This window comes from Nocardiopsis sp. ATB16-24, from assembly GCF_030271535.1.
Lineage (GTDB): Bacteria > Actinomycetota > Actinomycetes > Streptosporangiales > Streptosporangiaceae > Nocardiopsis.
On the sequence record NZ_JASCXJ010000006.1, the window covers coordinates 1 to 115,343 of the forward strand.

Genomic DNA, 115,343 nt, shown 5'->3' on the forward strand with positions numbered 1-115,343 from the left:
CCGGGGCCCCGGCGCGGGACGCCTCCGCCCCGGCGGCCCCCGCCGGACCCGGCCGCGCGCGGCGTGTGGCCCGCTACGTGGCCGGGCGCCTGACGACCGCGGTGGCCTCCCTGGCCGCCGTGGTGGTCGCCGGTTTCTTCCTCTTCCGGATCCTGCCCGGCGACCCCGTCCGAGCCATGACCGAGGGCCGTGAGGTCAGCGCCGAGCAACGCGAGGAACTACGCCGCCAGTTCGGGTTGGACCAGCCCCTGTGGCAGCAGTTCCTGGACTACGCGACGGGCCTGCTGCGCTTCGACCTCGGCACGTCCTTCCAGTATCGCGAACCGGTCGCCGACCTCATCCTGGACCGGCTCGGCCCGACCCTCCTGCTCGCCGGGACGGGCACGCTCATCGCCGCGCTCCTGGGCCTTTTCCTGGGGGCACGCGCCGGTTGGAGACCCGGGAGCCGAGGAGACCGCGTCAACACCGCCGTGGCCCTGTTCCTGTGGTCGGTGCCCACGTTCTGGCTCGGACTGCTGCTCATCGTGCTGTTGGCCTCGGGACGAGGGTTCGTGCCCGGTCTGTTCCCCACCGGAGGCATGACGGACCCGGGCACCGGCGGGGCCTGGGACACCGCTCTCAACACCGCCTGGCACATGGTGCTGCCCGTCACCACCATGGTCGCGGTCATCTACGCCCAGTACCTGATGATCATGCGCTCCTCGCTCATGGACGAGAAGGGCGCCGACTACCTCACCACCGCGCGCGCCAAAGGGCTGCGGGACACCCTGGTGCGGCGCAGGCACGCCGTGCCCAACGCGTTGCTGCCGACGGTGACACTGGTCTTCCTCAACCTCGGACAGGTCGTCTCAGGGGTGATCCTCGTGGAGACCGTCTTCTCCTGGCCCGGTCTCGGACAGCTCTTCTACTCCGGTCTGCGCGTACCCGACCTCGGCCTCGTCCAGGGCCTGTTCGTGGTCTTCGCGGCCTCGGTGATCCTCATGAACCTTCTCGCCGACTTGGTGTACCCGATGCTCGACCCCCGGGTGCGCCCGTGAGCGCCCCCGCCGGGATCCCCGGCGCCCGGGGGACGGAAGGGGGAGAGCACCCGGACCGGCGGGCCGGCGGTCCGGCCGCACCGCCCACACCCCGCGCGCTGGCCCGCCGACGACGCAACGAGGCCCTGCGTCGCTTCGCGCGCGAGTACGCCCGTAACCGCGCCGGACTGTTCGGCCTGGCCGCGCTCCTGGTCATCGGCGCCTTGGCGCTGGCCGCCCCGTTGCTGGTCGACAGGGCCGAACTCACCGTCACGGGTGCGCCCGGCGCCGCCTACCAGCCGCCCAGCGCCGAGTACCCGCTCGGCACCGACAACTTCGGCCGTTCGATCCTGGACCTGGTGATCTGGGGCTCGCGGGTCTCGCTCACGGTCGGCTTCCTGGCCACGGGCGTCTCCGTGGTGTTGGGCACCCTGGTCGGCATGACCGCCGGGCACTTCAGCGCCTCCGGCGGTACCGCCGGGCGGATCATGTCCTCGGTGCTCATGCGCGTCACCGACTGGTTCCTGGTCCTGCCCACCCTGGTGCTGGCCGTGGCCCTGGCGGCCGTGCTGCCGAGGGGCACGGGCACCATCGTCCTGGCCATCGGTCTCACGGTCTGGCCCGCCACCGCCCGGCTGGTACGCGCGCAGACCCTGGCGGTGGAGGCCCGTCCCTACGTGGAACGGGCCCGTGCCCTGGGGGGCGGTCACGCCCACGTCATGGCCTGGCACGTGCTGCCCAACGTCATGCCGGTCGTGCTCGCCCAGACCACCCTGCTCGTGGCCACCTCGATCATCGCCGAGTCCACCCTGGCCTTCCTCGGCGTGGGCGACCCCACCCAGATCTCCTGGGGAGGGATCCTGGAGGCGGCCCGCAACGCCGGGGCGATCAGCTCGGGGATCTGGTGGTACATGGTCCCGCCCGGCCTGGCCATCGCCGTGGTCGCGCTGTCCTTCACCCTGTGCGGCCGGGCCCTGGAATCCGTCATCAACCCGCGACTTCGGGAGCAGCGTTGACTTCCCTGCTCGACGTCCGCGAACTCCGTGTCACCTACCGCACCGGCGGTGGTGACGTTCCCGCCGTGCGCGGTGTGGACCTGGCACTGGACCCCGGCGACACCCTCGGCCTGGCGGGGGAGTCCGGCAGCGGCAAGTCCACGGTCGCCCTGGCCCTGCTGCGCCTGCTGCCCGCCACCGCGGACATCACCGGTGCGGTGCTCCTGGAGGGCGAGGACGTCCTCGGCATGCGCTGGGGGCGTCTGCGCGCCGTGCGTTGGGCGGGCGCCTCCATCGTCTTCCAGGGCGCCATGCACTCGCTCAACCCCGTCCGACGGATCGGCGACCAGATCGCCGAACCCATGACCGTCCACGGCACGGTGCCGGCCAAGGACGTACCGGTCCGGGTCGAGGCGCTCCTGGAACAGGTCGGACTGCCGCCCTCCCGCGCACGCGACTACCCGCACCAGCTGTCGGGCGGGCAGCGCCAGCGGGTCATGATCGCCATGGCTCTGGCGTGCGGTCCGCGTCTGATCGTCGCGGACGAGGCCACCACCGCCCTGGACGTGATGATCCAGGCGCAGATCCTGGCCCTGCTGCGGCGGCTGGTCGCCGAGCACGACATCGGCATGCTGATGATCAGCCACGATCTTTCGGTGCTGGCCGCCACCTGTGACCGCGTCGCGATCATGTACGCGGGGCGGATCGTCGAGCAGGGGCCCGCGCGGGAGGTCGTGCACGAGCCCGCCCACCCCTACGCCGGTGCGCTCAGCGCCGCCTTCCCGCGCATCGGGGACCCGGCCTCGCGTCTGGCGCCGAGGGGCCTGCCGGGCGATCCGCCGGATCCCGCCGACCCGCCGACGGGCTGTGTGTTCCGGCCGCGCTGCGCGGTGGCCGAGGACGTGTGCTCGACCGTGGACCCGCCGCTGTGGCCGGTGGATCCCGACGAGCGAGGGAACTCCGTCCGACAGGCGGCGTGTGTGCACGTGGGTCACGCACGCCCATCCGCGGGACCGGGGGACGGGCCGGCCTCCGTGCCGCCGCCGGCCACCGCCCCCACAGAGGAGAGACGCCCGTGAGCACCACCGAGACCGATTCCCACGAGACCCCGCCCGTCTCCGGCAGGGGTACCGCCCCCCTGCTGAGCGCCCGGAGGGTGGAGGTCGCCTTCACCGCGGGGTTCGCTCCCGGCGGCGGGCGAGGTACCGCGCGGGCCGTGGACGGGGTCGACCTGGACGTGGCGGCGGGCGAGATCGTGGCGTTGGTGGGGGAGTCCGGCTGTGGCAAGACCACGCTGGCCCGGGTGCTGTTGGGCCTGGAACGTCCCACCGGAGGCGAGGTGGCGTTCGAGGGGAGCCCACTGCGCTACGGCTCACGCGACATGCGCCGCTACCGCCGACGGGTGCAACTGGTGCAGCAGGACCCCACGGGATCGCTCAACCCACGCCGTACCGTCTACGAGTCGGTGGTCGAGGGACTGCGCGTCCACAAGGGGACCCTCGCCGACGAGGCGGAGCGGGTGGCCGACGCACTGGCCAAGGCCGGCCTGCGCCCGCCCGAGCGCTTCCTCCCCCGTTACCCGCACGAGCTGTCCGGCGGCCAACGCCAACGCGTGGTGATCGCGGGAGCGCTGGTGCTGGAGCCCGAGGTGCTGGTGGCGGACGAGCCGGTGGCCTCGTTGGACGCGTCCGTGCGCGGGGAGATCCTGCGCCTGTTGCTCGACCTTCGGGCCGACCTCGGGCTGTCGGCCCTGGTCGCCACGCACGACCTCGGTCTGGCCTGGAACATCGCCGACCGGGTCGCGGTGATGTACCTGGGTCGGGTGGTGGAGTCGGGCACGGTGGAGGAGGTGTTGTCCGCACCGGCCCACCCCTACACGCGGGCGTTGCTGTCGGTGCTGCCGGAGGCGAAGGAGGAGCCCGTGGTGCTCTCCGGTGAGCCGCCGGACCCCAAACGCGTGCCCACGGGATGCCGGTTCCATCCGCGCTGCCCGGTGCTGGCCTCCGGGGAGGCGGAGCGCGCGGGCGTGGCCGATCGCTGTCGGACCGTGGACCCCGCGATCCTGGGAGGCGGAGCCGAGCGCCAGGTGGCCTGCCACTGGGCGGCGGCCGACGAGGAAGGGCGGGTAGGCCGGGGGTGACCCGGAGTCGCGATCCCGGCGCGGACGTCGTGGCGACCGTGTGGCCCCCACCTGATCGACGTGCTCGGAGACGGCCGGAAGGCACGGAGGACATGGCGCGATAGCGGCCTTGCCGCTTCGCGTCGGTGTGTTCCACACGAGGCCCGATCGTTGGATCCGCCGCCCCCTCCAGAACGCCTCACGACCGAACGCGACCTCTGGCGCGGTGGGGAACTCGACCTGGACGCCCACCCGGCCCGCGTGGGACTGAGCGACGACCCGCCGTCCACTCCGCAGACCCCGCGCTCCGTGCACCGCGCGCGCCCGCCTGGCGACCGTCCCCTTCGACGACCTTCGGATCGCCCTGGGCCGTCCCGTTCTGCCGGAGGTGCCCGCGCTGGTGGACGAGAGGGTCCGTCGGCGCAGGGGCGGTCGCTGCCATGAGCAGAACCCCCTGTCGGCGGGCCGTGCTCGACGGGCTCGGCTTCGCCGTCACCGGCCTCGGAGCCCGTGTGCACGCCGGTGGCACCGAAGGCCCCCGTCCCTCCACGCACGCCCTGCTCCGGGTGGACCTGCACGAGGCGGACCGTGCCGTCATCGCCACCCGAGTCCGGGGGGTCCTCTGTGTGTGACAGAGGTCACACATGCGTCGGGGGTCCTTCGTGTGAGGCGAAGCCCCATATCACGTGGCGCGCCGGTGTGGTCGCATTCCGCTCGGATGGGGAGTGTCCGGATGTTCACCGAGATTTGGGACATCGGGCACGTTCGGTCTGAGGAAGCCGTGGGCAGGATTTCGGAGGTGTCGCCCGGCAAGGGACGGCCGCCGTCGAAGGAGCAGCTCCATGGCCCAGATGACCACGGAAGACGTCCACGAGTACATCAACGGGATCTGTTTCAAGACCGGCCCGCCGGGCAAGGTCGGGGTCGAGACCGAATGGCTGGTCACCGACCACGCCGACCCGACGGCACCCGTCGCCGTCGACCGCCTCGCGGCGGCGGTGGAGTCCGGCGGACCGCCTCCCGGAGGAAGCGGCATCACCTTCGAACCCGGCGGGCAGCTCGAACTCAGCTCACCCGCCCTCCCCGGCCCGGCACGGGCGCACGAAGCGCTCGCCACCGACCTGGACCACATCGGCAAGGCCCTCGCCGAATCCGGTCTCCACCTGGTGGAGAGCGCGCTGGACTCCACGCGCCCGCCCCGGTGCCAACTCCACAGGCCCCGCTACGCGGCCATGCAACGGTTCTTCGCCAACCACCGCCACAGCAGCGGATACACCATGATGTGCAGTACCGCCTCCATCCAGGTGTGCCTGGACAACGGAGCGGACGCCGCCGACCTTCGTGCCCGCTGGGAACTCGCCCACCGCCTCGGCCCCGTCCTCGTCGCCGCCTTCGCCAACTCCGCCTACTGGCGGGGACGCCCCACCGGATGGAAGTCCACGCGCTGGGCCATCTGGGCGGCCACCGACTCCACCCGCACCCGACCGGTCCTGGACCACGACAGCGACCCCGACCCCGCCATCGCCTGGGCCGAGTACGCACTGGCGGCCAAGGTCATGGCGATCCCCGCCGACCCCGGCACGGACGACCCCTGGACCGCGGACCCCGGGCTCACCTTCGACCAGTGGGTCAAAGGACAGGGGCCGCGTCCGGTGACCCGCGCCGACCTGGAGTTCCACCTCAGCACACTCTTTCCTCCCGTGCGTCCGCGCGGCTGGTGGGAGTTGCGCATGATCGACGCGGTGCCGCTGCGCTGGTGGCCGGTGCCCGTGGCGCTCGTCGCGGCCCTGGCCGACGACCCGCGCGCCCGCGCGGTGGCGGAGGAGTCCACCGAGAGGATGTGCGAAGGACGTTCTCCCAGCCGCGGCCTGTGGATGCGCTCCGCCCAGCGCGGACTGGCCGATCCCGCGGTCCTGCGCTGTGCCCGCGACTGCTTCGACGCCGCGGTGGAGGCCCTGCCGCGCATGGGCGCGGCCTCCTTGGCGGTCCTGGTCGACGACTACGCGGACCGCCACACACGTCGGGGGACGAGTCCCGCCGACATCCGACCGCTCGTGCCCGAACCGCGTCCGGCGACCGGACGCCACGGCGCGGAGCGGTCGGAGGTCCCCGATCCCGGACACATGGGAGGAGCACCGTGAGCCACGAGCAGGAGCGCCTCAAGGAGCGCATCGCCGCGGAACTCGACATCGGCAGGCGGCACAGCAACGGCCTCACACTCGACGTGCTGGACGAGGAGGAGCTGCTGGCCCAGCACTCGCCGCTCATGTCGCCTCTGGTGTGGGACCTGGCCCACGTCGGCAACTACGAGGAGCAGTGGCTGCTGCGCGTCGCGGGCGGACGCCAAGCGCTGCGCCCGGACATCGACGGTCTCTACGACGCCTTCGAGAATCCGCGTGCCACACGTGTCAGCCTCCCCCTGCTGCCTCCCGAGGAGGCCCGCGAGTACAACGAACGCGTACGCCGGGAAGTACTCGACGCCCTGGAATCGGTCGACCTGGGCGTACCCGGGCCGCGCACGGCCTCCGAGGACGAACGTTTCCTGTTGGAGGCCGGACTCCTCTACCACCTGGTCATCCAACACGAGCACCAGCACAACGAGACCATGCTCGCCACCCACCAACTGCGCAGGGGCGAGCCCGTCCTGCTGGAGGAGACCGCCGGCGTCGCCACGCTGAACCCGCCCGTCCGAGGCGAGGTACTGGTGCCGGCGGGCGAGTTCACCATGGGCACCAGCGAGGACCCCTGGGCCTACGACAACGAGGGCCCGGCCCACACCGTCGACCTGGGGCCCTACTGGATCGACACCGCGCCCGTCACCAACGCCGCCTACCAGGAGTTCATGGACGACGGTGGCTACCAGGACCGCCGCTGGTGGTCCCCCGCCGGATGGGAGTGGAAGGAGGGCAGGGGGGTCCTCGCCCCGGCCTTCTGGACCAAGGAGGGCGACGGGTGGTCCCGGCGTCGGTTCGGCCGCCGGGAGATGGTCCCCGCCGACGAGCCCGTCCAGCACGTCAGTTTCCACGAGGCCCAGGCCTACGCCGCGTGGGCGGGCAAACGACTGCCGAGCGAACCCGAATGGGAGAAGGCCGCCCGCTTCGACCCGCGCACAGGCCGCTCACACCGCTATCCATGGGGCGACACCGAACCCGGACCCCACCACGCCAACCTGGGCCGGAGAAGACTCGGCCCGGCTCCGGCCGGAAGTCACCCCGAAGGAGCCTCCCCGCTGGGCGTGCAGCAGATGATCGGTGACGTGTGGGAGTGGACCTCCACCACCTTCACCGGCTATCCCGACTTTCGCGCCTTCCCCTACAGGGGATACTCGGAGGTCTTCTTCGACGACGGGTACAAGGTGCTGCGCGGCGGATCCTGGGCGACCCATCCCACCGCCGCCCGCTCCACGTTCCGTAACTGGGACCATCCGATCCGGCGGCAGATCTTCAGCGGGTTCCGCTGCGCGCGTGACGTGGAACCCGTCTGATGTGCCGACACCTCGCCTACCTGGGGCCGCCGCGCACGGTGCACGACCTGCTGTACGCGGCGCCCCACTCGTTGCACGTCCAGTCCTGGGCGCCCCGGAGGCAGCGGTACGGCACCGTCAACGCCGACGGGTTCGGGGTCGGCTGGTACCCGCCGGGGCGGGAGGGGGCCGAACCGCTGCGCTACCGACGGGCCATGCCCATATGGGCCGACGCCTCCTTCGCCGACGCCGCCCGCGCCATCACCTCCGGGTGCGTGGTGGCCGCGGTCCGCGACGTCACCCCGGGGTTCGGCTCGGAGGAGGCGGGAGCCCAGCCCCTGCGCGCCGACCGGCTGCTGTTCAGTCACAACGGCGCGGTCAAGGACGACGAGGCGCTCGTGGCGGCCTTCGCCTCGCCACCGCCCGGAGGGGTGCTGGAAGCCCGTGCCGCACTGGACTCCGCGCCCTTGTTCGCGCACACCGTACGGTTGTGGCGAGCCTCGAACGACCTGACCGGAACCCTGGCCGACGTGGTCCGCCAGGCCCGCGAGCACTCCGAGGGACGCTACAACCTGCTGGCCGGCGACGGAGAGACCATCGTCGGGACCGCGGCCGGGGACACCCTGTTCACCCTGCGCGAGCCCGACGGCGGAGCCTTCCTGGCCTCGGAGCCCTTCGACGACGCGACCGGCTGGCGCGAGGTCCCCGAGGGCTCGGTGGTCCTGGTGACGAGGGAGCGCACCGAGATCCACCCGATCGGCTGAGAGGCGGCCCAGGGGCGAGGCGCCCTCGCCCACCACACCCGTCCCGGACGCACCCGGGGACACGGAAGGACTCCATGTTCCGGATCGACCGACACCTGACCACCGACGACCTGGACAAGGCACTGCGCTCGGACGTCGCCGAAGGGCTGACCGCGGTGCCCAAGCGACTCCCGCCCAAGTGGTTCTACGACGAGCGCGGCAGTGCCCTCTTCGAGGACATCACCGCCCTGCCCGAGTACTACCCGACCCGGGCCGAACGCGCCATCCTGGAGTCGAGGGCCGACGCCATCGCCGAGGCCGCCGACGCCGAGGCGCTCATCGAACTGGGCTCCGGCTCCGGGGTCAAGACCCGACTCCTGCTGGAGGCCATGGGCCGACACGGCGCTCTCACCCGCTTCGTCCCCGTCGACGTCAGCGGCGAGTTCCTCGCCTCCTCGGCGCGCCGCGTCGCCGACGACCACCCCGACCTGGACGTGCACGCCGTCGTCGGCGACTTCGAGGAACACCTCGGACTGCTCCCCCTCCCCGGGGAGGGAAGGCAGCTCCTGGCCGTCCTCGGCTCCACCATCGGAAACCAGGAACCCGGACCACGCGCGGCCTTCCTCCGCCGGATCCGCGCGGTGCTGCGCCCCGGCGACTCGCTGCTGCTCGGCGCCGACCTGGTCAAGGACCCCGCCCGCCTGATCGCCGCCTACGACGACGCCCAAGGGGTGACCGCCGACTTCAACCGCAACGTCCTTCGGGTGATCAACCAGCGGCTGGGCGCCGACTTCGACCCGGCGGCCTTCGAGCACGTGGCCCGTTGGGACGCCGAGGCCGAATGGATCGAGATGCGGTTGCGCTCACGGACCGACCAACGCGTCCGGATCACGGACCTGGACCTGGAGGTCGACTTCGGCGCGGGCGAGGAGATGCGCACGGAGATCTCCGCCAAGTTCCGCAGGCAGCCCCTGACCGAGGAACTGGACGCCGCCGGTTTCGACCTCACCCACTGGTGGACCGACCCCGAGGAGGACTTCGCCCTCACCCTGGCCTCCGCGCGATGACCGATCCCGGCGCCCTCGAAGGGACGCGGGGCGGCCGGGCCCCTCCGACGGGAGCGAACCGGTACGCTCGTGCCGTGTTCAAGGTAGGAGTTTTCGGCGCCGATGGGCGCATGGGGTCAGAGGTCGTCAAAGCCGTCCAGAACGCGGACGACATGGAGCTCGTCGCGGGGGTGGACGCCAACGACGCTCGGGAGGCGGTACTGGGAGCCGGCTACGTCGTCGACTTCACCCATCCCGACGTGGTGATGGACAACCTGGAGTGGCTCATCGGGCACGGGATCCACGCCGTCGTGGGCACCAGCGGATTCGACGAGGCCAAGCTGGAGCGCGTGCGCGCCATGCAGGCCGCCACACCCGGGGCCAAGGTGCTCATCGCACCCAACTTCGGCATCGCCGCCGTGCTGATGATGCACTTCGCGCGCAAGGCGGCACCGTACTTCGAGTCCACGGAGATCATCGAGCTGCACCACCCGAACAAGGTCGACGCCCCCAGCGGCACCGCCTACAGGACCGCGGAACTGGTCGCCGAGGCCCGACGCGAGGCCGGCACCGCTCCCATGCCCGACGCCACCACCTCCGAGATCCCCGGCGCGCGCGGCGCCGACGTGGACGGTGTGCGGGTCCACGCGCTGCGTGTCTCCGGGCTCATCGCCCATCAGGAGGTCGTGTTCGGTACGGACGGGGAGACGCTCAAGATCCGGCACGACTCGATGAACCGCGCCTCCTTCATGCCGGGGGTGCTGCTGGGCGTGCGCGGCGTGGCCGACCTGCCCCGACCCCTCACCGTGGGTCTGGAAGGCCTGCTCGGACTCCACTGAGGCCGTCCCCGCCCACGGGCGGGACCGTGACAGCCCCACCCGGAAGGGCCTCGGCGGGACCGGCCGGACGCCTACCGTCCGTCCACCACCGCCTCCGAGGCGGGCTCGGGGCGGCGGGGCAGGGGAGAGGATCGACCGCTCCTGCGGACCGCCGGCCCTGTGGTCGTGGTCGGCGTCGCCCGGTCGGGGACCGTCCGCCGGGTCGCCCTCACCCGAACAGGCGGTCACGATCGGTGTCGGCACCGCGGTCAAGGCCACGGCGGTCACGCGGGGGCGCCATGCCCTCGCGGGACGGGCGCGGCCGGTGCCCGGTCGGCCACGGACACGTCCAGGAGTGTTCACGGGCGTCCCGTGGCCGGACACGGCCATCGCGACCTCTGAGGGAGACGGCTCACCCCAGCAGCAGCGCCACCGAGAACAGCACACCGAAGACCATCTGGAGCCTGCCGGTCTCACCCAACCCCAGGACCAGCGCACGACCGGTCTGGCCGCCCAGCACACGCCTGAGGGCGGGCACCGCCAGCGGAGCCGACAACAGCACCAGCGGCGTCCACCAGAACACCGGGGTCAGCGCCAGTGCCGCCACATAGGCGAGCACGATCGCTCCCGCGTACAGCCGGCGGGTGCCCGCCTCGCCCAGACGCACCGCCAGGGTGATCTTGCCGGTCTCCCGGTCGGTCGGGATGTCGCGCAGGTTGTTGATCACCAGGACCGAACAGGACAGCAGCCCCACCGGCACCGACGCCACCCACGCCTGCCACGGGGCCGATTCCACCTGCACGAACACCGTGCCCACCACGGCCACCACGCCGAAGAAGACGAACACCGAGATCTCACCCAGGCCCCGGTAGCCGTACGGTGTACGACCGCCGGTGTAGTACCAGGCCGCGGCGATCGCCAGGGCGCCCACGATCAGCAGCCACCACGAGGTGGTCGCCACCAGGACCAGCCCGACCACCCCCGCGAGGGCGAAACCGCCCAGCGCCGCCGCCAGCACCTGTCGGGGCGCGGCCAGACCGGTCGCGGTCAACCGGGCCGGCCCGGTCCGCTCCTCGGTGTCGGTGCCCTTCATCCCGTCGCTGTAGTCGTTGGCGAAGTTCACACCGATCTGCAACGCCATGGACACCACCAGGGCCAGGAGCGCCTTCCACCAGACGAACCCGTCCAGGGCGAAGGCGAGCGCGGTGCCGACCGCCACCGGGACGATGGAGTTCGGAAGCGTACGGGGGCGCAGCCCCGAGACCCATTCACTGACCGTGGCCACGCTCCGGTCCCTCTCCACTCGACGACGGCACGCCCGGTACGCGCCGCAACGACCACCCCACGGTAGTCCCTGGCCAGAGGTCCTCGGCCCGCGCGGGCCCCTACTCGGAGATCGACGCGTGCAGACGCACCATCGGCAGCAGCCGGCCCATGTCGATCTCACGTCGGGCGCCGTCCGCGCGCCATCCGGAGGACTCGAAGAAGGAACGCAGCGCGTTGTCGGCCTCGGGGACCCACACGTGCGCCGTGCCGAAGCCGTCCTCCACGAGGTGCTCCACGGAGGCGTTCATCAGGCGGCTGCCGTGCCCCTGGCGCAGCCGTGTGGGGTCCACGTGCAGCGCGAACACCTCCGCGTCCACCGCGGGCCACAGGTCGGGGTCGCCCGCCGGTCCGAACGCGGCGAACCCGGTCACCGTCCGTACCCCGTCCACCTCGTCGGTGGAGACCACCAGCCTGTGCTTGGACGTGGGCGGCGACTCCAGGGCCGTGGTCCACTGTTCACGGAACCGCCCACGGGCCTCCTCGCCGCCCAGGGCCTCGGAGACCTCCTCGGGCAGGAGGGACCCGTACACCGCCTTCCACGAGGCCACCTGGATATCGACGACGGCGTCCACGTCGGCGGCGCGGGCGGGACGGACGAACTGTGCACTGGACACGGCAGGGCCTCCTTAGGGGGTGGGCGACACGCCTGGCGACAAGATCACCTACGCCGGAGTTTCCGGACCTTGCCATGGCATGGGAACATCTATGGTGTGAGCCTCATTATCAGAGTTATCGTGAACGCGCTCGCCCTTTGGGCGGCTGTATTCCTGATCGACGGGATCGACGTCACGGCGCAGGACACGGTCGGCCGGGTCCTGGTCTTCCTCGCCGTCGGTGCGATCTTCGGTGTGGTCAACGCGGTCATCAAACCGATCGTCAAGGCGGTCGGCTGCCTGTTCTACGCTCTGACACTGGGCCTGATCGGTCTGGTGGTGAACGCGCTCCTGCTCCTGCTCACGAACTGGATCGCCGGGCTTTTCGAGATCCCCTTCCACATCGATGGGTTCTGGCCCGCCTTCTGGGGTGCGATCGTCGTCACCGTCGTCAGCTGGTTGCTGAGCATGTTCCTGCCCGAAGGCAAGGATGACTGAGTAATCCCCTCACCCTCTCCTCCCCTGAGCAGCAGGTGGAGCCCGGGTCCGGCCGGATGGCACGGGCCCGGGGCGGGTAGGTTCACATTGTCTCCGGGACCACCACCCTCGACCCACGAGGACGGTGGCCGGGCGGGGCACGAACCCCGATACACAGTCTTTCCCGCGACCGTCGCGTATCCGCCGGTCGCGGTGGCGCACACGCAGCGCCGCCCACCCGTGCCCACACGTACGGGACATCTGTTGACGCACACCGAGAGGAGGACGGGCAACCGCGGACCCCACCGCCATGGGCGGCGGCCCGCGAGCCCATCACACACGATGGTGGAGACCAAGAACCGCCCGTTCGGCAAGATGTTGACCGCGATGGTCACCCCGATGCTCGAGGACGGCGAGCTCGACTATGAGGGCGCGGCCAGATTGGCCACCTACCTCATCGACGAACAGCACAACGACGGCCTGATCATCAGCGGCACCACGGGCGAGTCGCCCACGACCAGTGACAAGGAGAAGGACCGCCTGCTCAGAGCCGTCCTGGAGGCGGTCGGCGACCGCGCCACCATCGTGGCCGGTGTCGGCACCAACGACACCCGCCACAGCATCCAGCTGGCCAAGGCGGCGGAGAAGGCGGGGGCGCACGGCCTGCTGGCGGTCACCCCGTACTACAACAAGCCTCCCCAGGAAGGCCTCATCAGGCACTTCACGTCGATCGCCGACACCACCGACCTGCCGGTCATGCTCTACGACATCCCGCACCGCACCGGGACGCCGATCGCCTCCGAGACCCTGGTCCGTCTGGCCGAGCACCCGCGCATCGTCGCCAACAAGGACGCCAAGGACAACCTCGGCGCCAGCTCCTGGGTCATGGAGCGCACCGACCTGGCTTTCTACTGCGGCACCGACATCCTCAACCTGCCGCTGCTGTCGGTGGGCGCGGCCGGGTTCGTCAGTGTCGTCGGCCACATCGTCGGCTCCGACCTGCGGGAGATGATCGACGCCTTCGAAAAGGGCGAGGTCGGTCAGGCCCTGGCCATACACCGACGCCTCACCCCGGTCTACACCGGCATGTTCCGCACCCAGGGCGTCATCACCACCAAGGCCATCCTCAACCTGTTCGGACTGCCCTCCGGCCCCGTCCGCACGCCGCTCGCCGACGCCTCCTCGGAGCTCCAGGCCCTCCTGCGCGAGGACCTGGCCGCGGCCGGGGTCAAGGGCCCGATCGGACTGGCCCCGCACCAGGCCGTCCCGGCCAGCGCCGTACGCGTCGAGCGCCTCACGGAGGGATCTGTATGAGTCACCCGCACCCCGAACTGGGCCCGCCGCCGCCCCTCGGTGAGGGAGCCCTGCGCGTCGTCGCCCTGGGCGGCCTCGGTGAGATCGGCCGCAACATGACGGTCTTCGAGTACGGCGGACGCCTGCTGATCGTGGACTGCGGCGTGCTCTTCCCCGAGGAGGAACAGCCCGGAGTCGACCTGATCCTGCCGGACTTCGACTACATCCGCGGTCGGCTCGACGACATCGACGCGATCGTCCTCACCCACGGGCACGAGGACCACATCGGCGGCGTTCCGTTCCTGTTGCGCGAGCGCGCCGACATCCCGCTCGTCGGTTCCAAGCTCACCCTGGCGTTGATCACCGCCAAACTGGGGGAGCACCGCATCAAGCCGGAGACCCTCCTGGTGGAGGAGGGGGAACGGCACGACTTCGGCCCCTTCGGCCTGGAGTTCTTCGCGGTCAACCACTCCATCCCCGACGCGCTGGCCGTCGGTATCCGCACCCCGGGCGGGTCGGTACTGCACACCGGCGACTTCAAGATGGACCAGCTGCCGTTGGACGGACGCCTCACCGACCTGGCGGGGTTCGCCCGCTTCGGGGACGAGGGCGTGGACCTGTTGCTTTCGGACTCCACCAACGCCGAGCAGCCCGGCTTCATCGTCAACGAGCGGAACCTGTCCGAGGCCATCGAGAAGGTGTTCCGCCAGGCCGAGAAGCGTATCGTGGTGGCCTGCTTCGCCTCGCACGTCCACCGTGTCCAGCAGGTCATCGACGCCGCCGCCAAGTACCGGCGCAAGATCGCCTTCGTGGGCCGCTCCATGGTCCGCAACATGAACATCGCGCGTGACCTCGGTTATCTGAACATCCCCGGCGACACGATCATCGACGTCAAGCAGTTGGACGACATGCCGGCGGACGAGGCCGTGTTGATCTGCACCGGTTCCCAGGGCGAACCGATGTCGGCGCTCAGTCGCATGGCCAACCGCGACCACCAGATCCGTATCGAGGAGGGCGACACCATCCTGCTGGCGTCGTCGCTGATCCCCGGTAACGAGAACTCGGTGAACCGGGTGATCAACGGGCTGACCCGCTGGGGCGCCAAGGTCGTGCACAAGGGCAACGCCCTGGTCCACGTGTCCGGTCACGCCTCCGCCGGCGAGCTGCTGTACGTGCTCAACATGGTGCGTCCGCGCAACTTCATGCCCGTCCACGGCGAGTGGCGACACATGCGTGCCCACGCGGACCTGGCCAGGCTCACCGGTGTGCCCGGTGATCGGATCGTCATCGCCGAGGACGGCGTCGTCGTGGACCTGTACAAGCACCGCGCCAAGATCGTCGGCGCCGTGCAGGCCGGATACGTGTACGTGGACGGCTCCTCCGTCGGCGACGTCACAGACGCCGCGCTCAAGGACCGCCGCATCCTCGGTGAGGAGGGCTTCATCTCCGTCGTCGTCGCCGTGGACTCGGGCAGCGGCAAGATCCTGGGCGAGCCGGAGATCCACACCAGGGGCGCGGGCATCGGTGCCGACGCCTACGACGACGTCGTCGACCGACTCCAGGACGCCCTGGACAAGGCGGCCCGGGACGGGGTCAACGACCCCCACCAGCTGAGGCAGCTGATCCGGCGCAGCACCGGACGATGGGTCAACGAGACCTACCGGCGCCGCCCCATGATCATCCCCGTCCTGGTCGAGGTCTGACCCGGAGGGTGTGAGCGACGAACGGCCCGAGGCGCCCGGTGCGCCCGGGCCGTTCGCCCGTCCCGGACCGGAAAGGCCCGGTCGGCGGGGGCGACGCGCCGGTCTCTCCCCCCGGGGTGCGACGGGTGGCACACCCCACTTGGGCGACACGCCGTCCCGGTACGGGCGAAGCCTATGGACGTCCCAGTAGGCTGCCCGCCGTGGCGGGCCGTCCTGCCCGACCTTCTGACGCGAACCCGTCCTCCTGGAGGTGACCCCCGATGGCCACGCGCGCCTCCTCCGGCGGTTCCGGACGCAAGAAGCCCGCCGCGCGCAGGCCCCCGGCCAAGAAACGCATGCCCGACGGGCCGATCGCCTTCGCCGTCACCATGTTCGGCCAGTTCCTGCTGGTGCTGTGGAAGCTGGTCGCGCACACCGTCGGTGGCGCCGCCCGCGCGGTCGGCCGCAGCGCCCGCGGGCTGGATCCGGACCTGCGCCGGGACGGGGCCGGACTGGTCCTGCTCGCCGCCGGGGTCCTCATCGCCGCCGCCGTGTGGTGGAACAGCGACGGGCTGTTGCTGGAGTACACCCGCATGGTCGTGGCCGGCGGTTTCGGTACGTTCTCCCCGATCCTGCCGCTGCTGTTCCTGCCCATCGCGGTCAAGCTGATGCGCACACCCGGCAGTGGCAGGGAGGGTGACGCCGGACGACTCCTCATCGGGTTCACCGCGATCATGCTCGGTCTGCTCGGCCTGATCCACATCGCCCACGGCATCCCCCAGCCCTCCGAGGGCCTGGAGGCGCTCCAGGAGTCGGGCGGGCTCATCGGCTTCGTCGCCTCCGGGCCCCTCAGCGCGGTCGTCACGCCCTGGCTGACCGGTGTGCTGCTGTTCCTGGTGCTGCTCTTCGGTGTCCTGGTGGTCACCGCCACCCCCATCCGGCGCGTCCCCGAACGCCTACAGGACCTCTTCACCCTGCTGATGGAACGCGACGGGGACCCCGATCCGGCACGCGGTACCACGGGCGGCAGGTCGGAGAGGGGAGCCTCCAGGACACGCAGGAGCAGACCCAAGAAGGAGAAGGGGGAGGAGACGGCCGCGACGGTGGCCGGCGACCACGAACGTCCCTACGACAGTCCGGTGCTGCCCAGTGGACCCGACCCGCTGGCCCCCGCCCTGACCGACGAGGAGGAGGCGGCCGACTCCGGCAGGGAGGTCGCCAAGCGCCGGTCGGCCCGTAGGAAGACGGAGGTGCCCGACCCCACGCCGGCCCCCGCGACCGCCGAACAGCTGACCATCCCCTCCCGTGTGGTGGAGGGCGACTACGAGCTGCCCAAGCCGGGCATGCTCAAGCCCGGCAGCCCGGTCAAGCCACGCACCAAGGCCAACGACGAGGTCGTCGCGGCGCTGACGGGGGTGCTCGACCAGTTCAACATCGACGCCGAGGTCACCGGCTTCACCCGCGGCCCCACGGTCACCCGTTACGAGATCGAACTCGGCCCGGCGGTCAAGGTCGAGAAGGTCACCGCGCTGGCCAAGAACATCTCCTTGGCGGTCAAGAGCGCCGACGTGCGCATCCAGTCGCCCATCCCCGGAAAGTCCGCGATCGGTGTGGAGATCCCCAACACCGACAAGGACATCGTGAGCCTGGGCGACGTGCTGCGCTCCCCCGCGGCCACCTCCGACGACCACCCCATGTTGGTGGGACTGGGCAAGGACGTCGAGGGCGCCAACGTGGTGGCGAACCTGGCCAAGATGCCGCACGTGCTCGTCGCCGGCGCCACGGGCGCGGGTAAGTCCACCTGCATCAACGGGCTGATCACCTCACTGATGATGCGCGCCACGCCCGACGAGGTGCGGATGATCCTGATCGACCCCAAGCGGGTCGAACTGACCATGTACGAGGGCATCCCACACCTGATCACCCCCATCATCACCAACCCCAAGCGGGCAGCCGAGGCCCTCCAGTGGGTGGTGGGGGAGATGGACCGTCGCTACGACGACCTGGCGGCCTCCGGCTACCGGCACGTGGACGACTTCAACGCCGCGGTGCGCGCCGGAGAACTGACCGCCCCGCCCGGCAGCGAGCGCGAGTACGAGCCCTACCCCTACCTGCTGGTGATCGTGGACGAGCTGGCGGACCTGATGATGGTCGCCCCCCGCGACGTCGAGGACGCCGTCGTGCGCATCACCCAGCTGGCCCGCGCCGCGGGCATCCACCTGGTGCTGGCCACCCAGCGTCCCAGCGTCGACGTCGTCACCGGCCTCATCAAGGCCAACGTGCCCTCCCGCCTGGCCTTCGCCACCTCCAGCCTGTCCGACAGTCGGGTCATCCTCGACCAGCCCGGGGCCGAGAAGCTGGTCGGCAAGGGTGACGCCCTCTTCCTGCCGATGGGCGCGGGCAAGCCCATCCGCCTCCAGAACGCCTGGGTGGCGGAGAAGGAGATCCGGGGGATCGTCGAGCACTGCAAGAAGCAGGCCGCGCCCAGCTACCGCGAGGACGTGGCGGCTCCCGAGGGGAAGAAGAAGGAGATCGACGAGGACATCGGTGATGACCTCGACCTCCTCCTCCAGGCGGTGGAACTGGTGGTCACCACCCAGTTCGGTTCCACGTCCATGCTCCAGCGCAAGCTGCGCGTGGGCTTCGCCAAGGCGGGTCGTCTGATGGACCTCATGGAGAGTCGCGACGTGGTGGGCCCCAGTGAGGGTTCCAAGGCCCGGGACGTACTCGTCACCCCGGAGGATCTGCCCGCCGTGCTGAAGGACATCCGCGGTTCCTGACCGGATCGGCGGGGTACGGAGGCGACGAACGGTGACCGAAACCTGGGACGCCGAATGCCCCTATCCCTCGTGTCATGGACTTTCCTGAACCTCCACTCGCATCCCTTAAAACTGGGGCTGCCCGATTTGGTGTGATCTTGAGGGCTTCATGGGGCGTGGTGACCTGTGACAACGCTCATCGAAGGGCAGAGTGGGACCCGGCAGACACACACAGTCGCGGGGGGAGTGCGCATGGCGACGATCGGCCAGACCCTGTCCGCCGCCCGAGTCGCGGCGGGCCACACGATCGCGGACCTCAGCGCCCGTACACGCATCCGGGAACCTGTCCTCATGAGCATCGAGCAGGAGGACTTCGTCCCCTGTGGTGGAGACTTCTACGCACGTGGCCACATCCGCGGCATCTGCCGCGCACTCGGCCTGGACCCGGCGCCGCTCCTGGAGGAGTACGACCGCGAGCACGCCACCGGTGCCATACCCGCCTTCATCCCCCCGCAGCGTCATCCGGCGGCCACGCCCGGGGGCGTCCGGGCGTCCGCCGCGGCGCGTACGGAGTCCGGTGCGGGAGAGGACGGCGCGGACCGGGAGGTCACACACCGTTTCGGAGACGACGACTCCGGTGTGGGCTCCCAGCGCTGGGGACACTTCGAACGCCGACAGGTCCTGGAAGGGGCCGCCGAGGAGGAACCCCCGCCGGACCTCCGGCGCGCGCGGGTGCCCGCTCCCCGCGGCAGCGGAGAGGGACGCCGTGGCGCGCACCGGGCCCCCGAGGGGGGAACCGCGCACGGCGGATCGCGGGGGCCCGTGTACGGGAGAGCGCCGGTGGCGGAGGAGACCGACCAGGGACGGCGTCCCGTGTACGGTCGGGTCCCCGAGGGACGGCCGGTGAACGGGGAGCACGTCCACGGGCGGTCGGCGAACGGAGAACGCGTCCCCGAGGGCCGCTCCCAGGGGGAGACGCCGGTCGGAGGGAGCCGTACGGAGGAACGGTTCCGCGGACTTCCCGTCGACGGGGAGCCCACGGAGCCTCTGCCCGTGGCCCCGGACGGGACGGGACAGCGGGCCCGAGACGGGCGCGGGGGACCCGTCCAGGGGGGACACGTGTACCGCGGACCCGCCCATCCCCGGCACGGGGTGCCCCAGGGGACCAGACACCCGGGAGGTGTCAGGGGACGCGGCGGCAGGCCCGCACCGCGCCCCAAGGTCGCCGGAGCCCGACACCACCGGGCCGGGGCGCTCCGGCGTCACTGGCCGTGGGCGGTGATCTGCGGGATCCTCGTCCTGGCCGTCCTCATCGGAGTCCGGACCTGGCAGGACTGGGACACCGGCGACCCACTGCGCGCCGCCCTCGACTCCTCGGAGGAGGAGGGCACCGTCGACTCGGCGGTGCGGTCCGGCGGCTCGGAGGGGGCGGCGGAGGCCGTCCAGGCCGAGACCGGCGAGTTCACCGTGGAACTGGCCGCCTCGGGTCGTAGCTGGGTCGAGATCACGGAGGCCGGCGGTGAGGACCTCTACGTGGGTTTCCTCCTGGACGGGGAGACCCAGGACTACGTGACCGAGGAGAACCTCAACATGTGGATCGGCGACGCCGGAGCGGTCACCGTCACCGTCAACGGTGAGGATCTGGGCCCCCTCGGACTCCCTGGGGAGGTCAAGGAGGTCATCGTGGGCCCCGACGGTCTGGTCCACTGACGACGCCGGCCCGGGTGCCGCCCGGCACCCGGGCCGGCGTACGTCCGGTGGGCTGATCAGGGTAGTGTGGGAAGCCGCGGACGATGCCGCGCGACGCCGTGCCCCGGGTACCGCCCGGTGGCCGCGGCCCGGCTCTCCGCCCCACTCGAAGCTCTCCCACACGCTTGGAAGCCATGTCATCGCGCCGTACTGTCTCACTCGTCACCCTGGGGTGTGCGCGTAACGAGGTCGACTCCGAAGAGCTGGCCGGGCGCCTGGCCGCGGGCGGCTGGGACCTCGTCGACGGCGACACCGAGGCCGACGTCACCATCGTCAACACCTGCGGGTTCATCGACGCGGCCAAACAGGACTCCATCGAGACGCTCCTGGAGGCCGCCGAGAACGGCGGCAAGGTCGTCGCCGCGGGATGCATGGCCGAACGGTACGGTTCCGAACTCGCCGAGGCCCTGCCCGAGGCGCAGGTCATCGGTTTCGATGACTACGCGGCCATCACCGACCGCCTCGACGACGTGCTGGCCGGCCGCGCCCTGGTCCCACACGATCCCCGAGACCGGCGCACGCTGCTGCCGATCACCCCGGCCGAGCGCGACGCCTCCCAGGTGCACGTTCCCGGCCACGCGACCTTCGCCGGCGCGGAGGGCACCGAACTGCCCTACCGCGCCTCCGTCCCGCGCCGCCGTCTGACCGGCGGACCGGTGGCCAACCTCAAGATCGCCTCCGGTTGCGACCGGCGCTGCACCTTCTGCGCCATCCCCGCCTTCCGTGGCGCCTACATCTCCCGCCACCCCGACGAGATCGTCCGCGAGGCCGAGTGGTTGGCAGGGGAGGGCGTACGCGAGGTGTTCCTCGTCAGTGAGAACTCCACCTCCTACGGCAAGGACCTGGGCGACGTGCGCGCCCTGGAGAAGCTCCTGCCCCGCCTGGCCGCGGTCCAGGGACTCGAACGGATCCGCGTCAGTTACCTCCAGCCGGCGGAGGTCCGCCCCGGGTTGGTGGAGGTGCTCACGGGAACCCCCGGAGTGGTGCCCTACTTCGACCTGTCCTTCCAACACGCCAGCGGCACCCTGCTGCGACGTATGCGGCGCTTCGGCGACCGGGAACGCTTCCTGGAGCTGCTGGAGACGGTCCGCAGGAACGCCCCGGAGGCCGGCGCGCGCTCCAACTTCATCGTGGGCTTCCCCGGTGAGACGGAGGAGGAGTTCGAGGACCTCGTCTCCTTCCTCGAAAACGCCCGCCTGGACGCCATCGGTGTGTTCGGCTACTCCGACGAGGACGGAACCGAGGCCGCCGGGCACGAGAACAAACTGCCCGAGGAGCTCGTCGCCGAGCGCGTGGACCGACTCAACCGGCTCGCCGAGGAGCTGATGGCCCAGCGTGCCGAGGAGCGGATCGGCTCACAGGTGACCGTGCTCGTGGAGTCGGTCCTGGAGGACGGTGCCTACGAGGGCCGCGCGGAGCACCAGGCCCCCGAGGTGGACGGGAGCACGATCCTGTACGGCGAGGGCCTGGCGGTCGGTGACCTGGTGCGCGCCACCGTGATCCAGGCCGCAGGGGCCGACCTCGTCGCCGAACAGGACGGGGATCAGTCGGAAGCCTCCGACAGATGAGCACGTCCGGATCCGCCGCCATGCGCGACCCTCGTGTCCCCTTGTGGAACATCGCGAACATCCTCACGATGAGCCGGCTGCTCATGGTGCCGCTGTTCGTGTGGTTCATGTTCCTGGACGGCCCCTGGTGGCGTTCGGCGGCCTTCGCCGTCTTCGTGGTGGCCGCCATCACCGACCGCGTCGACGGGGAGATCGCCCGCCGCCGCAACCTGGTCACCGACTTCGGCAAGATCGCCGATCCCATCGCCGACAAGGCGCTCACCGGCGCCGCGCTGGTGGTGCTCTCCCTCCAAGGAGACCTGTGGTGGTGGGTCACCATCGCCATCCTGGTCCGCGAGTGGGGCATCACGGTGCTGCGCTTCGCGGTCCTGCGCTACGTGGTCATGCCCGCGAGCAAGGGAGGCAAGCTCAAGACCGTCCTCCAGATCGTCGCGATCGGCATCTACCTCTTCCCACTCCAGGTGCTGCCCTTCAGCGAGGCCTTCGTCTGGCTCGCCCACGTGGTGATGGGGGCCGCACTGGCGGTCACGCTGTGGACCGGCCTGACCTACGTGTTCGACGCGATCCGGGCCGTTCGGGCCCGCAAGGAGAACGCCGGGTGAAACAGCGGGGCCCCGACCACCCGGAACCCGAAGGCCCGGAACCGCGAGGCGAGGCGCTCGCCGCCGCCGAGGCCGTCCACCGTCGACTGGTCGACCGCGGTTCCACCTGCGCCACCGCCGAGTCGCTGACGGGCGGTCTCATCGGCGCCCACCTGACCGCCGTCCCCGGAGCCTCTCGCTCCTACCGGGGCGGTGTGATCGCCTACGCCACCGACACCAAGGCCGACGTGCTGGGCGTTCCCCGAGACCTGTTGGCCGAACACGGTGCGGTGCACCCCGATGTGGCCGAGCACATGGCGCTGGGCGTCCGCCGTGTGATGGGAGCCGACTTCGGCGTCGCGGTGACCGGAGTGGCGGGCCCCGACCCCCAGGACGGTCAACCGGTCGGAACCGTCTACGTGGCCGTCGCCACCCCCCAGGAGCAAACCCGTATCCACCGGTTCCGTTTCACCGGGGATCGTGCGGGTATCCGATACCGCACGGTCGCAGGGGCGCTGTTGCTCCTGGACTCTGTCGCTCGCGGGAGTAACGGAGGAGAGTTCCGGATCCGCGTCTGAACCGGTCGCACACGGTCCCCTCCCTTCGTTCCGGGGAACAAAACCACCCCCGAACGAGGTTCCCCCTCAAGCGAACAGGACGACAAGAGGTGCCCGAATCGGGCGTTGGGCGGGTACGGTGTTGTATATGAAGGTCGCTACCGGTGGGAGGGAGCGCGAATGATGGTCCTGCTTCGTCACCTACTTGGTGACGTGCTCAGGCGGCTCCGGCAGCGCCAGGGCCGCACCCTCCGTGAGGTGTCGGCCGATGCACGCGTATCCCTCGGCTACCTGTCGGAGGTCGAGCGTGGGCAGAAGGAGGCTTCTTCCGAACTGCTCTCCTCGATCTGTGGGGCGCTCGGCGTTCCGCTCTCACAGGTGCTGAGAGAGGTCTCGGACCTGCTCGCCCTCGCCGAGCTGCAGGAGGCCGCGCTGCTGGGCGACTCGGTCACCTCCGAGCCCGTCACGGCCCAGGACCTCGGCATCGACTCGGTACCGGATCGCGTTCCCCAAGTCGCTGACATGGTGGGGGTATGACCCCCGGAACAGTCCGTCCAACCTCAGTGTGACCGTGAAGAAGGAGCCGACCGCAAGGTCGGCTCCTTCTTCCTGCGTGGTCGGACGGTCGGGTTCCGCGATGAAGGGGACCTCGCGCGGTGGGAGCCGTCCTGGGAACGGTCAGCGGTGGGTGTGGTTCACCCAGGAGTCGGGGTCCTCGGCCAGGACCCGCACCCTCTCGGGCAGGTCGTTGGTCGCCAGGTGTTGGAGGCTGACCCCCTCCAGGATGGCGCGCTCGCTCGCGCGCAGGGCGATCCACACCTGTTGCAGGCTGCGGGCGGCCCCGTCGTAGTCGACGTGTTCAGGGCGTTCCCCGCGGATGTTGGCGAGCGGTCCGTCGACCGCGCGGATGATGTCGGCCAGGGAGATCTCCGACGCCGGGTGGGCCAGCCAGTAGCCGCCGACAGGACCGCGCTGGCTGCGCACCAGACCGGCGCGGCGTAGTTGGGTGAGGATGTTCTCAAGGAATTTTCCGGGGATGTCCTGCGCGCGTGCGAGCTGTTCGGCCGTCACCGGCCCTTCCTCGGCGACGGCGAGTTCCGCCGCCGCACGTAGCGCGTAGTCGACCCGGGCTGAAAGGCGCATGCTGTGATTATGCCGTGACTAGAAGGACGAATGGGGCAAGGGGCGTCGGTAGACGTGCCGACGGTCGGGATGCTTCCAGAGCCAAGGGTACTTCTCCTACCGGATCGCAAGGACATCGGTGGCCTCGCGTCCCGACCGTTCCCCGCGCCTTCGCGTTCGCCGCCTTCAGGCGTCGAAGGCCGACCTGGGCGCACGAGCGCCGCGGGTGGGCCTCGCGGCTCGCACCGGCGGCGCCCTCGCGTCGCTAACCCCTCGTCGAGGGGACCCCCACCGTGCCGCCCAACAGCTCGGCGGCGCTCAGCCCGTTCACGTGCGCGGCACCGTAGGTGCTCACGTGGGCGGCGCAGTCAGGGCGCCAGATGGGCAGGCCCATCTCCACCACGACGGCCTCGGGACGGGCACTGAGAAGGCGCCTCACGAGGGCCCGCGCACCGGGGTAGCGGTGTGCGTCGCGCACCACCACGATCAGGTCGCGTCCCCGTGCGGCCTCCACCAGTCGGTCGGCGTGCGCCGTGTCGGGGGAGACCCGCTCGACGTCGGCGAACCAGGAACGCAGACCCCAGGGGACCTCTCCCACCGCCATACCGGCGGGGGCCTCCACCTCGACCACGTACGGGTCCTTCAGGGAAGGAAGGTCGCCTTCCACGCGCAGGGCACGGCGGGCCCCGTCCAGGCCCACATCCTCGGACCGGACGGTGTTCTCGCGAAGGGCCGCCGACTCGCGGATCCAGGTGCGCAGTTCGGCGTTGCGGGAGGCGGCCTCCTCCAGGCGTCGTAGGGGCAGACGTCCCTCGTGGACGGCCTCCACCAGGGCGGCGCGGATCAGGGCGACCTGATCGGCGTAGACGAACCTGCCCAGGCACAACAGGTCCACCCCGGCGGTCACCGCGCGCACGCAGGCCTCGGGGATGCCGATCCGCCCGCTGACCCCTTGCATCTCGATGGCGTCGCTGACCACGACGCCGGTGAAGCCGAGTTCCTCCCGGAGCAGGTCGTTGAGGATGTGGGGGGCGAGGGTGGCCGGCCCCTCACCGCCCAGGCCGGGCATCTCGATGTGCGCGGTCAGGATCGACCGGACCCCCGCCCGCACCGCGGCCCGGAAGGGCAGGAGTTCGCGACGGTGGAGCAGTTCGGCGTCGGCCTCCACCCTGGGCAGCACGTGATGGGAGTCCTGGGAGGTGGCGCCGTGGCCGGGGAAGTGCTTGGCGCACGCGGCCACGCCCGCCTCCTGGAGGCCCCGCACCGCGGCCTCCGCGTGCCGGGCCACGAGTGCGGGGTCGGCGCCGAAGGAACGGGTGCCGATCACCGGGTTGTCGTCGGCGACGTTGACGTCCACGGACGGGGCCAGGTCCATGTTGAAGCCCAACTCCGCGAGACGTCCTCCGAGCGAGCGCAAGGTGGCGCGGGTCAGCTCGGGATCGTCCACCGCGCCCAGCGCCGCGTTGCCCGGATAGTCACTGCCGCGCGCCTGCCCGATGCGGGTGACGTCGCCCCCCTCCTCGTCCAGGGAGATCAGCGGTGTGTCGGTGGCCTCGGCCAGGGAGGCGTTGAGCGCGGTCACCTGTGCGGGACCGTCGAGGTTGTTGTGGAACAGACAGACGCCGGAGATGCCGTCCTCCAGACCCTCCAGGACCCAGCGCGGGACGTGGTGGGACTCGAAGGGCACCAGCAGCGTGGCGTTGGCCAGACGCGCCAGGGTCGGGTCGTACGGCATGTGGACTCCGTTCGGCGAAGGGGTGCCCGGGTGGGCAGACGGGTGGCGTGGAAGCGGGGGGCGGTGGCGGGACGCGCGTCCGGGGCGGGCCCCACGGTGTCCACCGCGGGACCCGCCCCGGAGGGTGCGGTGCGATCAGCCTTTGACCGCGCCCATGGTCAGACCGGAGACCATGCGTCGCTGGACGAACAGGAAGAAGATCATCACGGGGATGGTCAACAGGGTGGAGGCCGCCATGATGGGCCCCCACTCGGTGCCGAAGCGGCCGAAGTAGTAGGACAGGGTCAGGGGCAGCGTGTAGTCGTCCGTGCTGCGGCCCAGGAACGTCAGGGCGACGATGAACTCGTTCCACGCGGTGATGAAGGCGAAGATGCTGGCCGCCACCAACCCCGGCGCCACCAAGGGCATGAGGATGCGCCAGAAGACGGTCCAGGGGCCGGCGCCGTCGATCGCCGCGGCCTCCTCCAGTTCCTTGGGCACCGCGGCGACGAAACCCCGCAGCATCATGATGGTGATCGGCAGGGACACGGCCGTGTACACGATGAGTAGACCGGACAGGTTACCGAGCAACTGCACACCGCCGAGGTCGGACAGGTGGCGGAAGTTGATGAAGATCGAGATGATCATCGCCTCCATCGGCACCATCTGGATCACCATCAGCAGCAGGATGAAGGCCGTGCGCAGCCGGAAGCGGAACCGGGCCACGGCCACGGCGGCCAGCAGGGACAGGAACGCTCCCATGGCCACGGCGGAGACCGTGACGAACAGGCTGTTGGCGAGGAACTGCCAGAAGTTCACCCCCGGGATCAGCTGGCCGTTGAGGACCCTGTCGAAGTGCGCCAGGGTCGGCGCCTTGGGCAGGATGCTCTGGTCGCGGGTGAAGATCTCGCCCACCGGCTTGAAGGCCGTGATGAGCATCCAGTACACGGGGAAGACGGAGAACAGGAACACCGCGGCACCGGCCAGGTACAGCGGCAGCGAGCGCAGGCGCCGCAGCGGGCCGCGGCGGTGGACGCGGCCGGTACGGCCGCCGGGGCCCGTCCCCGCGCTCGCGGTGGAGAGGGGCTCACGGACACGGGGTCCGACGGTGTCGTCGATCGCGGTCATCGGGTCTCCCCCTGGCGGATCATGATGCGCAGGTAGTACGCGGTGACGGCGAGGATCATCACGGTCATGACCACCGCGATCGCCGACCCCATGCCGTAGTTGGCGGGGCTGGCGCTGAAGCCCTGCTGGTAGATGTAGTACGAGAGCAGGTAGACGTCCTTGTTCTGGAAGCTGTTGGCCAGGACGTACAGCTGGGTGAACACCCGTAGGTCCCAGATGATCTGTAGGACCAGCAGCAGCGCGAACAGTGGCCGCAGCATCGGGAACGTGACGTTCCAGAAGGCCTTCCACGCGCCGGCCCCGTCCATCCTCGCCGCCTCGTACAGCTCGTGCGGAATGCTCTTGAGCCCGGCCAGGACGGAGACGGCCACGAAGGGGAAGGACTGCCAGACGATCACCGTGATCAGGATCGAGAACAGCGAGCCCGGTTCGAGGAACCAGTTGTACTCCAGCCAACCGCCGCCCACGAGCCAGTCCGGCATCCGGTCCAGCATCACGTTGACCAGCCCGCGCTCGGGCAGGAACAGCCAGCGAAAGACCAGGGAGGCGCTCAGCGCCGGGGTGGCCCAGGCGAGCATCATGCCCAGTGCCACGAACCCCGAGAACCACTTGGGGAGCTTGTGCAACAGCAATCCCACGAGAGTGCCCAGCACCATCGTGATGCCGACCATCAGCACACAGACCACGACCGTGTTGCGCAGGATCGTCCAGAACACGGGGTCGGTCAGCAGCTGCCGGTAATGGGCGAAGTCGTTCCAGGACGGCCCGGGCTGGTTGGGCAGGAGGTTGCGGGTGGTGAAGCTGGTGAGCGAGTACCAGACCATCTGCACGATCGGCCACAACAGCACGATCGACAGCAGGATCAGGGCCGGGAGGATGAGCAGGTACGGGGTGGGCGGTCTGCGGCGTGGGGACGCGGACTCGGCGCTGGGGGCCGAGCCGGGGCGGGCCCCACTCGCGGAGGTCGGTTCGACGGTCGATGCCATGGTCTTCTCAATCGAGGCGTGGTTCGGGCGCGGTGGGCGGGGTCCGTGCGGACCCCGCCCACGCGCTGCTTCACACGGTGCGTCGGTCGCGGTTACTCGACCGGCTCGTTGAGGACCGAGGTGAGCTCCTCGTCGGCGGCCTCCAGGACCTCCTCGGCGTCACCGCCGCGGACGATGTCCAGGACGGCGCCGGGAAGGATCTTGCCGTCCTGGTCGGCGGCGGTCCAACGCGGGGTGGTCGGGAAGAACCGGGTGTGCTGCATCTGCGTGGCGGCGGCGGCCCGGGCGGGGTCCTGCTGGTACTCGTCGTCGTCCAGCAGGGCCGGGTAGGCGGGGAAGAAGCCCGCGACGTCGGCGTAGCCCTTGCCGCCCTCCTCGTCGCCCAGGACGGTCAGCAGTTCGAAGGCCAGATCCGGGTGCTCGGTGGTGGTGAACACCGTCAGCGCGGAGCCACCCGCGAAGGCGGGGGCGATGCCGTCGGCGCCGGGGATCGGAGCGGCGGCGATGTTCTCGACCACGGAGGGGTCCTCGGCCTGCTCCTCCATCGCGCCGATCGCCCAGCCGCCGTCGATGTACATGCCGAGTTCGCTGTTGGCGATGTCGGCAAGGGCGATGAGCTCGTTCTGACCGACGTAGTCCTGCGGGGAGATGCCGTCGGTCGACAGGCTCGCGTAGAACTCGACGGCCTCGACGGTGGCGGGGTCGGTGAGCCGGCCCTCCCACGCGTCGCCGTTCTGCACGGCGATCTCGCCGCCGTTGCTCCAGATGAAGCTGGCGATACCGTTGGTGAAGTCGGTGGGTGCGGCGAATCCGGGGACGTCGTACTCGTCCTGGATGGCCTCGGCGACCTCGACGAGGTCGTCCCAGGTCTGGGGAGGCTCGTGGCCGAGCTCCTCCAACCAGTCGGCGCGGTAGTACAGAGTGCGTACGCCCGAGAACCAGGGGACGCCGTACTGGACGCCCTCGTAGGTGCCGTACTCCAGGGCGTTCTCGTCGATGCCCGCCGCCGCGTCCCACTCGCCGACCTGGTGGGTGATGTCCAGCAGGGCACCCTGGGAGGCCCAGCCCGCGACCTGGTCGTTGCCGACCTCCAGGACGTCGGGGGCGTCGCCGCCGGCGAGGGCGTTGGTGATGGACTCCTGCGCGTCGGGCCACGGGATGAACTCGACGTCGACCGAGACGCCGGGGTTGTCCTCCTGGAAACGTGCCTCGGCGTCCTCGAAGTACTCGACGAGGGACTCCTGGGAGGTGCCCATGACCCAGACGGTCAGGCTCTCGGCCTCACCGCCGTCGCCGGATCCGGAGTCGCCGCCGCACGCGGCGGCGAGCAGGACCACGGCCGTGGTCGCGGCGATCTTGGAGAATCTCATGTGTGCCTCTTCTCCCTTCGCACGGTGCGCCTGGGGTCGACGCCTGTGCTCGAACCGGCCTGGGATGATCGGGAATCATCCGGCGGCTCGACGTCTTCGTGGGGGTTGTGCTGGGATAGCACGTTGACCGCCCCGCCGGCGCGGGTACCGGAAGGGCCCGAAGCGGGCCTGCCAGGACGTGACCTCCTGTGAGGTTGTGAGCTAAATTAACAGGAAACTTTCCTAATAAAAACAGGGTGAGGTGTCACGGTTATGTCTCAACGTCCGGGGACTCCCCGGCTGCTACGCCAGCTCAATGATCGCGCGGCGCTCGAACTACTACTGTCCGCGGGACCCTTGACGAGGACACAGCTGGGAACGCGGACGGGGCTGTCCAAGGTGACCGCCTCCCAGCTCCTGGCGCGGCTGGAGGAACGGGACCTCGTTCGGGTGGTGGGTAGTCGGGCGGGGGGCCGGGGCCCCAACGCGGCGCTCTACGCCGTCGTGCCGGAAAGCGCTTACGTGGCCGCCTTGGACGTCAGCGCTCACCGGGTGACCGCGACGATCGCCGACATCACCGGCAGGATCGTCAGCGACGTCGCCGTCGACCCCAGCACCTCCGACGACCCCGTCGCACTCGTCCACACGGCGGTGATGCGCCTGGTCGACACCGCCGGTGTCCCCTTGGACAAGCTCCGCGCCTGTGTCATCGGTACCCCCGGCGTCGTTGATCCGCGCACCGGCGACATCCGCTTCTCCTTCGACCTGATGTCCTGGCACGAAGGGGTCCTCGAAGCCCTGCGCGCCGACCTGGAACGCTCGGTCATGATCGAGAACGACGTCAACCTGGCCGCCCTGGCGGAGCACTCCGAGGGAGCGGCCTCCGGGGTGTCCGAGTTCGTCCTCATCTGGCTCAGCGCCGGCGGCGGCGTCGGCATGTCCACCATGATCGACGGGCGTGTCCACCGCGGTCGGTCCGGTGGCGCGGGCGAGATCGGCTACCTGCCGGTGCCGGGCGCCCCCATGCCCACCGACGTGGGGCTGTCCGGGGGGTACGAGTCGCTGCGCGACGCCTCCAGTCGCGAGCTTCCCCACAGCTTCCAGGCCCTGGTCAAGGCCGGACAGGTGGTCGAACTCGCCGCCCGATACGGCATCGAGGGCACCGACGTCACCGAGGTCGTCGCGGCGGCCTCCACCGCGGGTACCCCCGGGGCGGACGCGTTCCTGGACGCCTTCGCCGAACGGCTCGCCCGTGGTGTCGCCGCCGTCACCGTCATCCTCGACCCGGGGCTGGTGGTGCTGGGTGGGGACGTGGCCCGCGCGGGTGGGACCAAGCTCGCAGAAAGGGTCCAGGCGGCCACCGCCCGCATAGCCCCCAACGCCACCGAGGTCGCCCTGGGATCGGTGGAAGGCAGCCCCGTCGTACGCGGTGCGCTCCTGCACGCCCTCCGACACGCGCGCGAGGAGGTGTTCTCCTCCACCGTCTGACCCGGTACGCCGGTGTGAGGGGCCCCTCCGTCGCGCCCGCCGCTTCCTGTGCCCCGGTTCCTCCTCACCCGGCCGGGGCACAGTGCCGTCGACGGCGGTCCCCCGTCCACGCTGACACTCAGAGCACCGGCTCGAAGGAAGCGAACACCTCCTCGACGACCTCCGCGTACTCGTGCCGTTCGGAGGCGGGAACGTTGATCTGGAGGTAGTACCCACGCCCCCTCTCCGCGACGACGGTGTACCGCCAGAGCATCCACGGTTCGGGGCGGTCCCACGCGGTGTTGCGGGGGAGCCGGCGGCCACCGCGCGCAGGCGTCCCACCGCGCCCGGCGGAGAGACCCGGGCACGTCCGCCCCCTCGGCGACGACGCGCGGCGTACGAGCGTGGGTCCGCCGGAAGGATCTGTTCGCGTCAGGTGCGTGCGGCGGTCCGAAGCGGTCGGGAGGACACGTCGCGCGGTTCGTGTCGCGAGTGCGTTTTCGGAGGAACGGAACCCCTGACAGGACGCGTCGGAGGTGTTCATCCCCGATACTGGGCGCGATGAGACTCACGGTTTTCTGGCACAACATGCACGAGCAGTTCGGCGAGGCCTACGCCGAGAGCCTGGCCAAGGACTACGTCCTGGAGGGGCTCGGTTCCCGCACGGTCGAACAGGCCCTGGCCGACGGGGTGGGCGCCAAGGAGGTGTGGCGTGCCGTGTGCGAGGCCTTCGACCTGCCGGCCTCGGCACGCTGATCCGGACAGGTCCCGTACACCGCATCGAACAAAGGTTCGGGTAGTGTGGGTCTTCCACAGGCGAACGTCGGACGTCGCGATTGTCGTACCGGCCGCGTAGCGTCGTGCACATCATGAAGAAGAAGGCATCGACCCAACAGGGGTATCCCGTGGCATCTGGAGACCGAGACAAGGCTCTCGAAACAGCGCTCGCCCAGATCGAGCGGCAGTTCGGCAAGGGCTCCGTCATGCGTTTGGGCGATGACGAGCGTCCGCCGATCGAGGCGATCCCCACCGGGGCGATCGCCCTCGACGTGGCCCTGGGCATCGGAGGACTCCCCAAGGGTCGTGTCGTGGAGGTGTACGGACCGGAGTCGTCAGGTAAATGCCTGACGGCGGACACCTACATCTGGACCGACCGGGGCATGGAGACCGTCGCGGAGCTCTTCGAGCGCGCGGGACAACCCGTCACCTGCACCAGCCGTGTCACCGATGTGCGTGAGCAGGGCATCCGCGTGGTCAACGAACGCGGGGAGTTGGAGACGGTCGCGGCCCTGACGCACAACAACCGCAAGTCGGTCCTGCGCCTCACCACCACTTCGGGCCGTCAGGTCAGCGTCACCCACAACCACCCGCTCCGGGTGATGAACGAGGACGGCTTCATCGTCTGGCGCAAGGCAGGGAAGCTGCAGGAGGGCGACATCCTCGTCTCGGCGCGTTTTGGTGCCAACGAGGCGGCCCTGGGTGGAGGCCTGACCGAGGACGAGGCCGTGTTCCTCGGCTATCTCGTCGCCGAGGGAAGTCTCGGAGCAACCTCCTCGGTGCGTTTCAGTAACGGGGACGAGGAGGTCGGCAGAGAGTTCTCCTCCATCGCCACCTGGCTCTTCGACACCGAGGTCAAGGAGTACGAGGGCAAGAACTGCAGGGAGTATGTGCTCCCGGGGGTGGTCCTGCGCAAGCAGATCGCCGAGCGTTACGGGCTCGACTACGTCAACGCCGCGGGCAAGCGCGTCCCCCCCGGGGTTCGTACCGGCGGTGACAAGATCCAACGGGCCTTTCTGTCCGCGCTCTTCGAGGGCGATGGCTGGATCGACAACAGTTCCACCATCGGCCTGGCCAGCGCCTCCGAGCAGCTCGCACGGGACGTGCAGCTCCTGCTCTACGGCCTGGGTGTCCCCGCGTCGCTCCATAGCAAGTACAACCCCACCTATGAGCGGGACTGCTGGACCGTCACGATCAACGCCTCGGTGGCGCACCGTTTCCTCGACGAAGTGGGCTTTCGCTCCCAGCGTCGTGCGGCACAGGTGGAGAAGAACTTCCGGCTCACCTCCCGAAGCCCGCAATGCGAGAACATCCCGCATGTTCGGGGGCTGATCCAGAGTCTTCGCGACTCCGTGGGCGGCGACCGCGACTTCGACCGGGCCGCGGGAGACCTCTTCCGTGTGGACATGGATCTGCCGTGCAGCCGCAACCGGCTGGTCGACATCATCGACTGGGCCGAGAGCCGCGGACAGGACCTTCCCTCCTCGGCTCGGGTGATCCTCGGTCACCTGAAGGAACTGATCACCGCTCCCTACACCTATGAGCGGATCACGGCCATCGAAGACGGCGGAGAACAGCCGACCTTCGACATCATGCTGCCCGAGACGCACAGCTTCCTGGCCAACGGCGTGCTCTCCCACAACACCACCGTCGCCCTGCACGCGGTGGCCAGCGCCCAGAAGGCGGGCGGTATCGCGGCCTTCGTCGACGCCGAGCACGCGTTGGACCCCGAGTACGCCAAGAAGATCGGCGTCAACACCGACGACCTGCTGCTCTCCCAGCCCGACACGGGTGAGCAGGCGCTGGAGATCGTCGACATGCTGATCCGCTCCGGCGCGATCTCCATCATCGTCATCGACTCCGTGGCGGCCCTGGTGCCCCGCGCCGAGATCGAGGGCGAGATGGGCGACAGCCACGTGGGTCTACAGGCCCGCCTGATGTCGCAAGCGTTGAGGAAGATCGCCGGTGCCCTGCACCAGACGAACACCACCGCCATCTTCATCAACCAGCTTCGTGAAAAAGTCGGTGTGATGTTCGGGTGCATGCATTACAACACCCGGGTGACCCTCGCGGATGGTACGCAGGAGAAGATCGGGAAGATCGTCAACCAGAAAATGGATGTCGAGGTCCTGTCCTACGACCCGGAGAAAGACGAGATCGTTCCTCGGAAAATCGTCAACTGGTTCGACAACGGCAAGACCGATCACTTCCTCCAGTTCACCGTGGCGCGTTCGGGGAAGAACGGGCGCTCTCAGTTCGCCGCGACCCCCAACCACCTGATCCGTACCCCCGGAGGATGGCGTGAAGCCGGTGAACTCCTTCCGGGAGACCGGGTCCTGACCGCTCAGACGCATTACCTGAGTGAGCAGCAGCGTCAGGTGATCCTCGGCTCGGTGATGGGAGACGGCAGCCTCTCCCCGAACACCCAGGGCCGTACCGGTACCCGCTTCAGGATGGGGCACGGCGCGGCGCAGACGGACTACCTGGACTGGAAGGTCTCGCTCCTGGGAAACATCGCCCACAGCCGCACCAGCAACGACAAGGGAGCGGTGTTCGCCGACTTCACGCCGCTTCCCGAGCTGGCGGAGCTGAGGGAGGCGGTCTACTTCGGTGACGGAAAGAAGCATCTGAGCTGGGAGTACCTCAAGAGCCTCACTCCCTTGGCGTTGGCTGTCTGGTACATGGACGACGGCTGCTTCACCGTCCGTTCCAAGGGCGCTCAGGTTCGGACCGAGGGAGGCAGCGGGCGCATCGAGATCTGCGTCGAGGCCATGAGCCCCGGTACCCGGGAGCGGCTCACCGAGCACCTACGGGACACCTACGGACTCGACGCCGAACTCGTCACCCGAGGTAGTGCCCGCGAGTACTTCATCCGATTCACCACCGCGGCCTCCGCCCGCTTCCAGGAGCTGGTGGCGCCGTACGTACACGAATCCATGGCCGACAAGCTGCTGCCCCGTTTCCAGGGGCGGTGCACGGTCGTCCCCGAGTTCTCCGAACCGGTCGAGCGTCTAGTGGCCTCCCCGATCCTCGACATCCACGTCAAGCCGGAGACCCGGGGCATGCACCGCTTCGACATCGAGGTGGAGGGCAACCACAACTACTTCGTCGACGGTGTCATGGTGCACAACAGTCCCGAGACCACCACCGGTGGCCGGGCGCTGAAGTTCTACTCCTCGGTCCGTCTGGACGTGCGCAGGATCGAGACGCTCAAGGACGGTACCGACGCGGTCGGGAACCGCACCCGCGTCAAGGTCGTGAAGAACAAGGTGGCGCCGCCGTTCAAGCAGGCGGAGTTCGACATCCTGTACGGCGTGGGCATCTCCCGCGAGGGCAGCCTCATCGACCTGGGCGTGGAGCACGGGATCGTGCGCAAGTCCGGTGCCTGGTACACCTACGAGGGCACCCAGCTGGGCCAGGGCAAGGAGAACGCGCGCAACTTCCTGCGCGAGAACACCGACGTGGCCAACGAGGTCGAGAAGAAGATCAAGGAGAAGCTGGGCGTACCCGCCAAGGGCGACGACAGCGCCTCCGGCTCGGCCGGCGACGCCACGGAAGCCGCCAAGAAGGCGGCCCCGGCCTCGGCCACGGCCGCCGCCAAGGCCCCCGCCAAGCGCGCCTCGGCCAGGACGACCAAGGCGCCCACGACCGATGAGTAGTGAGGGGCGCCGGCCCAGGGGCCGGCCCCCCTCGGACTCCCCGCGGGACGGGTCCTCCTCGGACGGGCGACGCCCGTCCGAGGAGGACCCCGAGAGCAGGGCCCGCGCACTGGTCCTACGGATGCTCACCCACTCTCCGCGCACCCGCGCCCAGCTGGAGCGGTCGCTGCGCGACCGGGGATTCGACGAGGACGTCATCGTCTCGGTCCTGGGCGAGTTCGGCGAGGCCGGACTGGTCGACGACGCGGCCTTCTCCCAGGCCTGGGTGTCCTCGCGTCACCACGGTCGGAAACTCTCCCGCCGTGCGCTGGCCCAGGAGCTGCGCACCCGTGGAGTGGAGGAGGACACCGTCCAGGAGGCCGTGGGCGGGCTCAGCGACCAGGACGAGGAGGAGGCCGCTCGCGATCTGGCGCGTCGCCGCCTGGCCGCCAGCCGGGGCAAGAACAAGGAGATCCGGATCCGCCGCACTCTGAGCGCCCTCGCCCGCAGGGGGTACTCCTCCGGCCTGTCCTATCGGATCGTCAGGGAGGAACTCGAACGCGAGGGTGTGGAGGCCGACCTGTACGACCCCGACACGTGAACCCGGCCCGGAGAGGGAGCCCGGTGTGGAGGAGACCGTCCCCTCCCACGGGTCGCGGACTCCGGCTCGTCCGTGGCCCGGTACGGGCGGTCGGGCTTCGTCCGGCGGTGAGGGCACCGTTGGCGTACCCGGCACGCCGGACTTCGTGGAGGCCGCACGAGGGCGGGTCCGCCTGTTCCCGTCCGCACACGCGGGTGATGCCCGTCCCGACACCCTGGTCCACCTCAGGGTGCGGGGCGTGGACGTGAGCGCGGCCGAGTTCGGCGCCACGGTGGGGAAGACGCCGTGGGGTCGCGAGGTGGAACTGCGCGACCCCGACGGGCACCGGTGACGGGTGGGTGTTTCGGGGGACCGATGCCGATCAGTCGGCCGTGGCGGTGTCCGCGGGACGGGGGGCCCGCTCCTCGGTGCCGTCGCCGGAGGCCTCCGTAGTGGTCTCGTCGGCCTGCTCCGGTGTCTTCGCGGCGGTCTCGGGGAGGGGTGCGGGCGCGGTGGTGACCAGTTCCAGAGGGGGCACGTCGGTCTCGAACCCGAACACCCGCGCGTAGAGCGCCAGCTCCGCCTCCAAGGCACGCACGCGCACCTTCCGGGCGGTGAAGCCATGGCCCTCGTCGGCGAACTCCAGCAGCGCGTACGGCACCTCGTGCGCCGCCAACGCGGTCGCCATGGACCTGGCCTGCTCGGGGGGTACCACCGTGTCCGCCAGGCCCTGGAGGAGCAGCACCGGCGCGTTGATCTCCCCGGCCCGGTTGACGGGTGAGCGTTCGCGGTAGCGCTCGGTGAACCCCGGCAGCGGCCCCACCAGGGAGTCCAGGAACCGCGACTCGAAGTCGTGCGTGGTCTCGCTGAACCCCAGCAGGTCGGTGACCCCGAACAGGGACACCCCGCACGCGAACGTGTCGCCGGTCAGCGCCATCAGCGCCGTGTAGCCGCCCGCGCTCGGGCCGCGAACGGCCAGTCTCTCGGGGTCGGCCAGGCCCCGCTCCACCAGGGCCCGCGCGGCGGACACGCAGTCCTCCACGTCCACCACGCCCCACTCCTGGTGCAGGCGTTTGCGGTACGAGCGTCCGTATCCGGTGGAGCCGCCGTAGTTGACGTCCACCACACCGATGCCGCGACTGGTGAAGTAGGCCTTGGCCAGGTCGAACTCCAGCGTGCACGCCGACACCGGGCCGCCGTGGGCCCACACCACGTAGGGCGCGGGTCCTTGTGGGTCGATGTCGGGATGGGTCGGCGGGTAGACGTTGGCGTACACCGGCCTGCCGTACCGTCCCGGCAACGTCTCCTGGCGGGGGGTCGGTAGATAAGCAGGGTCGGGTGCCTTCTCGGCGGATCGGCGCAGGACCTCCGTCCTTCCCGTCTCGGGGTCCAGCCGTACCAGGCACGGGGGCTCGGTGGGGGAGGAGGCCACCCCGACCACCGTGCGTCCGTCGGTGTCCAACATCGACCACGTGGTCAGGTCGGTGCGCAGCGGTGTCAGGTCCAGGGTGTCGGGATCGTACACGCTCGGGGTCATGTTCGCGTGGCCGTGCAGGGTCACGAGACGACCCGAGTCCAGTACACAGAACGACCGTTCGCCCAGGCGTCCGGGAGAGGCGTGGAACTCCTCCTCGGCCGGGTACAGCGCGATCGCCTGTCCGGTCATCCCGGCCTGGTACAGGTTCCACCAGCCGGGCCAGTCGGAGGCCACGTACAGTGACGATCCGTCCGCCCAGACGGGGGAGACCACCGACTCGTCGAATCCGCCCTTGAGCGTGTACTCACCGGTGAGTCCGGACTCCGCCAGGGTCCCCACCCGCAGTTCGCTGCCGTCCCAGGGCATCCGGGGGTGGTTCCACCGCACGTAGGCCAGGCGTTCGCCGTCGGGGGAGGGCGTGGGGGAGGCGTAGAAGTCCGCGCCCGAGACCAGTTCGCGCACCGCGGACGCGTTCTGCGCGGCCCGACCCGACAGTGGCACCGACACGATCGAGCGGCGGACGGCGCCGTCGGAGTGCTGTTCGCGTACACAGAGCACCGCGCGTCCGTCCGGACTGAGCGCGGGGTCGGCGTAGCGCGAGGTCGCGCCGTCGTCGGGGGTGAGCGGTACGGGTTCTCGGGAGCCGCGCTCCAACAGGTAGAGGCGTTGGTCGGCGGAGGAGGAGAAGACCACGCCCATGCGGGTGATGGCCTTGTCGTCGCGGCGGGGGACGGGCAGGTAGGAGCGTCCCCCGTACTCGTGCACCCGGGTGGCGGCGCTCCAGGGGGAGGGCAGCAGGTCGGTCACCGTTCCGTCGGCGTCGCGCCGCATGAGGGTGGTGCGCCCCTCCTCCGGGAGGCTCTCCTCCCACCAGACCTCCTCGTCCACGACGGAGGGGAAGGAGATCCGCCGCACCCCTCGGGTGACGTCATCTGCGCTGATGGGCGAGGGCCAGGAGCCGTGGGGACTCGACAGTTCAGACATGTCCGCTCAGGGTGGGTCGTGGGTTCACTTCGATGACATATCGACCTTAGTCCTCGCTCGCTCTCCTGTGCAGTCCCTCAGGACAGGTCGCCGGGCCGTGCCCATGTCCACGAGAGCGGCGGCCCCGTTCACGCCGGGGCGTGAACGGGGCCGTGTGGGAGGGGGCGGGGGTCAGTCGCGTCCGTCCCGTGGAGCACCGTCGTCGGAGTCGTCACCGGGGCCGGTGCGTTCGTCCTCGGAGAGGGTGTCGGGCAGGGGCTCCTGCACGGTGGGCTCCACCGCGACGGAGGCGCCCGCGGCGCCCGTGGCGGTGCCGAGCCTCAGTGGCGCGTCCAGAGCGTCCGTCGGCTTGGCCGAGGGCTTGCCACGGCGGGCGTTGCGTCGTTCCAGCCAGATCGCGACCCGGCTCAGGGCCAGGTTGATGATGATGTAGATGACGGCGCAGATGATCGCCGCGGGGATCACGTTGCTCTCGCGCGTGGCCAGCAGGGTGAAGCTGCGCAGGAGCTCGGGGAAGGCGATGATGTAACCGAGCGCGGAGTCCTTGAGCAGGACCACCAACTGGGCCACGATCGCGGGCATCATCGCGGTGACCGCCTGCGGGATCAGGATCACCCACATGCGTTGGGTCCTGGTCATCCCGATGGCCTGCGCGGCCTCGGACTGGCCCTTGGGCACGGCGAGGATGCCCGCGCGGAAGACCTCGGCCAGGACCGACCCGTTGTACAGGGTCAGGCCGGTGACCACGGCGGCCAGGGCGGTCACCTGGAAGGTTCCGGGAGGGATGTCGAACAGCTGGTAGGCCACGATGGGCAGCGCCATCGTGAAGAAGATCAGCATCAGCAGCGGAATGCCGCGGAAGAACTCCACCACGGCACCCGACGCGGCGCGGACCCACCAGCGCTCGGACAGGCGTCCGATGCCGAACACCAGGCCGAAGACGAGCGCCAGGACCGAGGCGGTCAGAGCGGCGGTGAGGGTGTTCTGTAGGCCCGGGATGACGTAGTCGGTCCACGTGGCGGGACGCAGGAACGGCTCCCACTTGGAGGCGGCCCACTGTCCCGACGGGTTGACGGCCCAGGTGGCCGGGTCGAACAGGGAGGCCTCCCTGTCGCGGAGGGTCTGGTTGAACCCCAGGTACAGGGTCGCCAGGCCGACGACGAAGACGACCAGGGCGATGGCGGTGTACAGGACGTTGCGCGCACGGGCCTTGGGGCCGGGCGCGTCGAACAGCACGGAGGTCTGGGTGCTCATCGGACCACCGCCACACGCTTGGCGAGCCAGCCGAAGAAGTAGCCCATCGGCAGGACCAGGATCAGGAAGCCGATGGCGAAGCCGACGAAGGTGGGCAGGACCGGCGCGATCCCCTGGTCGAACATGAGCTTCATCTCCCTGGACGCCTCCTGAACGCCCAACCCCGCGACGGAGGCGACGGTCGTGTTCTTGGTCAGTGCGATGAGGACGCTGCCCAGCGGGCCGACGACGGTGCGCAGTGCCTGCGGGATGACGATCAGTCGCAGGTTCTGGGTGAAGGTCAGTCCCAGTGAACGGGCGGCCTCCACCTGGCCGAGGGGGATCGTGTTGATGCCCGCTCGCAGCGACTCCGAGACGAAGCAGGCGGTGTAGGCGGAAAGGCCGATGACCGCCCACCAGAAGACGTCCCAGGCCACGCTGTCGGCCATGCTCAGGCCCAGGGCGCTGTTCAGTCCCAGGCCGCAGAACAGCAGGACGAGTGTCAAAGGGGTGTTACGGATGCCCTCGACGTAGGCGGTGGACAGTCCGCGGAGCAGGGGGACGGGGGACACCCGCATCGCGGTGAGCAGGACGCCCAGGACGAAGGAGAAGAGGGCGCTGAGAAGGGTGAGCCGGACGGTCCATGAGAAACCGTCCACAACCCTGTCGATATTGCTGAGAAAGGCTTCCATGGGTCCCAGCTGGTCAGGGGCCTTGTGGCGGGGCCGCGGACGGCCCCGCCACAAGGCGTGCGGTCAGTGGAAGAAGGGACTTACTGGCAGTCCTCGAGCTCGGGCACGGACTCCTCGTAGGCGAAGTCGGTGGCGCCGAAGGCGGCCTCCAGGGCTTCGGTGGCCGCGCTCTCCTCCCACATCTTGGCGATGGCCGCGTTGACCTCCTCGCAGCGCTCGGTGGAGCCGGGGGGCAGACCCACGCCGTACTTCTCCTCACCGAAGGGGTTGTTGACCATCCGGTAGTCGTCGGGGTTCTGCGCGGCGAAACCGGCGAGGATGGTGTTGTCGGTGGTCACCGCGTCGACGGTGCCGTTACCGAGCAGCTCCAGGCACTCGGAGTAGTTGCCCGCCTCGCGCAGTTCGGCGTCGATGCCCATGTCGTCGACGATGTTGTGCGCGGACCGGGAACCGGAGGCCGAGCACAGCACCTTGCCGGCCAGGTCGTCGGGCCCCTGGATGTCCTCGTTGTCGGACGCCACGAGGATGTCCTGCTGGGCGACGTAGTACGGGCCGGCGAAGTCCACCACCTCGCTGCGCTCGTCCGTGATCGAGTAGGTGGCGATCACCATGTCGACGGTCCCCTGCTGGAGGAAGGACTCGCGGTTGGCCGAGGCGGCCTCGGCCCACTCGATCTGCTCAGGGGAGTAGCCGAGTTCACCGGCGATGTAGGTGGCCACGTCCACGTCGAAGCCGACGGGGGCGCTGCCCTCGAGCAGTCCCAGCCCGGGCTGGTCGTACTTGACGCCGATGGTGATGGTCTCGCCGCCGTTGCCGCCTTCGTCGCCGCCGCCGTCTCCGCCACCGCCGACGTCGGCGGTACCGCAGGCGCTGAGGGCGAAGGCCAGAGCCGCGACGCCGCCCAGGACGCCACTGATACGACGAACTCGCATGGGGGTTACCTCTTCTTCCTTGGTTCGTGTGAAAACGCGAGAAAAGCTAGTGGGTCAGGATCTTGGAGAGGAAGTCCCTGGCCCGTTCCGTTCGTGGGCTGCCGAAGAACTCGTCCGGCGTGTTCTCCTCGACGATCTGCCCGTCGGCCATGAAGACGACCCGCTTGGCGGCACGGCGGGCGAAGCCCATCTCGTGGGTGACCACGACCATCGTCATGCCCTCCTTGGCCAGGTCGGTCATGACGTCGAGCACCTCCTGGACCATCTCCGGGTCCAGGGCCGAGGTGGGTTCGTCGAACAGGATCACCTTCGGGTTCATGGCCAGGGCACGGGCGATCGCCACGCGCTGCTGCTGACCGCCGGAGAGCTGCGCGGGGTACTTGTGGGCCTGGTCGGCGATCTGGACGCGCTCCAGCAGCTCCATGCCGCGCTTCTCGGCGTCGGCCTTCTTCGACCGCAGGACCTTCATGGGCCCCAGGGTCACGTTCTGCAGCACCGTCTTGTGCGCGAACAGGTTGAAGGACTGGAACACCATGCCCACGTCGCTGCGCAGTTTGGCCAGGGCACGGCCCTCGGCGGGCAGCGGCTGTCCGTCCAGGGTGATCGTTCCGGAGTCGATCGTCTCCAGGCGGTTGATCGTGCGGCACAGCGTCGACTTGCCGGAACCGGACGGCCCGATGACGACTACCACCTCGCCGGAGTTAACCGTCAGATTGATGTCGCGGAGCACGTGCAGGTCGCCGAAGTGCTTGTTGACGTTCTCCAGCACGACGAGAGGAGTTGAGGTCATGGTCGGAACCTAATGGGTCCGGACTGTCGTGTCATCACGAAATTGCCACTGGGCTGTGGAGTAGCAGACTTGTTACGACGGGATTGGCGAAACTGTTACCGCTTGAGACGGTTAAGCGTTCTCCTGTCGCTCCCTGTCATGACTTCGTGCTCCAGCGTCTCGTCCGTGTGCGATCTCAGGGGGCTCGGGGGTCGCCTGTTCCTCCTGTATCTCCTTCTCCTCGCAGGTTGCAGGAGCCTCACGGAGCGCGGGGTGCTACGGAGCGTGGGAAGGCGGGAACAGGCGGTGCGAGGGGTGCGGGCGCACGGCGGAGGGGGACGGATCCGTCGTCGCCGACGACGACCGGAACCGGAGGGTCCGCGGCAACGGATAGCCTGGTTCCGTGAGCCAGAGTCGTACCTACCAAGTGCGGACCTACGGCTGCCAGATGAACGTCCACGACTCCGAGCGCCTCTCCGGTCTGCTGGAGGACGCTGGGTACGCGCGCGCAGCCGAGGACACCACCGCAGACATCATCGTCTTCAACACCTGTGCGGTCAGGGAGAACGCCGACAACCGCCTGTACGGCAACCTCGGTCACCTGCGACCGGTCAAGGACGCCAATCCGGGCATGCAGATCGCGGTCGGGGGCTGCCTGGCCCAGAAGGACCGCGGTGAGATCGTCCGCCGTGCGCCCTGGGTCGACGTGGTGTTCGGCACCCACAACATCGGTTCGCTGCCCGCCCTGCTGGAACGCGCCCGCGTCCAGAAGGAGGCGCAGGTGGAGATCGCCGAGTCACTGGAGCACTTCCCCTCCACGCTGCCCAGCCGCCGCGAGTCGGCCTACGCCGCGTGGGTGTCGATCTCCGTGGGATGCAACAACACCTGCACCTTCTGCATCGTGCCCGCGCTGCGCGGCAAGGAGCAGGACCGTCGACCCGGCGACGTGCTCGCGGAGGTGCGCGCACTGGTGGCCGAGGGCGTCAGCGAGATCACCCTGCTCGGTCAGAACGTCAACGCCTACGGTAGTGGTTTCGGCGACCGGCAGGCCTTCTCCAAGCTGCTGCGCGCCTGCGGGGAGATCGAGGGCCTGGAACGGGTCCGTTTCACCTCGCCCCACCCACGTGACTTCACCGACGACGTGATCGAGGCGATGGCCCAGACCCCCAACGTCATGCCGCAGTTGCACATGCCCTTGCAGTCGGGTTCGAGCAAGGTCCTCAAGGACATGCGCCGCTCCTACCGTCAAGAGCGCTTCCTGAGCATCGTGGAGAAGGTGCGCGCCGCCATGCCCCACGCCGCGATCACCACCGACATCATCGTGGGCTTCCCCGGCGAGACCGAGGAGGACTTCGCCGAGACGCTGCACGTGGTCCGCGAAGCCCGTTTCGCCATGGCGTTCACCTTCCAGTACTCCAAGCGCCCCGGCACACCGGCGGCCACGATGGACGGTCAGGTGCCCCCGGAGGTGGTCAAGGAGCGCTACCAGCGTCTGGTGGAGCTCCAGGACCGGATCTCCTGGGAGGAGAACCAGAAGCTGGTCGGGCGCGAGGTCGAGCTGCTGGTGGCCGAAGGGGAGGGCCGTAAGGACGGGGAGCGGCGCCGTCTCTCCGGCCGGGCCCCCGACAACCGACTGGTGCACTTCGCCCTGGGCGAGGGCGAGGAGCCCCGCCCCGGCGACATGGTGACGGTGGAGGTCACCTACGCCGCCCCGCACCATCTGGTGGCGGACTCGGGCATCCGGAGTCTGCGGCGCACCCGCGCGGGTGAGGCCTGGGCCGCCCGCAACGGTCTGCCGGCGCAGGACGGGAAGCCGGGAGTGCTACTGGGACTGCCCAAGGTCGGTGTTCCGGTGGAACAGCCCGCGGCCCCGGGCGGTTGCTGCGAGGTCTGATTCCGACACGGATCATGAGGCGGTCCCGACACGGTGCGGGACCGCCTTCCTCCTTCTCCGGCGAGGTGTACGGGGACGGTCGGCCGGTCCCGCGCAGGCACGAGCCGGGTGGGCGCGGATCCGACGGCCACGCGTGATGTCGCGGCGACCATGTTCCCCGTCTCCCCGTCCCCCCGTGTGACCGTGCGACCGGTCGTCACAGTGGGGACAGGAGGCCACGTTCGGGAAGGCGGGAGAAGAGGTGGCCGATGCGGTGCGGGGCGGCGCGCATCCAGTGGCGTTCGGGATCATGCCGCAGCAGGACCTGGGCCACCGCGACGCAGACCGGTTCGGCGTCGGTGAGCAGCCGGTTGGGGCCGCGTTCGACGGGTTGTTCGCGTGAAGGCAGGACGTGGTCGTCCAGATGGGCGTAGAGTGCTGTCAGGAGGGCGTCAAGGTTGGTCGTCACACACCGATCCTCGACGCCCTTCGCCATGTGCGCAGGAGTTTCAGGAAACTCCCAGCAGCCCGTGCCACCAACCTCACCGAACAGCACACCTAGTCCATGACCGGTCGGGCGCCGGGGACCCAGGTGGACACGTCGACCAGGGCCTCGTCCCGCCCCGGGTCGGCCCAGGAGCCGGACAGTGCCCGGTCCACCAGTGTCAGTGTCCGGTCGGCGAGGTCCGGAGCGTCGTAGGGCAGCCACCGCACGCGCGGATCGCGGCGGAACCACGACTCCTGACGCCGGGCGAAACGGCGGGTGGCCTGAGCGGTGGAGGCCCTGGCCTCCGTCTCCGAAAGCCCGCCGTCCAGCTGGGCCAGGGCCTGGGCGTAGCCGAGCGCACGCGAGGCGGTGCGGCCACGGCGCAGCCCCAGTGCGTCCAATCTCCGTACCTCCTCCAGCAGTCCCTCGTCCCACATGCGGTCCACACGAAGGTCGATGCGTTCGTCCAGTTCCGAGCGTGGCGCCGTCAGGCCGATCTGTAGACAGGGGTAGAAGGAGGTGTGGTCCGGCAGGTTCGCGGTGAAGGGCCTGCCGGTCAACTCGATGACCTCCAGTGCGCGCACGATGCGGCGTCCGTTACCGGGCAGGATGGCGCCGGCAGCCGCCGGGTCGGCCTCGGCCAGCCTGGTGTGCAGTACCCCCGGACCGACCTCCTCCAGCTCCGCCTCCAGGCGGGCGCGGATCGCGGGGTCGGTACCCGGGAAATTCAGATGGTCCAGGACCGCGCGCACGTACAGACCCGAACCGCCGACCAGGACGGGAAGGACGTCGCGGTCGGCGCATTCCTCGACGCGGGCGCGGGCCATGGCCTGGTAGCTCGCCACGTCGGCGGCCTCGGTGACCTCCCAGACGTCGAACAGGTGGTGGGGGACCCCGCGTCTTTCCTTCTCGGTGAGTTTGGCGGTACCGATGTCCATGCCGCGGTAGAGCTGCATGGAGTCGGCGTTGATCACCTCCGCCCGGCGTCCGGTGCGCTCCTCCATGCGCAGGGCCACCTCGACGGCCAGGTCCGATTTACCCACAGCGGTCGGGCCTACGACCGCGATCACCTTGATCATCCTTCCAGCGTAATTCTCCTCCCGGGGTCCTCCCGACCCCAAGGCACGAGGCCCGGGAGGGCGACGACGGACCGGCGGGAGGGGACGGCCGCCGCCCCTAGGATGGTCGGCATGCGATTCGCCAAGGGCCACGGCACACAGAACGACTTCGTCATCCTCCCCGACCTCGACGGGGAGTTCGATCTGACGGAGGAGACCGTCCGTCTCCTGTGCGACCGCAGGGCCGGGATCGGCGGCGACGGTGTCCTGCGGGTGGTGCGCACGCGCGCCTTGGGTGAGAAGCTCGCTCCGGCCGCCCGTACGGCCGAGCGCGCCGAGTGGTTCATGGACTACCGCAACGCCGACGGCAGCGTCGCCGAGATGTGCGGAAACGGGGTGCGGGTGTTCGCCCGCTACCTGCGGCACACGGGCCTGGTGGAGGACGACCACTTCGAGGTGGGCACGCGAGACGGTGCCAAGCAGGTGTGGGTGGAGCCCGCGGGCGACATCACCGTGGACATGGGGCGTGTGGAGAAGCAGGGCACGTCCTCGGCGGGACTGGCCCGACAGGTGGTGCACGGGGCCCAGATCTCCGTGGGCAACCCCCACCTGGCCTGTGAGGTGGCCGGACCGGTCTCCGAGGTCGATCTGACCGAGCCGCCGGTGCTGGACACCGAGGCCTTCCCCGCCGGTGCCAACGTCGAGGTCTACGCCGAGACCGAACCGGGGGTGCTGGAGATGCGCGTGTACGAGCGTGGTTCGGGCGAGACCCGCTCCTGCGGTACCGGGATCGTCGCGGCCGCGGCGGCGGCCACTCCGAACGGAGAGGGAGCGACCTGGCGTGTGCGCGTCCCCGGAGGGGAGTGCACGGTGTTCCTGGACGCGGACGGTGCCCGGCTGCGCGGCCCCGCCGTCATCGTGGCCGAGGGCGAGACCGTCCTGGTGTGATGACCGCCCCCGGTCCTCCTCAGACGCCGACCGTCCTTCGGGTGTGAACGTCGAAGACCGTGTCGCACGCGTCGCGCACGTCGTCGTCGTGCGTGGCGATCACCACCGCGCAGCCCTCCCGGCTCATCCGGCGCAGTACGTCCACCACCATGGCGCCGTTGTCGTTGTCCAACGCGCCGGTGGGCTCGTCGGCCAGGACCAGGGAGGGGCGTTTGACCAACAGGCGTGCCAGCGCGACGCGTTGCTGCTCGCCGCCGGAGAGATGGTGCACCTTCTCCCTCTCCCGTCCGGCCAGACCGACCCGTTCCAGGGCGTGTGCGTGGTCGGGCCTGGTGCCGCGTCTTCTGGCCACGTCGAGGTTGGCCTTGACGGTGGCGTTCTCGATGAGGGCGTAGTTCTGGAAGAGGTAGCCGAGTCGGTCGCGGCGGAAGCGCCGTTGGCCACCGGGCCCCAGTCGGGTGACGTCGGTGCCCTCGAAGAGGATGTGTCCACCGCTGGGTCTTTCCAACAGACCCATGCAGTTGAGCAGGGTGGTCTTGCCCGAACCGCTGGCACCGACCAGCGCGAGCATCCGGCCCGGCTCCACCGACAGGTCGAGGCCTTCCCACAGGGTGCGGGGGCCGAAGGACTTGGTGAGGTTCTTGACGATCATCATGGTGTTCCCCGGGGGGTGTCAGGCCTGGGAGGCGCCTTCACGGACGATACGGCGGTGGAGGAGGACGAGTGCGCCGAAGGTGAGGGCGAGGGAGGCCAGCGCGATGCCCGCGGCGTAGAAGGGTTCGAACCCGGTGGTGTTCACGGCGCTCGGCGGCAGAGGGCTTGTCGGGTCGTCGGCCGCGGCCAGTGTGGCGAGGGTGTCCCACGTGGCCCAGCCCAGGAACGCCACCGCGATGGCCCCCTCGATGATCAGTAGCCGTCGGTGGGTGGAGACGAAGGTCCATCCACTGATGTGCCGGGCGAAGATGCTCTGAGCCCGTGCGCGCACGTGCACGAGGCACGCGGCGGTGGCGGTCAGCAGCAGTACGGTGCTCGCGCCGACGAGATTGAACAGCTCACCGCGCAGCGCGGTCAGGGTGTCGGCGTGCTCCTTCAGAGCACCGGTGGTGAGCTTCTCGACCATGGAGATGTAGCGGGAGGCCTGGGGGTTCTCGGCGCGGAAGGTCTCCACCACGTCCGGGTCGGGAAAGACCGTTCCCCGGCCGGACATGTGGTTGACGTAGCTGGTGTCGGACATGACATGGCCGTTGGGCAGGACCACGAGGACCGGCTCGTGCAACAGGGGAAGGGCGAGAGGGCCTTCGGGCCGCTCCGCCCCGTAGGTGAACACGGTCTGTCCTTCGGCGGCCGACAACACCTCGATGTCGAAGGCGCGCCCTGGGACGGCGTTCATCTCCAACCAGTGGTCGCTCAGGCCCTCGACCAGAGGATCGGGGTCGATGGAGGCGGACTCGGGGACGATGACGCGGACGGACTCGGACGGTCCGTGACGCTCTCCGGACGGTGAGAGGACCTCCTGTTCGGCCAGGAAGGTGTCGTTGACGATGAGGACGGGGGGGTCCGGATCGGATGGCCGTGGGGAGTCCGGTGCGGCGGGCAGGAGCGTGGAGGGCGTGGCGTGGACCGCCAGCACCATGTCGCCGTCGGCGTCGACCCCGCGTAGCCAGGGGCCGAGTTCGTCGTCGACGGCCTGAGCGTCGGACCAGCCGTAGTGGGCGCTCAACGCGGGGCGGGAGGTGTCGCCGTAGCGCTCGTAGACCTGTAGTCCGATGCGCTGGTCACGGACGTCCTGGGCGAGGACGACGACCGTGCCGACGATGACCAGGGTCAGGGCGAGCACGGGGACGCGCACCAGGTAGATGGCGATGGTGGTGCTGCGCACGGGTATGCGGCCCTTGAGCGCCGGCAGGATGCCGGTGGTGTGCACCAGGGCGAGCATGGCCGCGTGCACGACCAGGCAGGACGCGACGAGTATCGCCAGGAAGGTCAGGGCCAGGGTCGTGTAGGCGCCGAGTTGGTTCCAGCCGTTGTAGAGGCCGAGGAAGGCCAGGGTGACGGCGACCACCGCGGGCAGGGCGATCGCGTACAGGCGTGCGACCTTGATCCACTCCCGGCGCAGGACGCCGGCGTAGGAGTGACCCTGAAGACGCATCACGGCGTGTCGGCGGGAGGCGAGCAGGACCCCGGCGCCGACGGCGGTGACGGTGGCGAGCACGGCGACGGCCAGGAGGTTGAACAGGTAGCCGCCGGTGAAGTAGTGCCACAGTCGGGTGAGGGAGGCGCCCGGCGGCTCTCGCAGCCCGTGGTCCGTGAACGCGTCGAGCAGCGCTGTCCGGGCCTGTGGGGGACCGAAGACGAGGTAGTACCCGTTGGGGCCCACGTCGTCGAACTCCGTGAGGGGATGCGTCTCGATGCCGAATCCGCGGCCGAAGGAGGGGTACCCGTTCTCCAACCAGTCCGCGTAGTGGGACGCGGGGTCGGAGACCGCGAGGTACATGTGGGCCTTCGACGACGGTTCGTTGACGTCCAGGACGGTGTATCCGATGGCGGCGTCGTACTCGTCGGCGACGTCCTGCACGGTACGCGCGACCTCGCGGTTGTCGTGGGTCCCGTCGTTCTCCGTGATCCACACCATCTCCGAGTCCTCAAGGACGTAGACGGTCCGTTCGGCGGTGGCGGCGAGGAGGAAGGCGAGGAGCGCGGCGAACGCGAGGCACGCCGTGTAGGCGAAGGCGATGGTTCTGTCGGGCATGCTGTCCTGGCACGTGGGCGGGGCGACCCGCTGATGGGGGCCGGCGGGTTCGTCGGTGGTGGGCCGTGCTCGCCTCGGACCCTCGTCTCACCCTTGCCCGCCTGTGCGAAGACCGTTGAACGCGGTCCCTCTCGGGTGACCGGAGTACGGGGATGCTCGGCGACCGTGGACCCCGAACGGCCCTCTAGGGGGCCTGGACGGGGCTCCACGGAACAGCACACCTAGGTCGTGTTTTTTGCATCATTCCGGGCTCGCGTCCACCAGGCCGCCTCTCGCTACGCCTCTGCGCTCGTGAAGCACGACCAGGCTGAACTTCGCACATCGTCTTGCGAGAGATTGCCTGGACGGCCGCTCGCTGACCCGAAAGCCTTCTAAAAAACACTCCCTAGCCGCAGTGCCGCCAGTAGGTCTCGTTGTTGTACAGGGCGCGGGGGGCGGTCGCCTTGGAGGTGTATCCGGGCAGGTATCCGGTGGATCTGACGGTGTAGGTCCCCACAGCCGTCGACCCGTGACAGCGTGTGGCGTGGAAGTAGTCCGAGTACACGGTCGAGGCGGTGAGCCCGTGCCACCAGGTGCCACCGCCGACGTACTCGGTGGCGGCCGAGGCGACACCGGCGGTCCCGGCGGTGAGACCGGCGGCGACCGCGAGGGTCACCATGGCCTTCTTCAACGCGTTCATCGTTTCCTTTCCGGCGTGTCCGCAGAGGGGGAGGTCGCGGTGGCCTCGAAAGAACCTATAGGCCGTTGATCACCATGTCCATCTGGTTTCGGTCTTTGGCGCCTGTTTTCGGGCATCTCGGGTTATCGCTCGTTGAACGGAGGGTGAGCGTCCTGTTCCGGCAGGTGGATCTTTTTCGTGTGTGATACCGATTCCAGGATTGAAGAACCTTTATCGGTTATCCGAATTGTCGATGAGAGGAGGACGAACGGCCCGTTTGTGTGCCCTGTGGCGCCGCTGATCAGCACCATCCTCCCCTTCGCGACTCCGGGGTGGTGGGCCACGATGGACGGAGCGCTCTCCTGGCCGCTTCCGGACAGGCGGTCTCCCTTTCCCGTGCCTCCATGATTTGTTATGGCATGGGTGTTCCCTCGGGGATCCCCGAGGAGAAAGGGGACGAGCGTTCGAAATTTCGACGAAAAGCTTTGTCCGGACGCTCCGTCGCAGGGTGCCGTAGGAAGATCCCTCAGGTGGCGGTCCCCTTTTCGGACGGACATGTGTCGTGTTCTTCCGTGGGTGGAAATCACGTCCGTCCCCGACCCGGGGTCGATCCGGCGAGGAGCCCTCCCCGCCGTGGGTCCGACGCGGTCGTGGGCATGGGCGCCTTCCGGCGCTGCCGGTGTCGACGTGGCCGGCCCCACCCGGGCCGGCCACGGGCCCGTGAGGTCGACGTAGGACCGCGCCCCCGCCGAGGCGGGGGCGCGGTCGTGGTGCCTTCGTTCCGTGGGAGGAAGGACTACGGCATGCGCTCGTAGGCGGGCAGGGTCAGGAAGTCGACGTACTCGTCGGCGAGCGCGACCTCGGTGAACAGCTGGGTGGCCTGCTTGAACAGTCCCTCGTCGAAGTTCTCGCCCTGGGCCTGGCGGATGGTGGCCAGCTCCTCGTCGATGAGCTGTCGGACCAGCTCGGCGGTGACCTTGGGGCCGTCGTCCAGGGTGATGTCGTTGTGCAGCCACTGCCAGATCTGGGAACGCGAGATCTCCGCGGTCGCGGCGTCCTCCATCAGGTTGTGGATGGCCACCGCTCCGTTACCGCCCATCCACGCGGCCAGGTACTGCAAGGCCACGTTGATGTTGTTGCGCAGACCGGCCATGGTGACGCCGCCCCCGGTCTGGCCGACGGCGAGCAGGTCGGCGGCGCTCACCTCCACCTCGGGGCGCTGCTTGTCGATCTGGTTCGGGCGCTCGCCCAGGACCTCGTCGAAGATCTCCATGGCCACGGGGACCAGGTCGGGGTGGGCCACCCAGGAGCCGTCGAAACCGTCACCGGACTCGCGGGCCTTGTCGTCGCGCACCTTGGCCAGGGCGGTCCGGTTGACCTCCTCGTCCCGCCGGGAGGGGATGAAGGCCGCCATGCCGCCGATGGCGTGCGCGCCGCGCTTGTGGCAGGTCTTGACCAGCAGTTCGGTGTAGGCGCGCATCATGGGCGCGGTCATGGTGACGGCGTTGCGCTCGGGCAGCAGGAAGTCGCGTCCGCGGGTGCGGTGCGTCTTGATGATGCTGAACAGGTAGTCCCAGCGACCCGCGTTGAGTCCCGCGGAGTGCTCGCGCAGCTCGTAGAGGATCTCCTCCATCTCGAAGGCGGCCGGGATGGTCTCGATCAGGCAGGTGGCGCGGATGGTGCCGCGGGGGATCCCCAGACGCTCCTGGGCCAGGACGAAGACGTCGTTCCACAGCCGGGCCTCGAGGTGGCTCTCCATCTTGGGCAGGTAGAAGTAGGGTCCCTTGCCCTTGTCGAGCTGGCGCTGGGCGCAGTGGAAGAAGTAGAGGGCGAAGTCGACGATGCCGCCGCTGGTGCGCTGTCCGTCCACCAGGATGTGCTTCTCGTCCAGGTGCCAGCCCCGGGGGCGCACGACGATGGTGGCGAGTTCGCCGTCCTCCTTCAGGGCGTAGGTCTTGCCCTGGGGGGAGGTGAAGTCGATCGTGCGGTCGAGCGCGTCGCGCAGGTTGAGCTGGCCGCCGATCACGTTCTCCCACAGCGGGGTGTTGGCGTCCTCCAGGTCGGCCAACCACACCTTGGCGCCGGAGTTGAGCGCGTTGATGGTCATCTTGCGGTCGGTGGGACCGGTGATCTCGACCCGGCGGTCGGTGAGGCCCGGAGCGGGGGGAGCGACCCGCCAGCCGTCGTCCTCCCGGATGTTCTTGGTCTCGGGGAGGAAGTCCAGGTCGGCCCCGGCCGAGATCCGCTCCTGCCGAGCGGTGCGCGCCGCGAGGAGTTCCTGGCGACGCGCCTCGAAGGTGCGGTGCAGCTCGGCGACGAGGGCGAGAGCGTCGTCGGTGAGGATCTCGTCGAAACGATCGTGGAGAGGGCCGGTGACCTCGACCCCGTGCGTGGCACCCATGGAAAACCTTCCGCAATACGAAACTGTCTTTTGGTATGTGGAAGTCGAAGTTACCGCCAGGCTGCTCGGACGGTCAACGTCGCACGTGTCTCACATGCCTCGGAGGTTTCCCGTTCCGGGAAGCCCGTAAAAACTTTCCGGGTGACTTCCGGCCTTCTTCGTCCCCGGCGACCCGGTGACACGTCCTCACGTGAGCCGTCTCGGGTGGGCGCTCATGTGCGCTGCGATAATCCAGGTGCCCCGGCGGAGAAGAAGTGCCACCATCGAGGCGGAGCCCGCCGCCGCCCGGCCACGGGAAGAAACGAGGTGGCGATCACGTTGACCCACCTGGAGGGATATGAATACAGCTGACACCCGCGGAAGCGTCCGTCACGGCCACGAGGCCGAGGACGCCCTCCGCGAGGCGATCACCGTCGGGGACGGGTTCGACGCAACCGACGCGCCCCGGACCACCGGCGGCGATCGCTACGACGATGCCGACGACGTGCCCGCCCAGGGCGAGATGCAGCTCGCCGACCGCCAGGCCCTGCGGCGCGTGCAGGGGCTGTCCACCGAACTCACCGACATCACCGAGGTCGAGAACCGGTCCCTGCGACTGGAACGCGTGGTCCTCATCGGTGTGTGGACCAGTGGCACCCAGACCGACGCCGACAACTCGCTCATCGAGCTGGCGGCCCTTTCCGAGACCGCGGGGGCCCTCGTTCTCGAAGGCCTCACACAGCGCCGCGTCAAGCCCGACCCGGCCACCTACGTCGGCAAGGGCAAGGCCGCCGAACTACGCGACATCGTGGAGGCCACCGGTGCCGACACCGTGATCTGCGACGGTGAGCTCACCCCCGGACAGCTGCGCCAGCTGGAGGAAGTGGTCAAGGTCAAGGTGATCGACCGCACCGCACTGATCCTGGACATCTTCGCCCAGCACGCCAGCAGCAGCGAGGGCAAGGCCCAGGTCGAACTCGCCCAGCTCAACTACCTGTTGCCGCGCCTGCGCGGTTGGGGTGAGTCCCTGTCCCGACAGGCGGGCGGCGCGGGTGGCGGCGCGGGTGGCGGTGTGGGGCTGCGCGGTCCCGGCGAGACCAAGCTCGAGACGGACCGGCGGCGCATCAACGACAAGATGGCCAAACTGCGTCGACGACTCGCGCACATGCACACCGCGCGCAACGTCAAGCGCGACGTCCGACGCACCCGTCAGGTGCCGTCGGTGGCCATCGCCGGATACACCAACGCCGGTAAGTCGAGCCTGCTCAACCGGCTGACCGGGGCCGGTGTCCTGGTGGAGGACGCCCTGTTCGCCACCTTGGACCCGACGGTGCGTCAGGCCCGCACACCCGACGGGCGCGGTTTCACGCTCAGCGACACCGTCGGTTTCGTGCGACACCTGCCGCACGAGCTGGTGGAGGCCTTCCGCTCCACACTGGAGGAGGTCACCGACGCCGACCTGATCCTGCACGTGGTCGACGGGTCCCACCCGGACCCCGAGAGTCAGATCAGCGCGGTCCGAGGGGTCTTCGCCGACATCGACGCCGCCGAGGTGCCCGAGCTCATCGTGGTCAACAAGGTCGACGCCGCGGACCCCGACGTGCTCAAGGCCCTGCGCACCCGCTACCCGGACATGGTCGAGGTCTCGGCCCGGACCGGGGAGGGTGTGCCCGCTCTGGTGGAGGCGCTGGCCGACGCGCTGCCCGAACTCGCGCAGGAGGTGCGCGCCCTCGTCCCCTACTCCCGCGGCGACCTCGTCGCCCGGGCGCACGAGGAAGGACGCGTCCTCAGCGAGGAGCACACGGCCGAGGGCACGGCCATCCACGCCTTCGTGCCCGAACCGCTCGCGGCCAGACTGGACGAGTACACGCCCAGCACGGTCTGAGCACCGCGCGCCACGCCGCGCATCGCACGGATCGACGGACCGGGGCGCCCACGGGGCGCCCCGGTCTTCTCCTACGGGGACGATCCGGCCCCGTCCCGACGTGTCATGGACGACCTTCGGAACGCGATATCGCCTCGACCCGCGGAAACACGTCGATTCTCACTCTGCGTGCTCATGAATTCTGGATGGATACGTTCGCGTTTCTCGGGGGGAGAGGTGTACACCGAGTCCGTGAATGGACTACGGTTCGGAGCACCGGCCGCCCGTGAACGTTGTTCCGAACGGTCCTCACCGGCCTCGCCGGCCGGCGCCGCGGTGGTCCCCGACCGCCCCACCGACTCCGTCTGATCGCCCGGATACGAGGTCGCCATGTCCGCCCGTGCACCCCACGACCGTGTCCCGCAGCAGCGGCGGCGGAGCTGAGCGACGAGGACGGGCGATTCCATGGCAGTGGTACTGCTCAGCAATATCGGACGTCTGTGGACCGGTTATGAACTGATCACCAACGCCGCGCTCCTGATGAGGGACGACCGTGTGGCCTGGGTGGGACCGGCCGCCGAACTGCCCCAGCGCATCCCCGGGGTGTTGGAGGACCTGACCGACGTCGACGACGTCGTCAACATCGGCGGAGGCATGATCACGCCCGGACTGGTCGACGCCCACTGCCATCCCGTCTACGCGGGCGACCGCTACGCCGAGGTCAACATGTGGGCCAAAGGCGCCTCCAAGGGGGACATCTTCGCCGCGGGCGGCGGTGTCTCCACCACCGTCACCATCACTCGGGGTACGGACCCGTGGACCCTCGGCAACGCGGTCCGCGAACGGCTCCGGCGGTGGGTGCTGACCGGAAGCACCACTGTGGAGGCCAAGACCGGATACCACCTGACCCGGGACGGTGAGCTGGCCGACGTGCGTCTGCTGCGCTCCCTGGCGGAGGAACCCGGTATGCCGCGCCTGCACGTCACCTTCTTCCCCGCGCACGGGGTGCCACCGGAGTTCTTCGGGCGCCCGCGGGAGTACGTGAAGGCCGTCGCCTCCTGGTTCAACGACGCCGTCATGGCCGGGGCCGACGGAGTGGACGTGTACTGCGACAACCAGCAGTTCACCACCGAGGACGCCCACATGCTGCTGAGCGTGGGCAAGTCGGTGGGACTGCGCACCACACTGCACGCCTGCTCCAAGCCGCGACACGGGGCGGTGCGCATGGCCGCCGAGCTGGGCTGTTCGTCAGTGGACCTGCTGCACGAGACCGACGAGGAGGACGTCCTGGCGCTGGCCGCCGGCCGTACCCCGGTGGTGGCGTGCCCGACCACGTCGCTGCACGAACGCCGCAGTCCACCTGTGCGGGCCCTGCTCGACCACGGGGTGCCGATCGGCCTGGGAACCGACCACAACCCAGGTCAGTCCGGCACGATGTCGATGCCGCTGGTGATCTCACTGGCCATCTCCATGTTCGAGATGACCGTTCAGGAGGCACTGCACGCCGCCACGGTGGGCGGAGCCCGCGCCCTGGGTCTGGGCGACCGGGGCGTGCTCGCCCCCGGAACCCTGGCCGACCTGGTCCAGTGGGACGCCGACCACGAGGGTGCCTTCGCCTGGTCGATGGGTCTGAACACCCTGCGCGTGTGGCAGGGCGGCAGGACCATCCGCTGAGTGGTGCTCAGCGCCTGCCGCGCGCCCGGGCGATCTCGATGACCGCGCGCTCCAACGCGTACTCCGGATCACGCCCCGCCCCCTTGATGAGGGCGTCGGTCTCGGCGACCACCGCCATGGCCCTGGTGATCCCCGCCGGACTCCACCCCCGTGCCTGCTGGCGCAGGGTGCGCAGTTTCCACGGCGGAACCTTGGCCCGCTTGGCGAGCTCGGCCTCGGAGACGCCGCGTGGAGGCTGGGCCGCCACGGCGACACCGCGCACGGCGCCGGCCAGGGCGCTGTTGATCAACACCGGGGCGGTACCCACCGCCAGAGACCAGCGCAACTGCTCCAGGGCCTCGGGCAGGCGGCCCTCCACCGCGCGGTCGGCCACCGTGAAACCGGAGGCCTCCGCCTTGCCGGAGTGGTAGCGCGCCACCGCCTCCGCGTCCACCCTCCCCTCGGTGTCGGCGATCAGCTGGGTACAGGCCGCGGCGATCTCGCGCAACTCGCTGCCGACGGAGTCCACCAACGCCTGCGCGGCGTCATGGGTGATCTGACGGCCGGCCTGGGAGAACTCGCCCTTGACGAAGGCCACCCGTTCGGCGGGCTTGCCCGGTCCCTTGCAGTCCACTCGATGGGCCCCGGCCTTGACCGCGGCCTGGAGCAACGCCTTGCCCTTGTTGCCGCCCGCGTGGGTGAGCACGAGGTTGACGTCGTCGGCGGGATCCTTGAGGTAGTCGGTGACGGTCGCCGCCAGGTCCTTGGTCAGATCCTGGGCCGAGCGCAACACCACCACCCGCCGGTCGCCGAACAGCGAGGGCGAGGTCACCTCGACGAGTGTGGACATCCCCACCTGGGAGGGGACCAGGTCGTGAACGTCCACCTCGGGGTCGGCGTCGCGGACCGCGGCGACCACGGCGGCCACCGCGCGGTCGACGAGGAGTTCCTCGTCCCCGACGATGAGCGTGAGCAGGGCGGGTGCAGGCATACACAGAGCATGCCACGCCCCACCGACCGACCGCGCGCCCGTCGAGGCCGGGATCCACGGACCACGGCCGTCCCCGGGCCCGTGCCGTCGCCGTCCAGTACGGCCACGTCCCCGTCACGGTCGGTACGCAGGTTCACGCCCGACACGCCTTCGAGGATGTTCCAGGTGAACGGGGCCGGGTGACCGTAGGGGTTGTCCGCTCCCACGGAGGTCACCGACACCACCGGATCCACCGCCTCCAGAAAGGCCGGTTCCTGGGTGCCCGCCCCATGGTGGGGGACGGTCAGGACGGTCACCGACAAAAGCCCCGCGTCAGGTCCCCTGAGCAGCCTCCTCTGCGCCTCCTCCTCGATGTCACCGGTCAGCAGGACCGACAGGGCCGTTCCGTCCGCGCGTACCACCACCGAACCGTCGTTCACCGAACCCTGGAAACCCCGATCGGGCCACAGCACGCGCAGCGTCCACCGACCCACCCGTATCCGACGGTCCCGTTCGGCCTCCAGCAGTTCGATCCCGGCCCCGACCAACAGCCGTCCGGTGGCACTGGAGCCGAACCCGGGCGGGACCAGGGCCGCCCGGACGGTGCGGTGGCGCAGCACCCCCGGTGTGCCGTCCACGTGATCGGCGTGGTCATGGCTCAGGATCAGCAGCGGTACCTCACGCACCCCCAGGCGTTTCAGGCAGTCGTCGACCGCCTCGGGGTCCTCACCGGTGTCGGAGACGATCGCCGACCCCGGTTCCACCGCCAGCACGAAGGCGTCCCCCTGACCCACGTCACAGGCCACCAGGGCCCACCCCGCCGGCGGCCAGCCGCCCGGTACGCACCGGGCCGCCAAGGCCAGGACCAGGACGGACACCATCACGGCGGCGACCACCCGACGGAACCGTCCGTGTGTGAACACCAACAGCGCCAGGAGGGCGGCCAGGAACAGCCCTCCGACCACGTCCGACCGCCAGGGCAGGGCACCGTGGGGGACCCGGGCCCCGGCCTGGGCCACCGCGGCGATCCACGACACCCCCAGTCCCGGAAGACGCACCGCCACGGCGGCGGCCTCCGGCCACACGGTCGCCAGTGCCGTCACCGCGGAGCCGGCCACGGTCACCACCGCCACGACCGGGGCGACCAGCACGTTGGCCGGGATCGCCACCCACGACACCTCGCCCGACAGCAGCACCAGCACGGGAGAGACCGCCACCTGCGCGGCCACCGCCACCGCGAACGCCTCGGCCACGGGGCGCGGTACGCCCCCCGCCCACGCCCGCGTCCACGGCGGTACCCACAGCACGATCCCGGCGGTCGCCAGGACCGACAGCGCGAAACCGAAGGAGGAGGCCAGCCCCGGAGCGACGAAGAGCACCCCGACCACGGTGACGCTCAGCGCGCCCAGCGCCGCGTGCGTCCGGCCCGTGGCCAGCGCCAACAACCCGAGCGATCCCATGAACGCCGCCCGTACCACGCTCGGCTCAGGTCTGCACACCAGGACGAACACCCAGATCATCGCGGCGCCGCCCACCACCGAACACCACGGGGGAGCCCGCACCAGTCGGGTCGCCGCCAGCACGAACCCGGTCATGATCGCCAGGTTCGCCCCGCTCACGGTCAACAGGTGCGTCATACCGGTCGCCCGGAAGTCCTCGGCGGTCTCGGGGGGCAGCCGGGACACGTCCCCCACGATCAGGGCGGGAAGCAGACCGCTCTCGGGTCGGGGCAGCACGGAGGCGGCTTCACGCAGCCGCTCCCTCACCCCTCCGGCGAACGACTGTAGGCGGCCGGGCTCTCCCACGTGTTCGGGCGGACCGTTGACCAGGACCAACGCGGCGGTGAGCGGTTCGTCGGGCACGTCCAGGAACGCGCCCCGGGCACGGAAGGGCTGTCCCGGCAGGAGTTCGGCCCACCCCTCGCCGGAGGCCAGGACCACCACCGGCGCCCCCGACTCCCGTGCGTCTCCTCCGACGAGCACCCGTGTGGTGCGGGCCCGGACCACCCATTCCGCCCGTCCCGGTCGGGGAGTCCCCGCACGGGGGCGGGGATCGGCGCCCACGACCGCCTCGAACTCCGTGGTGAGACGGGTCTGGGACGCCTCCCGCGCCGCGCTGTGGGCGACCCGGTGCACGTGGACACCGGCCACTCCCGCCACCGTGGCGGCGCAGACCAGCGAGGCCACCACGGTGAGCGTCGGCGACTCCAGCGGCGGCCGTGCGACGAGCAGCAGGACGATTCCGGTACATCCGGCCGCGGAGCCCAGGACCCAGGACGTCCACGGCGGAACGGCCAGTGCGCCCAACGCGGTCAGCCAGGCGGTCGCCGCGGGCACCAGCAACCGCAGGTCCGGTGGTCGGCCCAGTCCGTAGGCGTCCGTCCCCAACCAGGTCGCCACCGCCCGCTCACTCCACCGTCACGTGCGGCCTGAGGGTGGAGAGCATCTTCTCGCCGATCCTGTTCACGTCGATCAGTTCGTCGACGCTGCCGAAGGGACCGTGCTCCTCCCGATGGGCGATGATGTTGTCGGCGATCACCGGGCCGACGCCGGGCAGGGTCTCCAACAGCGCCTTGTCGGCCCGGTTGATGCTCACCGGGCCCGCCACCCCCTGCGGGTCGGTCCCGGAGTCGCCGGCGGGAGGGGGCACGCCCACCAGGACCTGCTCACCGTCGACCAGGGGACGTGCCAGGTTGAGCATGTCCAGGTCGGCGTCGGGAAGCGCGCCGCCGGCCTCCTCCACCGCGTCGGCCACACGCGCACCCGGCGGCAACGTGTACAGTCCCGGGTCCGTCACCTCACCGCCCACGTGCACCACCACCTCCGATCCCTCGGTGGCGGGCTCCCCCGAAGAAGAGGACCCCTCCGGCTGCGGGGCGCTCCCCTCGTTCTCCGGGACGGACGGCCGGTCGAGGGACGCGGCATGAGTGACCATCTCCGGTGCCGACACGGTGTTCGGCCGGTCGTGAAGGAACACCACCGCGACGACGGCCGACGCCCCCAGCGCGATCAGGGCCAGGACCGCTCGTCGGGACAACGTCATGGTGGGAGACCACCGTCGGGCCAGGCGCTCCAGGAGCGGACCGGGCGGCCCCGGTTCGGTGTATCCCGACGGCGGGGGTTTCGAGCGTTCGCGTGCCCCCTCGGTCGGGTCGCGCCACGGACCCGGACCGACTTCCTCGGGGCGCCCTCCTTCGCCGGGCCGTGGGCCCGAACCGCTGGGACCGCGCGCGACGGTCGTGGCGGAAGGCGACACGGGGGTCAGGTCGGCGGGGTCGCGTTCGGGCCAGGCGTCGATGCGGGGCGGGACGTCGGGGTCGTGCGCGAACGCTCCCTCCGGTACGACGGGCCGGTACGCCGAGCGCACTTCCGCCGCCGCGTACGGGGCGCTGGGCAACGGGGGAACGCCGTCGGACGACGGAGCGAGGTCCATGGGCGGTCGTGGAATACGCGCGCGCAGACGTCGGGCGACGGGAGAGGCGTCCAGGGTGAGCGCGCGGAGTCGGTCCTGCCGGTCGGGTGCGGGGGAGCGGCGCCGGGTACGGCGCTGAACAGTCATAAGGCCACGTTAGGAAGCGCCGAACGCCGTGTCAGCAGCCGATCGCCGGCTGTGGAAAACCCGTGGTGGGACGAACCGGCCGGAGAAGAGAAGGACCCCGGCCCGGTGGTGAACCCCGGGCCGGGGTCGGCGGCGGGTCGCGGATGAGGGTCCGCGCAGCCGTTCGGAAGGTGCGCTCCGAGGGCGGGGCAGGGCCCCCGAGAACCACTCCTAGGCCGCGGTCCGCAGCTCGTGCAGGCGCTTGGCGATCGCGCTCTTGCGGTTCGCGGCCTGGTTCTTGTGGATGACGCCCTTGCTGGACGCCTTGTCCAGCGCGCGCGCCGCGGCGCGCTGCGCGGTGGTGGCCTTCTCCAGGTCCCCGGCCTCGGCAGCCTCACGGAACTTGCGGATGGCCGTCTTCAGGGAAGAGCGCACGGACTGGTTGCGCAGGCGAGCCTTCTCGTTCTGCCGATTGCGCTTCTTCTGCGACTTGATGTTCGCCATGCGAAAACGTGCTCCAGTTGATCTGATCTGTCGCGCCGGTCGGGCCAGGCGCTCAGCTCACGGGCAGCCGTTCCGAGAGGGGCGCGTGGTCCCCGGCGCAGGGTGTATGAGTCCACAGGGCGTTATGCCGAACGTGGAAGTCCGAGACACGGACTTCCAGTATGCCGTACATGGGACACCGCTCGGGACCCGCCACCCTCCTGACCGTCCCTCGGCGGGTCCGCTCGGCCGGCTAGGACAGCAGCCACCCCGCGGTGTAGGCGGCGACGTCCTCCTGGCGCGCCTCGTCGCCCAGGTAGAACGCCACTCCCAGCGTCATCCCCTCCGGCGCCTCCGCCTTGGTCACGCCCAGCCGGACGGCCGCCAAGGCGGTCACCACCGACTCCCCGCCGTCCTCGGGAGCCCACGCGCCCTCACCGTAGGTGGGCAGTCCGAATCGCAGCGCCACATCCCCGCGCCCGCGCAGTGCGGTCACCGCCTCGGTCACCTGTCGCACCATGAACCCGCCGTACAGGGAATCCCCGGGCATCCCCGATCCCACCCCCGGCAACACCACCTCGTCCGCGTGTTCGGCGACCCGTTCCAGATACCCCTTGGACCAGTACTTCTCCTCGCGTTCCATCACGAACGAGGGCATCCGCCCGCCCGGCACCAGTTCCACGTGGTGGGACTGCACCGACAGCACCGTCTCCTCACCGAGCTCCTCGCGCACCAAGGACACCAGGGCGGGCATCGAGGGGTCGTTCACCGTCACCGGACGGATCTCCAGATGGACTCCGGCGAACCCGTCCGCGGCCACCTCGGCCACGGCCGGGGCGAGCGCCTCGCGGGCCTGACGGTCCAAGCGATCCCGGATCAGGGAGGAACCGCTCTCCACGTGCCGCAGCCAGGCCAGGGGGCGCACGTGCGGATACTCCCTCCCCAGCCAGGACAGCAGTGTCGAGGTGTCCTCCACGCGTTCGATCCGGCCCTCGCCGTCGATGTCGCCCGCGTACACGTACACCGTGTCCACCCCGCCGGTACCGAGCACACGCTCCAGAGCGGTGGTGTCACTCCAGGAGGCCGCCCACGCCGCGTCGGCGCCTTGGGAGGAGGCCCACGGGGCCGGTCGGCCCGAGAACTGGTGGGCCAGCAGTGCTCCCGCGCCCGCCAGTACGACCGCGATCGCGGCCACCCCGGCCAGCAGCCGTGTCAACAGCCACTTCAACAGCCCGCTCCTCCCGTGTTCTGGGCCCTCGGCAGCGTGCACGGCCCGTTCCGGGCCCCGGGTCGCATAATCTGGACACGAGTCCCAGGACCGTGCCCCATACTGCCGCACGGGCCGCGGCCGTCTCCCGTGAGAGGGACACCGCCGCCATGGGATGATGGACCATGCCGTGGAAGCACTGCCACGGCGGGGGCGGCGTCGCCGCGGGGCGCGCACGACCCGGACCCGACCTGTGAACGGAGCACGGTGGCACAGCCGAACTGGACCGATCCCGCGCTGATCCGCAACTTCTGCATCATCGCGCACATCGACCATGGCAAGTCGACGCTGGCCGACCGGATGCTCCAGATCACCGGGGTCGTCGAGGACCGCCAGATGCGCGCCCAGTACCTGGACCGCATGGACATCGAACGCGAGCGCGGCATCACCATCAAGTCGCAGGCGGTGCGGATCCCCTTCACCGCGCTCGACGACCGGACCTACACGCTCGGACTCATCGACACCCCGGGCCACGTCGACTTCACCTACGAGGTCTCGCGCTCCCTGGCCGCCTGTGAGGGCGCGATCCTGCTGGTGGACGCCGCGCAGGGCATCGAGGCGCAGACCCTGGCCAACCTGTACATGGCACTGGACAACGACCTCACGATCATCCCGGTGCTCAACAAGATCGACCTGCCGGCGGCACAGCCGGAGAAGTACGCCGAGGAGCTCGCCGGGATCATCGGCTGCGAGCCCTCCGACGTGCTCAAGGTCAGCGCCAAGACGGGCGAGGGCGTCGAGGAACTGCTCAACGAGATCGTCGAGCAGATCCCGGCGCCCGTGGGCGACGCCGAGGCGCCCGCCCGCGCCATGATCTTCGACTCCGTCTACGACACCTACCGGGGCGTGGTCACCTACGTTCGCGTCGTGGACGGCAAGATCACCCCGCGCGAGCGCATCCAGATGATGTCCACCCGCGCCTCCCACGAGATCCTGGAGATCGGCGTCAGTTCGCCGGAGCCCACCAAGTGCGGCGGCCTGGGCGTGGGCGAGGTCGGTTACCTCATCACCGGTGTGAAGGACGTGCGCCAGTCCAAGGTCGGCGACACCATCACCTCCCTGGACAGGCCCGCCGACACGATGCTCGAGGGTTACCAGGAGCCCAGGCCCATGGTGTTCTCGGGCCTGTACCCGATCGAGGGCACCGACTATCCGGTGCTGCGCGACGCCCTGGACAAGCTCCAGCTCAACGACGCCGCCCTGGTGTTCGAACCGGAGACGTCGGCGGCCCTGGGCTTCGGTTTCCGTTGCGGGTTCCTCGGCCTGCTCCACCTGGAGATCACCCGGGCCCGCCTGGAACGGGAGTTCAACCTCGAACTCATCTCCACCGCGCCCAACGTGGTCTACCGCGTGGAGATGGAGGACGGGGAGGAGCACACCGTCACCAACCCGAGCGAGTTCCCCACGGGGAAGATCGCCGCGATCTACGAGCCGATGGTCAAGGCCACGCTGCTCAGCCCGGCCGACTACATCGGGCAGATCATGGAGTTGTGTCAGGAGCGGCGCGGAGACCTCCAAGGCATGGACTACCTGTCCGAGGACCGGGTGGAGATGCGCTACACACTGCCCCTGGCCGAGATCGTCTTCGACTTCTTCGACCAGCTCAAGTCCCGCACCAAGGGCTACGCCTCCTTGGACTACGAGCCGACCGGGGAACAGGTCTCCGACCTGGTCAAGGTCGACATCCTGCTCCAAGGGGAGGCGGTCGACGCCTTCTCCGCCATCGTGCACAAGGAGAAGGCCTACGCCTACGGCGTGGAGATGACCAAGAAGCTGCGTGAGCTCATCCCCCGGCAGCAGTTCGAGGTACCCGTCCAGGCGGCCATCGGTGCCAGGGTGATCGCCCGTGAGAACATCCGCGCCATCCGCAAGGACGTGCTCGCCAAGTGCTACGGCGGTGACATCAGCCGTAAGCGCAAGCTGCTGGAGAGGCAGAAGGAGGGCAAGAAGCGGATGAAGATGGTCGGCCGGGTCGAGGTGCCCCAGGAGGCCTTCATCTCCGCCCTGTCCACCGACACCGGCGGGGCCGAGGACAAGAAGAAGAAGTAGTCCCCCTTCGGGGGCACAGAAGAACGTCGGGGCGCCCCTCAGGGGCGCCCCGACGTTTCGGCCGGGTGATCCCTCAGCCCTTGACCGCTCCGGAGGTCAGGCCCTCGGTGATGTAGCGCTGTAGGAACCAGAACACCGCCAGGGTGGGTAGGGACAGCATCACGGCCCCCACCGCGAACATGCCGAAGTTGGCGTTGCGCTGGGAGGCCACCAGTTGGTACAGACCCAGCCCCAGGGTCTTGGCGTCGGTGTCACGCAGGAACACGCTCGCCATCAGGAACTCGTTGATGGTGGAGATGAACACCAGCAGCCCCACGATGGCCAGTACCGGGGTCACCAGCGGCAGCATGATGCGGAAGAAGACCTGTGCGTGCGAGGCCCCGTCCATCTGGGCGGACTCGTCCAGCTCCTTGGGAACCGTGTCGAAGAAGCCCTTCATCAACCAGGTGTTGATGCTCAACGCACCGCCCAGGTACACCAGCAGCAGCCCCCACCGGGTGTCGAACCCGATCGCGGGGTAGTACTCGCCGATGTTGGAGAACATCAGGTAGATCGCCACGATCGCCAGGAACTGCGGGAACATCTGGATCACCAGCAGCCCGATCAGTCCCACCCTGCGGCCCTTGAACCGCATCCTGCTGAAGGCGTACGCCGCCAACGCCGAGAGCAGCACCGTGACCGTGGCGTTGCTCAGGGCGAAGAACAGCGAGTTGCCGTACCACGTGGTGAACGGGGTGTTCTCGAACAGCTCCACGGCGTTGTCCAGGCTGGCGCCGGTCGGCCACAGCTGCGCGCTGGACAGCGTGCCCAACGGGTTGAGCGCCGCGGAGACCACGAACAGCACCGGGAAGATCGCGAACGCCACGACCAGCCACATCACCGCGTGGCGCCAGCCGAGCCTTCTCGACCACAGGGCGAACCGTGCCGCGCCGCCGAGCCGGTGGGGTCCGCGCACCGGCGCCGAAGCGTCCATCGTCATCGGTCCACCTCCTGGAGTGCCTTGCTACGGCTCAGGCTGACCACGGAGATCACCGAGACGATCAGGAAGATCATCACCGACAGCGCCGCCGCGTACCCGTACTGGGCGGTGGCCTCGTTGAAGGCGAGCCGGTAGGTGTAGGTGATGAGCAGGTCCGTGGCTCCGGCCGTCGGGTTCTCCGGGGAGAAGGGGCCGCCCCGGCTGATCAGCCACACCGCGTTGAAGTTGTTGAAGTTGAACGCGAAGGTCGCGATGAGGATCGGTGTCATCGCCACCATCAGCAGTGGCAGGGTGACGTGTCGGAACGCCTGCCAGGGGCCCGCGCCGTCGATCTGCGCGGCCTGGCCCAGTTCGCGTGGGATGGCCTGTAGCGCGCCCGTGGCCACCAGGAACATGTACGGGTAGCCCAGCCACACGTTGGCCAGGATGACGGCCGTGCGCGCGCTCCACGCGTCCCCCAGCCAGTCGACCTGGAGACCGAGCATGCGGTTGAACAGACCGAAGTCGGTGTTGAACATGTCCCGCCACAGCAGGTACATGGCCAGCGAACTCATGGCGTAGGGCAGGACCACCAGGATCCGGTAGAACGTCTTGCCCCGCAGCCTCGGCACGTGCAGCGTCAGCGCCACCGCCAGCCCCACCACGAACACCAGGAAGGTGACGGAGGCCGCGAAGGCGATGTTCCACAGCAGGATGGAGAAGAACGAGGAGGCGAAGGTCGGGTTGAGCAGGAAACGGCCGAAGTTGTCCAGGCCCACACCGACCTGCCAGCCCTGGGCCAGCCTTTGCCCCTCCTCGCTGTAGAAGGCGCCGCGCTCGTCGTCGGCGTGGTAGACCACGCCCGACTCGGTGTCGGTGACGCAGTCGCAGTCCTCGTCGTACACACGGGTCGCGCTGCCCTCGAAGGCGCTGGACAGGCCGCTGGAGCGGATGCCCGCACCGCTGTCGGTGGGCACCGCGAACTCCTGGAGTTCGTCGCTACGGGCGTTGACCTCGGTGGGGGTCAGGATCGTGTACCCGAACGCCTCGGTGACCTTGCCCGAGGAGGGGTCGATCTCGGCACGGGGCAGGTCGTGCAGACCCTCGTCGGTGCCCACGTGGGCGTTGCCCCGGCCGTCGGTGAGGAGGAAGGCCAACTCCCCGGTGGCGGGGTCGCCGGTGGTGGCGACGGTGAGCACGTACTCGGGGGAGTCGGGGTCCCGGGTGACGGAGAAGGCCTCGATGGCCGCGATGGCCTGTTCCTTGTCGCCTCGGTGGCCGTCGCTGAGGTTGGTCACCGAGGTGCTCATCGTGTAGAGCACCGGCAGGATCTGGAAGGCCGTCAGGAACAGCACGCCGGGGAGCAGGTACTTGGCGGGGACCGTGCGCCCGGACAGGTAGACCCAGTAGACCAGGGCCACCACGGCCACGACCAGGCCGATGCCCCACCAGTTGCCCGCGACGTACAGGGGAAGGACCGCCCACACGCCCAAAGCGGTGAACAGGCCCAGCAGCGCGATCTTGAGCAGTCGTCCACCGATCGACCCGTCGCCCGTGAAGCGGCCGCCGGGGAGGGGAGGACGGGCGGGCGCCCCCTTTCGGGGGGCGCCCGCGCTGTCGGTGTCGACGGTCACCACTATCCGCCGATCTGCTCGGCGATCGTGTTGTGGGCCGCCTCCATGGCCTCACGGACGTCCTCGCCGGCCAGGGCCTGGGCCTGGGCCTGACCCAGCGGCTCCCAGGTCTCGCCCATCTCGGGGATGGAGGGCATCGGCATGCCGTCGGCGCCGGCCTCGGCGATGGCGGCGATGTTGGGGTCGTCGGCCGAGACGCTCTCCAGGGCCTCGGTCTGCACCGGGGTGCGCGGGTCGGCCTCGTAGAGGCTGAGGATGAAGTCGGGGTCGGTGACGTAGTTGGTCACGAACTCCTGGGCCAGGGCGCTGTTGGAACTGCCCTCGGTGACGAAGAAGGCGTGGTAGCCGATGTAGGGGCTGGCCGGCCCGCCCTCCTCGAAGCCGGGGATGGGGCTGATCCCGTAGTCGACCCCCGACTCGTTGGCGTCACCGATGTTCCACGGACCCGCGATGAAGAACGGGGCGTCCTCCTCGTAGAACAGCACGGCGTCGTTCTCGGTGTCGATGGAACGGCGCAGCACGCCCTCGCCGGCCTCGCCGTACTCGGCGATCTTCTCCATGGCGGCGATGGACTCGTCCGAACCCACACCCAGGTCGGAGGGGTCCCAGGTGCCGGTGTCGTCCTGCCCGAAGAGGTAGCCGCCCGCGGAGGTGAACAGGGCGTTCATCCGGAAGGGTTCGCCCTCCTGGCCCACGGCCATGGCCAGGACCTCGCTGGTCTCGCCCTCCTCCTTGAGTTCGGTGCCGATCTCGACCAGTTCCTCGAAGGTCTCGGGGGCGTCGGGCACCAGTTCGGTGTTGCGCATGAGGAAGATGTTCTCCTGCGAGTACGGCACACCGAAGAGCCGGCCATCGAAGGAGAGTGCCTCCAGGGCGGTCTCCTCCACGCCCGCGGCGCGGTCCTCGGGCAGCTCGACGGGCTGTACGGCGCCGTTGCGCACCAGGTTGCCGGTCCAGTCGTGGGCACCGATGAAGACGTCCGGAGCGTTGCCGGCCTGGTGGGCGTTGAGCAGGTCGCCCTGGATGTCGTCGAAGGCCAGGCCCTGGACGTCGACCGTGATGCCGTTGGCCTCGGCGAACTCTTCGGCGGCGCCCTGGATGGCGTCGGCGCGCTCGGGGTCGGACCAGATGACGAGGGTGTCCTCGGCCGCGGTCTCACCGCCCTCGTCGCCGCCACCGCCGCCGCACGCGGTCGCCATCAGGACGATCGCGGCGATACCCGTGGCCGCTGGTGCGCTGCGGAATCTCATGGTGTCTTCCTTCCGGGAGGCCGTACTTGAGGAGGCCGCGCATGCGTTTCGTCGGTGGCCCCGGTTCCGGCTGGAGCATGCGTGGTGATGCGACGCTAGCAATAACTTGCAGTCTTTGAAAGAGTTTGCGAACTTCTGGCGTAAAGATGTGGAAACACCACGGAAACAGGTGCGTGACATTACGCGCGTGGTGACAGGGCCGCTACCAAAGGTCGATCATAGGTGTGATGAACAGGCGTTCGGTCACACCACGGGACCACCGGTGACGTGACTACTCGAACTCGGCCCCGATCCGTTCCTCGGCCGTGGCCGGTTCCTCCGCCGGATCCGCCCCGCCGATGATGTTCGCACCGGCCTGCCCGAAAAGGAGCAGGGCCCCGCAGGAGAGGGCGGGCAGGGCGAGGGGGAACCTCGAAACGGGCCTTCCGAGGGATGCGGCGATGGACGGGAGGAGAGCGTCGCCGTGGGGATGGTGGAGAGGAGACGGCAGGGGCGGGAAAGGAGCGAGGAGGGCGGTGTCGGGCCGTGGCCCGACACCGCCCCGCGGGCGTCAGCCGCGCAGCCACACCGCCGTGTCGGCGGGCAGCGTCAAAGAACCCTCACGCGGTGCGTCGACCGGGGCACTGGACACGAGCACCTCGCCGGAGGCGGTGAGCTCCACGGCCTCGCCGGTGAGGTTGACCGCCACTCGCACGTTCGGTTCGCGCTCGAAGTACAGCACGCCCGAGGGCGAGTCCAGCCAGGTCATGGACCCGTCACCGAGCGCCTCCAGCTTCCGGCGCAGGTGCAGGGCCTCGGTGTACAGCTCCAGGGTCGAACCCTCCACCCCCCGCTGGGAGGCACGCGACAGGGCGCCCCACCCCTCGGGCATCGGCAGCCAGGGAACACTGCCCTCGGGGCCGAACCCGTACGGAGAGACGTCGCCCTCCCACGGCAGCGGCACCCGGCAGCCGTCCCGACCACGCTCGGTGTGCCCCGAGCGCTTCCAGGTCGGATCCTGGAGAGCCTCTTCGGGCAGGTCGGTGACCTCGGGCAGCCCCAGCTCCTCACCCTGGTACAGGTACACGGACCCGGGCAGGCCCAGCATCAGCAGCGTCGCCGCGCGTGCCCGACGCAGTCCTCGTTCCCCTCCGCCGAAGCGGGTCACGTGGCGGGTCACGTCATGGTTGGACAGCACCCACGTCGTGGTCGCCCCCACCGCGCCGTTGGCGGCCAAGGAGCGGTCGATGACCCCGCGCAGCCGGTCGGCGTCCCACGGCGCGGTCAGGTACTCGAAGTTGAAGGCCTGGTGCAGCTCGTCCGGACGCACGTAGCGGGCGATACGGTCGACGTCCTCCACCCAGGCCTCGGCCACCAGGGCACGGTCGCCCGGGTACTCGGCGGCGATGCGCGACCACCGGCGGTAGATCTCGTGCACGCCCTCCTGGTCGAAGTAGGGCAGCGTGGTGCTGCCGTCGAGCATGTCGGCCTTGGCGTTCTCGGCGACGTCGGGCAGCGCCGGGTCCTTGACCAGGCCGTGCGCCACGTCGATGCGGAACCCGTCCACCCCCCGGTCCAGCCAGAAGCGCAGGACGTCCTCGAACTCGTCGTGCACCTCCTGGTTGGTCCAGTCGAAGTCGGGCTGCTCGGAGTCGAACAGGTGCAGGTACCACTGCTCGGGGGTGCCGTCGGGCCGCTTGAGGCGGGTCCACGCGGCGCCGCCGAAGACCGACTTCCAGTTGTTGGGCGGCTCCTCCCCGTCGGGACCGCGACCGTCCCGGAAGACGTACCGCGACCGGGCGGGATCGCCCGGTTCCGCGGCCACGGCCTCGCGGAACCAACGGTGGGCCGAGGAGGAGTGGTTGGGCACCACGTCGATGATGACGCGGATGCCCCTCTTGTGGGCGTCGGCCAGGAGGGCGTCGAAGTCCTCCAAGGTGCCGAAGCGCGGGTCGACGTCACGGTAGTCGGCGACGTCGTATCCGCCGTCGGCCAGGGGAGAGACGTAGAACGGTGTCAACCAGATCGCGTCCACGCCGAGCTCGGCCAGGTGCGGCAGGCGTTCACGGATGCCGGCGAGATCGCCCTCCCCGTCACCGTTGGAGTCGGCGAAGCTGCGGACATAGATCTGGTAGATCGCCGCGTCGCGCCACCACTGCGATTGGGGCTCCATATAGCGGGGTCCTTCCCTGTGGATTACTGCAAGTTCTTGCGCAAGATTACCTTCAACTTTCGGCCATGTGACGGTGATCTCGACTAGAGTTGCGCCCATGGGTCCACGACTTGCCGACATCGCGCGGCACGCAGGCGTCAGCGAGGCGACCGTCTCGCGGGTGCTCAACGACAAGCCGGGCGTCGGCAGCGACACCCGCAAGGCCGTTCTGACAGCCCTGGACGTCCTCGGTTACGAACGCCCCGCCCGGTTGCGGCAACGCTCGGCCGGGCTGGTGGGCATGGTCATCCCCGAACTGGAGAACCCGGTCTTCCCGATGTTCGCCCAGGCGGCCGAGGGAGCCCTCGCCCAGCGCGGGTACACGCCCGTCCTGTGTACCCAGACCCCCGGCGGGATAACAGAGGACGAGTACGTCGAACTGCTCCTGGAGCGCAACGTGTCGGGGATCCTCTTCGTCTCCGGCCGCCACGCCGACACCACGGCCTCCCATGAGCGCTACCACGCCCTGGTCTCGCGCAGACTGCCGATCGTTCTGGTCAACGGATACACCGACGCCATCCCGGCCGCGTTCATCTCCTGTGACGACCGTGAGGCGGGGAGGCTGGCCGTCAACCATCTGGTCGCCCTGGGCCACACCCGCATCGGTTTCACCAGCGGACCCGACCGCTACGTCCCCGTCCGCCGTAAGTTGGAGGGCTACCACCAGGCCCTGGCCGCACACGGGCTGGACGGCGACGACCTGGTCGAGTTGTCGTTGTTCGGAGTGGAGGGCGGCCACGCGGCGGCCTCCAGACTGGTCGAGCGCGGAGTGACCGCCATGGTCTGCGGCTCGGACATGATGGCCCTGGGAGCCATCCGGGCCGCCCGCCAGCGCGGTCTGAGCGTCCCCCGGGACTTCTCGGTCGTGGGGTTCGACGACTCCCAACTCATCGCCTTCACCGACCCGCCGCTGACCACCGTCCGTCAACCGATCAACGCCATGGCGCTGGCCGCGGTGCGGGCACTGTGCGACGAGATCGCCGGGCACCCCGTCTCCCACACCGAGTACATTTTCGACCCCGAACTGGTCGTGCGCGGCTCCACGGCCACCGCCCCCGCCCGGAACGCCCCCGTGCCGCTGCCCCAGCGGGCCGTCGACACCGTCCAACCGGACGGCCGCGTGAGTCACCCCCGGGTCTGATCCCCCACGGCTCCCGGGGCATACCAGAAGGCGTGTCCGCCCGCCTCCACGACCTCGACGTCGAACCGGGCCGCGTGAACGGCGGTTTCCACGCCCGGACACCGCACGCGTCACGGACACTCCGTACCGTCGGCGACACTGGAGACATGCCTTCCGTTGCCCTCGACGGCGATCCCGTACCGCGCACAGGGGAACTGCCCGAAAGCTCCCTGGCCGAACTCGGCGACCGGCCCCTCGGGTTCTACGTGCACGTGCCCTTCTGCGTCACACGCTGCGGCTACTGCGACTTCAACACCTACACGGCAGAGGAGTTGGTCTCGCGTGACGGCACCGCCACCGCCTCACGCGAGACCTACGCCGACCAGGCCATCGCCGAGGTGGAACTGGCCGACCGGGTCCTGAGCGGGCGCCGCCCACCGGTGAGCACCGTGTTCGTCGGCGGGGGGACGCCCACCCTTCTGCCCGCCGAGGACCTGGGCAGGATCATCACCGCCATCCGGGATCGTTTCGGGACGACCCCCGACGCCGAGCTGACCACCGAGGCCAACCCCGAGACCGTCACCCCCGACTACCTGGCACGGTTGCGCGAGGCCGGGTTCACCCGCCTCTCCTTCGGCATGCAGAGCGCCCGACCGCACGTGCTCAAGGTGCTCGAACGCGGACACACGCCGGGTCGCCCCGAACGGTGTGTGCGGTGGGCACGGGAAGCGGGGTTCGCGCACGTCAACCTCGATCTGATCTACGGCACCCCCGGCGAGAGCGACGAGGACTGGCGCGCCTCGCTGGAGGCCGCGGTCGGAGCCGGGCCCGACCACGTCTCCGCCTACTCGCTCATCGTCGAGGAGGGCACCCGCCTGGCCGCCCGGGTCCGCAGGGGCGAGCTCACCGAGCCCGACGACGACACCATGGCCGATCGCTATCTCATGGCCGACGAGATCCTCTCCGCGGCCGGGTTCACCGCCTACGAGGTGTCCAACTGGGCGCGTACCCCCGAGGGGCGCAGCGCCCACAACCTGCTCTACTGGACCGGGGGTCACTGGTGGGGTGTGGGGCCCGGAGCGCACAGTCACGTCGGCGGCACCCGCTGGTGGAACGTCAAGCATCCGGCCGCCTACGCCGCCCGCCTCGCGGCGGGGGACAGCCCCGGACTGGCCCGCGAGGTGCTCACCGAGCAGGAGCGTCGATTCGAACGGATCCTGTTGGAACTTCGGGTGGAACGGGGATGCCCGCTGGACCTGCTGGAGCCGCATGGCCGGGTCGCGGCCGAGCGGGCCGTGATGGAGGGGCTGCTGGAGGCCGAGGCCCACGCGGCGGGCCGGGCGGTCCTGACCCGGCACGGTCGACTGCTCGCCGACGCCGTGGCGCGTGATCTCACCTGAGGGCTTTCGAGGTCTTCCGTCCGAACACGACTCGGCCCCGGGCCTGGAGACCCGGGGCCGGACCGTCCTGCTCACGGACCTAACTGATCCAGCTGACGTTGAACGGGTAGCGGTACAGCTCGCCCCGGTTGGCGGCCGTACCGCCCAGGATGCCGAAGACGATCGAGACGACGACGAGGGCGACCCAGGTCAGCGCGCCGATGAGGACGAAGGTCAGGACCCAGGAGATCATGTAGCCGATCAGGATCAGCAGCTGGAAGTTCAGCGCCTGTGCCGCCTGGTCACGGACGAACGGAGACTCGTCCTTCTTGATCAGGTAGATGATCAAAGGGACGAGGAAGCCGAGGAGACCACCGCCCAGGTGGGCGAACAGACCCATCTGGCGCTCGTCCGGGTTGGGCTGCCCGGTGGTGGCCGAGGAGGGGCCGCCGTAGGCGCCGGGGTGGCCGTAGCCGCCCTGCTGGTAGCCGGCCGCCTGGTAGCCACCGGTCTGGTCGTGGTACCCGGGAGGGGGCGGGTAGCCGCCGGGCTGCTGACCGTGTTGGCCGGGCGGGGGCGGATAGCCGCCCTGCTGGTAGCCGGGCTGGCCGGGCGGAGGCGGGTAGCCGCCGGGCTGCTGACCGGGTTGGCCGGGCGGGGGCGGATAGCCGCCGGGCTGGTAGCCGGGCTGGCCGCCGGAGCCCTCCTGGCCCGGCTGGGGGCCCTGACCGTAGGGGTCTTCTGATGGATTACCGGGATAGGACATGGCGTGTTCCTTATGTGGGGGTGGGCCGGGGACGTACTGGAGCACTACTTCAGCAGCCGGATGCTCACCGGGTAGCGGTACCACGTCCCCTTGTTCGCACTGTTGGCGCCCAGGACGCCGAACACGATGGAGACGATCCAGATCAGGGCGATCAGGAGGGAACCGATCCAGGACAGTTCTGGGAAGAAGATGCCCAGTCCGATGAAGACTACCCAGGCGAAAAGGTACGGAATGAGCAGGGTGATCTGGAAGTTCGCCGCCTCCGACGCGTGGTGGCGCACGAACGGCGACTGGTTGCGCTTGGCGAAGTAGATGGCCAACGGGGGGATCCAGCCCAGGCAGGCGATCACGAAACCGGACAGGTGGGCGAGCATGGCCACCAGCGTGCCGTTGTCCCCGACCTGCTGGGGCGGGCCGTAGGCGTCCGGCTGTCCGTAGGCGCCCGGAGCACCGGGGTGAGGAGGCTGCTGTCCGTACGCGGCCTGTTGCGGCTGTTCGAATCCGGGCTGCGGCGGCTGAGGCTGCCCATAGGCCTGCTGTTGGCCGTAAGGGGGCTGCTGTCCGTACGCGGCCTGCTGTGGCTGTTCGAATCCGGGCTGCGGCTGTCCGTAGGCCTGCTGCCCGCCGTACCCGGGCCGGGGGGCGTAGGGCGGCGGGCCCTGCTCGGGGGCGTACCCCGGTTGGGCGCCGGAGGGCTGCCCGTGACCCGGCTGTTGGGGGGCATCGCCGGGAGGAGCGAAATGGGGTCGGCCGTGCTCCGGCTGCGGGGGACGCGCGTGGTCGGGCCGTTGCCCCTGATCCTGCGCGGACACGGGATGGGCCCCTGAGGGAGGAGCGTGCTCCTGCCACCCCTGGGTCTGAGCGTCGTGTCCCGGCTGTGGAGCGTACGGCGACCGGTCGTGTTCGGGAGCATACGGTGACGGAGCCTCCTGGCCGTAGGCCGGCTGACCACCCGACTGCCGCCCTCCCCGCGGGTCGTGGTCGGGTTGTGGGGGCCGTTGCCCGTGCTCCTGCCCCTCGCTCTGCCCGCCGTCGGGCTGTCGCCCCTGGTGGGGGTCCTCCGGGGACGGGGGATTCGTCGGGGTCTCGCTCATGCTCTTCCTTGGCTCCGCTGATGGGGGCGGTTCTCGTACTACCGGGCCGTACCGACGACCGCGCAGGGCCGGAGGCGGGTCCGCGGTGACGACGGCGTCGACACCGCGTGCTGGACCAGATCCTAGGTCCTACCGCATAGGACGTACGCGGTGCGGCTCAGGATCCGTCCGGATGCGGACCCGTGACGAAATCGATCAGTTCCTCCACCCTGCCGAGCAGGGCCGGTTCCAGATCAGCATAGGTACGGACCGAACCGAGGATCCTGCGCCATGCCTCACCGGTCCGCATCCGCCATCCCAACGCACGCACGACCCCTTCCTTCCAGGGGACGCCGTGAGGTACGTCGGGCCATTCCCGGATGCCCACGGCGCGTGGGCGTACCGCCTGCCACACGTCCACATAGGGGTGGCCGACCACCAGCACATGATCACCGCGCACCCGTCCGGCGATCCGTGACTCCTTGGAGCCCGGGACCAGGTGGTCCACCAGGACTCCCAACCTGCGGCCGGGGCCGGGGGAGAAGTCCGCCACGAGGGAGGGAAGGTCGTCGATTCCCTCCAGGAACTCGACCGCCACGCCCTCCACGCGCAGATCGTGGCCCCAGACCTTCTCCACCAGCTCGGCGTCGTGGGCGCCCTCCACGTAGATCCGGCTCTCCCTGGCGACGCGGGCGCGTGCGTCGGGCACCGCCACCGACCCCGAGGCGCTGCGCGGCGCCCCCCGCGGTCCGAGGACGGGACGGACCAGGGTGGCCGGTTCCCCCTCGACCAGGAACGCGGCCGGGCCGAGGTCGAACACCCGGCGCCGACCGTGTCGGTCCTCCAGTGTCACGGTCGCCTTGTCCCAGCTCACCACGGCCCCGCAGAAGGTCTCTTCGGCGTCCTCCACGACCAGGTCCCGGGTCAAGGGCACCTCGCGTACCGCGCCCTTCCTCGGTAGTCGTCGGCCTCCGGCCAGCACATCATGGCCATAACGGTCGGTTCCCTTGCTTGCCACGGTCGTGCAGTCTACTGGTGGAGGGGCCGGCGGACCCGGTGGTGGAGGCGTGCGCCGTGGGGTCCGATCGGGAAGGAAGGGACCGGTCGGAGGAGTTACCACCCACGGGGAGCCGTCAGGGTTTGCGGCCGGGCGTAGAATTAGCACTGAGAACCATGGAGTGCCAGGAGGTGACGACTTGCTGGATGAGCGCAAGCTCGCGGTCCTGCGTGCCGTCGTCGAGGACTTCGTCAACACCAATGAACCCGTGGGTTCCAAGGCCCTGGCGGACCGGCACAAGCTCGGCGTCTCCCCGGCGACCATTCGCAACGACATGGTCGCGTTGGAGGAGGACGGATACATCACCCAGCCGCACACCAGTGCGGGACGGGTGCCCACGGACAAGGGGTACCGGCTCTTCGTCGACAGGCTCTCCTCGGTCAAGCCCCTCTCCGCGGCGGAGCGCCGTGCGATCGAGTCCTTCCTCACCGGGGCCGTCGACCTCGACGAGATCGTCGCCCGTACGGTGCGGCTCCTCTCACAGCTCACCCGCCAGGTCGCGATCGTCCAGTACCCCTCGCTGACCCGCTCGTCGGTCCAGCACGTGGAGCTGGTCCCCCTCGGCGGCCAACGGATCATGATGGTCGTGATCACCAACACGGGCCGCGTGGAGCAACGCGTCATCGACGGTCTGGGAGAGGTCGAGGAGACCGCCGTCAACGACCTGCGCGGCATGCTCAATCGCGCCATCGGCGGGCTCCACCTCGGTGACGTACCCGAGGCGGTGGAGGACCTGCCCTCCCAGGTGCCGACGGAGGATCGCCAGATGGCGACGTCGGTGCTCTCCGTCCTCCTGGAGAGCCTCGTCGAACGGCACGAGGAGAAGATCGTCCTCGCGGGGACCGCCAACCTCGCCGCCGTGGACTTCGCCGCCAGCCTTCGAGACGTCCTGGAGGCCCTGGAAGAGAACATGGTCCTCATCCGTTTGTTGGGAGAGGCGAAGGACCCGTCGATGCTCACGGTGCGCATCGGCGCGGAGAACTTCCACGAGGGTCTGCGGTCCACTTCCGTGGTCTCGGCCGACTACGGTGTGGGAAACCAGTCGCTGGCCAAGATCGGAGTGGTGGGACCCACCCGCATGGACTACCCAGGGACAATGGGAGCGGTACGCGCCGTTGCTCGGTACATCGGACAGATTTTGGCAGGACAGTAACTCAGTGGCCAGAGACTATTACCAGGTTCTCGGGGTGCGTCGGGACGCGTCCAAGGACGAGATCAAGAAGGCCTACCGGAGGCTCGCGCGCGAGTTGCATCCGGACATCAACCCCGATCCCGCCACCCAGGAACGCTTCAAAGAGGTGACCCAGGCCTACGAGGTCCTCTCCGACGAGAACAAGCGTCGGATGTTCGACATGGGTCAGGATCCCTACGCCCCCGGAGGCGGCGCGGGCGGCTTCGGCGGCGCGGGCGGCTTCGCCTTCGACGACATCATGAACGCCTTCTTCGGCGGCGGCCACCCCGGCGGACGCGGTCCTCGCGAACGGGTCCGTCGCGGTCGCAGCATCAAGATCCGGGTCGAGCTGGACCTGGTGGAGACCGCCTTCGGGGTCAGCAAGGAGATCACCTTCCCCACCGCCATCCTGTGCGAGACCTGCCAGGGGGAGGGGACGGCGGCGGGTTCGCACCGCACCACCTGCGAGATGTGCCACGGCCAGGGGGAGGTCTCCCAGGTCACCCGTTCCTTCCTCGGTCAGGTCATGACCTCCCGACCCTGTCCGCAGTGCTCGGGTCAGGGAACGGTCATCACCAACCCCTGTGGTGACTGCGCGGGCGAGGGCCGGGTACGCGAGAAGGTCACCCGGACCGTCAAGATCCCCGCGGGTGTGGACGACGGTACCCGTATCCAGCTCGCGGGCGAGGGTGAGGTCGGCCCCAACGGCGGACCTCGCGGCGACATCATCCTGGAGATCATCCAGCGCCCGCATCCCACCTTCGAGCGCCGCGGCGACGATCTGCACTGCACGGTGACCGTTCCCATGACGGCCGCGGCCTTGGGAGCCTCCTTCGCCTTCGACACCCTCGACGGCACCGAGAACATCGACCTGCGGCCGGGGACCAACTCCGGTCACGTCATCACCCTTCCGAACAAGGGGGTCACCCACCTGGACGGTGGGGGACGGGGCGACCTGCGCATCCGCGTCGACGTGGAGACCCCGAGCAGGCTGGACGAGGAGCAGGAGGCGCTACTGCGCAAGTTCGCCGAACTGCGTGGTGAGGATCAGAGCCCGGGCCGGTTCAGTCCCGGACACGGCGGCTTCTTCTCCAAGATCCGCGACGCCTTCGGCTCCAAGTGACGCCCCCCGTCTTCCTGGTCGAGACCGACGACCTCACGGCCGACCGGGTGACGGTGGGCGGTGGTGAGGGCCGTCACGCCGCGGTGGTGCGGCGGATCCGAGAGGGCGAGACCATCGATCTCTCCGACGGCCGGGGGCTGCGTGCCCGCTGTACGGTGACCGCCGTGGCCAAGGACCACATCGTCTGCACGGTGGTGGAACGACGCAGGGAACCGCGGCCCCGTCCGCGCCTGACCGTGGTCCAGGCACTGCCCAAGGGGGACCGGGGCGAACTGGCGGTGGAGATGATGACCGAGGCCGGAGTGGACGTCATCGTGCCCTGGGCCGCGGAACGCTGTGTCACCCGATGGAAGGGCGAACGGGCGGCGAAATCCCTCGCCAAGTGGCGTGCGACCGCCCGAGAGGCGGCCAAACAGGCCCGGCGCTCCTGGCTTCCCGAAGTCACCGACCTGGCCGACCGCTCCTCGGTGGTCGCACTGCTGGCCGGCGCCGACCTGGGAGTCGTGCTGCACGAGGACTCCGAGGCTCGTCTCGGCGCCATGGAGCCGCCCTCCGGAAACGGTCAGGAGGTCGTGGTGGTGGTCGGGCCCGAGGGTGGGTTCTCCGACGCCGAGCTGGAGGCGTTCACCGAGACGGGTGCGGTCCGCGCGCTGTTGGGGCCGAACGTACTGCGCACCTCCACCGCCGGGGTGGCCGCACTGTCGGTGCTCCAGGTCGGTACCGGCCGCTGGTAGAGTTCCGCGTTCCCCTCCCGCTTGCGAAGGCGGGAGGGGAACGCGGTTCAGTTCTCGGCGCTCGCTCGGCCGTTGGTCTCGCCGCCGCCGGAGCCGCCACCGGCGGCCTCCTCCCCGCCGCCGGGGACGCCGTCGCCGTCGTCGTTCCCGTTGTCACCGGAGCCGCCGCCATCGCCTCCGCCGTCACCGGGGGCGGCGTCGTCCCCGCCACCGTCACCGCCGGGGGCGCTGCTGGGATCGTCGGTGGGCTCGCAGTCCTCCTTGGCCGATCCCTCCTTGCGCTCCTCTTCGTTGGTCGCCGTGGCGGAGGGTTCCTCCCGGGGCGATGGACACTCCGTGACGGTGTCGTCTCCCTCCTTGGAGGGGGAGTCCTCCTCCTCGTCCTCCGAGGAGGGCGAGGCCGCCGGGTCCTGCGGCTGGGACTGCTCGGGCCGGACACCTCCGGCCTCGGCGTCGCCGGAGGGACCGGAGGAGATCACACCGCCGTCCTGGTCTTGTTCGGGGGGTGTGCCCGCGCGGTCGGCCCCCGCCGGCACGATCTCCAGGACCTGGTCACGGACCTGGGGGCTGGAGATGACCACGGAAGCGGCGATCAGGGCGGCTCCCGCCACCGCCAACGTGGGACGTAGCCAGGGCAGGCCGAACCAGAACGATCCGCGGCTGTTCTCGGTACGCTCACGGATCAGGTTCAGTGCCTCGGGCGAGGTCGTGACCGTGTCGGCCTCGGCCTTGAGCAGCTGACGAAGCTGCTCCTCGAACGGGTCGTTCGTCGGGTTCGTCGGGGTGGTCATGTCGTCTGCTCCAGAACAGAGCGGAGCGCGGAGATGCCACGGGACGTGTGGCTCTTCACGGCGCCCCGGCTGATCCCCATGGCATCCGCGATCTGTGCCTCGGACAGGTCGCCGTAGTACCGGAGCACAATGGCCTCTCGTTGGCGGGTGGGTAGTTTGCGCAGAGCGCGAATGACTGCTTCGCGCTCCAACAGGTTCAGTGCGCCGTGTTCGGCGCTGGGGGCGTCGGGCAGGGCCTTGGGTGCGTGCTTCTCCACGACCGCCCTGTGGCGAAGTACGGACCTGGCCTTGTTCACCACGGCCTGCCGGAGGTAGGACAGGGCCTTGTTCGGATCGCGTAGGCGGCGCCAGGCGCCGTGCATGGCGACGAACGAGTCCTGGACGACCTCTTCGGCGGTCGCGTGGTCGCGGACGAGCAGTGCGGCGAGCCGAACGAGTGGACGGTAGTGCTCCCGATAGAGCTCCGTCACGGCGTGGTCGGCGTCCCATCCCACCGAGAGCGGGGCCGTGGTGGCTCCGGCCACCATGGTTTCTGTCGTCACATCAGTTCGACGCACACCCTTGTCGCGGGGTTTACGAAAGGGCATACCTCTTCTTTTCCGGGTAGACGTGCGTTTGCATCCGGACACGTGAGAACTCGGCCAGGGCTGGACGGAGCCGCCGACCTGACGCGCACGGGTGCAAAGACTATCGCGCCCGGGGTGTGGGCCAGAGCGGAACCGGCTTCCAAAAGATTACGAAAGGTCCGGCTTGGGCCCTACGCCCGTGGCGGACCTGCGGCATCATGGTCCCCGACAGCCCCGAGACGGTGACCGTCTCGGTGGTCGAGCGGACGGAAAGGTTCTCGATGGCCCAGGACGACTGCCTCTTCTGCAAGATAGCGAAGGGGGAGGTGCCCGCCGAGATCGTTCGCGAGAGCGAGCGCACGGTCGCCTTTCGCGACATCAACCCCCAGGCCCCCACGCACGTACTGGTCATTCCACGTGACCACTACCCCAACGCGGCGGAGGCGGCCGCCGCGGACGCCGGACTGCTCGACGAGATCGTCCGGGAGGCGCACGAGGTGGCCGCTGAGGAGGGCGTCGTCGACCTCGGGTACCGGCTGGTGTTCAACACGGGAAGCGGTGCCGGTCAGACCGTCTTCCACCTGCACGGGCACGTGCTGGGCGGGCGCGGAATGGAGTGGCCCCCCGGGTAGACGATGCTCCTGGGGACACCGTATCTCCACACCTTCCGAAGGCCGCGCCCCGAGCGCGGCCTTCGCTCGTGGTCACCCCGGGCGGGAGAGGGATGGACGGGAGATAACGGATCGAGGGGTGCCGTGGTGCCTTGGTAGACTCGGGACCGTGGGCTTCGAGGGTTCGGTGTGACCGTTGAGAACACCGGCGAGGAGTCCGACCTGGCGCCGTCGTCCCGGCGTCAGGGGACGTCCACGAGGCGTACCGATCCCCGAGCGGGCGGGCGCCGGATCGAAGGGTAGGGGCAGCGGCCGACAGGCCACACCATGTCCGAGACAACGCACACGCACCCGCCGCGGGACACCCAGGTCAAGGTCGTCGTGCCCAGTGAGCACATGATGATCAGCCTGCTGGGCTCGGGGGACGAGCTCCTCAGGGCGTTGGAGCGGGCCTTCGACAGTGACATCCACGTGCGAGGCAACGAGTTCACCATCAGCGGTACCCCCGAGGAGACCGCCCTCGTGGTCCGCCTCGTGGAGGAGCTGATCGAACTCGCCAAGAGCGGTACCCACGTCACCCCCGACACCATCGAGCGCATGATCCACATGCTGGGTTCGCCCGGCACGGAGCGGCCCGCGGACGTGCTCACCACCAACATCCTGTCCAATCGGGGCAAGACGATCCGCCCCAAGACGCTGAACCAGAAGCGTTACGTCGACACCATCGACCAGCGCACGGTGGTGTTCGGCATCGGTCCCGCGGGCACCGGAAAGACCTACCTGGCCGTGGCCAAGGCGGTCAAGGCCCTCCAGGACAAAGAGGTCAACCGGATCATCCTCACCCGTCCGGCGGTGGAGGCCGGGGAGCGACTGGGCTTCCTGCCCGGCACGCTCTACGACAAGATCGATCCCTACCTGAGGCCGCTGTACGACGCCCTGCACGACATGCTCGATCCCGAGTCGATCCCCAAGCTGATGTCGGCCGGGACCATCGAGGTCGCACCTTTGGCCTACATGCGGGGAAGAAGTCTGAACGACTCCTTCATCATCCTGGACGAGGCCCAGAACACCTCGCCCGAGCAGATGAAGATGTTCCTCACCCGTCTGGGGTTCGGCTCCAAGATCGTGGTCACCGGTGACGTCACCCAGGTCGACCTGCCGGGCGGTCAGGTCAGCGGCCTTCGCACCATCGAGGCCATCCTGCGCGACATCGACGACATCGCCTTCTGCCGCCTGAACAGCGATGACGTCGTTCGTCACAAGCTGGTCGGCAAGATCGTGGACGCCTACGGCCGCTACGACGCCGCCCAGGGCGACCCCCGCAACGGTCGCGGAACCACCGGTGGAGGTCGTCCTCGGAGCGGTTCCGCCTCACGCCGCTCCTCCGACACCCCGTCGCGGACCCGGGCGGGCGACGTCGGGGACGGAGACCGGGCAGACTGACGTAGCACGGCGCTCGAACCGGTGGGCCCCACGGGCCCACCGGTTCGGCTGCCCCGGGCGCACCCCCGTGGAGCGTCACACCACATGCCGGGCTCCGCCGCCCGGTCCCGCTATCCCCGAATGAGGCGACCGCAACCGATGAGTATCGACGTGGCCAACGAGTCCGGCGTCACGACCGTGGACGAGGAGAGGCTCTCCCGCCTGGCGAGGCACGTGCTCGACGCCATGCGCGTCCACCCGCTGGCCGAACTGTCCGTCGTGCTGGTGGACGAGGAACCGATGGCCGAACTGCACGTGCGGTGGATGGACGAGCCGGGACCCACCGACGTGCTCTCCTTCCCCATGGACGAACTGCGCCCCGGCGCCCCGGGCCGCGTCAGCGAGCCGGGCGTCCTCGGTGACGTGGTCATCTGCCCGCAGGTCGCCCGGCGCCAGGCGGAGAAGGCGGGACACGCCGTCGAGGCCGAGATCGACCTGTTGTGCGTCCACGGCATCCTGCACCTGCTGGGCTACGACCACGCCGAGCCCGAGGAGCACAAGGAGATGTTCGGTCTACAGGCCGAGATCCTCGCCGCCTGGCGTGAGCATGAGGCGGCCGCTCCCCAAGAGGACGGGGAAGACCGATGAGCCCGTCGGTGTGGCCCGACATCGCTCCGCTGACCACCGGTGAGCCCGCCGAGTGGCTCACCGCCTTCGCGGTCTCCCTGGCCCTGACCGCAGTGGCCGGCTTCCTGGTGTCGACGGAGGTCGCCGTCACCCGTGTGATGTCGGTCGGTCTGCCCGAGGCCGACAGCGGAGAGCGTCTGGCCAAGGCCGGCCGTCGCTGGAAACGGGTCATGGCGGATCCGACCCGCCACCTGAACGTGCTGCTGTTCCTGCGCGTGGTGTGCGAGGTGTGCGCGGTGCTGGCCGCCGCGGTGGGCATGGTGTTCCTGCTCGGCCTGGGATGGCCGGCCCTGATCCTGACCGTCGTGGCGATGGTCGTGGTGGAGTCGGTGCTGATCGCGGTGGCCCCGCGCATCCTGGGTCGGCAGTTCTCGGGGCCCCTCGCCCGGGTCAGCGCGACCGTGGTCTACCCGATCCAGGTCGTGGTGGGCCCTCTCGCCCAGCTTCTGGTGGGTGCGGGCCGCGCGATCACCCCGCGGGCCAAGGGCGACCGTGAGGGACCCTTCAGCACCGAGGTGGAGCTGCGTCAACTGGTGGACCTCGCGGAGAAGGGCGACGTGATCGACCCGCAGGAGCGCGAGATGATCCACTCGGTGTTCAAACTCGACGACACCTCCGTGCGCGAGGTGATGGTGCCCCGCCCCGACATCGTCTTCACCAGCCGTGACGACGACGCCGACCAGGTGCTGAGCCTGGCCCTGTCCAGCGGTTACTCGCGTATCCCGGTGACCGGAGAGGACGAGGACGACGTGGTCGGCATCGTCTACCTCAAGGACCTGGTGGACCGGCTGCGCGACCGTTGGGCGGCCGCCGCGGGCGGAGAAGGCGAGGTCCCGCTCACCGCCGAGGGGGTGATGCGCCAGGCGACCTACGTCCCCGACACCAAACCCATCGACGAGCTGCTCAGAGAGATGCAGAAACAGCGCAACCACGTCGCGGTGGTCATCGACGAGTACGGGGGCACCGCGGGTCTGATCACGCTGGAGGACATCGTGGAGGAGATCGTGGGTGAGATCACCGACGAGTACGACCACGAGATCCCTCCGGTGGACTGGCTGGACGAGGATCGGGTACGGGTGACGGCACGTCTGCCGCTGAGCGAGCTGGCCGAGCTGTTCCCGGACCGGGACATGGACGTTCCGGACGTGGAGACGGTCAGGGGACTCGTGGCCTTCGTTCTGGGTCGAGTGCCGGTGAGCGGGGCCCAGGCCGAATACGCTGGTCTCAGGCTCACCCTCGAGGGCAAGAGCAGCCGCCGCAACCGGATGACCACCGTCCTAGTGGAGCGCCTGTCCTCGGAGGACTCGAAGACGGCAGACGATGGCGACGACGACGTGAGGAGCGCCGAGCATTGACGGAGACGACGGGGTTGGGGCCGGAGGACGGCAAGCTCATCACCCTCGCCAGGGCCTCCCGCGCCCGCAACGCGGCGGTGGAGGGTGCGGCCGTGCGCGACGAGACGGGACGCACGTACGTGGCCACGACCGTGACACTGCCCTCGCTGCGGCTGAGCGCCCTTCAGGCCGCCGTGGCCGCGGCAGTCTCCGGTGAGGCCTCCTCCCTGGAGGCCGCGGTGGTCGTGACGGAGGGCTCGGAGCTGACAGAGGACGACCGTGCGGTGGTCGAGGACCTGAAGACACAGCTGGTGGTGATCGCCGCCCCCGACGGGGTGCCCGCGAGCATCACCCGGCGCTGAGAAGGACGCATGAACGAGCTCGACCTGGAAAAGCTGCGGACCCCTCTGGAGCCGCCCTCCCACCCCGAGGGCTTTCGCAGCGGTTTCGCGTGTTTCGTGGGACGCCCGAACGTGGGCAAGTCCACCCTGATGAACGCGTTGGTCGGGCGGAAGGTGGCGATCACGAGCAACCGGCCGCAGACCACGCGGCGAGCGGTGCGCGGAATCGTCCACCGGCCCGACGCGCAGCTGATCATCGTGGACACGCCCGGACTGCACAAGCCGCGTACCCTGCTGGGCGAGCGCCTGGACTCGCTGGTGCGGTCGACGCTGGTCGAGGTGGACGTGATCGCCTTCTGTCTGCCGGCCGACGAGCCGATCGGGCGGGGTGACACCTACATCGCCAAAGAGCTGGCGGGACAGACCGACACCCCGGTGGTCGCGCTGGTCACCAAGACCGACCTGGTGAACAGGGACGAGGTGGGCCGACAGCTGATGGCGGTCGACAGGCTGGGAGACTGGGCCGACATCGTCCCGGTGTCCGCCCAGGGGGACTTCCAGTTGGAGACCGTCGGCGACGTGCTGTGCTCCCACCTGCCCGAGGGCCCGCCGCTGTATCCCGAGGACGATCTGACCGACGAGTCGGACGAGATGCTCGTGGCCGAGCTGGTGCGTGAGGCGGCGCTGGAGGGTGTGCGCGAGGAACTGCCGCACTCGATCGCGGTGGTCGTGGACGAGATGTACGAGCGTGAGAACACCGCTCCGGGTAGGGAGTTGGTGAACATCTACGCGTCGTTGTACGTGGAGCGACCCAGTCAGAAGGCGATCGTGATCGGGACGAAGGGTTCACGTCTGCGGGACGTGGGCTCACGGGCTCGCAAGCAGATCGAGGCCCTGTTGGGTCGGCGGGTGTTCCTGGACCTGCGGGTACGCGTGGCCAAGGACTGGCAGCGTGACCCCAAACAGCTGCGCAGACTGGGCTTCGACCAGCCCACGTAGCGGCGCCTCGCCCGTGGCGGGGCGGGGGCCTCACCGTGGACGGGGAGCGCCCTCGGCCCCGCCTCCGGCCATGGCGGCTCAGGAGTTCTGGTTGTTGAGGTCGTCCGCCAACATGGCCGCGCAGCGACGCACGATGGGAGCGGCCCGTTCCACGAAGTCCCAGCCCACACGGGCCTCGGGGCCCGAGATCGATACCGCCATCGCCGAGGGGGCTCCCACCAGGGGGACGGCCACGCAGCGCACGCCGATCTCCTGTTCGCCGTCGTCGATGGCGAAGCCCTGCGAGCGGATGCGCTCCAGTTCGGCCATGAACTCGTCGGGATCGGTGATGGTGCGGTCGGTGGCCGCGGGCATACCGGTGCGCCGGACCGTCGCCAGCGCCTCCCCTTCGTCCAACTGGGAGAGCAGGGCCTTGCCCACGCCCGCCGAGTGCGGCAGTACGCGCCGCCCGACCTCGGTGAACATGCGCATGGAGTGGGGTGAGGGCACCTGCGCCACGTAGACGACCTTGTCCCCGTCCAACATCGCCAGGTTCGCGGTCTCTCCCAGTTCCTCCACGAGCTGGGCCAGGTGGGGGCGGGCCCAGGTGCCCAGCATCTGTGACGCCTTGTCCCCCAGACCGATCAGACGCGGCCCCAGCGCGTAGCGGCGCGAGGGGAGTTGACGCACGTACCCGTTGTCGACCAGGGTGCGGATGATGCGGTGGATGGTGGGCAGGGGAAGACCCGAGGAGCCGGCCAGCTGGCTGAGTGAGGCCTCGCCGCCCGTGTCCGCCATGGTCTCCAGCAGGAGGAAGGCCCGTTCGAGGGATTGCACGCCACCGGAGCGTTCGCGTTTTCCCTGGGTGTCAGGGTGCGGAGAGGTCTGTGGGGCTGACAAGGATCGTGCTCCCATGCTGAGGGCCGTGGAGTTCGGTACCCGCCTTCGCCGGTGCGAGGGCGGTCTTCCGGCGTCACTTCTTCTATAGCACGTGGAACGGTGGCGTTCCCGTGCTCTGGGAAGCTTGCCCGGTCTTCTGAACACTCTCGGATTTCTTGTTGTTCCGGTATGCAAAAGTTAGTATCCGAATAGGGAAATCAACCAGAGAGAGGAAGTACAGGTGGAAGAGGACGGGGCCGAAGAGCCGCACGCGAGCCCCGAGCTCGGTCTGGACGTGCTCACCGCAGGACTGAACGCACGCCTGGCCGACGCCGACGCCCGGCTCCCCCTGGACTATCCGGGGAGCTCCGGCCGACGTCAGCCCGTGCACACGGTCTACGTCCCCGCGGACCGCGTACGGGCGGGCCTGGTCCGGGAATGGGGACGGGCCGCCCTCGACTGTCTGGACGAGTACGCGCCCGACGCCGCCGCACTGGCGGTCGCCACCGGGATGGCGGAGGAGGGCGTCGCCGAGGTGCTTCCCCGCCTGCGGAGCAAGCTGCGCGGCGAACCCGTCGAGGACCTGCGCGTGGACCTGGAGGACGGTTACGGCGACCGTGGGGACGAGCAGGAGGACCGCGACGTGGTCGCCTCCGCCCGTGCGTTGTGCGCCGACCTCGCGGCCGGACAAGGGCCGACCGGTTTCGGCGTCCGGATGAAGGGCATGGAGGCGGCCGTCCGCGCACGTGGGGCCAGAAGTCTCGCCCTCTTCCTGCGCACCCTCCTGGAGGAGCGTGGCTCCCTTCCCGACGGACTGGCGATCACCCTGCCCAAGATCACCTCGGTGGAACAGGTCGAGGCCATGGTCTGGCTCGTGGAGGAACTGGAACGACGCTTTGACCTGCCCGAGGGACGACTGCGGTTCGAGTTGCAGATCGAGACGCCCCAGTCCGTCCTGCTGCCGGACGGTACGGTGGCCGTCGCACGTATGATCCGTGCCGGCCGGGGGCGGGTGAGCGCTCTGCACTACGGTACCTACGACTACAGCGCGGCCTGCGGGATCTCCGCCGCCTACCAGAGCATGGCCCACCCGGTCGCCGACCACGCCAAGGCCGTCATGCAGGTGGCCGCGGCCGGAACCGGGGTGTGGCTCTCCGACGGCTCCACCAACGTACTGCCCGTGGGCGGCGCCGAAGAGGTGCGCGCCGCCTGGCGCCTGCACGCCGGTCTGGTCCGACGCTCCCTGGAGCGAGGCTTCTACCAGGGTTGGGACCTGCACCCGCACCAGCTTCCCACCCGCTACCTGGCCACCTACGTCTTCTACCGGGAGGCCTTCGCCCCCGCCGCCGCGCGCCTGCGATCCTATCTCGGCGCCGTCTCGGGGGGAGTGCTGGACGAACCCGCCACGGCCCAGGCACTGGCGTCGGCGCTGGTGGGCGGGGTACGCTGCGGGGCGTTGGACCAGGACGAGGTGGCCGAGGCCGTCGGAGTCGACACCACGACGCTCGTCGCCCTGGCCGGCCGACGCGTCGGACAGAAGGACTGAGAGCACATGGCCCTACATGATCTCGCCGTCCGTGCCCGCCGGGCCCTCACCGCGCAGGGCGAGCGTCCCGTCACCATCGGGGTCCGTGACGGACGCATCGTCAACGTCCTGGCCGGGGACCGCGCCGCCATCATCGCCCGTAGGGAGACCAGTCTGGCCGAGGACGAGGTCCTGCTGCCGGGTCTGGTGGACACACACGTGCACATCAACGAGCCGGGACGCGCCCACTGGGAGGGCTTCGACACCGCCACCCGCGCCGCCGCGCTGGGTGGTGTCACCACGCTGCTGGACATGCCCCTCAACAGCGTGCCGCCGACCACGACCGTCGCCGGGTTGGAGGCCAAGCGCGCGGCGGCCGAGGGCAGACTCGCCGTGGACGTGGGGTTCTGGGGTGGAGCCGTCCCCGACAACAGCCGTCCCGGTGCCGTCGGAGAACTCGCCGCGCTCTGGGAACAGGGGGTGTACGGGTTCAAGGCGTTCCTGTCCCCGTCGGGGGTGGAGGAGTTCGGTCACCTGTCACCCGAGGAGCTGCTCTCGGCGGCCGAGGCGATCGGGGAACTCGGAGGGCGCCTGATCGTGCACGCCGAGGACCCGGACGTGCTGGACGAGGCACCTCCCGCCGCCGGACGCGACTACGCGACCTTCCTGGCCTCGCGTCCCGACACCGCCGAGAACGAGGCGATCGCCCGGGTGATCGAGGTGGCCCGGGTCACCGGCACGAGGGCGCACGTGCTGCACCTGTCCAGTGCTTCGGCGCTGCCGATGATCGCCCAGGCCAGGGCGGACGACGTACCGCTGACCGTGGAGACGTGCCCGCACTACCTCACCCTGGAGGCGGAACGGGTGCCCGCGGGGGCCACCGAGTACAAGTGCTGTCCGCCCATCCGTGACTCCGCCAACCGGGACCTGTTGTGGCGTGCCCTGGAGGACGGGCTGATCGACTGTGTGGTCAGTGACCACTCACCGAGCACGCCCGACCTGAAGAAACCGGACACCGGCGACTTCGGCACCGCCTGGGGCGGGATCTCGGGGTTGCAGGTCGGCTTCTCGGCGGTGTGGACCGAGGCACGACGTCGAGGACTGGGCCTGGCGGACGTGGTGCGGTGGATGTCCTCGGGCCCCGCCCGGGTGGCCGGTCTGAGGAACAAGGGAGCGATCGCCCCCGGACACGACGCCGACTTCGCCGTGGTGGCACCGGAGGAGTCCTTCCGGGTGGACGTGCGCGAGTTGCACCACCGTAACCCGGTGAGCCCCTACGACGGGGTCGAGATGTTCGGGCGCGTGCGTCGCACCATCCTGCGGGGCGAGGACGTCGGCCTGGAGAGCGCCACCGGGCGGATGCTCGTCCGGGACTGACGATCCCCCTCCCGCGTCGGTGGGACGGGAGCCGGGTCGAGGGGCTGACGGCACGAACGCCCCGCCCGCCCCTCGGTGTCCTCGGGGCGTCAACCGACCAGCGCGTTCCAGCGTTCACGCAGGTCGGCGGCGCCGGTCTCGGTCAGTGAACCGAAGACGTTCAGGCGGGCGACGCCGCCGTCGGGGAAGACGTCGGTGCGCACGTGGGTGGCGGTGACCGGTGTGTCCAGGACGAAGCGGTGGGCACTGTCCGGCTCCAGACGGGTACGGCCCACGATCTCGAACCACTCCTGCGGGGCGGGGGAGGCGGCGTCACGACCAAGGATGGTCACCCATCCCGCGGAGTTCCCCTTGAGATAGGCGGTGTCCAGCTCCAGGGCCCGGACGGAGGCCTGAGCGGTGAGTCGGAAACGCACCCAGTCGTGCCCGGTGTCACGGCGGCGCCGGTTCTCCCAGCCGTCGTCCATCCTGCGGGAACGGCCGGGGAAGACGATGTTGTCCGGCGACGAGTAGAAACGGTCCGAGGCGTCCTCCACCCTGCCGCCGTTGACCAGGGCGGCGAGGTCGAAGCCACCGAGCGCGGACAGCCAGTGGGGGTCGGGGACGGGCTCACCGTACACGCGCAGGCGGGCGATGCCGCCGTCGGGGAACTGCTTCAGGCGCAGGTGCGTCCACCGGCGTTCGACGTCCACCTCGAAGCCGTTGGCGGCGTGTCCGTACACGGGGGTACGGGGGACGATCGGGGTCCAGCGAGCCTTGAGCAGCTCGTCGGTGGTCGGTGTGCCCTCCAAGTGGACGGCCTCCACACCGACGTCGCGGGGATGGTTTCCGCGAAAGTGCGCGGTGTCCACGATCACGCCTTTGACCAGGCCGGGAAGGCCGAGACGGATCAGTGCCCAGTCGTGGTCGTCGACGTCGGGGTGGGGCTGCTCGGCGCTCACACCGCGTCGCCTGCGGGTCTCCCAGCCGTCCATGACCTTGCCCTTGTGCCCGAAGGCACGGGGGTCGAACACGGCGGGCTCGGGCACCAGCAGGTTCTCCCGCTGGGCGAAGAACTCGTCGTTGGCGGCGACGACGCCGCCCCCCAGGCGGCGGTCCGCCAGATCGACCAGGGAGGAGAAGTCGAACTCGCCGTGGCGGTAGTCGGCGTAGGGGTCACCACCCGAGTAGGGCGGGGCGTTGTAGGAGTGTGGGTCGGTGGGCCGGGCTCCGCTCATGTCGCTCCTGAGGCATCGGTTCGGCGGACACATCCAGGGTGCTGGGAAGGAACGGTCAGGTCCAGGGAAAGTTCACGATCGTACTGTTCGGGGATGTCGAACGTTCTTCTCGTTCGGGTCGGCCGCCGTGTTCTTCGGGGCGCGTGGTACCGCGGACGACCGTCGGGACACGGCCGAGGATGCCATGCGCAGTGCCCCGGCCGTGTCCCCGGTGTCCCTGACGGTTGCGAACCCCTTCGACGCGGCACGGGACGCGGAGCTCGCACGGATCACGGTCGGTCGTCCTGAGGAGTACCCTCCGGTCTTCCTCGACGGAAGGGGTGGTGCTCGTCTCCGTGAGCGCGCAGGCCGGAGAGGGGCCTAGACGAAACCCGGCACGGACCTCCAGGCGTCTCCGGGGTCGGGGGCGTCGTCACGTTCGACCGCGGCCTCGATCCTGCCGTAGGGGCGGTCGGCGGCGAAGAAGACCTCGTTCGGGTTGTCCAGGCCGAACGGTGACAGGTCCACCAGGAAGTGATGGTTGTTGGGCATGGAGAAACGGATCTCGGCGACCTGTCGGTGGGCCTCCAGAACGGCCTTGCCCATCTGGTAGAGGGTCTGCTGGAGGGCGAGGCTGTGCGTCTCGGCGAAGGCCTCCAGACACAGGGCCCGGACGGAGGCGTAGAGGTCGTCGAAGTCGTGGTCCACACCGACGTAGCGCCAGCGGGCGGTGACGTCGGTGGCGAGGATGCGGTCGTCGGTCTCGGACAGGGTCGTGTACCTGGTCTTGGGATAGCCGCGGAACTCCGAGCCGGTGGACTTGAGCACCGTCAGGCCCTCGAAACCGGAGAGCACCCACTCCTCGGCGCCGCTCTTGGTGACGACGGTGGTACGCGTCTCGGCGCCCCGCCGGGAGAAGGCGTGGTCGTGCGGGCCGCGGGAGGTGGTGATGCGCTCCCAGGAGTACTCGTGGACCTCCTGGCGGGCCCCGTGCACGTAGGGGTGCTCGTCCACGAAATGTCTGGCCAGTCGGAGGGCGAAGTCCTCGATGGCGCCGACACCGCCCCACTCACGGGCCTTGGCGTAGACGGTGTTCTTCTGGGTGTCGGTCGGCAGGCACGTGCTGTTGTCGCCGAGGGTGTGGACCGTCTCCAGGTCTCCGCGCAGTTGGGAGGTGACGTTGACGTCCTTGATCCGGTGGACGTCGGTGCCACGGTCGATGTGGACGAGGCGGACCTCGGCCTTGCCGTACTGGTTCTCTCCGAGTCGGATGCCCATGAGGGTGAACTCCATCGTGTGAGGCGTGCAGGTCACGGCGCGGACGTGCGCCGTGCGCACAGGGAGGACCGTCATGGTCATGCGCGAGGACCTGTCACGCGCTCGAAGGCCCGGGTCTCACGTCCTGCCGGAGGTGTGCGTGTCCGTCACCGCCTTTCGGTCTCCTTCGGGGTCCGTACCGGGGGAGTCGGCGCCGGACGTGCCGGCGGAAGGCCCCCGGCGGCGGAGCCCTCCTCCGGCTCAGGAACCCCGGTAGGTCGAGTAGGCGAACGGGCTCAACAGCAACGGGACGTGGTAGTGCGCGCTCTCGTCGGCGAGGTGGAACACGACGGTGACCTCGGGATAGAACCCGTGCCGCCCCGAGGCCTCGAAGTAGGCGGCGGTGTCGAAGACGACCCGGTAGAAACCGGTGGCGAGGCGGTCGGGGCCGAGACCGGGCACGCGCCCGTCCTCGTCGGTGCGTCCCTTCGCGACGGGTTCCCACCTGGTGCGGGCGTCGTCGACGGCGGCCTCCAGCAGCACGGGCACATCGCGGGCCGGAACGCCCAGGGCGGCGTCGAGGACGTGGGTGGTCACGTGGCTCATGCGTTCTCCTCCAGGAGTTTGACCAGGCGCAGTCCCGCGATCCTACGTAGTTCGTCACCGACCACACGCAGTTCGGTGTCGGGGTCGTGGAAAAGACGGTCCACCAGGTCGATCAGGAGTTCGCGGCTGGAGCGACCACTGGCGCAGACCAGGTAGATCCGCCCGAACCTGGCCTCGTACTCCTGCTGGGCGAGGGCGAAGATCCGTTGCACACGTAGCGAGGCGTCGTCGGTGTCGGCGGCGAAGGTGGACTGTTCTCCGCGCGACCAGGCGGACTCGCCGTCCCGGCCCTCGACTCTCTCTCCGATACGGGGGTGGCGGGCCAGGGCCGTGGCGACCTCGTCCGCGGTGATCGAACGCGCGTGTCGGTCGGCCGCCTCCAACAAGGCGGTCCGGTCGACGAAAGGCGCCTCGGAGGCCAACGCCCGGACCCAGCGTTCGACGTTCAGGCAGTGCGAGAGCCGGACGCGTAGTTCCTTCTCCGACAGGGCGTTCAGGCGGTCGAGACCCGGATCGGCCCCGGGCTCCCGCTCGGTCGAGGTGCTCTCGGGCATGTGTTCTCCTGGAGCTCGTGGGTCGGACAGGAGGACACAAGCCGACCCGTGCCGAGCCTTCGTCGTGCGAACAAGAGGTTTCTCACTGCGGATGGAAGGGCCTCTGGTGGACAGAAGTGTGGACCTTCCCAGGCTTCTGGCGCAATCGTGTGGAAACAACGGAATGTGGTGCTCATCCCCAAGGTCTTCCGTATCTCCGTACCAAGAAGCACCGGGACGGGGCCCTTCAGAGGCCGTGTCGACCCGGGGGGAACTCCGCCGAACGGGATCGGACCGCCCTGGAGAATCTCCTCGCGGCGCCTCGGGCGATGGCCGAGGTACCCGACGACCGTTCCCGGTCGGGAGGCCTCGACAGGCGTCGGCGGAGACCCCGGCGGTGAACGGGATCCGTACACCGCTCGGCGGAAACGGTCCCGTGTCCGAGAAGGCGCCCGGACCCTGGAATCGCGACCTCCAGGAAGGGAGGGAACACGGGGGAGAGTCCTCCGGAGACCCACCGTGCACAGGCGAACCTTCCGTTACAGGGTTGTGGCCGGAGTGTGTCGTGGGGTGCCTTCCCTTGCCGGCGAGGCTGGGCAAGCGTGGTGGGACGTGGACGACGGACCCGCCGTGAAGGGATCGGGAGAACGCAACGGGTCCGGCGTCGGCATCTTCGGAAGTTGGAAAGCATGTTCCCCCACGCGCGTTTCCTCTCGGCGGCCCTTCTCGCGGTCGTCGTGTCGGTCTCTTCGTCCTGCTCCTCCCAAGACGGGTCGGAGGAGGAGTTCCACCGGCTCCTGACGGAGAGCGGGCTCTCCGCCGCGGAGCTCCGCATCACACCACCGGACGCCAACGGGTTCTGGTGGGCCACCTATGACGCCACCGACGACTGTCAGTTGCAGTTCAAGTGGGACGGCGGTGACCAGGTGACGTTCTATGGCGCCCATACGGGCGGATACCTCCAGGAGGCCCCCCAGGACACCTTCGTGGAGAGTCTCGGGCCCACCGACGTGAAACAGGCTTGTGAGGGGGACTTCTGAGAGACGCCGGCCCCGGGCGGCACGCCCGGGGCCGGACTCGACTCTCGGGGGTCAGCCGCAGTAGGCGGCCTGCCGGCCGATGATGCGGTAGGGGCAGTCGGCGTAGTCGAGCAGGCGCAGCACGGCCTCTCTGTTGCGGGCCGTCTCACGTGCGATCACCGACGAGGGCGGGTAGAAGCCGCCCCTCGCGGCGCTGCGCGGATACATCTCGTAGGTGAAGTTGACGATGCGCTGGTCGCCCCACAGCCAGTCGTTGATCGACCCGTCGGTGATGTACAGGTCGCTGGACTGCTGGGGCGTGTAACCGTTGGCGGCGGCCATGTGCCTGCCCAACGCGGCGTGGGTGTCGTACTCCGCCCGTGTCATCCCGGTGGTGACGTCACTGTAGGTGTGCCCGAACGGCCACAGGATGAGCTCGCTGTAGGTGTGGAAGTCGATGGCGGTGGTGATCTGCTGTTCGCCGCCCACGACGCGGCTGCGCACGAAGTCGGCGATCACGCGCACCTCGGTGGCGGACTCGGGTGCCGAACCGCGGTAGGTGCTGCTGCTCGGGTTGCTCGAAGACCCTCCACAGCAGCCCCACCTGTAGTCCCAGTTACGGTTGAGGTCCGTGCCCACCGCGGAGGAGCCCGCGTTGGGCTGGCGGTTCTTGCGCCAGTTGCGCCAGGAGCTGCCCGCCATGTCGTACTCGCTGCCGTCGGGGTTGACGTTGGGCAGGATCCAGATCTCACGGTTGTCGACCAGACGGGTGATCCGGGGGTCGCTGCCGTACTCGTCGGTGAGCAGACGCATCAGGTAGACGGCCATCTCCACGGTGAGATGCTCGCGCGCGTGCTGGGCGTGGACGAACAGGACCTCGGGTTCGTTCTCGTCCACGCGCACGTTGTCGCTGATCTTGACCGCCACCAGGTCGCGTCCTTGGTGGGAACGCCCGATGACCGACTTCGCCGCGATACGGGGGTTGTCCGCCACCATCTGATCGATGACGCCGAGCAGTTCGCCGTAGGTGGTGTAACCGGAGTCGGGGCCGGCGAAGGGAACCGGCAGGTCGAGTACCTCGACGTCGTAGCCCAGGTCGCCGATCGCCTCGGCGTCGTCGGGGGTGGCGGTGACCAGGACCGAGTCGTCACCGACCTGGTCGATGGCCGCGCCGGTGGCGGTGATCTCCGTGCGGTCCTGAGCGGTGGTGGCGCCGCGGACCTCGTAGAGGTCGTAGGAGGGTTCGGCGATGGCGCTGCCGGAGGGCAGGGCGCTCAGGAAGAGCGCGCCGGCGGCCAGGGGAACGAGGAATCTGCGAAGGACGGATGCCACGATGCCTCCATGAGCGGGGGGTGAGGCGTCGGATAGGTGGCGTCATTGCACGAGAAATATGCACCCACTGTCAATACGCCTAACTTTCCGTGACGTCCGTGGCGGATCGGCTTGTTTAGGGCTCCCGGCAGTTGAAGCCCGCTTTGCCCGGGTGCGTTGGAGCGCGACCGGTGGCCGGATGTGGCCACGGGAGGTGTCGCGTGAAGAGAGAAATCCCGCCGACGGAACCGGGCCCGGCCACCTGTGCGCTGTGTGGTGCTCGGGTGCGGCCCCGGGTGTTGGCCGCACCCTGGGTTCCGTCGGCGAGATCTGGAACAACCCCCCTAGCACTGAAGGGTTCACCGAAATGGTACAGAGCCGGGCGGGATATCTCGAAATCGAGGTACCCGTAGTGACGCGATCGGCGGTGCGTCCCCCTCCGTGGCGTGAAGCACCAGGTCGGGTGACACGCGTCCCAGGATGTGGACACCGGGTACCAGTATTTCGCGACCGTCTGCTAGCGTGGAAATCGTTATGCTGCGCGAGCTGTTCCTCCTTAGTGGCCGCGGCGTGGGTCGTTAAAAGGTCGACTCCCTCGCCGCGGGACTTCGGCTTGTCCTTGGTCGGCCATGACCACGCGCCACAACCACCCGAGGAGACACCGAGTATGGTGCCGCAGCAGCAACCCAGCCCCATGCCGTTCCACCGTTACAAGCCCTTCGCTCCGGTGGACCTGCCCGATCGCACCTGGCCCTCGAAGACCCTGACCAAGGCGCCGCGCTGGCTGTCCACGGACCTGCGTGACGGCAATCAGGCGCTGATCGAGCCCATGGACCCCCAGCGCAAACGCGAGATGTTCCAGCTGCTGGTCCGGATGGGATACAAGGAGATCGAGGTCGGCTTCCCCGCCGCCAGTCAGACCGACTACGACTTCGTCCGATCCCTGATCGAAGAGGATCTGATCCCCGAGGACGTACAGATCTCGGTCCTGACCCAGGCCCGCGAGGACCTGATCGAACGCACCGTACAGAGCCTGGTCGGCGCCAGGCGCGCCACCGTGCACCTGTACAACGCCACCGCGCCCACCTTCCGCCGCGTCGTCTTCCGGGTGGACCGTCAGGCCTGCAAGGACATCGCCGTCGAAGGCACCAGGAACGTCGTGCGTTTCGCCGAGCAGTATCTGGGCGAGACCGAGTACTTCGGCTACCAGTACTCCCCCGAGATCTTCGTCGACACCGAACTGGACTTCGCCCTGGAGGTGTGCGAGGCGGTCATGGACGTCTGGCGGCCCGGCCCGGGCCGCGAGATCATCCTCAACCTGCCCGCCACCGTCGAGCGCTCCACCCCCAACGTCTACGCCGACCAGATCGAGTGGATGAGCCGCCACCTGTCGCGGCGCGAGCACGTGGTGCTGTCGGTACACCCGCACAACGACCGCGGTACCGGTGTGGCCTCGGCGGAACTGGCCGTCATGGCCGGAGCCGACCGCGTCGAGGGCTGCCTGTTCGGTCACGGCGAGCGCACCGGCAACGTCTGCCTGATCACCCTGGGCCTGAACCTGTTCAGCCACGGGGTGGACCCCAAGATCGACTTCTCCGACATCGACGAGATCCGCCGTACCGTCGAGCACTGCACCCAGCTGCCGGTGGGACCGCGCCACCCCTACGGTGGCGACCTGGTCTACACCGCCTTCTCCGGCTCCCACCAGGACGCCATCAAGAAGGGTTTCACCGCCCTGGAGGAGGCGGCCGAGGCGGACGGGACCCCCGTGGCGGAGTACGCCTGGGACGTGCCCTACCTGCCCATCGACCCCAAGGACGTGGGCCGCAACTACGAGGCGGTCATCCGGGTCAACAGTCAGTCGGGCAAGGGCGGGGTGTCCTACATCATGCAGCGCGACTACGCGCTGGACCTGCCGCGCCGCCTCCAGATCGAGTTCTCCCAGGTCATCCAGAAGTTCACCGACGCCGAGGGCGGCGAGTTCTCCGGTGAGCGCATCTGGGAGATCTTCTCCCAGACCTACCTGTCCGACAGGGGGCCGGTCGCCGTGCTGGCGCATCGTTCCTCCACCACCGGGGACGGTACGTACCGGGTCGAGGCCGACGTGCGCGTCAGGGGGGAGATCCGCGAGCTGGCCGGTACCGGCAACGGGCCGATCTCCGCGTTCTGCGACGCTCTGACCGACGTGGACGTGAAGGTTCGGGTCATGGACTACGTGGAGCACTCCATGGGCGAGGACGGGGACGCCCGTGCCGCCGCCTACGTCGAGGCCGAGATCGACGGCCGTGTGGTGTGGGGTGTGGGGATCCACAGCAGCATCACCACGGCTTCGCTGAAGGCCCTGTGCAGCGCGATCGGTCGTGTCTGACCGGACCCTCGCACCGGGCGGTTCGGTGGACTCCGCTTCTCCGTCGGCGAACCCGGGCGTCACGGGATTCTGAAGGCGTCGCACCGTGGGCGCCGGAGGTTCTCCCCGTTCGGACGCCCGGGTGAGGGAGGGCTGCGCGGAGCGGCCTTTGAGGGTGGGGGAGGGTGACGGGTGAGGGAGGGCTGCGCGGAGCGGCCTTTGAGGGTGGGGGAGGGTGACGGGTGGGCGGTCCCGCCCGTCACCCCTCAGAGCAGGCCGAAGGGTCCCGGGTCGGGTCGGCCGGACGTGACGCACAACTCTCGGTGCGTGTCGGTCAGCTCGTCGAGTGGCACGGGGCGACGCGAGGTCGCCGCCATGTCCGCCCGTGCCTCGCAAGAGGAGGGCGGAGGGCGAAGGGCCAGGCCCTGGGACGGGTCCAGCGCCGCGACCTCCTCCCGCCAGCCGGGCCAGCGCAGGCCCTGGTAGAAATCCTCCAGGTGTCCTTCCAGCATCCACAGCATCCAACCGGCGTAGGTGGCCTCCAAGGGCTCCCACTCCAGGGAGTCGGGGGAGAAGTAGACCATCCGACCGGGCTTGCCGGGGCACCTCTCGTCCTCGGTGCCGGGACCGTTGAGGGCGAACACCCCGCCCAGCACGTCGTGGGCGACCACCAGCCGTAATGGCGGTCCGTAGACCACGGCCGCACTCAGGTCGTTGACCTCGCCCATCCCGGGCAGCCGTGGTCCGCCGCCTCCGTGTACGCGCACCCAACCGCCGTCCAGGAGCAGTCCGCCGCATTCCAGCGCCATCGCTCCCAGGAAGGAACGGGCGGTCACCTGTAGTCGGTGCAGGCAGGTGCGTCCCTGTGCGGGGGTCACGGGAAGTACGGACACCGGGATCGCGCTTCGGGCCAGATAGTCGGACAGCACTGGCCAGGCGGGCTGCTCTACCTCGACCAGCTCACTCAGTTCGCGCATGAAGACCTTCCGTCGGGGGCGCAGGGAACCGCGGCGACGGCCAAGGTTACCGGCAGGTGAGGACGCACCGGCCGAAGCCCTCGGGGGAACACGGTGGACCGTCGGTCGTTCGGCGACGCTGCTCGTCCCTGAGGGGAGGAACGTGTCGGGCCGTCGTCCTTCAAGGACGACGGCCCGACACGTGGGGGAGGAAGAGGTCACTCCCAGCCGAACTTCTGGGTCCAGGCGTTGCCGGACTCACCGACACCGATCGACACCAGACCGCAGTTGAGGATGTTCGCACGGTGCCCGGGGCTGTTCATCCAGGCGTTCATCACTTGCTGAGGGCTGGTCTGCCCCTTGGCGACGTTCTCCGCGCCCCAGGCGCTGTAGCCGTGGCGTCGGGCCCGCTCCCCGGGGCCCTCGCCCTCGGGGCTCTGGTGGCTCATGTAGTTGCGCCGGTCCATGTCCTCGCTGTGTTCCTGGGCCGCGGAGGTCAGTCGGGAGTCCACCCGCAGTGGACCGCATCCGGCCGCGGCGCGTTCGGAGTTGACGAGTGTCACGACCTGGTCGGTCACCGAGTTGGAGGAGGATCCACCTCCTCCTCCACCGTTACCGCCGCCGCCCCCGCCGCCGGATCCGCCCCCGCCGCCGGATCCGCCGCCGCCTCCGGAACCGGTGCCGCCACCGCCGCCGGATCCACCGCCACCGTCGGATCCACCGCCGCCGGTACCGGACTCCTCCTCCGCTCCGGGGTCCTCCGGGGCGGAGGAGGCCGTCACGTCGGCACTCTGGGGTTCGTGGTCGGACGGCACCGGTCGTTCCCGTTCCGGTGTCTGGGAGGGTGAGGCGAAGAAGTCGTCCTCGGAGGGCTCGGGTGCGAGGGAGTCATCGGTGATCGCTTCGCCGATCTGCCCTGTCTGCCCCGGGGTCTGGCCGTCCGCAGTGTTCTGGAAGGGGTTGAGGCTCTCACCGACCCCACCGGCCAACAACATGGCCGCGACCACCAGGCCTACCGGTATCGCGGCGAGGGCGGCCGCGAGCGGTACTCTGCGGCCCTTCGAGCGGTGCCTGCGGGCGCTCGTCCTGCGCCTTCCTCGGCGGCCACGCGCCATAACGCTCTCCTTGGATCTGTCAGACGCACCGCGGTCCGGTGGGGACATCCCGCGGTGGAGGGGAGGAACTCGCCCAAGCGCTCTACCGGCGCCGGGGGTGCGCGGATGCGCGCGGTGGCGCCATGGGGGGACGGTGAACCCCACCCCGAACTCCCTAGCGCGTGAGAGTAGAGCAAATGTCCCCAAAAGGGAAACTAAACTGTGACAAAGCTGGTCAGGGTAGGGCTCCTGGAGTCGGCGGTCCGCCGTATCCGTGACAATGGGGGTGTGAGTCTCTACCGCGATGAGGGTGTCGTCCTGCGCAACCAGAAGTTGGGTGAGGCCGACCGCATCGTCACCCTCCTGACCCGTCGTACGGGCCTGGTCCGCGCCGTCGGCAAGGGGGTGCGCCGCACCAAGTCCCGCTTCGGCGCCCGCCTGGAACCGTGCACCCATGTCGACCTGCAACTGCACGCCGGGCGCACTCTGGACGTCATCACCCAGGCCGAGACGGTGCGCGCCTACGGTGAGGCGGTCGTGTCCGACTACGCCCGCTACACCGCGGCCACCGCGATGCTGGAGACGGCCGAGAAGATCGTCGCGGTGGAGAAGGACCCCGCGCTGCGTCAGTTCCTCCTGCTCATCGGTGCCCTGCGCACCCTGGGCGAGGGACGCCACGACTCCCGCCTGGTCCTGGACGCCTATCTGCTGCGCTCGCTCGCCGTCGCCGGATACGCCCCGGCGCTGACGGAGTGCGCCCGCTGCGGCAGTCGGGGGGAGCATCGCGCGTTCGCCGTCCACGCGGGGGGTATGGTCTGCTCGGTGTGCCGTCCCCACGGCTCCGTGCACCCGTCCCCCGACACCCTCCGGCTGATGTCGGCGCTGCTCGGAGGGGACTGGGAGGGCGCGGACGCCAGCGAGGGCGGACATCGCTCCGAGTGCAGCGGGTTGGTCGCGGCCTATCTGCAGTGGCACCTGGAGAACGGAATCCGATCACTGCGCCATGTGGAGCGTTCTTGAGCCTGTTCAGCTTCGACACCGGTAAACGGCGGGAGTACGCCGCGCCCGTCCCGCACCCCAGTGGCGACCGGCCGCCCCGGCTGCCCGCCGACCTGGTCCCCCGGCACGTGGCCGTGGTCATGGACGGCAACGGCCGCTGGGCCAAGGAACGCGGATTGGCGCGCACCGAAGGTCACAAGGCGGGTGAGTCCTCGCTCTTCGACGTGATCGAGGGCGCCCTGGAGATGGGGATCCCCAACCTGTCCGCCTATGCCTTCTCCACCGAGAACTGGAAGCGTTCCCCGGACGAGGTGCGCTTCCTGATGGGCTTCAACCGCGACACCATTCGCAGGCGCCGTGACGAACTGCACGCACGTGGTGTGCGCATCAGGTGGGCCGGGCGTTCGGGACGGTTGTGGAAGAGCGTCGTCAAGGAGCTTCGGGACGCCGAGGAGATGACGCGTGACAACACCGCGATGACCCTCCAGTTCTGTGTGAACTACGGAGGCCAGGCCGAGATCGTCGACGCGGCCCGGGAACTGGCCCGCAAGGCCGCCGCGGGGCTGCTCTCACCGGAGAAGATCACCGAGGAGACCCTGGCCCGGCACCTGTACGCTCCCGACGTTCCACCGGTGGACCTGTTCGTGCGCTCCTCCGGTGAACAGCGCACGTCCAACTTCCTGCTGTGGCAGTCCGCCTACGCCGAGTTCGTGTTCCTCGACACGCTCTGGCCCGACTTCGACCGCCGTGACCTGTGGCGGGCGTGCGAGATCTACGCGAGCCGGGACCGCCGCTACGGCGGTGCCGTGCCCAACCCCGTCAAGGAGGAGAAGAAGTGACGACAGGTGGTCCGGACGGCTCGGTGCTGAGCCGGGGAATGTCGTTGGTGTCGGTGGGAGACAGTTTCACCGAGGGCGTGGGTGATCCCTACCCGAGCCCGGGGACGGGCTTTCGCGGCTGGGCGGACCGGCTCGCCGAGCACCTGGCCGACCACCTCGGCGAGATCGAGTACGCGAACCTGGCGGTACGCGGCAAACTCATGCGACAGATCATCACCGATCAGCTCCCGCCCGCCGTGGAGATGGCCCCGGACCTGGTCACGCTGAGCGCGGGCGGCAACGACCTGCTGCGTCCGGGCGGGGACCCCGAGCGGATGGCCCGCATCCTGGAGGCCGCGGTCAGGCGTCTACGGGGTGCGGGCAGCCAGGTGGTGCTGTTCACCGGCGTCAACATCTCCAAGGGCTACATGCGCGGCACCATCGGCCTGTTCGCGCGTTACTACATGCACATCCGGGCCATCGCCGACGCGCACGGCTGCTTCCTGGTGGACCAGTGGTCCATGAAGGTGCTCACCGACCCCCGGGCCTGGGACGAGGACCGGCTGCACATGTCCCCGGAGGGGCACCGCCGTCTGGCGTTGCGCGTGGCCGAGGTGCTGGGTGTGCCGGTGGCCGAACGCTGGGACGAGCCCTGGCCCGAGCGTGAGCCGGTCGCCTGGAGCCAGGCGCGCCGTGAGGATCTGGCCTGGGTACGCGATTCGCTCGGGCCGTGGATCGGACGACGTCTGACCGGGCGGTCCTCGGGGGACTCGGTCACGGCCAAGCGTCCGGAACTGGTCCGGATGACCAAGGACCGCTGAGGCGTTCCTGATGTGAGATGGCCCTCAAAACCCCGAAGAGCATCAACCTACTGTCGCGTAACCATGACGCTGAGCCGGATCATGTCGCACTATGAGTGGATTTGGGAAGGACTCAACAGGCCAGGACATCGTGTCCTTCGTTGCTCTGGGTGACAGCTTCACGGAAGGTCTGAGCGACCCCTACCCGAACAGCGACAGCGTTCCCACCGGCCGCTACCGGGGTTGGGCCGACCGGGTGGCCGAGCACCTGGCGGAGCACGTCGGCGAGCTGCGGTACGCCAACCTGGCCGTGCGCGGCAGGCTCATCGGCCAGATCGTCGACGAGCAGGTGCCCCGGGCGATCGAGTTGGCCCCGGATCTGGTCACGCTGTGTGCCGGCGGCAACGACATCCTCCGCCCGGGCAGCGATCCCGACGCCGTGGCGGTCGTCTTCGCCCGAGCGGTGGAGGAGCTCGGCCGGACCGGTGCGCGCATCGTCGTCTTCACCGGTTTCGACACCAACTGGCAACCGGTGATGCGTCCCCTGCGCGGCAAGATCGCCACCTACAACATGCATCTGCGCGCCATCGCCGACCGCTACGGCTGCGACGTGGTGGACGTGTGGAGCATGCGCATCCTCGACGACCCCCGGGCCTGGAGCGAGGACCGACTGCACCTGTCCTCGGAGGGGCACCGTCGCATGGCCCTGCGCGTGTGCGAGGTGCTCGGGGTTCCGGTGGAGGACGACTGGAACAGGCAATGGCCGCCCGCCGAACAACGAGACTGGCGCATGGCCCGCCAGGAGGACCTGCACTGGGCGCGCGAGTTCCTGGTGCCCTGGATCGGCCGACGTCTCACGGGTCGCTCCTCGGGGGACGACGTGAGCTGCAAGCGCCCCAGCCTGGAGCCGCTCCGACTGCCGCGAGACTGATGTCCGCGTACGCGGAGCCGCCTCCGGCCCCGGACGACGGACGGGGGGACGGACCGAACGTCCGTCCCCCCGGAAGCGACTGCCGTCTTCGGCCCTAGGGAGTGTTCTTTAGAAGGCTTTCGGGCCAGCGAGAGGCGGCCTGGTGGACGCGAGCCCGGAATGATGCAAAAAACACGACCTAGGAGCAGCTGGAGCAGGTGCCGAAGACCTCGACGGTGTGGGTCACGTTGGTGAATCCGTACTCGGCGCCCATGTCGGCGGCCCACTTCTCCACGTCCGGATTCTCGATCTCCACCGCGGCCGAGCACACTCGGCACACGATGTGGTGATGGTGGTTCTCGGTGTCGCACGCCCTGTAAACGGCTTCGCCTTCGTCGGTGCGCAGTACGTCCACCTCGCCGGCGTCGCTCAGCGATTGCAGAGCCCGGTAGACGGTGGTCAGTCCGATCTTGGAGCCCTCGGCGCGTAGGTCCGCGTACAGGTCCTGGGCACTGCGGAAACCAGAAGACCCGGTCAGGGCCCGGCGTACCGCTTCGCGTCGTGTACTCATGGTCTCACCCTCCCCCGATCAGTCTCGGGCATCGTATCGGCCGCACCGGCTCCCGGGGGCCCTAGGGTGGCCGGGGGACGGCCGGTCGAGGCGCGGCGCAGTACGCCGCCGACCGCCACCGCCACACAGAAGACGGCCAGCGCCAGTATGACGATCGTCGCTCCCGGTGAGAGGTCGGAGTAGAAGGACGTGGCCAGGCCGCCGACCGAGGACAGCAGGCCGATCAGCACGGCCAGTGCCATCGTCACCCGGAAGCTCCTGGTGAGCTGCTGCGCGGCGGCGACCGGGACGATCATCAGGGCGCTCACCATGAGAACACCGACCACCCGCATCGCGATCACCACCGTCAGCGCGGCGGTCACCGCCAGCAGCACGCTCAGGAAGCGCACGGGAAGCCCGTGGGCCCGGGCCACCTCCTCGTCCTGGCACAGCACGAACAGCTCACGTCCGAAGACCGCCACCACCGTGATCACTCCCACGGCGAGCACGCCCACGACCCACAGGTCGGCCTCCTCCACGGTGCTCACCGAGCCGAACAGGTAGGAGACCAGTGTGGCGTTGCTCGCCCCCGGGGTCAGGCCGATGAGCAACACCCCGCCCGCGATGCCGCCGTAGAACAGCAGTGCCAGGGCGACGTCCCCGCTGGTGCGGGTGCGCACCCGCACCAGTTCGATCAGGACCGCGCCCAGCGTGGCCACCACCGCCGCTGTGAGCACGGGGGAGGTGCTGGTCAGCAGACCCAACGCCACCCCGGTCAGGGCGACGTGGCCGATACCGTCGCCCAGCAGGGCCAGACGACGCTGGACGAGGTAGGTGCCGATGATCGGGGTGACCAGTCCCACGAGCAGGGCGGCGATCAGCGCGCGCCGCATGAACTCGTAGTGGAGCAGCTCAGTCACGGCCGGGTACCTCGAGTCGGATCATCTCCGCGGCCGTGGTGGTGTCCGTGGAGTCGGGAGAGTGGGGAGAGGGGTGCGGGTGCTGGTGCTCGTGTCCGGGACGGGCGCACGCACCGGTGGGCTCGGGCGCCGTTCCGTCGTGCACGATGCGGCCCGAGCCGAGCACCACGGCGCGCTCGATCACCTCTTCCAACGGGCCCAGTTCGTGAAGGACCAGGACCACGGTGGAGCCGCGTTCGCGCAGACGGGCGATGATGCCGGCCAGTGCCCGCTGGTTGGCGGAGTCCACACCGGCCATGGGCTCGTCCATGACGAAGGTGTCGGGTCGCCCGGCCAGCGCACGGGCGATGAGCACGCGCTGTTGTTGGCCGCCGGAGAGCTCTCGTGCCGAGTCGCGCGCTCGATCCGTCAGCCCCACGAGTTCCAGGGCCTCGTCGACGGCCTCTCGGTGGGCGCGTGTGGGAAGGGAGAGGCGGCCTCGCAGGGCGACCTGCCCGGAGGCGACGATCTCGCGGACGGTCGCGGGGACGGCGCCCCCGGCGGTGAGTCGCTGGGGAACGTAGCCGATCCGGCGCCAGGCGCGGAACCGCCGCAACGGGCCGCCATGGACGAGGACCCGCCCGGAGGTGAGGGGCACGATGCCCAGCATCGCGCGCATCAGGGTCGATTTGCCCGAGCCGTTGGGGCCGAGGACGGCCATGGTCTGTCCCACGGGCACGTCGAGGTTCACACCGTCGAGCACGGGAACACCGTCGTAGGCGACGTGCGCGTCGACGACCTGGAAGGCGGGCGGTGCCTGGGCGGCGACGTCTGTGAGCTGGTCGGACACCGTTCCAGTATCACGAAAACGAAAACGGTTGTCAAAACACAACGAACCGTGACCAGTGTGCGAGGAGAGGTCAGTAGCCCAGGACGCGCGCGGCCGCCAGCACCAGCACGACCGTCACCATGAGCACACGCGGTACCTTCTGCTGCGCGCTCAATGAGGGCCATGTCAGGAACGCCAACCACACGAAGAACATCGCCACCAGCAGCAGGCACAGCGCCCCCACCGGCCCGGGGGCCATCAGGCCCGCGATGAAGAGGGCTCCCAGAGCCAGGGGGGCCGACCACCGAGGGCGTTGGTGCAGCCACACCAACGGCACCGCGCTGCGTTCCTCCACCGCCCGGCGTAGTCTTCCGGGGTCTTTCGACCCCCGGGGCCCGTCCGCCCTCCCCGCTCCCGGGGAGTGTGAGGAATCCCCCTCCGTGGGGGGTCGTCCCCGGTCTCGTCGCTTTTCGTCGCCGTGCTCGGGAAGGGCCATGTCGTCCGTGTCCGCTCCTGGTCCTGTGCCGCCACCGGATGGGCCCGTGGGGCGGACGCGCCCACCGCAGGTGATGGACAGGAGGGTCCGCCGGGCCTGTGATACTTGTTCTCTGAACCCTAGTGCAGGGCCCTGGCGTGCCGCCGGGCACTGGCGCGGCCCCTTCCGCCGCGCGCCTCCCCCGTTCCACGGTGCGCAGAGCGGCCAGGACTCCATGTACCGAGGGTGAGGAAAAATTCACTTCAAGTATTCGGTTGCCGGTGGGCGCAGTCAGTGGCCGTGGCCGCCCGCCGCGACGAACCCTCGGAGGATGTCAACTTCCGTGCCCGAAGCCACCGTCATCGTGACGTTCGACGTCACCGAGCCGCATCTACAGAACTGCCTCGACTCCCTGGCCCGCCAGCATGAGGGCGACGAGGTCAAGGCGCCCACCGAGGTCATCCTCGCCCCGATCCGCAACGGCGACCGGCCCCGTACGGCCGCTCCCGTGACGGCACCGGGGGACGAGGACGCACAATCCCACGGTGACGACGACACCGCGGAGGAGGGGACCGAGGTCCGCGCAGAGGAGCGGGACCAGGGGGATCAGGGGGACGAGGCCGTCGAGCCGGTCCGCGAGGACGCCCTCGCCCTCGCCCTCGCCTTCGCCGCCTCCCCTCCCTCCGGTGTCACCGCCACGGTCCTGCCCGGCGAACCGGCACCGGACGGCTCCACCGCGCGTGCCCGCGCCGCCGCCGCGGCCCACGGCGGCCACCTGCTCTTCCTGGAGGGGACCGACGCCCTCACCGGCTACTCCCTGGCCTATCTCCTGCGCAGCGCCGCCGACACCCGCTCGGACCTGGTGGTCGGCAACGTGTACAAGTTCAACGAGTTGGGCGCCTCCCCTTCCCGCGCGCACCGCAAGTACTGCGCGAAGCACCGTATGGCCGAGGATCCCCGGAACATCCCCGGCCTGGTGTCGGACCGCGCGCTGGGCAACAAACTGTGGCGCAAGGGCTTCTGGGAGTCCCTGCCCGACCACGGACTGGCCCCCGAGGACGCCGACCTCGGTCTGCGCCGGGCGATGCTGGCGGCGAGGGCCGTCGACGTCCTGCCCGCACCCGTTCTGCTCATGCGCGAGCGCGAGGCCGACAGACCCGCCCTGGACGAGGAATCGCTCACCCGCCGTCTCACTGCGATGGGAGGACTCGCCGCCGGTCTGTCCAGCGTCGACCGCGAGCTGTGGGACCGCACTCTGCTCCAGGGCGAGCTCCACCAGCTCCTCCTGCGCCTGGACGACGCCGACGAGCAGGCCCGCGAGGTCGCGCTCGATCTGCTCAACGCCTACCTCGACCACGTGCCCGTGCGGCTCCTGCGTCGCCTGAACGTCCTGGACCGCCTGCTGTACCACCTGGTGCGCGAGCGGCGCCTCTCCGACGTGCTGGAGGTGGCGACCTTCGCCAAGAGCGTGGAGATCAAGAAGGCCACCGTCGTACGACGCGGCTTCGGCTACTACATCCGGTACCCTTTCTTCGAGTCCAAGGACCCGGCCAAGGCGGTGCCGAACGAGATCTACCGTCTCGACGAGGAGATCCGGGTCCGCCAGAAGACCGAGGAGATCCGCTGGGAGAACGGTCGCCTCCACATCAGCGGACGGATCGGTATCCGCCATCTGCGTGCCCGCAGACGTTGGCAACAGCACGTGGTGGCCTTCGCCGTCAACACCGCCACCCGACGCAGGGTCCGCGTGCCCGTGCACACCCGCCTCGCCGCCGAGTACCGGCTCCCCGACGTCATCGACGCGGCCCGGCACGACTACGGGGGCTTCACCGTCGTGGTCGATCCTCGTAGACTGCGCACCTCAGGGCGCTGGGAACCCGGTGAGTGGAAGCTGGAACTGGTCGTCATCAACCGGGGCATCACCCGCCGCAAGTTCGTCTCCAACCCCGTGTCGGGACCACCCGAGCGGCCCGGATACCACCAGGTCGACGAGGACATGTGGGTGCGCCCGCACTGGAACAGGGAACGTCAGCTGGTACTCGGCGTCGAACCCGTTCGCGTGCGGGTCACCGACCACGGTTTCGACCCCGCTACGGGGGAGCTGGAGTTGGAGGCGGAACTGGTGTCCGCGCCCGCGGCCGAGGCCACCCGTCTGCGCCTGACCCGTCGCCCGGGTACCGCGACGCTCACCTTTCCCGTCTCCGTCCATGGTGGTCGCCTCACCGCACGTGTACGGGCCGAGGAACTCTTCGAGCGCAGCGTCACCGAGTGCGGCGGAGTGATCCGACAGGAGGAGTGGGACGTCCACCTGGTCACCCCCGACGCGCAGAGCATGTCACTGACCCTGCCCGACGCGACGGCCACCACCGCCTACGCGACCGAGGGAACGCACCGGGAGCTGGCCGTACTGCGCACCGCGACCGGCCACCTGAAGCTGCGCGCCGGACACGCCCGCCCCACGGTCGACAGGGCCCACTGGCAGGGGCGTGCCCTGCTGCTGGAAGGGGAGTTCCACGACGACGCCGAGCTGCGCCTGGTGGCCAGGGCACGAGGTCGGGACGAGGAGCACACCCTGGCGGTGGAGCGCTCCGGCCGCCGGTTCACGGCCAGGTTCGCCCCGGCCGACATCCCCACCCTGTCGGGCGAGCTGTCCCTGCCCGCCGGCACATACCAGCTGTGGGGTCGGGTCGGCGTTCGGACGTCGGGGGAGGGCCACGGGCCGACGGAGGGGTCCACGGACGTGGGAGTGGAGTTCTCCGAAGCGCTCATCGGCGATCTGCCGTTGCAGATGCAGACCAGTGAGCGCGCCTACACCCTCTCCTACCAGGGGCACGGCATCCCCGTGCTCCAGGTCGGCAGTGACCTGCGCCCCTCCGAACGCGGTACCTTCGCCCAGCGCGAACTACGGGAGAGCCACTACCCGGCCCAGCGTCGAGAGCCCCTCACCGAGGGGATCCTGTTCGACACCTACACCGGACGCCAGTACTCCGACAGCCCGCAGAGCATCTACGCCGAGCTGCGCGGACGTGAGAAGTGGGCGGAGTACCCGATGTCGTGGTTGGTGGCCGACGGTCAGGTGCGTCTGCCCGACGACCTGGACCCGGTGCGCCACCGGGGCCGGGAGTACTACGAGCACCTGGCCCGCAGCCGTTACCTGGTGACGAACTCCCGTCAGCCCGCGTGGTTCCACCGCCGTCCCGACCAGGTGGTCGTGCAGACCTGGCACGGCTCGATGCTCAAACGCATCGGCTTCGACGTGGAGAACATCCGTGGCAAGTCACGCGACTACTTCGACAAACTGGCCTGGGAGACCCGGCAGTGGGACTACCTGGTCTCGCCGAGCCCGTGGGCGACCCCGATCCTGCGCAGCGCCTTCCGCTTCGAGGGCGAGATCCTGGAGACCGGTTACCCGCGCAACGACATCTTCTTCTCACCCGACAGGGAGGCGATCGCCGAGCGCACGCGCCGCAGACTCGGGCTGCCCGAGGGCAAGAAGGTGGTGCTGTACGCGCCGACCTGGCGTGACGACAAGTACTACACGCGGGGAAAGCACAAGCTCGACCTGCACCTGGACCTTCAGAGGATGTACGACAAGCTCGGTGAGGACCACGTGCTGCTGGTGCGGCGCCATCCACGTGTGGTGGACAGCGTGCCGATCGTGGGCAAGGACTTCGTCCACGACGTGTCCCTGTACCCCGAGATCATGGAGCTCTTCCTCATCACCGACGTCCTCGTCACGGACTACTCGTCGATGATGTTCGACTTCGCCAACACCGGACGACCGATGCTCTTCTTCACCTACGACTTGGAGAGCTACCGTGACAACCTGCGCGGTTTCTACTTCGACTTCGAGGAGACCGCCCCGGGGCCGCTGTTGACCGAGTCCGACGAGGTCATCGCCGCCCTGCTGGACATCGACGAGGTGGCCGCGCGCCATCGGGCCTCCTACCGGAGGTTCGTCGACCGGTTCTGCCCGCTCGACGACGGGCGGGCGGCGGCCCGCGTGGTCGACCGGGTCTTCGGCGGGGACTGAACGTCCGACCTCCCCGGGCTCCGTGGGGCCGATCCTCCCCAGGGGCCCGGGGGTGTGCCCGGCCGGGCAGGTCCCGTCCGCCACCGTCGAGGTCCTCCCGGGGAGGCCGGGGGCCGCCGGACTCCCCGGATGGGCCACAATTGTCCGCGTGATCGTCATCACCCGTTACTCCGTGCCCGAGGCCGACACCGAGGCCTTCCAGAGCGACGCCGCGGCCGCGGTCGAGGCGCTCTCCCGCCGTCCCGGCTTCCGGCGCCACCGTGTGGGCCGCGCCGTGGACGACCCCGGGCTGTGGACCGTGGTCACCGAGTGGGAGGGCGTCGGTTTCTACCGTCGAGCCCTGTCCGACTTCGACGTCAAGGTCAACGCCGTGCCGCTGCTCTCGCGCGCCATCGACGAACCCACCGCCTTCGAGATCCTCACCGGCGACGACGCGCCCGAGTGACCCTTCCGACGACCGGAGCCGCCCAAGGCGTGTGTGCGCGGTGGCGGGGTGATCTAGCCTGGGTGGACGCGGTCGCGGCCGTCATCGACACCTGGTCACGACGTACGACGACCGCTCCACACGACAACCGATGTATCGCACACCGCGATCCACCGACACCCAGCCGGATGGAGAGTCACCCATGGCCGCCAAGTCAGAGGCAATGGACGCACTGGTCAACCTCGCCAAGCGCCGAGGTCTGGTCTACCCCTCCAGTGAGATCTACGGGGGTCTGCGCGCCGCCTGGGACTACGGCCCCCTCGGCGTAGAACTCAAGAACAACGTCAAGCGCCAGTGGTGGCGCTCCATGGTGCAGGAGCGTGAGGACGTCGTCGGACTGGACTCCAGCATCATCCTGGCCCGCGAGGTCTGGGAGGCCTCGGGCCACGTGACGGCGTTCGTCGACCCCCTCACCGAGTGCCAGTCCTGTCACAAGCGCTTCCGCGCCGACCACCTCATCGAGGACTACGAGGCCAAGCACGGCCACGAGCCCGCCGAGGGCCTGGCGGCCATCGCCTGCCCCAGCTGTGGAGCCAAGGCCTCCTTCACCGAACCGCGCATGTTCAACGGTCTGCTGCGCACCTACCTGGGTCCCGTGCAGGACGAGAAGGGCCTGGCCTACCTGCGCCCGGAGACCGCCCAGGGCATCTTCGTCAACTACAAGAACGTCGAGCAGAGCGCCCGCCGCAAGATCCCCTTCGGCATCGGCCAGATCGGCAAGTCCTTCCGCAACGAGATCACGCCGGGCAACTTCATCTTCCGCACGCGCGAGTTCGAGCAGATGGAGATCGAGTTCTTCGTCAAGCCCGGTAGCGACGAGGAATGGCACCAGTACTGGATCGACGCCCGACAGCAGTGGTACGTCGACCTGGGCATCTCCAAGGAGAACCTGCGCCTGTACGAGCACCCGCAGGAGAAGCTGTCCCACTACTCCAAGCGGACCGTCGACATCGAGTACCGCTTCAACTTCCAGGGCTCGGAGTGGGGCGAACTGGAGGGCATCGCCAACCGTACCGACTACGACCTCAAGACCCACTCCGAGGCCTCGGGCGTGGACCTGTCCTACTTCGACCAGGAGAACAACGAGCGCTACAACCCCTACGTCATCGAGCCTTCGGCCGGTGTCGACCGGGCGGTGCTCACGTTCATGTTGGAGGCCTACAACGTGGACGAGGCGCCCAACGCCAAGGGCAAGATGGAAAAGCGCGCCGTCATGCGCCTCGACCCGCGTCTGGCCCCGGTCAAGGCCGCGGTCCTGCCGCTGTCGCGCAACGCCGACCTGTCGCCCAAGGCGCGCGATCTGGCCGCCAGGCTCCGTAAGCGCTGGAACGTGGAGTTCGACGACGCCGGTGCGATCGGTCGTCGCTACCGCCGCCAGGACGAGATCGGTACACCGTTCTGCGTCACGGTGGACTTCGACACCCTGGAGGACGAGGCGGTGACCGTGCGCGAGCGCGACACCATGTCCCAGGAGCGCGTGTCCCTGGACCGGGTGGAGACCTACCTCTTCGAGCGCCTGCCCGGCTGCTAAAGGACCGATGGACCGCCCCCGAGGCGTCGCGGACCGGAACCCGTTCGCGGCGCCTCGGGTCTTCTCCGAACCGGATCAGGTCGCGGTGTAGACCACGAAGGACACCGCTATGTAGTGGCACACGAAGGCCGCGATGGTCAACGAGTGGAAGATCTCGTGGAAGCCGAACCAGCGCGGAGCCGGGTCGGGCCACTTGAGCCCGTAGACCACGGCGCCGACGCTGTAGAGGACCCCGCCCACCAGGACGAGGATCCACGTCGCCGGGTGGGTTCCGCCCACCAGGTCGGGGATGAACAGCACCGCCACCCAACCGATGGCCAGGTACAGCGCGGTGGACAGCCAACGCGGAGCGTTGAGCCACAACAGTTTGAAGCCCACCCCGGCGATCGCCCCGCCCCAGATCACGACGAGCATCGCCACGCGCAGCGTGCCATCGAGCACCAGCAACACGAACGGTGTGTAGGTGCCGGCGATGATGAGGTAGATGTTCGAGTGGTCCATACGGCGCAGGAGTTTTTGCGCTCGCGGTGACCAACGCCCCACGTGGTAGATCGCCGAGGTGCTGAACAGCAGCACCGAACTGAGCGCGTACACGGCGCTGGCGATCATGGCGGGAAGGGTGGGGGACAGGGCCACCAGGACGATGCCCGCGGCCAGGGCCAGCGGCGCGGTACCCAGGTGCAGCCATCCACGCAGTCGCGGTTTGACCGCCTCCATCAGGCTCTCGGCCGCGGCCGCGGCCCTGGCGGGGACGGAGGAGACCGATTCCCCATCGGGCCCGGGGGCGTTCGAACCGGTCTCCGTGCTCCTGGTCTCCCGCGCCTGCTCCTCCGACACGTCGCATCCCTTCCGTTTCGGGGTCCCCTGCTGCGGGCCTTCTGGAAGACTAACTTACGCCTCCGTAGGTTACTTGTCGGTACGCCTGTGTTTCAGGGCACAGGAGTCGATGTGGTCATCGTCCCCGGCGGCCTTTCGGGGCGGGTCGGCCCTCCGATTGGTTGAGGGCTTCCTCCAGGGGGAACGAGTCGAGGACGGCGAGGTTGTCGAGCATGCTCAGTGCTGTGACCATTGGTTTCACTGTTCCACAAGTCCACATTCCCGCTTTCCGGCGTCCGCGCTCCACTGTTCTGCGATGAACCATTGGTATAGACCTTTTTGATGCCTTTGACCTGGGAATACGTTGGAACAGGGGAGTCCGTGAAGGTGCGAGTACGCACGGTGTGGAAGAGTCACGCCCATCCGGGCGTCGGCGCCGACCCCGCGCCGGGTTGATGAGAGCCGGGTCATCGAGAAGCGAGGGAGCATCCCCGTGACCAAGTACGTCTACAAGTTCGCCGAGGGCAACAAGGACCTGAAGGACCTCCTCGGCGGCAAGGGAGCCAATCTCGCCGAGATGACCAATCTCGGGTTGCCGGTCCCCCCGGGGTTCACCATCACCACCGAGGCGTGCCGCCACTACCTCTCCCACGGCACCATGCCGGCCGGACTCGACGCCGAGATCGAGGCCCACCTCGCGCAGCTGGAGAAGACCATGGGCCGCCGCCTGGGACAGCCCGACGATCCGCTCCTGGTGAGTGTGCGCTCGGGCGCCAGGTTCTCCATGCCCGGCATGATGGAGACGGTCCTCAACATCGGCCTCAACGACGACTCCGTCCTCGGCCTGGCCGCCCAGGGGGGTGACGAACGCTTCGCCTGGGACTCCTACCGCCGGCTGATCCAGATGTTCGGCAGGACCGTCCAGGGCATCGACGGCGAGCTCTTCGAGGACGCCATCGAGGAGCTCAAGGCCGCCAAAGAGGGCACCAGCGACCTGGACCTGGACGCCGCCGATCTGCGTCGGCTCGTCGACCGCTTCAAGGCCATCGTCCTGGAACAGACCGGAAGCCCCTTCCCGAGCGACCCCCGTGAGCAGATGAACCTGGCCGTCAGGGCGGTCTTCGACTCCTGGAACGCCCCCAGGGCCGTCCTGTACCGCCGTCAGGAGCGCATCCCCGCCGATCTGGGAACCGCCGTCAACATCTGTTCCATGGTCTTCGGCAACCTCGGCATGGACTCGGGCACCGGGGTCGCCTTCACCCGGGACCCCGCCTCCGGCCGACAGGGCGTCTACGGCGACTACCTCCAGAACGCCCAGGGCGAGGACGTGGTGGCCGGTATCCGCAACACCGTGCCCCTCGCCCGGTTGGAGGAGATCGACGCCCGCAGCTACGAGGAACTGCTGGGCATCATGGAGACCCTGGAGAACCACTACCGGGACCTGTGCGACATCGAGTTCACCATCGAACGCGGCAAGCTGTGGATGTTGCAGACCCGCGTGGGCAAGCGCACGGCCGCGGCCGCGTTCCGTATCGCCGACCAACTCCTCGACCAGGAGATGATCACCCTGGAGGAGGCGGTCCAGCGAGTCACCGGAGACCAACTGGCGCAGTTGATGTTCCCCCGCTTCGACGAGGAGGTCGCCTCCGGCCCCGACGTCCACCGCCTCGGACGCGGAATGAACGCCTCTCCCGGCGCCGCCGTCGGCAAGGCCGTCTTCGACTCCTACACCGCCGTCAAGTGGTCGCGCAGCGGTGAGCGGGTCATCCTGTGCCGCCGCGAGACCAACCCCGACGACCTTGAGGGCATGATCGCCGCGGAGGGCATCCTCACCAGTAGGGGCGGCAAGACCTCGCACGCGGCCGTGGTCGCCCGCGGCATGGGCAAGACCTGTGTGTGCGGCGCCGAGGAACTCGACATCGACACCAAGAACCGGCGCATGACCGCGCCCGGTGGCGAGGTGATCGAGGAGGGCGACGTCATCTCCATCGACGGCACCAGCGGAACGGTCTTCCTCGGTGAGGTCCCCGTGGTGGACTCCCCGGTCGTCCGTTACTTCGAGGGTGAGATCGACCCGGCCTCCGACCAGGCGGACGATCTGGTGCGCGCCGTGGACCGCCTCATGCACTATGTCGACGCCGCCCGCCGCATGCGCGTGCGCGCCAACGCCGACACCCCTCAGGACGCCGCGCGCGCCCGTCGCATGGGGGCCCAGGGCATCGGTCTGTGCCGTACCGAGCACATGTTCCTGGGCGACCGTCGCCAACTGGTCGAGACGCTCATCCTCGCCGACACCGAGGACGAGCAGATCCAGGCCTTGGAGGAACTGCTGCCTCAGCAGCGCGAGGACTTCGGCGGGATCCTGGAGGCCATGGACGGCCTGCCCGTGACCGTGCGCCTGCTCGACCCCCCGCTGCACGAGTTCCTGCCCGACATCACCGAACTCTCGGTGCGCGTCGCCGTGGCCGAGGCGCGCGGGGAGAGCCACGAGAACGACCTGCGCCTGCTCCAGGCGGTCCACAGGCTGCACGAACAGAACCCGATGTTGGGCCTGCGCGGGGTGCGTCTGGGGCTGGTCGTCCCGGGGCTGTTCACCATGCAGGTGCGTGCCATCGCCCAGGCCGCCGTGGACCGCGTCAAGGCGGGCGGGCGGCCCCGACCCGAGATCATGATCCCGCTCGTGGGCACCGTGCAGGAGCTGGAGATCATCCGGGAGGACGCGTTGCGCGTGCTCGGGGAGGTGTCCCGGGAGAGCGGTGTCGAGCTGGACTTCCCGATCGGGACGATGATCGAACTTCCCAGGGCCGCCCTGACCGCGGGGCAGATCGCCGAGAACGCCGACTTCTTCTCCTTCGGTACCAACGACCTCACCCAGACGGTCTGGGGATTCTCCCGTGACGACGTGGAGGCCTCCTTCTTCTCCGCCTACCTGGAGAAGGGGGTCTTCGGGGTGTCGCCCTTCGAGTCCCTGGACGTGGACGGGGTGGGTCGCCTGGTCGGTATCGCCACGGAGGAGGGGCGGGCCGCCAGGCCGGGGATCAAGCTCGGCGTGTGCGGTGAACACGGAGGAGACCCCGCCTCGGTGCACTTCTTCCACAAGGTCGGTCTGGACTACGTCTCCTGCTCTCCCTTCCGGGTGCCCGTCGCCCGGTTGGAGGCGGGACGGGCGGCCGCCCATCCCGTGCACTGACACTCGGGCCGTGGGCGTGGTGGTGAAGGACCACCGCGCCCACGGCGCTCGTGGGTGGAGGAAATGTTCCGGACACGCCCTAGACTCATCCCGGTCGGCGGTCACGCGTTCGAA

Annotated in this window: 96 protein-coding genes and 2 pseudogenes; 52 read left to right on the forward strand and 46 right to left on the reverse strand. The window is 69.4% G+C overall.

Annotated elements, in window-relative coordinates; all coding sequences use genetic code 11:
• The 10 genes from PFX91_RS08870 to dapB all read left to right on the forward strand — a co-directional run.
• The coding region (locus tag PFX91_RS08870) for an ABC transporter permease (protein WP_285730804.1) at nucleotides 1-1,037 on the forward strand (1,037 nt) is incomplete at its 5' end.
• Nucleotides 1,034-2,032 carry an ABC transporter permease gene (locus PFX91_RS08875; protein WP_285730805.1) on the forward strand — a complete coding sequence of 333 codons (999 nt, stop codon included), beginning with the start codon at nucleotides 1,034-1,036 and terminating at the stop codon, nucleotides 2,030-2,032. The genes PFX91_RS08870 and PFX91_RS08875, both read left to right, overlap by 4 nt.
• The gene (locus PFX91_RS08880; protein WP_285730806.1) at nucleotides 2,029-3,090 is read left to right on the forward strand and encodes an ABC transporter ATP-binding protein; all 1,062 of its coding nucleotides are present in this window, start codon (nucleotides 2,029-2,031) and stop codon (nucleotides 3,088-3,090) included. Before PFX91_RS08875 ends, PFX91_RS08880 begins: the two co-directional genes overlap by 4 nt.
• A complete protein-coding gene (locus tag PFX91_RS08885) occupies nucleotides 3,087-4,151 on the forward strand; it encodes an ABC transporter ATP-binding protein (protein WP_285730809.1) in 1,065 nt (354 codons plus the stop codon). Before PFX91_RS08880 ends, PFX91_RS08885 begins: the two co-directional genes overlap by 4 nt.
• A gap of 419 nt (nucleotides 4,152-4,570) precedes the next feature.
• Nucleotides 4,571-4,762 carry an arylamine N-acetyltransferase gene (locus tag PFX91_RS08890; protein ID WP_285730810.1) on the forward strand — a complete coding sequence of 64 codons (192 nt, stop codon included), beginning with the start codon at nucleotides 4,571-4,573 and terminating at the stop codon, nucleotides 4,760-4,762.
• 210 nt (nucleotides 4,763-4,972) lie between these two features.
• Nucleotides 4,973-6,271: an ergothioneine biosynthesis glutamate--cysteine ligase EgtA gene (egtA, locus tag PFX91_RS08895; RefSeq protein ID WP_285730812.1), complete on the forward strand. Its 1,299-nt coding sequence runs from the start codon at nucleotides 4,973-4,975 to the stop codon at nucleotides 6,269-6,271.
• On the forward strand, nucleotides 6,268-7,614 hold the full coding sequence (egtB, locus tag PFX91_RS08900) for an ergothioneine biosynthesis protein EgtB (RefSeq protein WP_285730814.1): 1,347 nt from the start codon (nucleotides 6,268-6,270) through the stop codon (nucleotides 7,612-7,614). Before egtA ends, egtB begins: the two co-directional genes overlap by 4 nt.
• The gene (gene egtC, locus PFX91_RS08905; protein WP_285730815.1) at nucleotides 7,614-8,357 is read left to right on the forward strand and encodes an ergothioneine biosynthesis protein EgtC; all 744 of its coding nucleotides are present in this window, start codon (nucleotides 7,614-7,616) and stop codon (nucleotides 8,355-8,357) included. The genes egtB and egtC overlap by 1 nt, the downstream gene beginning before the upstream one ends.
• A 74-nt stretch (nucleotides 8,358-8,431) precedes the next feature.
• Complete coding sequence (egtD, locus tag PFX91_RS08910; protein WP_285730817.1) at nucleotides 8,432-9,403, forward strand: L-histidine N(alpha)-methyltransferase; 972 nt, start codon at nucleotides 8,432-8,434, stop codon at nucleotides 9,401-9,403.
• 74 nt (nucleotides 9,404-9,477) lie between these two features.
• Nucleotides 9,478-10,221: a 4-hydroxy-tetrahydrodipicolinate reductase gene (dapB, locus tag PFX91_RS08915; RefSeq protein WP_285730818.1), complete on the forward strand. Its 744-nt coding sequence runs from the start codon at nucleotides 9,478-9,480 to the stop codon at nucleotides 10,219-10,221.
• 391 nt (nucleotides 10,222-10,612) lie between these two features.
• Here dapB and PFX91_RS08920 read toward each other — a convergent pair whose 3' ends face one another.
• Complete coding sequence (locus PFX91_RS08920) at nucleotides 10,613-11,485, reverse strand: 1,4-dihydroxy-2-naphthoate polyprenyltransferase (RefSeq protein WP_285730819.1); 873 nt, start codon at nucleotides 11,483-11,485, stop codon at nucleotides 10,613-10,615.
• Nucleotides 11,486-11,585: 100 nt separating this feature from the next.
• A complete protein-coding gene (locus PFX91_RS08925) occupies nucleotides 11,586-12,140 on the reverse strand; it encodes a GNAT family N-acetyltransferase (protein WP_285730821.1) in 555 nt (184 codons plus the stop codon).
• A 96-nt stretch (nucleotides 12,141-12,236) separates the two neighbouring features.
• On the opposite strand from PFX91_RS08925, the gene PFX91_RS08930 reads away from it, so the two are divergent.
• The 9 genes from PFX91_RS08930 to PFX91_RS08970 all read left to right on the forward strand — a co-directional run bounded on the left by PFX91_RS08930 (nucleotide 12,237) and on the right by PFX91_RS08970 (nucleotide 23,322).
• Nucleotides 12,237-12,617 (forward strand): phage holin family protein, encoded by a 381-nt coding sequence (locus PFX91_RS08930; protein ID WP_285730823.1) that lies wholly within the window; start codon nucleotides 12,237-12,239, stop codon nucleotides 12,615-12,617.
• 321 nt (nucleotides 12,618-12,938) lie between these two features.
• On the forward strand, nucleotides 12,939-13,910 hold the full coding sequence (dapA, locus tag PFX91_RS08935; protein WP_285730825.1) for a 4-hydroxy-tetrahydrodipicolinate synthase: 972 nt from the start codon (nucleotides 12,939-12,941) through the stop codon (nucleotides 13,908-13,910).
• A complete protein-coding gene (locus PFX91_RS08940) occupies nucleotides 13,907-15,592 on the forward strand; it encodes a ribonuclease J (RefSeq protein ID WP_285730827.1) in 1,686 nt (561 codons plus the stop codon). Before dapA ends, PFX91_RS08940 begins: the two co-directional genes overlap by 4 nt.
• A 260-nt stretch (nucleotides 15,593-15,852) precedes the next feature.
• A complete protein-coding gene (locus PFX91_RS08945) occupies nucleotides 15,853-18,351 on the forward strand; it encodes a DNA translocase FtsK (RefSeq protein ID WP_285730828.1) in 2,499 nt (832 codons plus the stop codon).
• A gap of 231 nt (nucleotides 18,352-18,582) precedes the next feature.
• The gene (locus PFX91_RS08950) at nucleotides 18,583-20,040 is read left to right on the forward strand and encodes a helix-turn-helix domain-containing protein (protein ID WP_285730829.1); all 1,458 of its coding nucleotides are present in this window, start codon (nucleotides 18,583-18,585) and stop codon (nucleotides 20,038-20,040) included.
• Between the two features lie 173 nt (nucleotides 20,041-20,213).
• The gene (rimO, locus tag PFX91_RS08955) at nucleotides 20,214-21,647 is read left to right on the forward strand and encodes a 30S ribosomal protein S12 methylthiotransferase RimO (protein WP_285730830.1); all 1,434 of its coding nucleotides are present in this window, start codon (nucleotides 20,214-20,216) and stop codon (nucleotides 21,645-21,647) included.
• Nucleotides 21,644-22,249 (forward strand): CDP-diacylglycerol--glycerol-3-phosphate 3-phosphatidyltransferase, encoded by a 606-nt coding sequence (pgsA, locus tag PFX91_RS08960; protein ID WP_285730832.1) that lies wholly within the window; start codon nucleotides 21,644-21,646, stop codon nucleotides 22,247-22,249. Before rimO ends, pgsA begins: the two co-directional genes overlap by 4 nt.
• Nucleotides 22,246-22,806 (forward strand): CinA family protein, encoded by a 561-nt coding sequence (locus PFX91_RS08965; protein WP_285730834.1) that lies wholly within the window; start codon nucleotides 22,246-22,248, stop codon nucleotides 22,804-22,806. Before pgsA ends, PFX91_RS08965 begins: the two co-directional genes overlap by 4 nt.
• A 159-nt stretch (nucleotides 22,807-22,965) precedes the next feature.
• Nucleotides 22,966-23,322 carry a helix-turn-helix domain-containing protein gene (locus PFX91_RS08970; protein ID WP_285730836.1) on the forward strand — a complete coding sequence of 119 codons (357 nt, stop codon included), beginning with the start codon at nucleotides 22,966-22,968 and terminating at the stop codon, nucleotides 23,320-23,322.
• Between the two features lie 141 nt (nucleotides 23,323-23,463).
• Here PFX91_RS08970 and PFX91_RS08975 read toward each other — a convergent pair whose 3' ends face one another.
• The 5 genes from PFX91_RS08975 to PFX91_RS08995 all read right to left on the reverse strand — a co-directional run bounded on the left by PFX91_RS08975 (nucleotide 23,464) and on the right by PFX91_RS08995 (nucleotide 29,105).
• Nucleotides 23,464-23,928, reverse strand: a complete 465-nt coding sequence (locus PFX91_RS08975) for an RrF2 family transcriptional regulator (protein WP_285730838.1) — start codon at nucleotides 23,926-23,928, stop codon at nucleotides 23,464-23,466.
• A 244-nt stretch (nucleotides 23,929-24,172) separates the two neighbouring features.
• Nucleotides 24,173-25,642, reverse strand: coding sequence for a glycoside hydrolase family 3 protein (locus PFX91_RS08980; protein WP_285730839.1), 1,470 nt, complete (start codon nucleotides 25,640-25,642; stop codon nucleotides 24,173-24,175).
• A 135-nt stretch (nucleotides 25,643-25,777) separates the two neighbouring features.
• On the reverse strand, nucleotides 25,778-26,749 hold the full coding sequence (locus tag PFX91_RS08985) for a carbohydrate ABC transporter permease (RefSeq protein ID WP_285730841.1): 972 nt from the start codon (nucleotides 26,747-26,749) through the stop codon (nucleotides 25,778-25,780).
• Nucleotides 26,746-27,735 carry a carbohydrate ABC transporter permease gene (locus PFX91_RS08990; protein ID WP_285730842.1) on the reverse strand — a complete coding sequence of 330 codons (990 nt, stop codon included), beginning with the start codon at nucleotides 27,733-27,735 and terminating at the stop codon, nucleotides 26,746-26,748. The genes PFX91_RS08985 and PFX91_RS08990 overlap by 4 nt, the downstream gene beginning before the upstream one ends.
• Before the next feature lie 92 nt (nucleotides 27,736-27,827).
• Nucleotides 27,828-29,105: an extracellular solute-binding protein gene (locus PFX91_RS08995; protein ID WP_285730844.1), complete on the reverse strand. Its 1,278-nt coding sequence runs from the start codon at nucleotides 29,103-29,105 to the stop codon at nucleotides 27,828-27,830.
• Nucleotides 29,106-29,357: 252 nt separating this feature from the next.
• Here PFX91_RS08995 and PFX91_RS09000 point away from each other — a divergent pair, with 252 nt between their 5' ends.
• The gene (locus tag PFX91_RS09000; protein ID WP_285730845.1) at nucleotides 29,358-30,572 is read left to right on the forward strand and encodes an ROK family transcriptional regulator; all 1,215 of its coding nucleotides are present in this window, start codon (nucleotides 29,358-29,360) and stop codon (nucleotides 30,570-30,572) included.
• A 118-nt stretch (nucleotides 30,573-30,690) separates the two neighbouring features.
• On the opposite strand, the gene PFX91_RS09005 is transcribed toward PFX91_RS09000, so the two are convergent.
• Nucleotides 30,691-30,825: a hypothetical protein gene (locus tag PFX91_RS09005; protein WP_285730846.1), complete on the reverse strand. Its 135-nt coding sequence runs from the start codon at nucleotides 30,823-30,825 to the stop codon at nucleotides 30,691-30,693.
• A 287-nt stretch (nucleotides 30,826-31,112) separates the two neighbouring features.
• Between PFX91_RS09005 and PFX91_RS09010 the strand changes: the two genes are divergently transcribed.
• The 4 genes from PFX91_RS09010 (at nucleotide 31,113) to PFX91_RS09025 (ending at nucleotide 35,898) form a co-directional block, all read left to right on the forward strand.
• Complete coding sequence (locus PFX91_RS09010) at nucleotides 31,113-31,307, forward strand: DUF3046 domain-containing protein (protein ID WP_285730847.1); 195 nt, start codon at nucleotides 31,113-31,115, stop codon at nucleotides 31,305-31,307.
• A gap of 104 nt (nucleotides 31,308-31,411) precedes the next feature.
• Nucleotides 31,412-34,987, forward strand: coding sequence for an intein-containing recombinase RecA (gene recA, locus PFX91_RS09015; protein ID WP_502888286.1), 3,576 nt, complete (start codon nucleotides 31,412-31,414; stop codon nucleotides 34,985-34,987).
• The gene (locus tag PFX91_RS09020) at nucleotides 34,980-35,567 is read left to right on the forward strand and encodes a regulatory protein RecX (protein ID WP_285730848.1); all 588 of its coding nucleotides are present in this window, start codon (nucleotides 34,980-34,982) and stop codon (nucleotides 35,565-35,567) included. Before recA ends, PFX91_RS09020 begins: the two co-directional genes overlap by 8 nt.
• Nucleotides 35,568-35,592: 25 nt before the next feature.
• Entirely contained in the window at nucleotides 35,593-35,898 is a 306-nt protein-coding gene (locus PFX91_RS09025; protein WP_285730849.1) for a VOC family protein, read from the forward strand.
• 30 nt (nucleotides 35,899-35,928) lie between these two features.
• On the opposite strand, the gene PFX91_RS09030 is transcribed toward PFX91_RS09025, so the two are convergent.
• From PFX91_RS09030 to PFX91_RS09050, 5 genes are all read right to left on the reverse strand, one after another.
• A complete protein-coding gene (locus tag PFX91_RS09030; protein ID WP_285730850.1) occupies nucleotides 35,929-38,007 on the reverse strand; it encodes a S9 family peptidase in 2,079 nt (692 codons plus the stop codon).
• Nucleotides 38,008-38,178: 171 nt separating this feature from the next.
• The gene (locus PFX91_RS09035) at nucleotides 38,179-39,261 is read right to left on the reverse strand and encodes an amino acid ABC transporter permease (RefSeq protein WP_285730851.1); all 1,083 of its coding nucleotides are present in this window, start codon (nucleotides 39,259-39,261) and stop codon (nucleotides 38,179-38,181) included.
• Nucleotides 39,258-39,932, reverse strand: coding sequence for an amino acid ABC transporter permease (locus PFX91_RS09040; RefSeq protein WP_285730853.1), 675 nt, complete (start codon nucleotides 39,930-39,932; stop codon nucleotides 39,258-39,260). The genes PFX91_RS09035 and PFX91_RS09040 overlap by 4 nt, the downstream gene beginning before the upstream one ends.
• 80 nt (nucleotides 39,933-40,012) lie before the next feature.
• On the reverse strand, nucleotides 40,013-40,864 hold the full coding sequence (locus tag PFX91_RS09045; protein ID WP_285730855.1) for a glutamate ABC transporter substrate-binding protein: 852 nt from the start codon (nucleotides 40,862-40,864) through the stop codon (nucleotides 40,013-40,015).
• Between the two features lie 46 nt (nucleotides 40,865-40,910).
• A complete protein-coding gene (locus tag PFX91_RS09050) occupies nucleotides 40,911-41,654 on the reverse strand; it encodes an amino acid ABC transporter ATP-binding protein (RefSeq protein ID WP_285730856.1) in 744 nt (247 codons plus the stop codon).
• Between the two features lie 406 nt (nucleotides 41,655-42,060).
• Between PFX91_RS09050 and miaB the strand changes: the two genes are divergently transcribed.
• Nucleotides 42,061-43,527 carry a tRNA (N6-isopentenyl adenosine(37)-C2)-methylthiotransferase MiaB gene (gene miaB / locus PFX91_RS09055; protein ID WP_285731077.1) on the forward strand — a complete coding sequence of 489 codons (1,467 nt, stop codon included), beginning with the start codon at nucleotides 42,061-42,063 and terminating at the stop codon, nucleotides 43,525-43,527.
• Nucleotides 43,528-43,750: 223 nt separating this feature from the next.
• Here the strand turns inward: miaB and PFX91_RS09060 are convergent.
• A pseudogene (locus PFX91_RS09060) lies at nucleotides 43,751-43,975 on the reverse strand (IS982 family transposase); the annotation flags it as partial.
• An 89-nt stretch (nucleotides 43,976-44,064) separates the two neighbouring features.
• A complete protein-coding gene (gene miaA, locus PFX91_RS09065) occupies nucleotides 44,065-45,072 on the reverse strand; it encodes a tRNA (adenosine(37)-N6)-dimethylallyltransferase MiaA (protein ID WP_285730858.1) in 1,008 nt (335 codons plus the stop codon).
• Between the two features lie 102 nt (nucleotides 45,073-45,174).
• Between miaA and dapF the strand changes: the two genes are divergently transcribed.
• On the forward strand, nucleotides 45,175-45,999 hold the full coding sequence (gene dapF / locus PFX91_RS09070) for a diaminopimelate epimerase (RefSeq protein ID WP_285730859.1): 825 nt from the start codon (nucleotides 45,175-45,177) through the stop codon (nucleotides 45,997-45,999).
• Nucleotides 46,000-46,018: 19 nt separating this feature from the next.
• On the opposite strand, the gene PFX91_RS09075 is transcribed toward dapF, so the two are convergent.
• The 4 genes from PFX91_RS09075 to aceB form a co-directional block, all read right to left on the reverse strand.
• Nucleotides 46,019-46,654 (reverse strand): ABC transporter ATP-binding protein, encoded by a 636-nt coding sequence (locus PFX91_RS09075; RefSeq protein ID WP_285730861.1) that lies wholly within the window; start codon nucleotides 46,652-46,654, stop codon nucleotides 46,019-46,021.
• An 18-nt stretch (nucleotides 46,655-46,672) separates the two neighbouring features.
• Nucleotides 46,673-48,748, reverse strand: a complete 2,076-nt coding sequence (locus PFX91_RS09080) for a bacteriocin-associated integral membrane family protein (protein ID WP_285730863.1) — start codon at nucleotides 48,746-48,748, stop codon at nucleotides 46,673-46,675.
• A 385-nt stretch (nucleotides 48,749-49,133) separates the two neighbouring features.
• Nucleotides 49,134-49,427, reverse strand: a complete 294-nt coding sequence (locus tag PFX91_RS09085; protein ID WP_285730865.1) for a lactococcin 972 family bacteriocin — start codon at nucleotides 49,425-49,427, stop codon at nucleotides 49,134-49,136.
• Nucleotides 49,428-50,202: 775 nt separating this feature from the next.
• On the reverse strand, nucleotides 50,203-51,807 hold the full coding sequence (gene aceB / locus PFX91_RS09090) for a malate synthase A (protein WP_285730866.1): 1,605 nt from the start codon (nucleotides 51,805-51,807) through the stop codon (nucleotides 50,203-50,205).
• A gap of 337 nt (nucleotides 51,808-52,144) precedes the next feature.
• Between aceB and hflX the strand changes: the two genes are divergently transcribed.
• Nucleotides 52,145-53,671, forward strand: a complete 1,527-nt coding sequence (gene hflX, locus PFX91_RS09095; RefSeq protein WP_285730867.1) for a GTPase HflX — start codon at nucleotides 52,145-52,147, stop codon at nucleotides 53,669-53,671.
• A 444-nt stretch (nucleotides 53,672-54,115) separates the two neighbouring features.
• Nucleotides 54,116-55,324, forward strand: a complete 1,209-nt coding sequence (locus tag PFX91_RS09100; RefSeq protein ID WP_285730868.1) for an amidohydrolase family protein — start codon at nucleotides 54,116-54,118, stop codon at nucleotides 55,322-55,324.
• Between the two features lie 7 nt (nucleotides 55,325-55,331).
• Here PFX91_RS09100 and holA read toward each other — a convergent pair whose 3' ends face one another.
• From holA to PFX91_RS09125, 5 genes and pseudogenes are all read right to left on the reverse strand, one after another.
• Complete coding sequence (gene holA / locus PFX91_RS09105) at nucleotides 55,332-56,294, reverse strand: DNA polymerase III subunit delta (RefSeq protein ID WP_352231643.1); 963 nt, start codon at nucleotides 56,292-56,294, stop codon at nucleotides 55,332-55,334.
• 38 nt (nucleotides 56,295-56,332) lie between these two features.
• Nucleotides 56,333-58,672 (reverse strand): annotated as a pseudogene (locus PFX91_RS09110) (ComEC/Rec2 family competence protein); the annotation flags it as partial.
• Nucleotides 58,673-58,679: 7 nt separating this feature from the next.
• Complete coding sequence (locus tag PFX91_RS09115; RefSeq protein ID WP_285730870.1) at nucleotides 58,680-59,831, reverse strand: helix-hairpin-helix domain-containing protein; 1,152 nt, start codon at nucleotides 59,829-59,831, stop codon at nucleotides 58,680-58,682.
• A 210-nt stretch (nucleotides 59,832-60,041) separates the two neighbouring features.
• On the reverse strand, nucleotides 60,042-60,314 hold the full coding sequence (gene rpsT, locus PFX91_RS09120) for a 30S ribosomal protein S20 (protein WP_285730871.1): 273 nt from the start codon (nucleotides 60,312-60,314) through the stop codon (nucleotides 60,042-60,044).
• A gap of 232 nt (nucleotides 60,315-60,546) precedes the next feature.
• Nucleotides 60,547-61,521 carry a hypothetical protein gene (locus tag PFX91_RS09125; RefSeq protein WP_285730872.1) on the reverse strand — a complete coding sequence of 325 codons (975 nt, stop codon included), beginning with the start codon at nucleotides 61,519-61,521 and terminating at the stop codon, nucleotides 60,547-60,549.
• A gap of 246 nt (nucleotides 61,522-61,767) precedes the next feature.
• Between PFX91_RS09125 and lepA the strand changes: the two genes are divergently transcribed.
• Nucleotides 61,768-63,609: a translation elongation factor 4 gene (lepA, locus tag PFX91_RS09130; RefSeq protein WP_285730873.1), complete on the forward strand. Its 1,842-nt coding sequence runs from the start codon at nucleotides 61,768-61,770 to the stop codon at nucleotides 63,607-63,609.
• A gap of 73 nt (nucleotides 63,610-63,682) precedes the next feature.
• Here the strand turns inward: lepA and PFX91_RS09135 are convergent, their stop codons facing one another.
• The 4 genes from PFX91_RS09135 to PFX91_RS09150 all read right to left on the reverse strand — a co-directional run bounded on the left by PFX91_RS09135 (nucleotide 63,683) and on the right by PFX91_RS09150 (nucleotide 69,603).
• Nucleotides 63,683-64,588, reverse strand: a complete 906-nt coding sequence (locus PFX91_RS09135) for a sugar ABC transporter permease (protein WP_502888288.1) — start codon at nucleotides 64,586-64,588, stop codon at nucleotides 63,683-63,685.
• On the reverse strand, nucleotides 64,585-66,201 hold the full coding sequence (locus PFX91_RS09140) for an ABC transporter permease subunit (protein ID WP_502888289.1): 1,617 nt from the start codon (nucleotides 66,199-66,201) through the stop codon (nucleotides 64,585-64,587). The genes PFX91_RS09135 and PFX91_RS09140 overlap by 4 nt, the downstream gene beginning before the upstream one ends.
• A gap of 2 nt (nucleotides 66,202-66,203) precedes the next feature.
• A complete protein-coding gene (locus PFX91_RS09145) occupies nucleotides 66,204-67,451 on the reverse strand; it encodes a sugar ABC transporter substrate-binding protein (RefSeq protein ID WP_285730875.1) in 1,248 nt (415 codons plus the stop codon).
• A gap of 550 nt (nucleotides 67,452-68,001) precedes the next feature.
• On the reverse strand, nucleotides 68,002-69,603 hold the full coding sequence (locus PFX91_RS09150; protein WP_285730876.1) for a glycoside hydrolase family 13 protein: 1,602 nt from the start codon (nucleotides 69,601-69,603) through the stop codon (nucleotides 68,002-68,004).
• Nucleotides 69,604-69,700: 97 nt separating this feature from the next.
• Between PFX91_RS09150 and PFX91_RS09155 the strand changes: the two genes are divergently transcribed.
• Nucleotides 69,701-70,783, forward strand: coding sequence for a LacI family DNA-binding transcriptional regulator (locus PFX91_RS09155; RefSeq protein WP_285730878.1), 1,083 nt, complete (start codon nucleotides 69,701-69,703; stop codon nucleotides 70,781-70,783).
• A gap of 146 nt (nucleotides 70,784-70,929) precedes the next feature.
• Nucleotides 70,930-72,162 (forward strand): radical SAM family heme chaperone HemW, encoded by a 1,233-nt coding sequence (hemW, locus tag PFX91_RS09160; RefSeq protein ID WP_285730879.1) that lies wholly within the window; start codon nucleotides 70,930-70,932, stop codon nucleotides 72,160-72,162.
• Between the two features lie 79 nt (nucleotides 72,163-72,241).
• Here hemW and PFX91_RS09165 read toward each other — a convergent pair whose 3' ends face one another.
• From PFX91_RS09165 to PFX91_RS09175, 3 genes are all read right to left on the reverse strand, one after another.
• Complete coding sequence (locus tag PFX91_RS09165; protein ID WP_285730880.1) at nucleotides 72,242-72,907, reverse strand: DUF4870 domain-containing protein; 666 nt, start codon at nucleotides 72,905-72,907, stop codon at nucleotides 72,242-72,244.
• Nucleotides 72,908-72,951: 44 nt separating this feature from the next.
• Entirely contained in the window at nucleotides 72,952-73,281 is a 330-nt protein-coding gene (locus PFX91_RS23120; RefSeq protein ID WP_352231646.1) for a DUF4870 domain-containing protein, read from the reverse strand.
• An 877-nt stretch (nucleotides 73,282-74,158) separates the two neighbouring features.
• Nucleotides 74,159-74,998 (reverse strand): DUF3097 domain-containing protein, encoded by an 840-nt coding sequence (locus PFX91_RS09175; RefSeq protein ID WP_285730882.1) that lies wholly within the window; start codon nucleotides 74,996-74,998, stop codon nucleotides 74,159-74,161.
• A 178-nt stretch (nucleotides 74,999-75,176) separates the two neighbouring features.
• Here PFX91_RS09175 and hrcA point away from each other — a divergent pair, with 178 nt between their 5' ends.
• From hrcA to PFX91_RS09190, 3 genes are read left to right on the forward strand one after another with little or no spacing between them, the layout of a single operon-like run.
• Nucleotides 75,177-76,190 (forward strand): heat-inducible transcriptional repressor HrcA, encoded by a 1,014-nt coding sequence (hrcA, locus tag PFX91_RS09180; RefSeq protein ID WP_285730884.1) that lies wholly within the window; start codon nucleotides 75,177-75,179, stop codon nucleotides 76,188-76,190.
• A 4-nt stretch (nucleotides 76,191-76,194) separates the two neighbouring features.
• Nucleotides 76,195-77,331 carry a molecular chaperone DnaJ gene (gene dnaJ / locus PFX91_RS09185; protein ID WP_285730885.1) on the forward strand — a complete coding sequence of 379 codons (1,137 nt, stop codon included), beginning with the start codon at nucleotides 76,195-76,197 and terminating at the stop codon, nucleotides 77,329-77,331.
• On the forward strand, nucleotides 77,328-78,065 hold the full coding sequence (locus PFX91_RS09190) for a 16S rRNA (uracil(1498)-N(3))-methyltransferase (protein ID WP_285730886.1): 738 nt from the start codon (nucleotides 77,328-77,330) through the stop codon (nucleotides 78,063-78,065). Before dnaJ ends, PFX91_RS09190 begins: the two co-directional genes overlap by 4 nt.
• Before the next feature lie 47 nt (nucleotides 78,066-78,112).
• Here the strand turns inward: PFX91_RS09190 and PFX91_RS09195 are convergent, their stop codons facing one another.
• Nucleotides 78,113-78,856 carry a hypothetical protein gene (locus tag PFX91_RS09195; RefSeq protein ID WP_285730887.1) on the reverse strand — a complete coding sequence of 248 codons (744 nt, stop codon included), beginning with the start codon at nucleotides 78,854-78,856 and terminating at the stop codon, nucleotides 78,113-78,115.
• The gene (locus PFX91_RS09200; RefSeq protein ID WP_285731082.1) at nucleotides 78,853-79,383 is read right to left on the reverse strand and encodes a SigE family RNA polymerase sigma factor; all 531 of its coding nucleotides are present in this window, start codon (nucleotides 79,381-79,383) and stop codon (nucleotides 78,853-78,855) included. The genes PFX91_RS09195 and PFX91_RS09200 overlap by 4 nt, the downstream gene beginning before the upstream one ends.
• Nucleotides 79,384-79,703: 320 nt before the next feature.
• On the opposite strand from PFX91_RS09200, the gene PFX91_RS09205 reads away from it, so the two are divergent.
• The 6 genes from PFX91_RS09205 (at nucleotide 79,704) to era (ending at nucleotide 84,816) form a co-directional block, all read left to right on the forward strand.
• Nucleotides 79,704-80,054, forward strand: coding sequence for a histidine triad nucleotide-binding protein (locus tag PFX91_RS09205; RefSeq protein WP_285731083.1), 351 nt, complete (start codon nucleotides 79,704-79,706; stop codon nucleotides 80,052-80,054).
• Between the two features lie 306 nt (nucleotides 80,055-80,360).
• Nucleotides 80,361-81,476, forward strand: a complete 1,116-nt coding sequence (locus tag PFX91_RS09210) for a PhoH family protein (RefSeq protein ID WP_285730889.1) — start codon at nucleotides 80,361-80,363, stop codon at nucleotides 81,474-81,476.
• A gap of 138 nt (nucleotides 81,477-81,614) precedes the next feature.
• A complete protein-coding gene (ybeY, locus tag PFX91_RS09215) occupies nucleotides 81,615-82,103 on the forward strand; it encodes an rRNA maturation RNase YbeY (protein WP_285730890.1) in 489 nt (162 codons plus the stop codon).
• Nucleotides 82,100-83,497 carry a hemolysin family protein gene (locus PFX91_RS09220; RefSeq protein WP_285730891.1) on the forward strand — a complete coding sequence of 466 codons (1,398 nt, stop codon included), beginning with the start codon at nucleotides 82,100-82,102 and terminating at the stop codon, nucleotides 83,495-83,497. Before ybeY ends, PFX91_RS09220 begins: the two co-directional genes overlap by 4 nt.
• Nucleotides 83,494-83,838 (forward strand): cytidine deaminase-like protein, encoded by a 345-nt coding sequence (locus tag PFX91_RS09225; RefSeq protein WP_285730893.1) that lies wholly within the window; start codon nucleotides 83,494-83,496, stop codon nucleotides 83,836-83,838. The genes PFX91_RS09220 and PFX91_RS09225 overlap by 4 nt, the downstream gene beginning before the upstream one ends.
• 9 nt (nucleotides 83,839-83,847) lie before the next feature.
• Complete coding sequence (gene era, locus PFX91_RS09230) at nucleotides 83,848-84,816, forward strand: GTPase Era (protein WP_285730894.1); 969 nt, start codon at nucleotides 83,848-83,850, stop codon at nucleotides 84,814-84,816.
• 78 nt (nucleotides 84,817-84,894) lie between these two features.
• Here the strand turns inward: era and PFX91_RS09235 are convergent, their stop codons facing one another.
• Nucleotides 84,895-85,632, reverse strand: a complete 738-nt coding sequence (locus PFX91_RS09235) for an IclR family transcriptional regulator (protein WP_285731085.1) — start codon at nucleotides 85,630-85,632, stop codon at nucleotides 84,895-84,897.
• A gap of 331 nt (nucleotides 85,633-85,963) precedes the next feature.
• On the opposite strand from PFX91_RS09235, the gene PFX91_RS09240 reads away from it, so the two are divergent.
• Nucleotides 85,964-87,220 carry a DUF6986 family protein gene (locus PFX91_RS09240; protein WP_502888293.1) on the forward strand — a complete coding sequence of 419 codons (1,257 nt, stop codon included), beginning with the start codon at nucleotides 85,964-85,966 and terminating at the stop codon, nucleotides 87,218-87,220.
• A gap of 6 nt (nucleotides 87,221-87,226) precedes the next feature.
• Nucleotides 87,227-88,576 (forward strand): allantoinase AllB, encoded by a 1,350-nt coding sequence (allB, locus tag PFX91_RS09245; RefSeq protein WP_285730896.1) that lies wholly within the window; start codon nucleotides 87,227-87,229, stop codon nucleotides 88,574-88,576.
• Nucleotides 88,577-88,665: 89 nt separating this feature from the next.
• On the opposite strand, the gene alc is transcribed toward allB, so the two are convergent.
• The 4 genes from alc to PFX91_RS09265 form a co-directional block, all read right to left on the reverse strand.
• Entirely contained in the window at nucleotides 88,666-89,793 is a 1,128-nt protein-coding gene (gene alc / locus PFX91_RS09250; protein ID WP_285730897.1) for an allantoicase, read from the reverse strand.
• Between the two features lie 360 nt (nucleotides 89,794-90,153).
• On the reverse strand, nucleotides 90,154-91,050 hold the full coding sequence (pucL, locus tag PFX91_RS09255) for a factor-independent urate hydroxylase (protein ID WP_285731086.1): 897 nt from the start codon (nucleotides 91,048-91,050) through the stop codon (nucleotides 90,154-90,156).
• Nucleotides 91,051-91,290: 240 nt separating this feature from the next.
• Nucleotides 91,291-91,635, reverse strand: coding sequence for a hydroxyisourate hydrolase (uraH, locus tag PFX91_RS09260; protein ID WP_285730899.1), 345 nt, complete (start codon nucleotides 91,633-91,635; stop codon nucleotides 91,291-91,293).
• On the reverse strand, nucleotides 91,632-92,189 hold the full coding sequence (locus tag PFX91_RS09265; protein ID WP_285730900.1) for a 2-oxo-4-hydroxy-4-carboxy-5-ureidoimidazoline decarboxylase: 558 nt from the start codon (nucleotides 92,187-92,189) through the stop codon (nucleotides 91,632-91,634). The genes uraH and PFX91_RS09265 overlap by 4 nt, the downstream gene beginning before the upstream one ends.
• A 668-nt stretch (nucleotides 92,190-92,857) precedes the next feature.
• Here PFX91_RS09265 and PFX91_RS09270 point away from each other — a divergent pair.
• Nucleotides 92,858-93,208, forward strand: coding sequence for a hypothetical protein (locus PFX91_RS09270; RefSeq protein ID WP_285730902.1), 351 nt, complete (start codon nucleotides 92,858-92,860; stop codon nucleotides 93,206-93,208).
• 51 nt (nucleotides 93,209-93,259) lie between these two features.
• On the opposite strand, the gene PFX91_RS09275 is transcribed toward PFX91_RS09270, so the two are convergent.
• On the reverse strand, nucleotides 93,260-94,519 hold the full coding sequence (locus PFX91_RS09275) for a M14 family metallopeptidase (RefSeq protein ID WP_502888290.1): 1,260 nt from the start codon (nucleotides 94,517-94,519) through the stop codon (nucleotides 93,260-93,262).
• 646 nt (nucleotides 94,520-95,165) lie between these two features.
• Between PFX91_RS09275 and leuA the strand changes: the two genes are divergently transcribed.
• The gene (gene leuA / locus PFX91_RS09280) at nucleotides 95,166-96,866 is read left to right on the forward strand and encodes a 2-isopropylmalate synthase (RefSeq protein ID WP_285730903.1); all 1,701 of its coding nucleotides are present in this window, start codon (nucleotides 95,166-95,168) and stop codon (nucleotides 96,864-96,866) included.
• Between the two features lie 245 nt (nucleotides 96,867-97,111).
• On the opposite strand, the gene PFX91_RS09285 is transcribed toward leuA, so the two are convergent.
• Nucleotides 97,112-97,822: a DUF2625 domain-containing protein gene (locus tag PFX91_RS09285; RefSeq protein ID WP_285730904.1), complete on the reverse strand. Its 711-nt coding sequence runs from the start codon at nucleotides 97,820-97,822 to the stop codon at nucleotides 97,112-97,114.
• 197 nt (nucleotides 97,823-98,019) lie between these two features.
• On the reverse strand, nucleotides 98,020-98,916 hold the full coding sequence (locus tag PFX91_RS09290; RefSeq protein WP_285730906.1) for a CAP domain-containing protein: 897 nt from the start codon (nucleotides 98,914-98,916) through the stop codon (nucleotides 98,020-98,022).
• A 267-nt stretch (nucleotides 98,917-99,183) separates the two neighbouring features.
• On the opposite strand from PFX91_RS09290, the gene recO reads away from it, so the two are divergent.
• From recO to PFX91_RS09310, 4 genes are all read left to right on the forward strand, one after another.
• Nucleotides 99,184-99,915 (forward strand): DNA repair protein RecO, encoded by a 732-nt coding sequence (recO, locus tag PFX91_RS09295; protein ID WP_285730907.1) that lies wholly within the window; start codon nucleotides 99,184-99,186, stop codon nucleotides 99,913-99,915.
• Nucleotides 99,912-100,733, forward strand: coding sequence for an isoprenyl transferase (locus tag PFX91_RS09300; protein WP_285730908.1), 822 nt, complete (start codon nucleotides 99,912-99,914; stop codon nucleotides 100,731-100,733). Before recO ends, PFX91_RS09300 begins: the two co-directional genes overlap by 4 nt.
• A gap of 38 nt (nucleotides 100,734-100,771) precedes the next feature.
• Nucleotides 100,772-101,533 carry an SGNH/GDSL hydrolase family protein gene (locus tag PFX91_RS09305; protein WP_285731088.1) on the forward strand — a complete coding sequence of 254 codons (762 nt, stop codon included), beginning with the start codon at nucleotides 100,772-100,774 and terminating at the stop codon, nucleotides 101,531-101,533.
• Between the two features lie 91 nt (nucleotides 101,534-101,624).
• Nucleotides 101,625-102,443 carry an SGNH/GDSL hydrolase family protein gene (locus PFX91_RS09310; protein ID WP_285730909.1) on the forward strand — a complete coding sequence of 273 codons (819 nt, stop codon included), beginning with the start codon at nucleotides 101,625-101,627 and terminating at the stop codon, nucleotides 102,441-102,443.
• A 178-nt stretch (nucleotides 102,444-102,621) separates the two neighbouring features.
• On the opposite strand, the gene PFX91_RS09315 is transcribed toward PFX91_RS09310, so the two are convergent.
• From PFX91_RS09315 to PFX91_RS09330, 4 genes are all read right to left on the reverse strand, one after another.
• Nucleotides 102,622-102,993, reverse strand: coding sequence for a Fur family transcriptional regulator (locus PFX91_RS09315; protein WP_285730911.1), 372 nt, complete (start codon nucleotides 102,991-102,993; stop codon nucleotides 102,622-102,624).
• The gene (locus tag PFX91_RS09320) at nucleotides 102,990-103,892 is read right to left on the reverse strand and encodes a metal ABC transporter permease (protein WP_285730912.1); all 903 of its coding nucleotides are present in this window, start codon (nucleotides 103,890-103,892) and stop codon (nucleotides 102,990-102,992) included. The genes PFX91_RS09315 and PFX91_RS09320 overlap by 4 nt, the downstream gene beginning before the upstream one ends.
• Nucleotides 103,885-104,721: a metal ABC transporter ATP-binding protein gene (locus PFX91_RS09325; RefSeq protein WP_285730913.1), complete on the reverse strand. Its 837-nt coding sequence runs from the start codon at nucleotides 104,719-104,721 to the stop codon at nucleotides 103,885-103,887. Before PFX91_RS09325 ends, PFX91_RS09320 begins: the two co-directional genes overlap by 8 nt.
• A 70-nt stretch (nucleotides 104,722-104,791) precedes the next feature.
• Entirely contained in the window at nucleotides 104,792-105,196 is a 405-nt protein-coding gene (locus PFX91_RS09330) for a DUF6703 family protein (RefSeq protein WP_285730914.1), read from the reverse strand.
• Between the two features lie 322 nt (nucleotides 105,197-105,518).
• Between PFX91_RS09330 and PFX91_RS09335 the strand changes: the two genes are divergently transcribed.
• The 3 genes from PFX91_RS09335 (at nucleotide 105,519) to PFX91_RS09345 (ending at nucleotide 111,223) form a co-directional block, all read left to right on the forward strand.
• Entirely contained in the window at nucleotides 105,519-109,208 is a 3,690-nt protein-coding gene (locus PFX91_RS09335; protein ID WP_285730915.1) for a CDP-glycerol glycerophosphotransferase family protein, read from the forward strand.
• Nucleotides 109,209-109,356: 148 nt separating this feature from the next.
• The gene (locus tag PFX91_RS09340) at nucleotides 109,357-109,653 is read left to right on the forward strand and encodes an antibiotic biosynthesis monooxygenase family protein (RefSeq protein WP_285730916.1); all 297 of its coding nucleotides are present in this window, start codon (nucleotides 109,357-109,359) and stop codon (nucleotides 109,651-109,653) included.
• 181 nt (nucleotides 109,654-109,834) lie between these two features.
• On the forward strand, nucleotides 109,835-111,223 hold the full coding sequence (locus PFX91_RS09345) for a glycine--tRNA ligase (RefSeq protein WP_285730917.1): 1,389 nt from the start codon (nucleotides 109,835-109,837) through the stop codon (nucleotides 111,221-111,223).
• Nucleotides 111,224-111,298: 75 nt separating this feature from the next.
• On the opposite strand, the gene trhA is transcribed toward PFX91_RS09345, so the two are convergent.
• The gene (gene trhA / locus PFX91_RS09350; protein WP_285731090.1) at nucleotides 111,299-111,940 is read right to left on the reverse strand and encodes a PAQR family membrane homeostasis protein TrhA; all 642 of its coding nucleotides are present in this window, start codon (nucleotides 111,938-111,940) and stop codon (nucleotides 111,299-111,301) included.
• 592 nt (nucleotides 111,941-112,532) lie between these two features.
• On the opposite strand from trhA, the gene ppdK reads away from it, so the two are divergent.
• Entirely contained in the window at nucleotides 112,533-115,229 is a 2,697-nt protein-coding gene (gene ppdK, locus PFX91_RS09355) for a pyruvate, phosphate dikinase (protein ID WP_285730919.1), read from the forward strand.
• The last annotated feature ends 114 nt before the right edge of the window (nucleotides 115,230-115,343 follow it).

Excerpts from the sequence above, each read along its gene's own strand:
- PFX91_RS09135 (WP_502888288.1), bottom strand. The coding sequence starts at position 64,588 with ATGACGATGGACGCTTCGGCGCCGGTGCGCGGACCCCACCGGCTCGGC.
- PFX91_RS09305 (WP_285731088.1), top strand. The coding sequence starts at position 100,772 with ATGTCGTTGGTGTCGGTGGGAGACAGTTTCACCGAGGGCGTGGGTGAT.
- PFX91_RS08940 (WP_285730827.1), top strand. The coding sequence starts at position 13,907 with ATGAGTCACCCGCACCCCGAACTGGGCCCGCCGCCGCCCCTCGGTGAG.
- pucL (WP_285731086.1), bottom strand. The coding sequence starts at position 91,050 with ATGGGCATCCGACTCGGAGAGAACCAGTACGGCAAGGCCGAGGTCCGC.
- PFX91_RS09050 (WP_285730856.1), bottom strand. The coding sequence starts at position 41,654 with ATGACCTCAACTCCTCTCGTCGTGCTGGAGAACGTCAACAAGCACTTC.
- PFX91_RS09265 (WP_285730900.1), bottom strand. The coding sequence starts at position 92,189 with ATGCCCGAGAGCACCTCGACCGAGCGGGAGCCCGGGGCCGATCCGGGT.
- PFX91_RS09075 (WP_285730861.1), bottom strand. The coding sequence starts at position 46,654 with ATGATGATCGTCAAGAACCTCACCAAGTCCTTCGGCCCCCGCACCCTG.
- ybeY (WP_285730890.1), top strand. The coding sequence starts at position 81,615 with ATGAGTATCGACGTGGCCAACGAGTCCGGCGTCACGACCGTGGACGAG.
- pgsA (WP_285730832.1), top strand. The coding sequence starts at position 21,644 with ATGAGCACGTCCGGATCCGCCGCCATGCGCGACCCTCGTGTCCCCTTG.
- PFX91_RS09345 (WP_285730917.1), top strand. The coding sequence starts at position 109,835 with ATGGCCGCCAAGTCAGAGGCAATGGACGCACTGGTCAACCTCGCCAAG.
- hflX (WP_285730867.1), top strand. The coding sequence starts at position 52,145 with ATGAATACAGCTGACACCCGCGGAAGCGTCCGTCACGGCCACGAGGCC.
- PFX91_RS09020 (WP_285730848.1), top strand. The coding sequence starts at position 34,980 with ATGAGTAGTGAGGGGCGCCGGCCCAGGGGCCGGCCCCCCTCGGACTCC.
- rimO (WP_285730830.1), top strand. The coding sequence starts at position 20,214 with ATGTCATCGCGCCGTACTGTCTCACTCGTCACCCTGGGGTGTGCGCGT.
- PFX91_RS09285 (WP_285730904.1), bottom strand. The coding sequence starts at position 97,822 with ATGCGCGAACTGAGTGAGCTGGTCGAGGTAGAGCAGCCCGCCTGGCCA.
- dapF (WP_285730859.1), top strand. The coding sequence starts at position 45,175 with ATGGTCGGCATGCGATTCGCCAAGGGCCACGGCACACAGAACGACTTC.
- PFX91_RS08950 (WP_285730829.1), top strand. The coding sequence starts at position 18,583 with ATGGCGACGATCGGCCAGACCCTGTCCGCCGCCCGAGTCGCGGCGGGC.
- holA (WP_352231643.1), bottom strand. The coding sequence starts at position 56,294 with ATGCCTGCACCCGCCCTGCTCACGCTCATCGTCGGGGACGAGGAACTC.
- PFX91_RS09000 (WP_285730845.1), top strand. The coding sequence starts at position 29,358 with ATGTCTCAACGTCCGGGGACTCCCCGGCTGCTACGCCAGCTCAATGAT.
- PFX91_RS23120 (WP_352231646.1), bottom strand. The coding sequence starts at position 73,281 with ATGCTCGCCCACCTGTCCGGTTTCGTGATCGCCTGCCTGGGCTGGATC.
- egtA (WP_285730812.1), top strand. The coding sequence starts at position 4,973 with ATGGCCCAGATGACCACGGAAGACGTCCACGAGTACATCAACGGGATC.
- PFX91_RS08990 (WP_285730842.1), bottom strand. The coding sequence starts at position 27,735 with ATGGCATCGACCGTCGAACCGACCTCCGCGAGTGGGGCCCGCCCCGGC.
- leuA (WP_285730903.1), top strand. The coding sequence starts at position 95,166 with ATGGTGCCGCAGCAGCAACCCAGCCCCATGCCGTTCCACCGTTACAAG.
- PFX91_RS09150 (WP_285730876.1), bottom strand. The coding sequence starts at position 69,603 with ATGGAGCCCCAATCGCAGTGGTGGCGCGACGCGGCGATCTACCAGATC.
- PFX91_RS09045 (WP_285730855.1), bottom strand. The coding sequence starts at position 40,864 with ATGCGAGTTCGTCGTATCAGTGGCGTCCTGGGCGGCGTCGCGGCTCTG.
- PFX91_RS08945 (WP_285730828.1), top strand. The coding sequence starts at position 15,853 with ATGGCCACGCGCGCCTCCTCCGGCGGTTCCGGACGCAAGAAGCCCGCC.
- PFX91_RS09315 (WP_285730911.1), bottom strand. The coding sequence starts at position 102,993 with ATGAGTACACGACGCGAAGCGGTACGCCGGGCCCTGACCGGGTCTTCT.
- PFX91_RS09085 (WP_285730865.1), bottom strand. The coding sequence starts at position 49,427 with ATGAACGCGTTGAAGAAGGCCATGGTGACCCTCGCGGTCGCCGCCGGT.
- allB (WP_285730896.1), top strand. The coding sequence starts at position 87,227 with ATGGCCCTACATGATCTCGCCGTCCGTGCCCGCCGGGCCCTCACCGCG.
- PFX91_RS09290 (WP_285730906.1), bottom strand. The coding sequence starts at position 98,916 with ATGGCGCGTGGCCGCCGAGGAAGGCGCAGGACGAGCGCCCGCAGGCAC.
- PFX91_RS09195 (WP_285730887.1), bottom strand. The coding sequence starts at position 78,856 with ATGACCACCCCGACGAACCCGACGAACGACCCGTTCGAGGAGCAGCTT.
- aceB (WP_285730866.1), bottom strand. The coding sequence starts at position 51,807 with ATGGGTGCCACGCACGGGGTCGAGGTCACCGGCCCTCTCCACGATCGT.
- dapA (WP_285730825.1), top strand. The coding sequence starts at position 12,939 with ATGGTGGAGACCAAGAACCGCCCGTTCGGCAAGATGTTGACCGCGATG.
- trhA (WP_285731090.1), bottom strand. The coding sequence starts at position 111,940 with ATGGAGGCGGTCAAACCGCGACTGCGTGGATGGCTGCACCTGGGTACC.
- PFX91_RS08975 (WP_285730838.1), bottom strand. The coding sequence starts at position 23,928 with ATGCGCCTTTCAGCCCGGGTCGACTACGCGCTACGTGCGGCGGCGGAA.
- PFX91_RS09155 (WP_285730878.1), top strand. The coding sequence starts at position 69,701 with ATGGGTCCACGACTTGCCGACATCGCGCGGCACGCAGGCGTCAGCGAG.
- rpsT (WP_285730871.1), bottom strand. The coding sequence starts at position 60,314 with ATGGCGAACATCAAGTCGCAGAAGAAGCGCAATCGGCAGAACGAGAAG.
- alc (WP_285730897.1), bottom strand. The coding sequence starts at position 89,793 with ATGAGCGGAGCCCGGCCCACCGACCCACACTCCTACAACGCCCCGCCC.
- PFX91_RS09310 (WP_285730909.1), top strand. The coding sequence starts at position 101,625 with ATGAGTGGATTTGGGAAGGACTCAACAGGCCAGGACATCGTGTCCTTC.
- PFX91_RS09205 (WP_285731083.1), top strand. The coding sequence starts at position 79,704 with ATGGCCCAGGACGACTGCCTCTTCTGCAAGATAGCGAAGGGGGAGGTG.
- PFX91_RS08985 (WP_285730841.1), bottom strand. The coding sequence starts at position 26,749 with ATGACCGCGATCGACGACACCGTCGGACCCCGTGTCCGTGAGCCCCTC.
- PFX91_RS09145 (WP_285730875.1), bottom strand. The coding sequence starts at position 67,451 with ATGAGATTCCGCAGCGCACCAGCGGCCACGGGTATCGCCGCGATCGTC.
- PFX91_RS09330 (WP_285730914.1), bottom strand. The coding sequence starts at position 105,196 with ATGGCCCTTCCCGAGCACGGCGACGAAAAGCGACGAGACCGGGGACGA.
- PFX91_RS08890 (WP_285730810.1), top strand. The coding sequence starts at position 4,571 with ATGAGCAGAACCCCCTGTCGGCGGGCCGTGCTCGACGGGCTCGGCTTC.
- PFX91_RS08995 (WP_285730844.1), bottom strand. The coding sequence starts at position 29,105 with ATGAGATTCTCCAAGATCGCCGCGACCACGGCCGTGGTCCTGCTCGCC.
- PFX91_RS09040 (WP_285730853.1), bottom strand. The coding sequence starts at position 39,932 with ATGGAAGCCTTTCTCAGCAATATCGACAGGGTTGTGGACGGTTTCTCA.
- egtC (WP_285730815.1), top strand. The coding sequence starts at position 7,614 with ATGTGCCGACACCTCGCCTACCTGGGGCCGCCGCGCACGGTGCACGAC.
- miaA (WP_285730858.1), bottom strand. The coding sequence starts at position 45,072 with ATGATCAAGGTGATCGCGGTCGTAGGCCCGACCGCTGTGGGTAAATCG.
- PFX91_RS09035 (WP_285730851.1), bottom strand. The coding sequence starts at position 39,261 with ATGAGCACCCAGACCTCCGTGCTGTTCGACGCGCCCGGCCCCAAGGCC.
- uraH (WP_285730899.1), bottom strand. The coding sequence starts at position 91,635 with ATGAGCCACGTGACCACCCACGTCCTCGACGCCGCCCTGGGCGTTCCG.
- PFX91_RS09220 (WP_285730891.1), top strand. The coding sequence starts at position 82,100 with ATGAGCCCGTCGGTGTGGCCCGACATCGCTCCGCTGACCACCGGTGAG.
- PFX91_RS09005 (WP_285730846.1), bottom strand. The coding sequence starts at position 30,825 with ATGCTCTGGCGGTACACCGTCGTCGCGGAGAGGGGGCGTGGGTACTAC.
- egtD (WP_285730817.1), top strand. The coding sequence starts at position 8,432 with ATGTTCCGGATCGACCGACACCTGACCACCGACGACCTGGACAAGGCA.
- PFX91_RS08980 (WP_285730839.1), bottom strand. The coding sequence starts at position 25,642 with ATGCCGTACGACCCGACCCTGGCGCGTCTGGCCAACGCCACGCTGCTG.
- PFX91_RS09100 (WP_285730868.1), top strand. The coding sequence starts at position 54,116 with ATGGCAGTGGTACTGCTCAGCAATATCGGACGTCTGTGGACCGGTTAT.
- PFX91_RS09210 (WP_285730889.1), top strand. The coding sequence starts at position 80,361 with ATGTCCGAGACAACGCACACGCACCCGCCGCGGGACACCCAGGTCAAG.
- hemW (WP_285730879.1), top strand. The coding sequence starts at position 70,930 with ATGCCTTCCGTTGCCCTCGACGGCGATCCCGTACCGCGCACAGGGGAA.
- PFX91_RS09165 (WP_285730880.1), bottom strand. The coding sequence starts at position 72,907 with ATGTCCTATCCCGGTAATCCATCAGAAGACCCCTACGGTCAGGGCCCC.
- era (WP_285730894.1), top strand. The coding sequence starts at position 83,848 with ATGAACGAGCTCGACCTGGAAAAGCTGCGGACCCCTCTGGAGCCGCCC.
- PFX91_RS09270 (WP_285730902.1), top strand. The coding sequence starts at position 92,858 with ATGTTCCCCCACGCGCGTTTCCTCTCGGCGGCCCTTCTCGCGGTCGTC.
- PFX91_RS09030 (WP_285730850.1), bottom strand. The coding sequence starts at position 38,007 with ATGTCTGAACTGTCGAGTCCCCACGGCTCCTGGCCCTCGCCCATCAGC.
- PFX91_RS09200 (WP_285731082.1), bottom strand. The coding sequence starts at position 79,383 with ATGGTGGCCGGAGCCACCACGGCCCCGCTCTCGGTGGGATGGGACGCC.
- PFX91_RS08970 (WP_285730836.1), top strand. The coding sequence starts at position 22,966 with ATGATGGTCCTGCTTCGTCACCTACTTGGTGACGTGCTCAGGCGGCTC.
- PFX91_RS09080 (WP_285730863.1), bottom strand. The coding sequence starts at position 48,748 with ATGCCCGACAGAACCATCGCCTTCGCCTACACGGCGTGCCTCGCGTTC.
- PFX91_RS09010 (WP_285730847.1), top strand. The coding sequence starts at position 31,113 with ATGAGACTCACGGTTTTCTGGCACAACATGCACGAGCAGTTCGGCGAG.
- PFX91_RS09115 (WP_285730870.1), bottom strand. The coding sequence starts at position 59,831 with ATGACTGTTCAGCGCCGTACCCGGCGCCGCTCCCCCGCACCCGACCGG.